The organism is Nocardia sp. PLKS1-43, assembly GCF_059510335.1.
Genome location: NZ_JCAJZQ010000003.1, coordinates 57,672 through 173,014, shown reverse-complemented (window position 1 = coordinate 173,014; position 115,343 = coordinate 57,672). Strand labels below are relative to the sequence as shown.

At 66.7% G+C, this 115,343-nt stretch carries 101 protein-coding genes and 1 tRNA gene (2 of these 102 cut by a window edge); 64 read left to right on the top strand and 38 right to left on the bottom strand.

From position 1 onward, the window contains the following. The 5 genes from AC5WS7_RS12670 to AC5WS7_RS12650 all read left to right on the top strand — a co-directional run. Positions 1–1,474, top strand: partial view of a hydroxysqualene dehydroxylase gene (locus AC5WS7_RS12670; RefSeq protein ID WP_495954655.1) — the 3' portion only. Its footprint begins 284 nt before the window's first position; only the last 1,474 of its 1,758 coding nucleotides appear in the window; its start codon lies beyond the left edge, outside the window; it ends in the stop codon at positions 1,472–1,474. A gap of 958 nt (positions 1,475–2,432) precedes the next feature. Beyond that, positions 2,433–3,653, top strand: coding sequence for a Mur ligase family protein (locus AC5WS7_RS12665; RefSeq protein WP_495955160.1), 1,221 nt, complete (start codon positions 2,433–2,435; stop codon positions 3,651–3,653). 43 nt (positions 3,654–3,696) lie between these two features. Next, complete coding sequence (locus AC5WS7_RS12660; protein ID WP_495954654.1) at positions 3,697–4,407, top strand: type 1 glutamine amidotransferase; 711 nt, start codon at positions 3,697–3,699, stop codon at positions 4,405–4,407. A gap of 178 nt (positions 4,408–4,585) precedes the next feature. Beyond that, positions 4,586–6,217 carry a GMC oxidoreductase gene (locus tag AC5WS7_RS12655; RefSeq protein WP_495954653.1) on the top strand — a complete coding sequence of 544 codons (1,632 nt, stop codon included), beginning with the start codon at positions 4,586–4,588 and terminating at the stop codon, positions 6,215–6,217. Positions 6,218–6,278: 61 nt separating this feature from the next. After that, entirely contained in the window at positions 6,279–7,058 is a 780-nt protein-coding gene (locus AC5WS7_RS12650; RefSeq protein ID WP_495954652.1) for an ion transporter, read from the top strand. Positions 7,059–7,090: 32 nt separating this feature from the next. On the opposite strand, the gene AC5WS7_RS12645 is transcribed toward AC5WS7_RS12650, so the two are convergent. The 4 genes from AC5WS7_RS12645 to AC5WS7_RS12630 all read right to left on the bottom strand — a co-directional run bounded on the left by AC5WS7_RS12645 (position 7,091) and on the right by AC5WS7_RS12630 (position 9,803). Beyond that, positions 7,091–8,302: a low temperature requirement protein A gene (locus AC5WS7_RS12645; RefSeq protein ID WP_495954651.1), complete on the bottom strand. Its 1,212-nt coding sequence runs from the start codon at positions 8,300–8,302 to the stop codon at positions 7,091–7,093. A gap of 61 nt (positions 8,303–8,363) precedes the next feature. Beyond that, positions 8,364–8,822 (bottom strand): SRPBCC family protein, encoded by a 459-nt coding sequence (locus tag AC5WS7_RS12640; protein WP_495954650.1) that lies wholly within the window; start codon positions 8,820–8,822, stop codon positions 8,364–8,366. A 203-nt stretch (positions 8,823–9,025) separates the two neighbouring features. Then, the gene (locus AC5WS7_RS12635) at positions 9,026–9,208 is read right to left on the bottom strand and encodes a DUF1918 domain-containing protein (protein WP_495954649.1); all 183 of its coding nucleotides are present in this window, start codon (positions 9,206–9,208) and stop codon (positions 9,026–9,028) included. A 118-nt stretch (positions 9,209–9,326) separates the two neighbouring features. Further along, positions 9,327–9,803 (bottom strand): MarR family winged helix-turn-helix transcriptional regulator, encoded by a 477-nt coding sequence (locus tag AC5WS7_RS12630; RefSeq protein WP_495954648.1) that lies wholly within the window; start codon positions 9,801–9,803, stop codon positions 9,327–9,329. Between the two features lie 139 nt (positions 9,804–9,942). Between AC5WS7_RS12630 and AC5WS7_RS12625 the strand changes: the two genes are divergently transcribed. The 3 genes from AC5WS7_RS12625 to AC5WS7_RS12615 all read left to right on the top strand — a co-directional run bounded on the left by AC5WS7_RS12625 (position 9,943) and on the right by AC5WS7_RS12615 (position 12,793). Continuing rightward, positions 9,943–10,422, top strand: a complete 480-nt coding sequence (locus AC5WS7_RS12625) for an SgcJ/EcaC family oxidoreductase (RefSeq protein WP_495954647.1) — start codon at positions 9,943–9,945, stop codon at positions 10,420–10,422. A 68-nt stretch (positions 10,423–10,490) separates the two neighbouring features. Then, positions 10,491–11,756 (top strand): aspartate kinase, encoded by a 1,266-nt coding sequence (locus tag AC5WS7_RS12620; RefSeq protein ID WP_495954646.1) that lies wholly within the window; start codon positions 10,491–10,493, stop codon positions 11,754–11,756. Between the two features lie 2 nt (positions 11,757–11,758). Beyond that, positions 11,759–12,793 carry an aspartate-semialdehyde dehydrogenase gene (locus AC5WS7_RS12615; protein ID WP_495954645.1) on the top strand — a complete coding sequence of 345 codons (1,035 nt, stop codon included), beginning with the start codon at positions 11,759–11,761 and terminating at the stop codon, positions 12,791–12,793. A 91-nt stretch (positions 12,794–12,884) separates the two neighbouring features. On the opposite strand, the gene AC5WS7_RS12610 is transcribed toward AC5WS7_RS12615, so the two are convergent. Then, complete coding sequence (locus tag AC5WS7_RS12610; RefSeq protein ID WP_495954644.1) at positions 12,885–13,475, bottom strand: TetR/AcrR family transcriptional regulator; 591 nt, start codon at positions 13,473–13,475, stop codon at positions 12,885–12,887. Between the two features lie 89 nt (positions 13,476–13,564). Here AC5WS7_RS12610 and AC5WS7_RS12605 point away from each other — a divergent pair, with 89 nt between their 5' ends. Then, positions 13,565–13,984, top strand: a complete 420-nt coding sequence (locus AC5WS7_RS12605) for a nuclear transport factor 2 family protein (protein WP_495954643.1) — start codon at positions 13,565–13,567, stop codon at positions 13,982–13,984. A gap of 39 nt (positions 13,985–14,023) precedes the next feature. On the opposite strand, the gene AC5WS7_RS12600 is transcribed toward AC5WS7_RS12605, so the two are convergent. Next, complete coding sequence (locus tag AC5WS7_RS12600; protein ID WP_495954642.1) at positions 14,024–15,364, bottom strand: serine hydrolase domain-containing protein; 1,341 nt, start codon at positions 15,362–15,364, stop codon at positions 14,024–14,026. 365 nt (positions 15,365–15,729) lie between these two features. Here AC5WS7_RS12600 and AC5WS7_RS12595 point away from each other — a divergent pair, with 365 nt between their 5' ends. Both AC5WS7_RS12595 and AC5WS7_RS12590 read left to right on the top strand, forming a co-directional pair. Next, positions 15,730–17,178, top strand: a complete 1,449-nt coding sequence (locus AC5WS7_RS12595; protein WP_495954641.1) for an ATP-binding protein — start codon at positions 15,730–15,732, stop codon at positions 17,176–17,178. Between the two features lie 24 nt (positions 17,179–17,202). After that, positions 17,203–18,666: a tetratricopeptide repeat protein gene (locus tag AC5WS7_RS12590; protein WP_495954640.1), complete on the top strand. Its 1,464-nt coding sequence runs from the start codon at positions 17,203–17,205 to the stop codon at positions 18,664–18,666. A 163-nt stretch (positions 18,667–18,829) separates the two neighbouring features. Here the strand turns inward: AC5WS7_RS12590 and AC5WS7_RS12585 are convergent, their stop codons facing one another. The 4 genes from AC5WS7_RS12585 to AC5WS7_RS12570 all read right to left on the bottom strand — a co-directional run bounded on the left by AC5WS7_RS12585 (position 18,830) and on the right by AC5WS7_RS12570 (position 24,260). Next, positions 18,830–19,309 carry a MarR family winged helix-turn-helix transcriptional regulator gene (locus AC5WS7_RS12585; protein WP_495954639.1) on the bottom strand — a complete coding sequence of 160 codons (480 nt, stop codon included), beginning with the start codon at positions 19,307–19,309 and terminating at the stop codon, positions 18,830–18,832. Between the two features lie 597 nt (positions 19,310–19,906). Further along, complete coding sequence (locus tag AC5WS7_RS12580) at positions 19,907–20,593, bottom strand: LUD domain-containing protein (protein ID WP_495954638.1); 687 nt, start codon at positions 20,591–20,593, stop codon at positions 19,907–19,909. Between the two features lie 282 nt (positions 20,594–20,875). Next, positions 20,876–22,015, bottom strand: a complete 1,140-nt coding sequence (locus AC5WS7_RS12575; RefSeq protein ID WP_495954637.1) for a transcription termination factor Rho, short form — start codon at positions 22,013–22,015, stop codon at positions 20,876–20,878. A 604-nt stretch (positions 22,016–22,619) separates the two neighbouring features. Further along, positions 22,620–24,260 carry a GMC family oxidoreductase gene (locus tag AC5WS7_RS12570; protein WP_495954636.1) on the bottom strand — a complete coding sequence of 547 codons (1,641 nt, stop codon included), beginning with the start codon at positions 24,258–24,260 and terminating at the stop codon, positions 22,620–22,622. Between the two features lie 254 nt (positions 24,261–24,514). Between AC5WS7_RS12570 and AC5WS7_RS12565 the strand changes: the two genes are divergently transcribed. Next, positions 24,515–25,750, top strand: coding sequence for a cytochrome P450 (locus AC5WS7_RS12565; protein ID WP_495954635.1), 1,236 nt, complete (start codon positions 24,515–24,517; stop codon positions 25,748–25,750). Between the two features lie 30 nt (positions 25,751–25,780). Next, positions 25,781–26,272: a glutathione peroxidase gene (locus AC5WS7_RS12560; RefSeq protein WP_495954634.1), complete on the top strand. Its 492-nt coding sequence runs from the start codon at positions 25,781–25,783 to the stop codon at positions 26,270–26,272. 59 nt (positions 26,273–26,331) lie between these two features. Here AC5WS7_RS12560 and AC5WS7_RS12555 read toward each other — a convergent pair whose 3' ends face one another. Next, positions 26,332–27,684, bottom strand: a complete 1,353-nt coding sequence (locus tag AC5WS7_RS12555; protein WP_495954633.1) for a cytochrome P450 — start codon at positions 27,682–27,684, stop codon at positions 26,332–26,334. A gap of 250 nt (positions 27,685–27,934) precedes the next feature. Here AC5WS7_RS12555 and AC5WS7_RS12550 point away from each other — a divergent pair, with 250 nt between their 5' ends. The 3 genes from AC5WS7_RS12550 to AC5WS7_RS12540 all read left to right on the top strand — a co-directional run bounded on the left by AC5WS7_RS12550 (position 27,935) and on the right by AC5WS7_RS12540 (position 30,012). Continuing rightward, positions 27,935–28,414 carry a DUF6194 family protein gene (locus AC5WS7_RS12550; RefSeq protein WP_495954632.1) on the top strand — a complete coding sequence of 160 codons (480 nt, stop codon included), beginning with the start codon at positions 27,935–27,937 and terminating at the stop codon, positions 28,412–28,414. A 30-nt stretch (positions 28,415–28,444) separates the two neighbouring features. Next, a complete protein-coding gene (locus AC5WS7_RS12545; protein WP_495954631.1) occupies positions 28,445–29,311 on the top strand; it encodes an alpha/beta fold hydrolase in 867 nt (288 codons plus the stop codon). Between the two features lie 77 nt (positions 29,312–29,388). Continuing rightward, entirely contained in the window at positions 29,389–30,012 is a 624-nt protein-coding gene (locus AC5WS7_RS12540) for a Uma2 family endonuclease (protein ID WP_495954630.1), read from the top strand. 27 nt (positions 30,013–30,039) lie between these two features. Here AC5WS7_RS12540 and AC5WS7_RS12535 read toward each other — a convergent pair whose 3' ends face one another. After that, positions 30,040–30,603 carry a TetR/AcrR family transcriptional regulator gene (locus AC5WS7_RS12535; RefSeq protein ID WP_495955159.1) on the bottom strand — a complete coding sequence of 188 codons (564 nt, stop codon included), beginning with the start codon at positions 30,601–30,603 and terminating at the stop codon, positions 30,040–30,042. Between the two features lie 126 nt (positions 30,604–30,729). Between AC5WS7_RS12535 and AC5WS7_RS12530 the strand changes: the two genes are divergently transcribed. After that, entirely contained in the window at positions 30,730–31,419 is a 690-nt protein-coding gene (locus AC5WS7_RS12530; RefSeq protein WP_495954629.1) for a class I SAM-dependent methyltransferase, read from the top strand. Between the two features lie 93 nt (positions 31,420–31,512). Here AC5WS7_RS12530 and AC5WS7_RS12525 read toward each other — a convergent pair whose 3' ends face one another. The 8 genes from AC5WS7_RS12525 to AC5WS7_RS12490 all read right to left on the bottom strand — a co-directional run bounded on the left by AC5WS7_RS12525 (position 31,513) and on the right by AC5WS7_RS12490 (position 39,114). Next, positions 31,513–32,586 carry a prenyltransferase/squalene oxidase repeat-containing protein gene (locus tag AC5WS7_RS12525; protein ID WP_495954628.1) on the bottom strand — a complete coding sequence of 358 codons (1,074 nt, stop codon included), beginning with the start codon at positions 32,584–32,586 and terminating at the stop codon, positions 31,513–31,515. Then, positions 32,573–33,304 carry a class I SAM-dependent methyltransferase gene (locus AC5WS7_RS12520; RefSeq protein WP_495954627.1) on the bottom strand — a complete coding sequence of 244 codons (732 nt, stop codon included), beginning with the start codon at positions 33,302–33,304 and terminating at the stop codon, positions 32,573–32,575. The genes AC5WS7_RS12525 and AC5WS7_RS12520 overlap by 14 nt, the downstream gene beginning before the upstream one ends. Further along, positions 33,305–34,540, bottom strand: a complete 1,236-nt coding sequence (locus AC5WS7_RS12515; protein WP_495954626.1) for a glycosyltransferase family 4 protein — start codon at positions 34,538–34,540, stop codon at positions 33,305–33,307. 36 nt (positions 34,541–34,576) lie between these two features. Next, complete coding sequence (locus tag AC5WS7_RS12510) at positions 34,577–35,437, bottom strand: LLM class F420-dependent oxidoreductase (protein WP_495954625.1); 861 nt, start codon at positions 35,435–35,437, stop codon at positions 34,577–34,579. 15 nt (positions 35,438–35,452) lie between these two features. Next, on the bottom strand, positions 35,453–36,931 hold the full coding sequence (locus AC5WS7_RS12505) for an FAD-dependent oxidoreductase (RefSeq protein WP_495954624.1): 1,479 nt from the start codon (positions 36,929–36,931) through the stop codon (positions 35,453–35,455). An 83-nt stretch (positions 36,932–37,014) separates the two neighbouring features. After that, a complete protein-coding gene (locus AC5WS7_RS12500; RefSeq protein ID WP_495954623.1) occupies positions 37,015–37,416 on the bottom strand; it encodes a carboxymuconolactone decarboxylase family protein in 402 nt (133 codons plus the stop codon). Between the two features lie 67 nt (positions 37,417–37,483). After that, positions 37,484–38,365, bottom strand: a complete 882-nt coding sequence (locus tag AC5WS7_RS12495) for an NAD(P)-dependent oxidoreductase (RefSeq protein ID WP_495954622.1) — start codon at positions 38,363–38,365, stop codon at positions 37,484–37,486. Next, positions 38,362–39,114 (bottom strand): SDR family oxidoreductase, encoded by a 753-nt coding sequence (locus AC5WS7_RS12490; RefSeq protein ID WP_495954621.1) that lies wholly within the window; start codon positions 39,112–39,114, stop codon positions 38,362–38,364. The genes AC5WS7_RS12495 and AC5WS7_RS12490 overlap by 4 nt, the downstream gene beginning before the upstream one ends. Before the next feature lie 428 nt (positions 39,115–39,542). Between AC5WS7_RS12490 and AC5WS7_RS12485 the strand changes: the two genes are divergently transcribed. From AC5WS7_RS12485 to AC5WS7_RS12425, 13 genes are all read left to right on the top strand, one after another. Then, positions 39,543–39,923, top strand: a complete 381-nt coding sequence (locus tag AC5WS7_RS12485; protein ID WP_495954620.1) for a hypothetical protein — start codon at positions 39,543–39,545, stop codon at positions 39,921–39,923. Continuing rightward, positions 39,920–40,549 (top strand): DUF3558 domain-containing protein, encoded by a 630-nt coding sequence (locus tag AC5WS7_RS12480; protein WP_495954619.1) that lies wholly within the window; start codon positions 39,920–39,922, stop codon positions 40,547–40,549. The genes AC5WS7_RS12485 and AC5WS7_RS12480 overlap by 4 nt, the downstream gene beginning before the upstream one ends. A gap of 119 nt (positions 40,550–40,668) precedes the next feature. After that, positions 40,669–41,877, top strand: coding sequence for a hypothetical protein (locus AC5WS7_RS12475; RefSeq protein ID WP_495954618.1), 1,209 nt, complete (start codon positions 40,669–40,671; stop codon positions 41,875–41,877). Next, positions 41,874–42,587: an ESX secretion-associated protein EspG gene (locus tag AC5WS7_RS12470; protein ID WP_495954617.1), complete on the top strand. Its 714-nt coding sequence runs from the start codon at positions 41,874–41,876 to the stop codon at positions 42,585–42,587. The genes AC5WS7_RS12475 and AC5WS7_RS12470 overlap by 4 nt, the downstream gene beginning before the upstream one ends. Positions 42,588–42,741: 154 nt before the next feature. After that, positions 42,742–43,053, top strand: a complete 312-nt coding sequence (locus AC5WS7_RS12465; RefSeq protein WP_495954616.1) for a hypothetical protein — start codon at positions 42,742–42,744, stop codon at positions 43,051–43,053. Beyond that, positions 43,050–45,215 (top strand): hypothetical protein, encoded by a 2,166-nt coding sequence (locus AC5WS7_RS12460; protein ID WP_495954615.1) that lies wholly within the window; start codon positions 43,050–43,052, stop codon positions 45,213–45,215. The genes AC5WS7_RS12465 and AC5WS7_RS12460 overlap by 4 nt, the downstream gene beginning before the upstream one ends. Beyond that, on the top strand, positions 45,212–45,583 hold the full coding sequence (locus AC5WS7_RS12455) for a hypothetical protein (RefSeq protein WP_495954614.1): 372 nt from the start codon (positions 45,212–45,214) through the stop codon (positions 45,581–45,583). The genes AC5WS7_RS12460 and AC5WS7_RS12455 overlap by 4 nt, the downstream gene beginning before the upstream one ends. Positions 45,584–45,845: 262 nt before the next feature. Further along, a complete protein-coding gene (locus tag AC5WS7_RS12450) occupies positions 45,846–47,285 on the top strand; it encodes a hypothetical protein (protein WP_495954613.1) in 1,440 nt (479 codons plus the stop codon). Positions 47,286–47,290: 5 nt separating this feature from the next. Then, the gene (locus AC5WS7_RS12445) at positions 47,291–47,728 is read left to right on the top strand and encodes a YbaB/EbfC family nucleoid-associated protein (protein ID WP_495954612.1); all 438 of its coding nucleotides are present in this window, start codon (positions 47,291–47,293) and stop codon (positions 47,726–47,728) included. 141 nt (positions 47,729–47,869) lie between these two features. Continuing rightward, positions 47,870–48,205 (top strand): hypothetical protein, encoded by a 336-nt coding sequence (locus tag AC5WS7_RS12440; RefSeq protein ID WP_495954611.1) that lies wholly within the window; start codon positions 47,870–47,872, stop codon positions 48,203–48,205. 15 nt (positions 48,206–48,220) lie between these two features. Next, a complete protein-coding gene (locus AC5WS7_RS12435) occupies positions 48,221–57,658 on the top strand; it encodes a zeta toxin family protein (RefSeq protein ID WP_495954610.1) in 9,438 nt (3,145 codons plus the stop codon). A 79-nt stretch (positions 57,659–57,737) separates the two neighbouring features. After that, entirely contained in the window at positions 57,738–58,754 is a 1,017-nt protein-coding gene (locus tag AC5WS7_RS12430; protein ID WP_495954609.1) for a hypothetical protein, read from the top strand. 29 nt (positions 58,755–58,783) lie between these two features. After that, entirely contained in the window at positions 58,784–60,241 is a 1,458-nt protein-coding gene (locus AC5WS7_RS12425; RefSeq protein WP_495954608.1) for a zeta toxin family protein, read from the top strand. 12 nt (positions 60,242–60,253) lie between these two features. On the opposite strand, the gene AC5WS7_RS12420 is transcribed toward AC5WS7_RS12425, so the two are convergent. Both AC5WS7_RS12420 and AC5WS7_RS12415 read right to left on the bottom strand, forming a co-directional pair. Further along, positions 60,254–60,682: a hypothetical protein gene (locus AC5WS7_RS12420; protein WP_495954607.1), complete on the bottom strand. Its 429-nt coding sequence runs from the start codon at positions 60,680–60,682 to the stop codon at positions 60,254–60,256. Between the two features lie 203 nt (positions 60,683–60,885). Next, a complete protein-coding gene (locus AC5WS7_RS12415) occupies positions 60,886–61,560 on the bottom strand; it encodes a hypothetical protein (protein ID WP_495954606.1) in 675 nt (224 codons plus the stop codon). Positions 61,561–62,061: 501 nt separating this feature from the next. On the opposite strand from AC5WS7_RS12415, the gene AC5WS7_RS12410 reads away from it, so the two are divergent. The 8 genes from AC5WS7_RS12410 to AC5WS7_RS12375 all read left to right on the top strand — a co-directional run bounded on the left by AC5WS7_RS12410 (position 62,062) and on the right by AC5WS7_RS12375 (position 69,703). After that, on the top strand, positions 62,062–62,460 hold the full coding sequence (locus AC5WS7_RS12410) for a hypothetical protein (protein WP_495954605.1): 399 nt from the start codon (positions 62,062–62,064) through the stop codon (positions 62,458–62,460). A gap of 588 nt (positions 62,461–63,048) precedes the next feature. After that, on the top strand, positions 63,049–64,254 hold the full coding sequence (locus AC5WS7_RS12405) for a cytochrome P450 (RefSeq protein WP_495954604.1): 1,206 nt from the start codon (positions 63,049–63,051) through the stop codon (positions 64,252–64,254). A gap of 46 nt (positions 64,255–64,300) precedes the next feature. Then, complete coding sequence (locus AC5WS7_RS12400) at positions 64,301–65,107, top strand: SDR family oxidoreductase (protein ID WP_495954603.1); 807 nt, start codon at positions 64,301–64,303, stop codon at positions 65,105–65,107. Continuing rightward, a complete protein-coding gene (locus tag AC5WS7_RS12395; RefSeq protein ID WP_067664296.1) occupies positions 65,107–65,298 on the top strand; it encodes a ferredoxin in 192 nt (63 codons plus the stop codon). Before AC5WS7_RS12400 ends, AC5WS7_RS12395 begins: the two co-directional genes overlap by 1 nt. A 52-nt stretch (positions 65,299–65,350) precedes the next feature. Then, positions 65,351–65,902 carry a nuclear transport factor 2-like protein gene (locus AC5WS7_RS12390; RefSeq protein ID WP_495954602.1) on the top strand — a complete coding sequence of 184 codons (552 nt, stop codon included), beginning with the start codon at positions 65,351–65,353 and terminating at the stop codon, positions 65,900–65,902. After that, positions 65,899–67,140, top strand: a complete 1,242-nt coding sequence (locus AC5WS7_RS12385; RefSeq protein WP_495954601.1) for a hypothetical protein — start codon at positions 65,899–65,901, stop codon at positions 67,138–67,140. The genes AC5WS7_RS12390 and AC5WS7_RS12385 overlap by 4 nt, the downstream gene beginning before the upstream one ends. 36 nt (positions 67,141–67,176) lie before the next feature. Further along, entirely contained in the window at positions 67,177–68,784 is a 1,608-nt protein-coding gene (locus tag AC5WS7_RS12380) for an acyl-CoA synthetase (protein WP_495954600.1), read from the top strand. A gap of 226 nt (positions 68,785–69,010) precedes the next feature. Further along, a complete protein-coding gene (locus AC5WS7_RS12375; protein WP_495954599.1) occupies positions 69,011–69,703 on the top strand; it encodes an acetoacetate decarboxylase family protein in 693 nt (230 codons plus the stop codon). Positions 69,704–69,864: 161 nt separating this feature from the next. Here AC5WS7_RS12375 and AC5WS7_RS12370 read toward each other — a convergent pair whose 3' ends face one another. Then, a complete protein-coding gene (locus AC5WS7_RS12370; protein ID WP_495954598.1) occupies positions 69,865–70,686 on the bottom strand; it encodes a crotonase/enoyl-CoA hydratase family protein in 822 nt (273 codons plus the stop codon). A 124-nt stretch (positions 70,687–70,810) separates the two neighbouring features. Between AC5WS7_RS12370 and AC5WS7_RS12365 the strand changes: the two genes are divergently transcribed. Continuing rightward, a complete protein-coding gene (locus AC5WS7_RS12365) occupies positions 70,811–72,409 on the top strand; it encodes a succinic semialdehyde dehydrogenase (protein WP_495954597.1) in 1,599 nt (532 codons plus the stop codon). A gap of 108 nt (positions 72,410–72,517) precedes the next feature. Here the strand turns inward: AC5WS7_RS12365 and nicT are convergent, their stop codons facing one another. Further along, the gene (nicT, locus tag AC5WS7_RS12360; RefSeq protein WP_495954596.1) at positions 72,518–73,621 is read right to left on the bottom strand and encodes a Nickel transporter NicT; all 1,104 of its coding nucleotides are present in this window, start codon (positions 73,619–73,621) and stop codon (positions 72,518–72,520) included. Between nicT and AC5WS7_RS12355 the strand changes: the two genes are divergently transcribed. The 3 genes from AC5WS7_RS12355 to AC5WS7_RS12345 all read left to right on the top strand — a co-directional run bounded on the left by AC5WS7_RS12355 (position 73,581) and on the right by AC5WS7_RS12345 (position 76,977). Then, entirely contained in the window at positions 73,581–74,174 is a 594-nt protein-coding gene (locus tag AC5WS7_RS12355; protein WP_495954595.1) for a zinc ribbon domain-containing protein, read from the top strand. The genes nicT and AC5WS7_RS12355 overlap by 41 nt on opposite strands. Continuing rightward, positions 74,161–75,882 carry an FAD-dependent oxidoreductase gene (locus tag AC5WS7_RS12350; RefSeq protein ID WP_495955158.1) on the top strand — a complete coding sequence of 574 codons (1,722 nt, stop codon included), beginning with the start codon at positions 74,161–74,163 and terminating at the stop codon, positions 75,880–75,882. The genes AC5WS7_RS12355 and AC5WS7_RS12350 overlap by 14 nt, the downstream gene beginning before the upstream one ends. A gap of 192 nt (positions 75,883–76,074) precedes the next feature. Next, complete coding sequence (locus AC5WS7_RS12345; RefSeq protein WP_495954594.1) at positions 76,075–76,977, top strand: helix-turn-helix domain-containing protein; 903 nt, start codon at positions 76,075–76,077, stop codon at positions 76,975–76,977. 5 nt (positions 76,978–76,982) lie between these two features. Here AC5WS7_RS12345 and AC5WS7_RS12340 read toward each other — a convergent pair whose 3' ends face one another. Next, a complete protein-coding gene (locus AC5WS7_RS12340) occupies positions 76,983–77,783 on the bottom strand; it encodes an SAM-dependent methyltransferase (protein ID WP_495954593.1) in 801 nt (266 codons plus the stop codon). An 872-nt stretch (positions 77,784–78,655) separates the two neighbouring features. Here AC5WS7_RS12340 and AC5WS7_RS12335 point away from each other — a divergent pair. Continuing rightward, complete coding sequence (locus AC5WS7_RS12335) at positions 78,656–78,853, top strand: hypothetical protein (protein ID WP_495954592.1); 198 nt, start codon at positions 78,656–78,658, stop codon at positions 78,851–78,853. A gap of 248 nt (positions 78,854–79,101) precedes the next feature. Here AC5WS7_RS12335 and AC5WS7_RS12330 read toward each other — a convergent pair. The 3 genes from AC5WS7_RS12330 to AC5WS7_RS12320 form a co-directional block, all read right to left on the bottom strand. Next, positions 79,102–79,175 (bottom strand) — tRNA-Pro (locus AC5WS7_RS12330). A 56-nt stretch (positions 79,176–79,231) separates the two neighbouring features. After that, positions 79,232–80,776 carry a DUF8017 domain-containing protein gene (locus AC5WS7_RS12325; protein WP_495954591.1) on the bottom strand — a complete coding sequence of 515 codons (1,545 nt, stop codon included), beginning with the start codon at positions 80,774–80,776 and terminating at the stop codon, positions 79,232–79,234. 43 nt (positions 80,777–80,819) lie between these two features. Continuing rightward, positions 80,820–81,782, bottom strand: a complete 963-nt coding sequence (locus AC5WS7_RS12320; protein ID WP_040817765.1) for a metallophosphoesterase — start codon at positions 81,780–81,782, stop codon at positions 80,820–80,822. 116 nt (positions 81,783–81,898) lie between these two features. On the opposite strand from AC5WS7_RS12320, the gene AC5WS7_RS12315 reads away from it, so the two are divergent. Further along, positions 81,899–82,363, top strand: coding sequence for a GatB/YqeY domain-containing protein (locus AC5WS7_RS12315; protein ID WP_495954590.1), 465 nt, complete (start codon positions 81,899–81,901; stop codon positions 82,361–82,363). A 214-nt stretch (positions 82,364–82,577) separates the two neighbouring features. Here AC5WS7_RS12315 and AC5WS7_RS12310 read toward each other — a convergent pair whose 3' ends face one another. After that, positions 82,578–84,941, bottom strand: a complete 2,364-nt coding sequence (locus tag AC5WS7_RS12310) for a penicillin-binding protein (RefSeq protein ID WP_495954589.1) — start codon at positions 84,939–84,941, stop codon at positions 82,578–82,580. A 365-nt stretch (positions 84,942–85,306) separates the two neighbouring features. Here AC5WS7_RS12310 and AC5WS7_RS12305 point away from each other — a divergent pair, with 365 nt between their 5' ends. After that, positions 85,307–85,630, top strand: a complete 324-nt coding sequence (locus AC5WS7_RS12305) for a WhiB family transcriptional regulator (RefSeq protein WP_153408015.1) — start codon at positions 85,307–85,309, stop codon at positions 85,628–85,630. A 108-nt stretch (positions 85,631–85,738) separates the two neighbouring features. Here the strand turns inward: AC5WS7_RS12305 and bagB are convergent, their stop codons facing one another. Then, positions 85,739–86,941, bottom strand: coding sequence for an ATPase BagB (bagB, locus tag AC5WS7_RS12300; RefSeq protein ID WP_495954588.1), 1,203 nt, complete (start codon positions 86,939–86,941; stop codon positions 85,739–85,741). After that, entirely contained in the window at positions 86,941–87,987 is a 1,047-nt protein-coding gene (gene bagA, locus AC5WS7_RS12295; RefSeq protein WP_495954587.1) for an ATPase BagA, read from the bottom strand. The genes bagB and bagA overlap by 1 nt, the downstream gene beginning before the upstream one ends. A gap of 225 nt (positions 87,988–88,212) precedes the next feature. Here bagA and sp36 point away from each other — a divergent pair, with 225 nt between their 5' ends. The 3 genes from sp36 (at position 88,213) to AC5WS7_RS12280 (ending at position 89,708) form a co-directional block, all read left to right on the top strand. Further along, positions 88,213–88,377 carry a Sp36 family protein gene (gene sp36 / locus AC5WS7_RS12290; protein WP_085997622.1) on the top strand — a complete coding sequence of 55 codons (165 nt, stop codon included), beginning with the start codon at positions 88,213–88,215 and terminating at the stop codon, positions 88,375–88,377. Further along, a complete protein-coding gene (locus tag AC5WS7_RS12285) occupies positions 88,377–88,838 on the top strand; it encodes a RidA family protein (RefSeq protein WP_495954586.1) in 462 nt (153 codons plus the stop codon). Before sp36 ends, AC5WS7_RS12285 begins: the two co-directional genes overlap by 1 nt. 75 nt (positions 88,839–88,913) lie before the next feature. Beyond that, entirely contained in the window at positions 88,914–89,708 is a 795-nt protein-coding gene (locus tag AC5WS7_RS12280; RefSeq protein ID WP_495954585.1) for an MBL fold metallo-hydrolase, read from the top strand. A 175-nt stretch (positions 89,709–89,883) separates the two neighbouring features. On the opposite strand, the gene AC5WS7_RS12275 is transcribed toward AC5WS7_RS12280, so the two are convergent. Both AC5WS7_RS12275 and AC5WS7_RS12270 read right to left on the bottom strand, forming a co-directional pair. Further along, on the bottom strand, positions 89,884–90,558 hold the full coding sequence (locus AC5WS7_RS12275; RefSeq protein ID WP_067664335.1) for a Crp/Fnr family transcriptional regulator: 675 nt from the start codon (positions 90,556–90,558) through the stop codon (positions 89,884–89,886). Positions 90,559–90,805: 247 nt separating this feature from the next. Then, the gene (locus AC5WS7_RS12270; RefSeq protein ID WP_495954584.1) at positions 90,806–91,033 is read right to left on the bottom strand and encodes a hypothetical protein; all 228 of its coding nucleotides are present in this window, start codon (positions 91,031–91,033) and stop codon (positions 90,806–90,808) included. A 308-nt stretch (positions 91,034–91,341) separates the two neighbouring features. Between AC5WS7_RS12270 and nth the strand changes: the two genes are divergently transcribed. The 4 genes from nth to AC5WS7_RS12250 all read left to right on the top strand — a co-directional run bounded on the left by nth (position 91,342) and on the right by AC5WS7_RS12250 (position 94,746). Further along, positions 91,342–92,022 (top strand): endonuclease III, encoded by a 681-nt coding sequence (nth, locus tag AC5WS7_RS12265; protein ID WP_495955157.1) that lies wholly within the window; start codon positions 91,342–91,344, stop codon positions 92,020–92,022. Positions 92,023–92,027: 5 nt separating this feature from the next. Next, positions 92,028–92,657, top strand: coding sequence for a TlpA family protein disulfide reductase (locus AC5WS7_RS12260; RefSeq protein WP_495955156.1), 630 nt, complete (start codon positions 92,028–92,030; stop codon positions 92,655–92,657). 182 nt (positions 92,658–92,839) lie between these two features. After that, positions 92,840–93,556, top strand: coding sequence for an NUDIX hydrolase (locus tag AC5WS7_RS12255; protein ID WP_495955155.1), 717 nt, complete (start codon positions 92,840–92,842; stop codon positions 93,554–93,556). After that, on the top strand, positions 93,553–94,746 hold the full coding sequence (locus AC5WS7_RS12250; RefSeq protein ID WP_495954583.1) for a MarP family serine protease: 1,194 nt from the start codon (positions 93,553–93,555) through the stop codon (positions 94,744–94,746). Before AC5WS7_RS12255 ends, AC5WS7_RS12250 begins: the two co-directional genes overlap by 4 nt. Positions 94,747–94,910: 164 nt before the next feature. Here the strand turns inward: AC5WS7_RS12250 and AC5WS7_RS12245 are convergent, their stop codons facing one another. From AC5WS7_RS12245 to acs, 3 genes are all read right to left on the bottom strand, one after another. Next, complete coding sequence (locus AC5WS7_RS12245; protein WP_495954582.1) at positions 94,911–95,873, bottom strand: alpha/beta fold hydrolase; 963 nt, start codon at positions 95,871–95,873, stop codon at positions 94,911–94,913. A 22-nt stretch (positions 95,874–95,895) separates the two neighbouring features. Then, a complete protein-coding gene (locus AC5WS7_RS12240; protein WP_495954581.1) occupies positions 95,896–96,402 on the bottom strand; it encodes a phage holin family protein in 507 nt (168 codons plus the stop codon). Between the two features lie 447 nt (positions 96,403–96,849). Continuing rightward, complete coding sequence (gene acs / locus AC5WS7_RS12235) at positions 96,850–98,802, bottom strand: acetate--CoA ligase (protein ID WP_495954580.1); 1,953 nt, start codon at positions 98,800–98,802, stop codon at positions 96,850–96,852. 389 nt (positions 98,803–99,191) lie between these two features. On the opposite strand from acs, the gene AC5WS7_RS12230 reads away from it, so the two are divergent. The 5 genes from AC5WS7_RS12230 to AC5WS7_RS12210 all read left to right on the top strand — a co-directional run bounded on the left by AC5WS7_RS12230 (position 99,192) and on the right by AC5WS7_RS12210 (position 105,659). Continuing rightward, the gene (locus AC5WS7_RS12230) at positions 99,192–100,805 is read left to right on the top strand and encodes a peptide ABC transporter substrate-binding protein (RefSeq protein ID WP_495954579.1); all 1,614 of its coding nucleotides are present in this window, start codon (positions 99,192–99,194) and stop codon (positions 100,803–100,805) included. A 76-nt stretch (positions 100,806–100,881) separates the two neighbouring features. Then, positions 100,882–101,808, top strand: coding sequence for an ABC transporter permease (locus tag AC5WS7_RS12225; protein WP_495954578.1), 927 nt, complete (start codon positions 100,882–100,884; stop codon positions 101,806–101,808). Then, entirely contained in the window at positions 101,801–102,754 is a 954-nt protein-coding gene (locus tag AC5WS7_RS12220) for an ABC transporter permease (protein WP_495954577.1), read from the top strand. The genes AC5WS7_RS12225 and AC5WS7_RS12220 overlap by 8 nt, the downstream gene beginning before the upstream one ends. Before the next feature lie 8 nt (positions 102,755–102,762). Beyond that, positions 102,763–104,508 (top strand): dipeptide ABC transporter ATP-binding protein, encoded by a 1,746-nt coding sequence (locus AC5WS7_RS12215; protein ID WP_495954576.1) that lies wholly within the window; start codon positions 102,763–102,765, stop codon positions 104,506–104,508. Between the two features lie 410 nt (positions 104,509–104,918). Then, a complete protein-coding gene (locus AC5WS7_RS12210; RefSeq protein ID WP_495954575.1) occupies positions 104,919–105,659 on the top strand; it encodes an oxidoreductase in 741 nt (246 codons plus the stop codon). 466 nt (positions 105,660–106,125) lie between these two features. On the opposite strand, the gene AC5WS7_RS12205 is transcribed toward AC5WS7_RS12210, so the two are convergent. Beyond that, positions 106,126–107,016, bottom strand: coding sequence for an HAD family hydrolase (locus tag AC5WS7_RS12205; protein ID WP_495955154.1), 891 nt, complete (start codon positions 107,014–107,016; stop codon positions 106,126–106,128). Between the two features lie 418 nt (positions 107,017–107,434). Here AC5WS7_RS12205 and ssd point away from each other — a divergent pair, with 418 nt between their 5' ends. The 7 genes from ssd to AC5WS7_RS12170 all read left to right on the top strand — a co-directional run bounded on the left by ssd (position 107,435) and on the right by AC5WS7_RS12170 (position 113,858). Then, positions 107,435–108,523: a septum site-determining protein Ssd gene (ssd, locus tag AC5WS7_RS12200; protein WP_495954574.1), complete on the top strand. Its 1,089-nt coding sequence runs from the start codon at positions 107,435–107,437 to the stop codon at positions 108,521–108,523. A gap of 394 nt (positions 108,524–108,917) precedes the next feature. Continuing rightward, positions 108,918–110,105, top strand: a complete 1,188-nt coding sequence (locus AC5WS7_RS12195; RefSeq protein WP_495954573.1) for a TadA family conjugal transfer-associated ATPase — start codon at positions 108,918–108,920, stop codon at positions 110,103–110,105. Continuing rightward, positions 110,102–110,899 (top strand): type II secretion system F family protein, encoded by a 798-nt coding sequence (locus tag AC5WS7_RS12190; protein ID WP_495954572.1) that lies wholly within the window; start codon positions 110,102–110,104, stop codon positions 110,897–110,899. The genes AC5WS7_RS12195 and AC5WS7_RS12190 overlap by 4 nt, the downstream gene beginning before the upstream one ends. A gap of 1,296 nt (positions 110,900–112,195) precedes the next feature. Further along, positions 112,196–112,789 carry a type II secretion system F family protein gene (locus AC5WS7_RS12185; protein WP_495954571.1) on the top strand — a complete coding sequence of 198 codons (594 nt, stop codon included), beginning with the start codon at positions 112,196–112,198 and terminating at the stop codon, positions 112,787–112,789. 123 nt (positions 112,790–112,912) lie between these two features. Next, positions 112,913–113,113 (top strand): DUF4244 domain-containing protein, encoded by a 201-nt coding sequence (locus AC5WS7_RS12180; protein ID WP_495954570.1) that lies wholly within the window; start codon positions 112,913–112,915, stop codon positions 113,111–113,113. A gap of 38 nt (positions 113,114–113,151) precedes the next feature. After that, complete coding sequence (locus AC5WS7_RS12175; RefSeq protein WP_495955153.1) at positions 113,152–113,499, top strand: TadE family type IV pilus minor pilin; 348 nt, start codon at positions 113,152–113,154, stop codon at positions 113,497–113,499. Next, a complete protein-coding gene (locus tag AC5WS7_RS12170) occupies positions 113,496–113,858 on the top strand; it encodes an Rv3654c family TadE-like protein (protein ID WP_495954569.1) in 363 nt (120 codons plus the stop codon). The genes AC5WS7_RS12175 and AC5WS7_RS12170 overlap by 4 nt, the downstream gene beginning before the upstream one ends. Positions 113,859–114,162: 304 nt before the next feature. On the opposite strand, the gene AC5WS7_RS12165 is transcribed toward AC5WS7_RS12170, so the two are convergent. Next, a protein-coding gene (locus AC5WS7_RS12165) for a DEAD/DEAH box helicase (RefSeq protein WP_495954568.1) crosses the window boundary here: on the bottom strand, positions 114,163–115,343 show its 3' portion. Its footprint extends 1,144 nt past the window's final position; the window shows 1,181 of its 2,325 coding nt (coding positions 1,145–2,325); the start codon falls outside the window, past its right edge — the gene reads right to left on this strand; its stop codon occupies positions 114,163–114,165.

Below are 115,343 nucleotides of genomic sequence, written 5' to 3'. Positions count from 1 at the left end.
TGGCGAGCACGGATTCCGGTTCTTTCCCGGGTTCTATCACCACATTCCGGATACGATGCGGCGAATCCCGTTCCCGGGCAACGCGAACGGCGTCTGGGACAATCTGGTGGCGGCGTCCGAGGCGCGTTTCTCGCGCAGCGGCGGGCCGGACACCATCGTGCCGATGGGACCCGGGAAGTCGTGGTCGAATCCGGACGATTTCCGGCAGAGCGTCTCCTCGGTGATCGCGACCTCGTCGAAGATGCCGATGGCCGACGCCGGGTATTTCGCCGAACGGCTGCTGGTCTTCATGACCAGTTGCGATGCCCGGCGCACGGGTCGCTGGGAAAACGTGTCGTGGCGTGATTTCATCGGCGCACAACAGCATTCGGCGGAGTTTCGGGTGCTGATGTCGCGCACGCTGACCACGCTGCTGGTGGCCGCGAAGGACGATCACGCCAGTACCCGCACGATCGGCTCGATGGGTGAGCAGTTCCTGGGCAACCCGCTCCGGATCGGCGACGACGGCCCGCTCGACCGGCTGCTGAACGGCCCGACCTCACAGGTCTGGATCGAGCCGTGGGCGCGCCGCCTGCGCGACCTCGGCGTCCGGTTCGTGACCGCCCGGCTGTGCAAGCTCGAGGTGCGCGATCGCCGGATCTCCGGTGCGCGGGTGGCCGACGCGGCGGGACGGGAAAGCGCCGTCGCGGCAGACCATTTCGTGATGGCGGTGCCCGCCGAGGTGGCCCGGCGGCTGTGGACGCCCGATATCCTCGCGGTACAGCCGGAGTTGGCGGCGATGAACCGGCTGGTGGTCGACTGGATGTCCGGCATTCAGTTCTATCTGCGACGCCCGGCCGCGATCGCCCGCGGCCACGTCGCCTACGTCGACTCGCCGTGGTCGCTGACCTCCATCGCGCAGAACCAATTCTGGTCGCGCACACCGCTTTCCGGGTTCGGCGACGGAACCGTTCGAGATTGCCTCTCGGTGGACGTGTCGAATTGGAATACGCCGGGCATCCTGTACGGCAAACCGGCCCGCGAGTGCACCCACGAGGAGATCGCCCGGGAGGTCTGGGCGCAGCTCCAGGCACATCTGGGCGGCAAGACCGCGCTGCCCGACGCCGATCTGCATTCGTGGTTCCTGGATACCGGCGTCACCTGGGACGCCGCGCGCGGGCGCAATTCGAACGCCGACCCGCTGCTGATCAACACCGTCGGCTCCTTGGCCGCCCGCCCGCAGTCGCACGGCGCATTGGAAAACCTCTTCCTCGCAGGCGATTACGTGCGCACGACGATCGACCTGGCCACCATGGAAGGAGCCTGCGAATCGGGTCGCCGGGCCGCGAACGCCCTGCTGGACACCGTCGGCTCGAACTCCCCGCGCTGCAAGCTCTTTCCCCTCTACCGCGCCCCGCAGCTGGAACCCTTCCGCCAACTCGACGCCGCCCGTTATGCGGCCGGGCGGCCGAACAGCTTCGACAGTCGAGGCTGATTTCGGGCAGACCGCACCGAAGTCCTTGCCGTGCGGCGTATTTCGTTGCGGGTACGGTCGCTCCGTGGTCGGCGAGTCCCGCGGCACGGCCGCGACGGAGCCTCCCGGCGGCGCCCGCCGGAATCGTCAAGGATCAATCGCAACGCTGCGAGCCCGGCCGGCCTGTGCCGGTGCAACGCATCGACAATGCCCCGGGGTGCGAGAGTCCCCACACCGACCTGCCCGAATAGGTCGGTGTCGTTATCCGCCCGAGGGACCGCTGGTGACGTCCGGGGCCCGCAGACCTTGCCGGTACGTGCTACTGGAACCGGTACCGGAGCATCCGCTGCCGCCCTCGACGGGCAGGGCCGCGAACACCTCGCATGACATCGCCGACCAATGGGAGCTACCGAGTGAGCCGATGGGGCAAGCTCGGTGCCGTAGCCGCCGGTAGGTGAGCACTCTCGCCGACAGAGCTTCGAATTCTATGGTCAGATCGTGCCCCTGCTGGTGGCCCGGGGGCGTAACAACTCACGGGCTGTCGTGCCCGCCAATGATGTAGGTATGAGCACTTGTCCATCGGTCCGCTGTGTCTCCTGGTGGCTGCAAACACAATCGAACACGGCATCTGTGGAGTGCGAATGTTGTCGGTCGGAGACGACTGGGCCGGATCATCACGATGTTGAGGTACAGGACGAGCAGGGCCGGACCCTGACCCGCTCGGCGACGTCCACGGCGCCGACGGACCTGCCGGTGGCGTCCGGGTCCGGGTGGACGGCGAACGCTCGGGCCGGATGCGAGCGACTCTCCGGCGATCGCGGGGCCCGACCGATTGCGCCCGGGAGCGTCGGCGCGCGCCGAGTCGCGCGACGCGCGAGGGCCGCGCGAGACTGTGATCTACGTCCCTCATCCCGATGACGCGCCCGGGAGGTGCCGCGAGCCCGCGTGGCAATAAACTCGCGGGGTGGCAGACATCTCGATGCGCGGACGGGTCGCGTTGCGTGCGGCGGCGGCTGCGGCCTGGGCCTCGCAGCGGGCCGGGCGCGGTAAGGGATCGATGATCGGCGGGTTGATCGCCCTGCAGATCGATCCGACGATCATGACGCAACTGGGACGCGACCGGCGCACGGTGCTGGTGACCGGCACCAATGGCAAATCGACCACCACCCGGATGACCGCGGCGGCGCTGGGCGCGCTCGGCCCGGTGGCCACTCAGGCCGACGGTGCGAACATGGACGCCGGCATCGTGGCCGCGCTCAACGCCCGTCGCGACGCGTCGGTCGCGGCCATCGAGGTGGACGAGCTGCATCTGCCGCATGTCAGCGATGCGCTGAACCCGGCCGCGGTAGTGCTGTTGAATCTGAGCCGCGATCAGCTGGACCGGGTCGGCGAGATCAATATGATCGAGCGCAAGTTGCGCGCCGGTATGGCCCGGCATCCCGACGCGGTCCTGATCGCCAACTGCGACGACGTGCTGATCACCTCGATCGCATACGACCACCCGAATGTGGTGTGGGTGGCCGCGGGCGGCGGCTGGGCGATGGATGCCACCAGTTGCCCGCGCAGTGGTGAGCCGATCGTGTGGGAGGGCGTGCACTGGCGCAGCACCGGTGCGGATTTCCGGCGCCCGGAGCCGGACTGGTGGGTGGACGAGGAGCATCTGCACGGTCCCGAAGGCGTGAAAATCCCGCTGCACCTTGCCCTTCCGGGACGAGCCAATCGCGGTAACGCCGCGCAGGCGGTGGCCGCGGCAGTGGCGTTGGGCGTCGCGCCGGAGGCGGCGGCCGACGCCGCCGCGACGGTGCGCGAGATCGCGGGCCGCTATCGCACCGTGCGGGTCGGCGAACGTACCGCGCGTCTGCTGCTGGCCAAGAATCCGGCGGGCTGGCAGGAGGCGCTGTCCATGATCGACCCTGCCGCAACGGGTTTGGTGATCGCGGTGAACGGCCAGGTGCCCGACGGCGAGGATCTTTCCTGGCTGTGGGACGTGCGGTTCGAACATTTCGAGGGCACCCAGGTGGTGGCCGCGGGTGAGCGCGCCACCGATCTGGCGGTACGCCTGACCTATGCCGGAGTGGAGCACACCACGGTTTCGAATCCGTTGCGCGCCATAGCTTCCTGTCCGCCCGGACAGGTCGAGGTGCTCGCCAACTACACCGCGTTCCGCGATCTGAACCGCGATCTGGAGGCCCGAGGATGAGGCGTGTGACCGCGACCCGGGAACGGCTGGAGGGATATCGCGCATGAGCGAGTCGACCGTACGAATCGGGCTGGTGCTGCCCGACGTGATGGGCACCTACGGCGACGGCGGCAACGCGGTCGTGCTGCGGCAGCGGCTGCGGATGCGCGGATACGACGCCGAGATCGTCGAGATCACCCTGAGCGACCCGGTGCCGGACTCCCTGGACGTCTACCTGCTCGGCGGTGCGGAGGATTCGGCACAGCGACTGGCCACCCGCCATCTGCAGCGTTATCCGGGTATGCGGGCCGCCGCCGAGCGCGGTGCGCCGGTGCTGGCCATCTGCGCGGCCATCCAGGTGCTGGGCCACTGGTACGAGACCTCCGGCGGCGAACGCGTCGAGGGTGTCGGCATGTTCGACGTCACCACCGCGCCCCGGGCCGAGCGCGCGATCGGCGAGGTGGCCACCGCCCCGCTGCTCCCCGGCCTCACTGAACCGCTCACCGGATTCGAAAACCACCGGGGCGGAACAACTCTGGGCCCCGACGCCACCGGGCTGGCGCGCGTCACGCGCGGCGTCGGCAACGGTGCGGGCGACGGCCTCGAGGGGGTCGTCCAGGGGTCGGTCATCGGTACCTACATGCACGGCCCCGCCCTGGCCCGCAACCCTGAGCTTGCCGACTACTTGCTGGCTCGCGCGCTCGGCGTGGACGAGCTCGCCCCGCTGGATCTTCCCGAGGTCACTCAGCTCCGCCGAGAACGACTGCGCACCTAGCGAGGTCGGCCAATCGCCTCGATCGCCGACGGCGTTCGGCCGTGAGTTCTTCCCGGCTGTGAAGTTGCTTCCCTGTTGCCAGGAAATCATGCCCTGACCGGGGAATTCGTCCGGTTGAGACAATCTCCCTCGACCCGGTAATCTCGCGCGCGGCCATGCGTGATGAGGAGGTGGCCGGGTGCGTAGACGCGCGTTCGTGAAGGCTGCGGGTGCAGCGGTTCTGCTGGGTGCGGCAGGCTCTGCCACCGCGAGCGTGAGTGGTTCTCCGCGCGCGTCGGCCGATCCGATCTGGACCGATCTGTTCCGGCAGTGGGTTCCGGAAATCTTTGCGCCCCTTCCCGATCCGCCGGACCACACCGAGGCGATCGTCGTCGGGTCCGGATTCGGCGCGGCCATCACCGCGCTGCGCCTGGCCCAGGCCGGGGTCGCCAATACCGTGCTCGAGCGCGGCTCGCGCTGGCCCAACGATCCCCAGCGGGAGATCTTCACCGGTGACGACCTGCCCGACGGGCGCGGTTTCTGGCACCGGACCGAATTCACCGGGGTCACCAAGGTGGCGATGAGCTTCGCGAACTTCGGCGGCGTGCTGGACGTCACCCCCTTCGACGGGATCGATGTCTGGCGGGGTGCGGCGGTCGGCGGCGGTTCGGTGGTGTACACCGGCGCGATGATCGAGCCCGAACGTCGTTTCTTCGACGAAATCTTCGGTGGCACAGTCGCTTTCGACGAGATGGATCGGGTCTACTATCCGCGGGTGCGGCAGATGCTGCGACTGGACCCGATGCCCGCGGACATCTACAACTCCGCGCCGTTCACCCACTCGCGATGCTGGGATGCCCAGGCGCGCAAGGCCGGATTCACCCCGTTGCGCAACGACTCGGTGTTCAACTGGGATGTGCTGCGCGCCGAATTGGCCGGGAGATCGCGAGCTTCGGGCACCGCTGCCCGCAGCAATCTGGGCAACTCCAACGGCGCGAAGTTCGATCTCAACCAGAACTACCTGAAATACGCTCAGGCAACGGGTAAGTCGAAGATCTTCGCCGGGCACCGGGTCGAATCCATCGCCCAGGAATCCGGCGGCCGCTACGCGGTGACCGTTACCAAGCTCGATCCGACCGGCGCGGTCCTGCGCCGGCGCACCCTCACCTGCAATCGGCTGTTCCTCGGCGCCGGTTCGGTGGGCACCTCGGAACTGCTGGTGCGCGCCCAGGCCACCGGCGCCCTGCCGCACCTGAACGAACACGTCGGCGACGGCTGGGGCACCAACGGTGATGTGGTGCTCGCCCGCGGCGAGAGTTCGCTGCGGGGCCTGGGCCAGGGTGTGCCCAGCGCCAGCCGCATCTTCGACGACTCCGGTATGCCGCTGAGCCTGGAGAGCTGGTACATCCCGGGGATTCCGGTGGAGACCGGCGCACTGGCCTCCCTCGGCCTGGTCTTCGATCCGACCCGCGCCCGTTTCGGCTACGACAAGGCCCGCGACGCGGTCGGGCTGCGCTGGCCCAAGCAGGCGCAGGACCGGATCACCGCGGCCTGCCGCGCGGTAGACCACCGCATCGCCGAACGCGGCGGCTCACTGGTCGAGTACGGCGCCCTCGGCTACGACGCGAACGCCGTCTTCACCGCGCATCCGCTGGGCGGCGCGGTGCTGGGCCGGGCCACCGACAACTACGGCCGGGTGATCGGACATCCCGGCCTGTATGTCATGGACGGTGCGGCGGTGCCGGGCAGCACCGGCACGGTGAATCCGTCGCTGACCATCTCGGCACTGGCGGAACGCAATATCGAGAACATCATTCGCGCAGGTCACTGATACCCGGTACGCCGACGGGTTAGTCTCGGCGGGATCATTTCGCCGCCAGAAGGGGTCCGTCGTGCCGAAGAACACCGTCGTGTCGGCGCAGGAATATCCGCGCAAACCACCGGTTCTGTGGACCGATTACCTGATGCTTCTCGCGGCGCTGGGCTCCGCGGCGCTGATCTTCTGGGTGGACATCCTGCCGGTGCCGCATCCGGCGCTGCGCCCGATCGTCATCGCGGAGTACGTCACGTGCGCGATCTTCGCCCTGGAACTGCTGTGGCGCTGGCGGCGCGAGGACTGGTCCTGGAACTATCCGTTCCTGTACTGGTACGAGGTGCTGTGCCTGATTCCCGCGGCCGCCACGTATTTCGCCGATTCGCATGTGGTGCGGGTCGTGGTTCTGCTGGCCCGGCTGCTGCGTGTGGCCGATCGCGCGCTGGGTGACCGGGTCACCGTCGCGGTCGTGAACCGGGCGTTGAACGCGATCGTGGAGGCGATCAAACGTCCGGTGACGATAGCGGTGCTCGAGGAGGTCTCCGAGGTGCTGCGTGTCGGCCGGTACACCAGCAATATCGCCTCGGCGCTCGAGGAGAACCGCGCCGAACTGGACGAGATGATCCTGGAGCTGATCGAGAAGGATCCGGCCCTGGGCCGGGTGCGCTACCTGCCCTTCCACGAGGACATCATCCGCGGCATCGCCAGCACCAGTTTCCGCATCGTCTTCCAGGTGCTCGCCGATCCGCGCACCGACGAGCTGGTGGGAGATGTGTTGCGCGAGAACGTACATCAGATGCGTCGCGCGGTCCAGGAGGGCGTCCGCGTCGAGGAGACGGTGGACAACAAACTGCTGTAACTCAGCCCTCCGCTTCGCTCCGGCGGAGTTGTTCAGTGCCCGACGCCGTGTCGCACGACCTCGCGCGGTTCCGCGTAACGCACTGTCTCCCAGGCGATCAGCACGCCCAGCACCGCGCACAGCAGCGCGAGCGCGGCCATCGCCGGCAGGATCGAGGCCAGCGGGATGAGCGCGAGAACGACCACCGCCGCCGCCAGACGCGGCCACAGCAGCACTCTCGTCGCGTAGTGCCGGAATCCGATCAGCGCGAGCAGATAGCCGGCTGCGCCGCCGTAGAGCGCGAACAGCGGAATCCCGTGCAGCGCATCGTGCAAGGTGTGTTCCTGCGCTCCGCCGAGGTACTCGAGCACGTACTTCAGGCCGAGCGACATCGCGATGATCGCGACGACCATCGGGAAATGCCAATAGGTGTAACAGTTTCGGGCGATCTTGATCTGCTGTTGCCCGGTCGCGCGGGCCAGATGCCCCTCGACCACGGCCGCGCCGACGTCGAAGTACGCCCACCACAGCAGACCCGAAACAGCAAGTCCCAGAATCGATCCCACCGTAATCGGCCAGGAGATCGGCAGCCCGGCCACGCCGACGCCGATGGAGACGACCGATTCGCCCAGCGCGATGATGACGATCAGGCCGTGCCGCTCGGCGAAATGCGAGGTCGAGTTGACCCGCCATTCGTTGCCGGAGAACAGCGTCCAGGCCATATCGCCGGCGACGGCCGCGACCCACAGCCACAGCTGCGTGCTCCCGTGGTTGACCGCGGCGATGATCAGCAGTGTCGTACCGATCGTGATCGACCCCACCGCCCAGCGCGTCACCTGCCCGCGCAACTGCGGGTCCTGCGCACTGGCGCACCAGAACATCCACAGGTGCACCAGCCGGATGAACAGATACGCCAGGGCGAACACCAGCGGTCCGTACCAGCCGCCGGCCATATCGTCGAACGCCTCGGGAATGGTGATGGCCACGATCAGCGCCGCGCCCATGGCCCCGAACATCGCGAGCCTGGCGATGCCCTCGTCGGCCTTCACGACATTGCCGAGCCAGGCGTAGGCGATCCAAACCCACCACAGCACCGCCAGCACGAGAAATGCGCGCAGCATGTTCAGCGCGGTGGTCTCGTGTGCGGCCAGATCATCGACCTGGGTGAAGGCGAACACCAGCACCAGATCGAAGAACAGTTCCAGCTGCGTGACCGAGGCCTGCTCGGTGACCGCCTGAATCCGGGATCGTTTGCCACGAATCATGGGCACCATCGTGACAGGTCACCGACCGCGTCGCCCGGATCGTGCGAAGCGCGAGCGGAAGTCAGCTCACCTCGTAGTTCTCGCCGAACTGGAACTTCTCGATGAATTCGATGAGGTTCTGGACCGCTTCTTCGTTGGCCTTGGCCATACTGCGTTTCATCAGGATGCCCGGAACCGGAATCGGCAGATAGACCTCGGAGTGATACCAGACCTCGGTGCCCTCGGGGGACTGCTCGAGTTCGAACCAGCCCTTGCCGCCGCCGCCCGCGCCGCTCTCCACCACTTTCCAGGAGATGCGTTCGCCGGTGCAGTCGTACTCGAGCACCTGCCGATCGGAATTCCCCATCGGGCTCACCGTGGCGTAGACCCGCTTCGGGCGTCCGTACGCGTCATGGGTTGCCACGCGCACATCCTTGTGCGAGGGGGACCAGTCGGGAGTCCGCTCGACCGCGAGCAGTGCCTCCATCACTTGGTCGGGATCGACATCGACGATGAATCGGTGGTCGGTCTTCGTGCGCATAGCCTTGCCCTCCACCCCCCGGAAATACCTGACCGATTGTCTCCGTGGTCACACTCGGTCGTCAACCATGCCCGCGGGGTCGGGATTACGCAGACCGTCCAGTATGCACAACTGGCTATCGAGCCGTCCGGAGCGCCGGTTGCTCGCGCCGACTCGATCGGGGGACACGTCCCGGCGACGCGGTGCGGGACGGTGGACTGTGCTCAGTGGCGCTGAACGACCCAGTCGGGGCCGGGGAACACCAGGCTCTCGTGGCCGTCGTCGAATCGGACCATGTACGGCGGTGCGCCGTCGGCACCGCGTACCTCGAGGATTTCACCCTTACGATCCGGCATTCCGACCATGTGGCTGTGCACAGATAATCGATCTCCGACATTTGCCTGCATGGTCTGAATTATCCGTCCGGCGTGATGAACATCACAAGGTATACGAACGTTTCAGATTGCCCGGCCGCGTCGGATATAACACTCTCGGGCACCCCTTATCTCCGTTCGGCGCGCGCCGCTACTCCGCTTCGCGCAGCATGGCCGTCACGCGCACGGACGTGTCGTGCAGCCGATTGAACAGGCCCAGTATCAATTCCAGTTGCTCGGCGCTGTAATCGCCCATGACCCTGCCGAATTCGCGGGCCAGCGGCTCGTACTGCCGGGCGATCTCGGCGGTGCGGTCCTCGGCCAGGGAGATGATCACCCGGCGGCGATCGTTCCGGTCGTGCTCGCGGGTCACGAAGCCGCTCTTGAGCAATCGGTCGATCATCCGGGTGACCGCCCCGGTGGTCAGGCCGGTGCGGGCGGCCAGTTCGCCCGGGGTGGCCGGGCCGCCGAGGCGCAACAGGTTGAGGCAGCGCAGATCGGTGACGTGCAATCCCAGCCGGTCGGCCACGGCCTGATGCATCATCACCGCGTCGGTGGCGTTGCGCTGTGCGGCGACCGTCAGTCGCCGCCCCAGGTCGGTGGCTGCCGCGGTGGCACGTCGTGTCATCGGCGCTGTGTTCCCGTCTCTCGTCGGTTCCGCTCGTTTCCCCGCTCTTGACAGCTTAACCTCACCAATTCATCATCTTACTCGTGCAACTATTGTTTTGCGAAGTTACTGACTCACTCAGTTATTGGAGGAAGCGCCGATGACCGCCGAAATCAATGCCGATGCCGAGACCGCTGTTCGTGCGCTGATCACCCGTGCCGAGCAGGCCTGGGCGGCCGGCGATGCCCGCGCCTATGCCGCCGTCTTCTCCCCCGACGCGGACTACGTGACCTTCATGGGCACCCACCACAAGGGCCGCGAGGCGATCGAGGCCTGTCACGTGCCGTTGTTCGAGAAGTATCAGAAGGGCTCGCGGATCGACAGCGAGATCACCCAGGTGCGATTGCTCACTCCCGACGTCGCCCTCGTGCACGGCAAGGGCGCGCTGGTGAAGGGGAGTCGGCGTCGCACCCCGCGCCGCACGAAGGTGCAGACCTGGGTTGCCGTACGGCGCAACGGAGAATGGGAAATCGCTGCCTTTCACAACACGAAATATCACTGGATCCTCGCGCCGCTGACCGCCCGTTTCGATGCTCGGATGGCCTCCTCGGCACTGCCGGGGATCGAGGTGCACCGTTAACTTCTTGCCGCGAGTCGGTACTCTGGGTTGCTGTTAACAGCTGGTAAGTCGATCTTGGAGGATCCCTCGTGGCTCTCGTCGTCCAGAAGTACGGAGGATCCTCGGTGGCTACCGCCGAGCGCATCCGGCGCGTCGCCGAACGGATCGTCGAGACGAAGAAGCAGGGGCACGACGTCGTCGTGGTCTGCTCGGCGATGGGCGATACCACCGACGAGTTGATGGACCTGGCGCAGCAGGTCTCGCCCGCCGCACCGGCGCGTGAGATGGACATGCTGCTGACCTCGGGTGAGCGCATCTCCAATGCTCTGGTGGCCATGGCGATTCACTCGCTCGGCGCCGAAGCGCGCTCGTTCACCGGCTCGCAGGCGGGCGTCATCACCACCGGTGCGCACGGTAAGGCGAAGATCATCGATGTGACCCCGTCGCGGCTGCGCGAGGCACTCGACGAGGGCACGATCGTGCTGGTCGCCGGATTCCAGGGCGTGTCCCAGGACAGCAAGGACGTGACCACGCTCGGTCGCGGTGGCTCCGACACCACCGCGGTCGCGCTGGCCGCGGCGCTGGAAGCCGACGTGTGCGAGATCTACACCGATGTGGACGGCGTGTTCACCGCAGACCCGCGCATCGTCTCCGATGCGCAGCGCCTGGAACAGGTCTCCTACGAGGAGATGCTGGAGATGGCGGCCTGCGGTTCCAAAGTGCTGATGCTGCGTTGCGTGGAGTACGCGCGCAGTTACAACGTGCCCGTGCATGTGCGCTCGTCCTACACCGACAAGCCGGGTACCTACGTTTACGGATCGATGGAGGACATCCCCTTGGAGCAAGCAATCCTCACCGGCGTCGCGCACGACCGCAGCGAGGCCAAGGTGACCGTCGTCGCGATACCGGACGAACCGGGCTACGCCGCCAAGGTGTTCCGCGCGGTCGCCGATGCCGAGATCAACATCGATATGGTGTTGCAGAACGTCTCGAAGGTGGAGACCGGCAAGACCGACATCACCTTCACCATGCCCAAGACCGACAGCGCCCGCGCGGTGGAGATGCTGACGAACCGGCAGAGCGAGATCGGCTTCTCGCAGGTGCTGTTCGACGATCACATCGGCAAGGTTTCGCTGGTCGGCGCCGGTATGAAGAGTCATCCGGGCGTCACCGCGACGTTCTGTGAGGCGCTGGCCGAGGCGGGGATCAACATCGATCTCATCTCCACCTCGGAGATCCGGATCTCGGTGCTGGTCCGGGACGACGAACTCGACCAGGCCGTGCAGGTGCTGCACCGGGCCTTCGATCTCGGCGGCGACGAGGTGGCGGTCGTACACGCGGGAACGGGGCGGTAATCATGGGCGTACGTGTCGGAGTGGTCGGCGCGACCGGACAGGTCGGCGCCGTCATGCGAAAACTGTTGCAGGAGCGGAACTTTCCCGCCGACGAGGTGCGCTTCTTCGCCTCCTCGCGGTCGGCGGGCAAGACGCTGCCGTGGCGGGACGGCGAGATCGTGGTCGAGGACGCCGAGACCGCCGATCCCAGCGGTCTGGACATCGCGCTGTTCTCGGCCGGCGCCACGATGTCCCGGGTGCAGGCGCCGCGGTTCGCCGCGGCCGGGGTGACCGTCATCGACAACTCCTCGGCCTGGCGCAAGGACCCCGAGGTGCCGCTGGTGGTCAGCGAGGTCAACCCGGAGCAGACCCGCAATCTGGTCAAGGGCATCATCGCCAACCCGAACTGCACCACCATGGCCGCGATGCCGGTGCTCAAGCCGCTGCACGACGCGGCGGGTCTGCGGCGCCTGATCGTGTCGACCTATCAGGCCGTCTCCGGCAGCGGCCTGGCCGGTGTGGACGAGCTGGCCTCGCAGGCGCGCGCGGTGATCGACGACGCCGAGAAGCTGACCCACGACGGTTCGGCGGTCGAGTTCCCGGCGCCGAACAAGTACGTCGCGCCGATCGCGTTCAACGTGCTGCCGCTGGCGGGTTCGCTGGTGGACGACGGTTCCGGGGAGACCGACGAGGATCAGAAGCTGCGCAACGAGAGCCGCAAGATCCTCGGCATTCCCGAACTGCTGGTGAGCGGCACCTGCGTGCGCGTCCCGGTCTTCAGCGGTCACTCGCTGTCGATCAATGCCGAGTTCGCCCGGTCGCTGTCGGTCGAGGAGGCCCGCAAACTCCTGGCCGACGCCCCCGGTGTGAAGCTGGTCGAGGTGCCCACCCCGCTGCAGGCCGCCGGCATCGACGAATCCCTCGTCGGCCGCATCCGCCAGGACCCGGGTGTCCCGGACGGCCGCGGCCTGGCCCTGTTCGTCTCCGGCGACAACCTGCGAAAGGGCGCTGCCCTCAACACGATTCAGATCGCCGAGGTCCTGCTCGCCGACCGCTGAGCCGATCGCCTTGGAACGGGCCGTTGGATTCCGATATGGAATTCCAACGGCCCGTTCGGCATTCGGGTGTATGCCAGGGGGCGGACCACGCTCAGCGGGCGCGCAGGCCGTCGAAGAGGACGGCGAAGGTGCGGCGGCGTTGTTCGGCGTTCGCGCCCGTGGTGTGGGTGGCCAGAAAGCCGCCCTTGAGAATTCGCATGAGGTCGTCGATATCGACATCGGCGCGGGCCGCGCCGGCGGACTGCGCGCGGCGCAGCAGGACGTCGATGGCGGCGAGGAGTTCGACTGTGGGGCCGGGGGTTTCGAGGCTCTCGTGGCCGCCGACCGCTTCGGCGAGATCGCGTTTGACCCCGCCCTCGACGACCATCAGGTCGAGGTAGTCGAAGAAGGCGCGACCGGGGTCCGGGGCATCGGCCAGAGCGCGGGCCTGGGCGACCATTCGCTCGACGCGGTCCACCATCGCCGCGTGGAACAGCGCCTCCTTGGTGGGGAAATGCCGGTAGACCGTACCGGGGCCGACCCCGGCGCGCCGGGCGATCTCGTCCAGCGGGACCGAGATGCCCTCTGCGGCGAAGGCCTCCTGGGCCGCGGCCAGGACGCGTTCACGGTTGCGGCGGGCATCGGCGCGCAGCGCGCGGCCCGTCCCGGTGGGCGTGGCCGCCTTCGCCTGTGTTTCGGTCACGGCGTGAGTCTACCCGGAAGGTCGTTGACAAACGGGGCGCACGTTCCGGATTATAAGCGGGGCATACGTTCCGATTTTTAGAGGTAATCATGACAGCAGATCAGAACCTCACACCACGCGCGGTGGTCGAGCGGTTGTTCCTCGGCCTCGGTACGCCCGACGCCGACGCGTTCGCCGACGCGATGGCACCGGACGCGGTGTTCGAGATTCCGTGGACCCGCCCCGGCATGCCCGAACGACTCGAGGGCCGGGAGGCGATCCGCGCACATCTGGCCGAGCGCTGGGCGAACGCGTCCCGCATCCAGGTGCACGGCATCCATCCGGAGATCTACGCGACCTCCGATCCCGAACTGTTCTTCGTGGAGAACGAGGTCGATATGACCACGCCCGATGGGGTGCGCTCGCGCGCTCGGACCTCGGTCAACACGGTGCGCGTGCGGGACGGCCGGGTGGTGCTGTTCCGCGACTACATGGACACCGGGCGCTTGGCGGCCCTGGTCGAGCAGTGATCCGTGCCGCCCTGCCCGGCCGACCGCCGGGCAGGGCGGTCAGCGGATGCCGGGCGTTCGCGGATCGGGTCCGAGGCAGGTCAGGATCAGGCAGCCCACGGGCGCGTCGGAGAACGGCGGCGCGAGCGGAGTTTGCAAGCAGGACAACACATTACAGTTCGGATAGGCATCGGGTCCGATGCCGAACAGGGCCAGGGTGATGTTCGAGTCGAAGTACGCGCGCGGATCCAGCGGCAGCGGCGGTTCCACATAGGGTCCCGGATCGGGGATCGGTGGACGCGCGAAGGCGGCGAGCAGCTTGCGGAAGAATTCGTGGGACAGCTCACCCATGTTCTGCAGGACGCCGGGCAGACCCTCGGTGCTGTGATTGCCGAACGCGCCGGTCCATTCCACCGTCAGGTCGAGGTTCGGAACGACGAACACGTCCTGCAACCCGATGCCGGACATCTGATAGCTGCCGGGCAGGAATGCGGGCACCTCCGCGCAGCCGGGACCGACCCAGAACAGATATCCGTAACAGGGATTGGTCGCCGAGGGCCGCCGCGCGGCGCTCAGATATTCCGAGGAGACGATCTGCCGATCGCCCCACTGGCCCCGATTGCTCAGCAGCAGACCGAGTTTGGCCAGATCGTCCGGCGGAATCAGCAGGTGTGCGTAGCCGTAGGTGTGCCCGGAGCGATCCCGCGCCCAGTAGTAGTCGCCGCGCGCGATGCCCAGCGGGTCGAACAGCTCGCGCTGGGCGAACTGCTGCAACGGTTCTCGCACGGCGAGTTCGACGACATAGGACAGCAGATCCACATTGCGCTGGCTGTAGGCGAACGTGGTGCCGGGCGGATTGTCGAACGGCACGCCCAGGGCCTGCACCGCGCTGTCGGGATCGATCGGGATGACGCCGCTGACGCCCTCGTTGATCGCGCCCACATGCAGGCCGGAGGTCTCGGTCAGCAGATCGGTGACCGTGATCGCACGATGCTCCGCGTCGCCCAGTCCTGGCGGCAGATAACGGCCGATGGGCGCGGTCAGGTCGAGTTCGCCTTTGTCCGAGGCGATTCCGGCGATCAGCGAGACCACGCTCTTGGTGACGCTCCAGACGTTCCACGGCGTCCGGCCGGTGCGGTCGTCGGACGGGCCCGTGCCGACCAGGCAGTTTTGCCGAAAGACCTGCACGTTCAGCCGGTTTCGGCGGATCGCGAAGTCGAGCGCGTCGGCGAGCCGCGCGGGATCGAATCCGGCCTGTTCGGCAGTGGCTCGGGGGAAGGCCCGTCCGGAACTCACCCCGCAGTGGAGTTCGGTGTCGGTCGACGCACCGGCGTACCCGGGTACCACACCGATCGTCGCCAGGATCACAGCAGTCGCAAACCACCCCAGAATGCGGCACATGGCTGTGAGGCTAGCGCGTGATGGGCGTGGAACGCAGAAAGCCGCCGGATCTCGTCGACCCGGCGGCGTTCGTTCTGCAGCACTACTGCAACAGGTTCGCGAACGCCACGCCAGCCTCGCGAACCGAGGTGCCGATGCCCAACAAGCGCCTCTCGGCGAGTGGTCGCTCGTAGCGACGAAGGGTGCGGCCCGGGGCTGTCCCGGCATCGGCAACAGTGATCAACCGGGATGGGCCGCGATCTATTCCGGCTCTGCGGATGTGAGCTAGCGCATAGTGCCGAGGGGCGACGGATCCGACATAACGCCTGGTCATGCCGTGGTCTCACGGGATAGCATCGCAGGAGTCTGCCGAGCGAGGGGGAGTTGTGACCGACGATCCGGTTCTGAGCGAGATGCTGCGCATCCTCGAAACCAACCCGGAACTGCTGCCGGTGCGGATCCGGGTGATCGAGTTGCTCGCGGACCGTTGGCGGCACGCCGACGCGCTTGCGCACTGCGCGGCCGCCCTCGGCGACGACCCCGGCAATGCCACGGTGCTCGCACTGCTGCAGCGCTGTACCGCCGCGCTCGCCACCGGATCGGATGCGCCGACCGCACCGCAATCCGGCGGTGTCCCGACCGCAACGGACGGTGCCGCGAATCGACCAGGGGGCGTTCGGAATCCGGCGGATGATGCCGCGGGTGGGCCGGACCGTGCCGCGAATTCCGCGAGCCGGGCCGGTGGCGCGGCCCACGAGCTGGACACGAACGAGACCGGGGCCGAGGAGACCGCCCCGGATCCGGACGCGGACCTGCCGCCTCAGTTCGACTGGGCGGCGGCCGAGCGTGAGGTCGGAGACATCATCGCCCCTGCCTTCGTCGACGACGGCCGGGCCGACGGTGAGTTGTCCCGGAACCAGGACGGTGAGCCGCTCGCCCATGCCGAAGGCGATGTCGGGTTGTTCGAGCGTCCGAGTGTCGCGCTGGCCGATGTCGGCGGGATGGCGAACGTGAAGCAGCAGCTCGAGCTGTCCCTGCTCGGTCCGCTGCGTAATCCCGATCTGGCCAAGGCGTTCGGTACCAGTGCGCGCGGCGGGCTGCTGCTGTACGGGCCGCCGGGATGCGGCAAGACCTTCATCGCCGCGGCGGTCGCCGGTGAGCTGGGCGCGAATTTCTATCCGATCGAGATCGCCGACATCCTGGACATCTACACCGGTTCCAGCGAACGCAATCTGCATCAGGTCTTCGAGGTCGCCCGGCGGAACGCACCCTGCGTGCTGTTCATCGACGAGGTGGACGCGCTGGGGCACAAGCGAAGTCAGATGTCCGGCTCGGCCACCATGCGTACGGTGGTGAATCAGCTTCTCACCGAGATGGATTCGGCCACCAACAATAATGAAGGCGTCTATCTGCTCGGGGCGACGAACCATCCGTGGGATATCGATGTCGCGCTGCGCCGCCCGGGCCGGTTCGACCGGATGATCCTGGTGACGTTGCCCGACCGTGAGGCGCGCCGGGCGATTCTGCGGCACCATCTGAAGGACCGCCCGGTCAGCGGCATAGATCTGGCCGCGATCGCCAAACGCACCGACGGTTTCTCCGGCGCGGATCTCGCCCATGTGTGCACCTCGGCCACTCAGCTGGCGATGGCCGATTCGATTCGCACCGGCACCGTCCGGCCGGTCACGATGCGCGATATCGACACCGCGCTCGGCCAGGTCAAGCCGAGCGCGGGCGCCTGGTTCGAATCCGCCCGCAATGTCGTGGAATTCGCCAACAACGACGGCACCTACGACGAGCTGGCCAAGTACATGCGCGAGAAGAAGCTCCGGTGAGCCGCCGGTACCACCGGCACGAGCATGGCTGATCTGGAGCGGGCCAAGGTACTCGTCGAGCTGCGTCGGCTGGCCGAGGCCCGGGAGCAGTTGGCCGCGGTGCTCGCGGCCGAACCCGATAATGCCGAGGCCGCAACGTATCTCGCTCAGGCGGCCTATCTGGATCAGCGGTATCGCGAGGCCGCCGAGCAGAGTGCCGCGGCGCTGCGCATCCAGCCGCGCAACCAGTTCGCCATGCGGATCCACGCCCTCGCGCTGCTCAATACCGGCGATTCCGGACGTCGGCAGGCGCAACAGGTGGCACGTCAGGTGGTGGCGCTGGGGCCCGAATTCGCCGAGAACCACCGGATTCTGGCGATCGTGCTGCGTGAGTGCGGCGATCTGCCCGCGGCGCTGGCCGCCATCGACCGGGCGGTGGAACTGGATCCCGACGAGGCCGACATCCACGTCGCTCGTGGCTCGATCCTGCGTCGAATGGGCCGGTGCGGCACTCGATTCCGTCCGGGCCCGGCCGCCGAGGCGTATCACACCGCGCTGCGCCTGGAACCCGAGAGCGCCTATGCCGTGCACGATCTCGCGATCGTCGAACTCAACGGCCGCCGGCTGCGCAGCGCCCTGCGCGGGGTGTTGAAAGCCGCCACCATGGAACCCGGTTTGGGGGATCTGGTGCGCACCAACGTCGCGACGGTCGTTCGGCACGCGCTGCGCCGCATGCACTGGGTGCTCGTCGCCGTCGCGTTCGTGACCCTGGTCCTGGGCGGATTCCGGCTCCCGCCCAGTGCCGTTCCCGCCGGCCCGGACACCGATCAGACCGGCTACGGGTCGTCCGAACACCCAGCGCCGCAACTGGTTCCGGTCGGCCGGGGCGCTGATTCGGCGGGGCTGCCCGCACCCGAGGCGCCGTCCCCGCCCGGGAACCCGGCTTCGGTCGCCGCCCCGGGCACTGCGACACGGGGCGCCGGTCCGGCGCAGCAGGCCGGTTCGGTACCGGGTACGTCTAGCGCGCATGCGCCAGGTTCTGCCGAACCGCACGACCCCGGTGTACCGGCCGGACCAGGTCCATCAGTGGCGCGGGCTTTCGCACAAGCAGGCCCGCAGTCGTCGACGAACAAGGTTGGCGGGCAAGGGGATTCGCCGACAGATTCGTCGGTCCCCGGCGATCTGAACCAACTGCGCGCAACCGCTGATTCGTCCTCGGCGACGCACGACCCAGCGCGGCTGGAGACGTTGGCGCGGATTGTCGGCGGGGTCGGATTCGGGCTGATCGTCGTGGTCTCGGTGTGGTGGCTGCGGGCGGTGCCGCTGCGTCGGTGGCGGTTCGTGCTGCGGGCGGCATGGGCGAGTCCGCCCACGGCTCTGCGGTTGGCGGTGTTCAGCGTGGGACTGGTCGTCTGCGTGCTGGGCGTCGCGACCGGAATGCGCGTATTCCTGAGCGTGGGCGAGCCCGTACTCGTGGCAGTCGGAGTCATCCTGCGCCGTATTGCTTGAGGCCGGCTTCGCGGCGCAATGGCACGAGGGTCGCCCGGCCATGGCGGACCCGCACGGGCATCGGCGTCTCCGGCAGGACAATGGCAGCCCGCGAACGTGCCCACCGAAGTGGTGGCAGCGGGCGTGCGGGCGCTCTCGGGGACCGAGGCGCCCGCTCGATCGGTTACGGGTTACCGTCCGGGTCGAACCCCGGGATCAGCCCCTGATCGACGGCGATGCGGCTGAGCAAGGCGACTAGTAGCGCGCGTTCGTCGGGACTGAGGGCGGCGCAGAGTTCGTCCTCGTTCGCCCGGGCCGCGACGCTGAGTTCGCCGAGGAGTCGTCGGCCCGCGCGGGTCAGGTGCACGGCGTGCAGGCGGCGGTCCCGGGGGTTGCGGCGGCGTTCGATGAGGCCGCGTTCCTCGAGAGTGTCGGCGAAGGGGACGAATCGGCTGGGCGGCATGCCCAGGGCGTCGGCGAGTTCGCGTTGACTGCTGCCGGGGCGAGTGACCAGCAGTCGAAGCAGGCTCGCTTGGTGCGGAGTGAGGTCCAAGCCCGCGATGCCTTCGGCGAAATGAGTGGCCGCATGGGCTCCCACCTGCGCCAACAGGTAACCGACCCCGCCCGGTGTCCGGACGCCGCCGGCTTCCCGTTTCGTGTCCACCGCGACATGGTAGACGGCACAGAATCGTGAATCGAAAATATCGTTCAGATCTGTAATCATTATGCTCGGCTACGGTAGCCGCCCGCTGCCGGCCTGCGCGCGGTTGCGGCAGTCACGGTCCTGGCCGAGCGAAACTCGGTACGGCGATGCCGGAAGCGTTCGACTAGAGCAGACCCCACCAATACACCAAGCAGGCCAGTACGAAGACGACCGCAGTTTCCATCGTCGCTCCCAATCTAGTTGGCGCCTTCCTCACCCGTTCATTTCCGAGGATACGGCGATGCGCCGCGGACCAAGATCACAAGGGGGCAACGGATACTCCCGCCCGCGCCGGTCACCCCTCGTGCACAGGCCCGGCCGGGCGGTTCTCCGGTCCTGCGCGGGATCGCCGCCACCTCCCCGCGACGGCGATCCCCTAACGCACTCGGCGCGACCGGGCGGCGACGGATCCACACCCCTCGCGGCGGGATCGCGGCCGATATCCGGCCGCAGGGGTCAACAGCGGTGGAATCCGGTGCTACCGGTGTCGAAGAAGACGATGCCGCCGCGGACTTGCGGTGGACTCGAGGAGAACTTGCGAACGGGTGCGGAACCAGCTCAGGAAGTCTCGGCCGAGTCCACGATGAGCACGATCAGCTGCCGCTGGCGGTGACGGCCGTGATTGCGGGCCTTGGCGTCCGATGGTGCGGTAGGGCCACCGCACCAGGTGATCGGGCGGCGGGAATCGAGTTTGTCCAGCACCTCGGGCAGGGAGGAATCGATCTGTGCTGTGCGGACCACGCAGATATGGCACTCGGGGGCGAGGGTGCGATCGCGGAAACCCTGACCGGGCCCGCCGTCCAGCACCACGGCCCCGGCGTCGGCGACCGCGCCGGCGCAGGTGGTCACCATGGCGTCCGCGTCGTCCAATTCCTCGGCGGTGACCGGTGAGTCGTCGGTGAGGATCTGGTTGTCCTGCCGCTGGGACCAGGGCTCGAGCCATTCCTCGGGCAGGCCGTGCGGTACTGCGACCGTGGTGGCTCGCTGAGCGCGCAGGGCCGCGTCCACGGCGTCGGCGATGCCGGCTTCGCTCACCCGCGCGATGCGCGCGCCGTGATGTTCGAGACGTTCGACGAACAGTTCGACGATCGTGCTGCGATCGGCGGGGGACAGATCGGCCGCGCCGCGCCGGTGACCGGGGAAGAGGGTGACCGTGCGATCGTCGTCGGGCAGCGCCTTGAGGCCGTCGCGGACTCGGCGCAGGAATTCCTCCCGCGACATCAGCGGCACCCGCCGGGGGCCCATCGGCCGGTCGTATCGCCGAGCGCGGACTGCGGATCGGTGCCACGGATGACGAGCGCCGTGCGCATGTGGCGGCCCCCTTTCTGACCGGCTGCGCAGCATCGTGCGGCACCGGAATCCGGGGCGAGACGAGCTGTGCGGGTGGTGCTGGCGCACACCCGTGCGGGCGAGCGCGCTGGTGAAGATCTTGCCCACAGGCTACCTGGGGCGAGCGAGGGGTCGGCTCGAGGGACGCCCGGTGCGCCGCCGCGGCGGCGTTCGTGGAGCCGAATGCGCTGGTCGCGTTCAGTGTGCGGCGGTGCGGATCTGGGTGAGGAATTCGGCGTTCGTCTCGGTCTGACGGAGGCCGGTCAGCAGCAGGTCGACGGCCTGGCCGGGATCGCGCCCGGCGAGCGTGCCGCGCAGCGACCGGGTGGCGAGGAGTTCGTCGGGAGTCAGCAGCAGCTCCTCCTTACGGGTGCTGGAGCGTTCGATGTCGACCGCGGGGAAGCTGCGCCGGTCGGCGATGTGGCGGTCGAGCTTGAGTTCGGCGTTGCCGGTGCTCTTGTATTCCTCGAAGATGACGGTGTCGGCGGTCGAACCGGTTTCCACCAGGGTGGTGGCGATGATGGTGAGCGATCCGCCGTTCTCGATGTTGCGGGCCGCGCCGAGGAACTTCTTCGGCGGGGCCAGGGCTCCGGCGTCCACGCCGCCGGACAGGATGCGGCCCGATCCCGCGGACGCGAGGTTGTAGGCGCGTGCCAGCCGGGTCAGTGAATCCAGCAGAACCACCACGTCGCGACCGGTCTCGACGAGACGCTTGGCATGTTCGATGGCGAGTTCGGCCAGGGCGATGTGATCGCGGGCGGGCAGATCGAAGGTGGCCGCGGCGATATCGGCGGGCACCGCGCGGGACAGGTCGGTGACCTCCTCGGGACGTTCGCCGACGAGTACCAGCATCAGTTGGCATTCGGGGTGGTTCTTCGCGATGCCGTGCGCAATCGATTGCAGCACAGAGGTTTTGCCTGCCTTGGGCGGGGCGACGATCAGGGCGCGCTGCCCCTTGCCGATCGGCATGATCAGATCCGTTATCCGGGTGGTCATCTCGTGCGGCTCGGTCTCGAGGCGCAGGCGGTCCTGTGGGTAGATGGGGGTCAGATCGGCGAAATGCGGTCGTTGCCGGGCATTTTCGGGCGGTAGGCCGTTGATCCGGTCGACGCCGGTCAGCGGCGCGAATTTGCTGCCCTCTCGCGGTGTGCCCGCGGTTCCGGTGACGGTGTCGCCGCGGCGTAGGCCGTATTCGCGGATCAGGCGCGGCGGGACGTGGATGTCGTTCGGGCCGGGCAGATATCCCTCGACCCGCAGGGCCGCGTGGTTTCCGGTGATGTCGAGGATGCCGGTCACCGATGTGCCCGGCTCCTGGGTGTGAGTCGTGTTGTCTTTCATGGTTTTCTACTCCTGGCAGAAGGAATGAGTGGTCCGGCGGCGGATGCGCGCATCATGTGCGGCAGCGCTTCGCCGAAGGGGCCGTACCGGTTCGAATGCGGCGGATCGGAAACGTTCCGATCGGCGCGGATCCTCGAAGGTGCGGGATGGAGAACTCTTGTGGGAGGGACCGTGTCCACCTACATCCACAAGCTGCGAACGATGCCAACCATAGCCGCACCCACGACAACACGCAATGGTGCTTCGTTGTTCCCGGCGCGGCGGATCGGATCGCGCGAACGGCGAGGGGCCCGTGATCGGGTTGTCGCGAGTACGGGCCCCTCGGATCGAGCTGGCGATGTATTGCCTTGCGGCAGTTATGCTTCCGTCGTTGTGGAAGCGGCTTCGGGCTCCGGCGCGGTGTGCCGGAAGCGCCGAGCGCACGCGGTTCGATGATCAGCCCGATCAGCTTCTGGACAAGACTTGCGAACTGCAAATGTTCGGGTCAATGGAAGTTACCGGATTGTGGGTGTCGTCACAGGTGTGCCGGACCGGCGAGCCGTCCCGCGCACAGCAGCGGACCCGGGCCCGCGAGGGATGCGAGCCCGGGTCCGGATTCAGCGAATTACTTTCCGGCGGTGATGAATTGGGCCGCCATCTCGCCGATCATGTAGCACGGGGCGTTGGTGTTGCCGCCGGTGATGCTCGGCATGATCGAGGCGTCCGCGACGCGCAGGCCCTCGATGCCGTTGACCTTCAGCGTCGGATCGACGACCGCGCGCTCGTCCACACCCATCCGGCAGGTGCCGACCGGGTGGTAGACGGAGTGGATGCGGTTGGGCAGTTCGGCACGCAGCGCCGTCTCGTCCATCAGGTCCGGGCCGGGGGAGTATTCCTCGGTGATGTCTCCGGCGATGGTCTTGTTCGCCATGATCTCGCGGATCAGCCGGATGGCCTCGATCAGGAATTCGGTATCGGCCGAATCGGACAGGTAGCCCGGGTCGATCAGCGGCGAGGCCAGCGGATCGGTCGAGGCCAGGCGCACCTCGCCGCGGCTCTTGGGGTAGATGAGCGTCGGGAAGACGGTCAGCGCGGAGCGCTTGTCCACCATGTGCAGCTTGTCCTCGTCCTGGTTCGGCACCGGATAGCTCCAGGGCAGGGCGTGGATCTGCATATCCGGCACATCGCCGGTGGCGAATTTGGTCTTGACGAATCCGGCCACCTCGAACACCGTGCGGCCCATCCAGGAGCTGCCCGGTTTCATCAGCTCGCGCATGATGCCGCGGGCGAAATAGGCCGGTGTGCCGTGGTGGATGGCCTTCTCGGAGACGAATGTCATCGGCACGAACAGGTGGTCGTGCAGGTTCTGGCCGACCGGCAGGTCGGCCGCGACGTCGATGCCGAGATCGCGCAGATGTCCGGCCGGGCCGATGCCCGAGAGCATCAGGATCTGCGCCGAGGCCATCACGCCGCCGGAGACCACGACCTCCTTCGCGGCGCGGATGATCCGGCGGCCGCCCTTGGAGTCGATGACCTCGACGCCGATCGCCCGGCCCTTCTCGATCACCACCCGTGCCACGTGCGTGTGCGTCAGCACGGTCAGGTTCGGATTCGGCCGTTCGGTGATGAAACCGCGAGAGGAGCTGTAGCGCAAGCCATTTCGAACGCTCTGTTGGAAGATGCTGATACCCTCCTGCGATTCGCCGTTGTAGTCGGCGATGCGCGGGACGTTCAGGGTTTCCGAGGCGGCCTGCATGAACTGCTGCGAGATCGGGGTCAGATCCCGCTGCCGGGTGACCTGGATCGGTCCGCCCGAACCGCGGTACTCGCTGGCGCCCTCCTCCCAGTTCTCCAGCTTCTTGTACGCGGCCAGGACGTTCTCGTACTCCCAGCCCGTGCAGCCCTCGGCCGCCCAGGAGTCGAAGTTGGCCCGGTTGCCGCGCACGAACAGCATGCCGTTGACCGAGCTGGAACCGCCGAGCACCTTGCCGCGGGTCATCGGGATCGCGCGGTCGTTGGCGTACTTCTGCGGAATCGAATACTGGCTCCAGGTCACCCGATGCTTGAGCTGGGGGACGGTGTGCACCATCGTGATCATGCCCGGACTGGTCACCAGCCGGGTGTTGTCCTTGCGTCCGGCCTCCACCAGGATCACGCGAGCGCCGTTCTCGGCCAGACGGCCCGCGACCACGGCACCGGAGCTGCCCGCGCCCACGACGATGTAATCGGCCTCGCTGGTTCCCGCGCTGTGCGGAACGTCGGTCATGGTTCGTTACCTCATCCTCGAAGTAGTCGTGGGCGTCTGGAGGGCACTGCCTGGAAGCCACTGTAGAACAAGTTCTAGTTCCGGTGAAGATCCGGTTTGCCGTGGTCTCGTCGAGGAAGCGCTCCGGGCGGCGTGATCACTAACGGGGAAACCTTCCCGGATGCCTGCGGAGAGGGCCCGCGAAGTGCTTCAATCATAGGAACCCGTTTCATTTCCATCCCGGTTCGCACAGTCGCGAACGGTGAGGAGGGGTCATGCCCGAGCCTTCGATCCCCGTCGGGTTCGACTTCACCGACCCTGCTCTGTGGGAAGCGCGCAGTCCCGTCGCGGAATTCGCCGAACTCCGGCGCACCGCCCCGGTCTGGTGGAACGCCCAGGCCCCGGAGTACGCGGCCCCGTTCGACGACGGCGGGTACTGGGTGGTGAGCCGGCACGAGGACATCCGGGAGATCTCGCGTCATCCGGAGATCTACTCCTCGCAGGCCAACGGCGCGCTGATCCGGATCGATCCGAACGGCACTCCCGAGGAGCGGGAAGTGGCGAACACCTCGCTGATGCTGAACATGGATCCGCCGCGGCACACCAAGCTGCGCCGGATCATCTCGCAGGGATTCACCCCGCGCGCCGTGGCGAGTCTGCGTACGGTGCTGACCGAGCGCGCCGAGCGAATCGTGCACGCCGCCAAGCAGATCGGTGGCGGCGACTTCGTTCAGCAGGTGGCGTGCGAGTTGCCGCTACAGGCCATCGCCGAACTGCTGGGCGTGCCGCAGGAGGACCGGTTCAAGCTGTTCACCTGGTCCAACGAGTTGCTCAGCGCCGACGACCCGGAATACCGCGACGGCAAGCTGGCCACCGTGGAACTGATCGGCTACGCGTACGCGATGGCCGATCAGCGGCGAGCGCATCCGCTCGACGATATCGTCAGCCGGCTCGTCAACGCCGATGTCGACGGAGAGGCGCTGACCTCGGACGAATTCGGATTCTTCATGATGCTGCTGACCGTCGCGGGGAACGAGACCACCCGCAACGCGATCACGCACGGGATGAAGGCGTTCGTGGATCATCCCGAGCAATGGGAGCTGTACCTGCGACAGCGTCCGGCCACCGCGCCCGACGAGATCGTGCGCTGGGCGACTCCGGTGAGCGTATTCCAGCGCACCGCGACCCGCGATGTGGAGTTGGCCGGTCAGCACATCGCCGCCGGGCAGCGGCTCGGGTTGTTCTACAGTTCGGCCAATTTCGACGAAACCGAATTCGATGATCCGTTCCGTTTCGACATCCTGCGCGATCCGAATCCGCACCTGGGCTTCGGCGGAACCGGTACGCACTACTGCGTCGGGGCGAATCTGGCCCGGCTGGAGATCGATCTGATGTTCAACGCGATCGCCGACACCATGCCCGAGCTGCGCGAAGTCGAGCAGCCGGTGCGGTTGCGGTCGGGGTGGATCAATGGAATCAAGCACTGGCGGGTGAATTACGGAACGGCCTAGCGGAGCGAATCGGCGGTAGCATCTCCATTTGTGAGCATTCGAGAGATTCCCGTCAAAACCCTTGCCGACAAACCCACCACCCTGGCCGAATTGGCCGGTGACAAGGCGCTGCTGGTTGTCAACGTGGCCTCGAAGTGCGGCCTGACCCCGCAGTACACGGGTCTGGTCGAACTCCAGCAGACCTACGGGCCGCGCGGATTCAGCGTGGTCGGCGTGCCGTGTAATCAGTTCATGGGCCAGGAGCCCGGTACGGCGGAGGAGATCGCCGAATTCTGCTCCACCACCTACGGTGTCGATTTTCCGTTGCTGGAGAAGGTCGACGTGAACGGTGCGGCGCGGCATCCGCTGTATCAGGAACTCGTGCAGACCGCCGACGCCGAGGGCGCGGCGGGTGACATCCAGTGGAATTTCGAGAAGTTCCTGGTCGATGCGCAGGGCAATGTCGTGGGCCGGTTCCGGCCGCGCACCGAGCCGAAGGATCCGGCCGTCGTCTCCGCCATCGAAGCAGTTCTGCCGCAGTAACTTTCCGCGCGTACACCACGGGCCACACCGAATCGGTGTGGCCCGCTTACGGTTGCCGGTCAGCGCCGCCGGCGGCGGTAGCGCACCGCGCACGGCTGCTGCAACTGCACGACCATCTTGGAGTGGTCGTTGCGGTAGCTGTCCGAAGGCTGGGCCATCTCGAATTCCCAGTCCCGCAACAGAATCGAGAAGATCGCCTGCAACTGCATGGTCGCGAACGCCGCGCCCACGCAGCGGTGCCGGCCCGCGCCGAACGGGATCCAGGTCCAGCGGTTGAGCAGATCCTGCTGGTTGGGGTCGATGTAGCGGCCCGGGTCGAAATCGTCGGGATTCGGGAAGTCCTCGGCGATCCGGTTGGACACCGCCGGAGTGGCGGCGACGAGGTCGCCCGGGGCGATGAGGTTTCCGCACACGTCGAATTCGTCGCGGGCCACCCGCATCAGGATGATCAGCGGCGGATGCAGCCGCAGCGTCTCCTTCAGGGTCGCCTCGAGCTGCGGGATCTGGCGCAGCGCATGGAAACTCACATCCTTGCCGTCGGCGTAGAGCTCGTCCAGCTCGGTGACGACGCGGTCGAGCTGCTCGGGGTGACGCAGCAGTTCGATCACCGTCCAGGCGGCGGTGCCGGAGGTGGTGTGGTGTCCGGCGAACATCATCGAGATGAAGATGCCGGTGATCTCGCTGGCCGAGAAGCGCAGGTTGCCCTCCTCGTCCTTGATCGAGACCAGCACGTCGAGCATGTCCCGATCTTCCTTGCCCGCAGGCGGATTCGCGATCCGGCCGTCCATGATGCCCTGCACCAGCTCGACCAGTTGCGCGCGCGCGGAGTCCCGGCGGCGGAAACTCTCGATGGGGGCGTAGGGGTCGACATAGCACAGTGCGTCGGTGCCCTGCTCGAGTTCGTGGTACAGATGCGCGAATCGGCCGTCGAGTTCGTTGCGGAACTTCTTGCCGATCAGGCAGGCCGAGGAGGTGTAGATGGTCAGCTCGGCGAAGAACTCCAGCAGATCTATCTCGCCCTCGTCGTCCCAGCGTTCGACGATCGCATTCACCTCGCGCGCAATGGTTTCCGCGTGGCCGCGCATGTGCTCGCCGCGCAGCGCCTGATTGTGCAGCATCTCCTTGCGGCGCTCGGGGCTGGCGTCGAAGACCACGCCCTCACCGAAGATCGGCTTCATGAACGGATAGGCCGCGCTCTGGTCCAGGTCGGCATCGCTGGAGCGGAAGAAGAATTCGTTCGCCTCGGACCCCGACAGCAGGATGACATCCTTGTCCGCCAGCCGGAACGAGCCGACATCGCCGCACTCCGAGCGCACGCGCCGCATCAGCGCGATCGGATCGGTGCGGAACTCCTCGAGATGCCCGTGCTCGTGCTCGCCACCGGACACCTGCCGCGGCTTGACCAACGTCATCGTCAACACCCTTCCGACGTACCGAGCCCATCCTCATGGACACGTGTCTGGACGCTACTACAGAACTGTGAGCGCGACAACCCCGCCCGGGTCGTGGGCCGCGCGCATTCGCGATGTGATGGCTCATTTCGTGGCCGCGAGTGCGTCCCGATCACCGGCGAGAGTTGATGCGCTGTGAGCTTTTCGGTCGATCTACTTGCGATCTGTCGCCGAAATCCTCACTGGGAAGTTGAATGACAGGCTGGAAGGTATGACTCCGGATGACATCATCGAATTCCTCGACGGCCTCGAAAACGTGCTGATCGTGCGTCCCGGCCCGGGCGACGGCTCGCCCGAGATCAGCTGGGGGGACACGTTCTGCTACTACTCGGGCGACGGCAGTACGCCGAGCGCGGCGCAGCCCTTCGCGACGCTCGTCACCAAGAACTATCCGGGCGACGAGGCCTCGCGCCTGGATCGCCCCGGCGCGTTCCGGGTGAACATCGCCGCCGGGCGTGCGGAATTCATCCGGCGCACGGGTCGTAGTCCGCGCGAGACCGGCAGTGCGTCAATCGATTACGGCCTGGATGACACCGTTCTGCCGCATCCGGTGTACGGCTCGGCGGGCTGGCTCGCGGTGGTGAACCCGGGAGCCCGCACCGAACAGGTGACCCGCGATCTGCTCCGCACCGCCTATGACCGGGCCCGCGCGCACTACGAACGGCATCTCGGGGCGGGCCGGGACCGATGAATTCCAGGGCGGTGTGCCGTCGACAGTGGCATGACGACGCATACTCTCGACACCGAGGGCGCGAGGATTGTCTACGACGTCCACGGCCCGCTGCCCACCGCCGACGGGCGACCGCCGCTGTTCATGATCGGTCAGCCCATGTGCGCCGAGGGGTTCGGGGCGTTGGTCGCCGAACTGCCCGACCGCACCTCGATCACCTACGATCCGCGCGGTCTGGGCCGCAGTACCCGCAGTGACGGGCGCACGGACAGCGTGCCCGAGACCCAGGCGGCAGATATCCACGCGGTGATCGAGGCGCTCGGCGCCGGACCCGTGGAGATGTTCGCCAGCAGCGGCGGCGCGATCACCGCGCTGGCCCTCGTGGCCGCCCATCCCGGTGATGTGACGACTCTGGTCGCGCACGAGCCGCCGCTGGCCACCGTGCTGCCCGACGCCGAGGCCGCGATGCGCGCCTTCGCCGGAATGCGGGCGGCCTACCAGGCGAAGGGTTTCGGCGCCGGAATGGCGGCCTTCATGGCGGTGACCATGTGGAAGGGCGAATTCACCGACGAGTTCTTCGCCCAGCCCCCGGCCGACCCGGCCATGTTCGGTATGCCCACCGCCGACGACGGCTCACGTGACGACCCGCTGTTGTCCGACCGCTCGGTCGCGGTGACGGACTACCGCCCGGACGTCGACGCCCTCACCGCCGCCGCGACGCGGATCGTGATCGCCGTGGGCGAGGAGTCGGCGGGCACTCTCACCGACCGCACCTCCGCATGCACCGCGGCCCTGCTCGGCGGTCGACCGGCGGTATTCCCCAGCCACCACGGCGGCTTCACCGGTCCGGGCAACGGCTACCCGGGGCAGCCGGAAGCGTTCGCCCGCCGGCTGCGCGAGATTCTCGACGGCGATTGAAAAGATCGTCCCGACAACTGCAGAGATCGACTTCACCATCGGGTATCCGGTCGACGCCGCCCTTTAGAATTCGACACATGTCACCGATCTTCGATTGGGCTCGTCCGGAGAATGTGCAGCCGGAGCCGATCACTCTGGATATCTGGCGTGAGCTCCCCGAGGAGTTCTGCCGCCTGGTCGAGGTCGTCAACGGAGATGCGGTGCGGTGTGAATCGCCGACGCGGGCGCATCAGAAGGCTGTCCATCGGCTGCTCGGGATGTTCGAGGACGCAGCGCGCGAGTTCATGTCGGAGGATCCCTCCGCTTGCCTCGATGCCAACCACGACTTCGACATAGTGCTCTGGGAGGTGCCGCGGACGACAATCCGGCGCCCGGACGTCGCGCTTTTCGACTGTGTTCCGCCGGATGTGCGACCGGTGCCCGCGCGGTATCTGAAGATCGCCGTCGAGGTCATCTCGCCCAGCCATGTGAAGACCGATCGGCTCGAGAAGATGTGGGAGTACGCGGCAGCCGGGATTCCGTGGTACTGGCTGGTGAGTGTTTCGGACAGTGAGGTGACATCGATCGAGACTTACGCGCTCGACCATGGTGTCGGACACTACAGGCCGGTGCACGTCCTGAAACCGGGTACCGGGTTCGCGGTGGATCTGCCCATTCGGATTCAGGTCGATTGGAATCGGTTGAGTGACCTCGTCCTGTGAATTCCGATCGATTTCTCCGGATGGAATTCAGTTCGTGAGGACCTGGAGCGCGGATTTTTCCAAACGGTCGGCGATTTCGGCGTAGGAGGCGTAACCGACGCCCGCACGGACCAGGGCGCCCGCGTAGAGCAATTCCAGGGTTTCCACGATATCGAGATCGGCGTCCGGGCCCAGGGCCTCGAGCAGGCGTTTGCGAATTTCCGTGCCGATTCGGGTGCGCAGGTGTGAGACATCCGGATCGGTGCCGAGCAAAGCGCTGGTTACCGCTCCCGCGAGGGCGGGTTCATCGGCCACGAGCATGGCGATCTGGCGCAGTACCGCGACGACGCGCCGGATCGGGTCGGTGAGGTCGGCGATGGGCGGCTGGGTTGCGGCCAGCCGGCGCCAGAACACCTCCGCGACCAGATGCTCCTTGGAGGAGAAGTAGGTGTAGGCGGTGGCCGTGCCGACGCCCGCGGTGGCCGCGACCATTCGCACGGTCAGACCGGCGAAACCCTCGCGAGAGAGCACCTCCAGTGCGGCCCTGGTCAGCCGGTCGACGGTGTCGGCCTGTTTCTCGGTGAGGCGGCGGCGGGTAGCCTCCATATTCACCGCGGGCGGCTCTGCGGAAAGGGGATCGGACACGTGTCCGGATGCTACTATGGTGCCGCTTCGAGGGCAACTCGCACCGCCGCGGCTATCTGCGCGCGGGCTTGCCGACAGAAAGGTTCTCCGCTGATGACTCGTGCCGATCCGGTGATTTCCACGGCCACGACGCAATTGTTCGACATTGCCGAGCAAACAACCGGCTTCATGCCGCCCGAGGAAGGGCGAGCGCTGTACGAGGCCGCGCGCCGATACGCCGGTGACGGAATCATCGCCGAAATCGGCACCTATTGCGGGAAATCATCGATATATCTCGGCGCGGCCGCGCGGGAAACCGGGGCGACCGTTTACACCATCGATCACCATCAGGGTTCGGAGGAACATCAGCCGGGCTGGGAGTACCACGACAGCTCGCTGGTCGATCCGGAAACCGGGAAATTCGATACCGTCACCGAATTCCGCCGCGCGATCGTGCGCGCCGGACTCACCGATACCGTCGTGGGCGTGCTGGGCTCCTCGGCCACGGTCGCGAAGATGTGGCGCACGCCGATCCGGCTGCTGTTCATCGACGGCGGGCACACCGAGGAGGCCGCCCAGCGCGATTACGACAACTGGGCGCTCTGGGTCGCCGCGGGCGGCGCGCTGGCCATCCACGACGTGTTCCCGGATCCGGCCGACGGCGGCCGCGCGCCGTACAACATCTATCGAAAGGCGTTGGACGGCGGGAAGTTCCGCGAGGTGTCGGCCACCGGGTCGCTGCGCGTCCTGGAGCGCGACACCGGTTGCGGCGGCCGCAACCAAGAGGCGTGGTCCGCGCCGTAGCTCGGCGCGGACTTCTGGCTCGGCCCTGGTTCGGCGGCGCGAACCGGAGCGCCCGGGGTGCGAATCGCCGGCCGGGCAGCGTGAACTCGTTGCTCAGCGGCGCGAACCCACGCAGTCGCAGGCGAATCCGTCGGTGATGTCGATCGGCACGGCGAGTTCGCGGAAGATCCCGTTACCGGGTGTGGTGCGGGACAGCGCGTCGGCGGCCAGGATCATCGCCGCCCCGGTCCAGGTGGTGCGTTCCTCGGGCCAGCGTTTGCCGTCCGCGAAAACCAGTCCGGTCCAATAGGATCCGTCCTCCTCGCGCAGGTGCTGCATGGCCGCGAGCAGTCGCAGCGCGCGATCGCGATGGCCGAGCCGGTCCAAAGTCAGCACCAGCTCGCAGGTCTCCGCACCGGTCACCCAGGGTCGGTCGGCGACGCAGCGGATGCCCAGATCGCCGACCACGAAATCGTCCCAGCGGGAGTCGATTCGGGCCATCGCGTCCGCACCGTCGTACGCACCGCACAGGACCGGGTAGTACCAGTCCATCGAATAGCGGTCCTTCTCGCCGAACGCCTCGGGATGATGCCGGATGGCATGGCCCAGCCGCAGCGCCGCGACCTCCCATTCGGGCTGAGGGATTCCCAGCAGTCCGGCCAGAGCCAGTGCGCAGCGAATGCTGTGGAACATGCTCGCGCAGCCGGTCAGCAGTGCCTCGGGAACCGGGCCGTTCGGGCCGCTCAACCAGTAGATCTCGCCGTTGCGCCCCTGCTGCAGCGAGACGACGTAATCGATGGCCGCGCACACCGTCGGCCACATCCGGGCGCCGAATTCGCGATCCCCGGTGCTGCACACGTAATGCCAGACCCCAGTGGCGATATAGGCGCAGAAATTGGTGTCGGCGTCCTCGATCGCCACGGCTCCGGCGCGAAACTCGCTGGGCCAGCTGCCATCCGGACGCTGGGTACGCATCGACCAGGCGTACGCGGCGCGGGCCGCGTCCAGCAGTCCCGCCGACGTGAGCGCCATGGCGTTCTCGAGATGATCCCACGGATCGGTGTGCCCGCCGCTGAACCACGGCAGCGCGCCATCGGGTTCCTGTTGTGCGGCAATGGATTGCGCGGTACGGCGAATCTGGGCAGCGGTCAGCACCCCGGCGACCGCCGGCAGCTCAGAATCCGCCACGCCGCACCGCCGGCTTGGTGAAGTACAGCGCCACGCTCTTACCGATCAGCGGATCCAGCGCGGACTCCGCGGTCCGGGTCAGCCACGGTCGTTTCATCATGTCCCACACCAGCATTCGGTGATAGGAGGTGACCGCCCAATGCTTGTCGTTGGATACGCCCGCCAGGCACTTGAGCCACCAGTACGGCGAGTGCAGCGCGTGCGCGTGGGCGCTGTGGATGAATCGCATACCGAGACCGGCGATCTTGCGCCGCAATTCGTCGGCGCGATAGATCCGCACGTGCCCGCCCTCGTTGGCGTGGTATTCGTCCGAGAACAGCCAGCAGATCCGCTCGGGCAGCCAGCGTGGCACCGTCACCACCAGCGCACCCCCGGGCGCGAGCACCCGCACCAGCTCGGCGATGGCCCGATCGTCGGCCGGGATGTGCTCGAGGATCTCCGAGGCGATGACCACGTCGAATTCGCCGTCCTCGTACGGCAGCGCCAGCGCATCGCCCTGCACCGCCTCCGCACGCGCGTGCTCGGGCGCCTCGCCCGCCTCGGCCATCGCCCCGAACATCACCTTGACCTGGGCCAGATCATCGGCGTTCTGATCGAAGGCGACGATATCCGCGCCCCGGCGGTACGCCTCGAAGGAATGCCGCCCCAGACCCGCGCCCACATCGATGACGCGAGTGCCCGGTCCGACGCCCAGCCGGTCGAAATCGACGGTCAACATCTACTTGCTCTCCTCGTCCGTGCGGTACCTCGAGATGGCCTGCTCGTACACCGAAACAGTCTGTGCGGCAACGGCTTCCCAGCTGTACACCGACAGCGCCCGGCGTCGCCCGGCCGCGCCGAGATCGTCGAGCCGGCGGCGCGAATCCAGCAGACCGCCGATGACCCTGGCCAACTCGTCCACGTTGCCCGGTTCGACCAGTTCGGCGCAATCGCCGACCACCTCGGGCAGTGCCCCGGCCCGGCTGGCGACCAATGGTGTGCCACTGGCCATCGCCTCCACCGCGGGTAGCGAAAAACCCTCGTACATCGAAGGGATGCAGGAGATCTGGGCGGAGCTGAGCAGTTCGGCCAGATCGGTGTCGGACAGGCCGCTGCTGACCGTGACGACGTCGGCCAGGCCCAGTTCGGCGATCAATTTCTCGGTGGGCCCGTCGGGGTCCAGCTTGGCGACGAGCTGCAATTCCACGTCGTGCGCCACGCGCAGCCGCGAAACCGCCTGCAGCAGATGGGATATGCCCTTGAGCGGTTTGTCGGCGCTGGCGACCGCGACGATGCGGCCCGGGACGCGTCCCGCACGGGGCCGGAACAGCTCGGTGTCCACACCGAGCGGCACCACCCGCAGTTGCCCGGGCGCGACGCCGAAATCGTCGGCGATATCGGTGGCCGAGGAGGAGGAGACGGTGATCAGATCCGGAATCTGCCGGGCCACGCGCTGTTGCATGCCGAGGAAGCCGTACCAGCGCTGCACGAACAGCTTGCGCCGCCACGGCGCGGCGGCCAGATCCACCGCTCGGTCCCGGGTGATCGGATGGTGGATGGTGGCGACCACCGGCAGCTGCCGGGCGATGTCCAGCAGCCCCGAGCCCAGGCACTGGTTGTCGTGCACCACGTCGAAATCCGCTGCGCGCGAGCGCAACAGCTGTGCCGCGCGGAGGCTGAAGGTGCGCGGTTCCGGGAAGCCCGCGGTCCACATGGTGCCCAGTTCGAGCAGATCGATCCGATCCCGGATCTCGCTCGGCCGCGGCGTGCGGAACGGATCCTCGTCGCGGTACAGATCCAGGCTCGGCACCTCGGTCAGCCGCACCCGCGGATCGAGCAGTTCGGGATAGGGCTGGCCGGAGAACACCTCCACCTCGTGGCCGAGTTCGGCCAGTCCCGAACTCAGGTACCGCACGTACACCCCCTGTCCCCCACAGTGGGTCTTGCTGCGGTAGGACAGCAGGGCGATACGCACGCTAAGGTCTCACTCTCGGCGAAAGGACGGGGACGGTCAGGCCGGTAGGCCCAATGGCGCCAGTTTGGCAGAAAGCCGGTCGAGGTAGGCCAGCACATCGGCCTCGGGCTTGTCCGGCAGGCCGAACAGCACGTCGGTGACCCCGGCCTCGGCCCATGCGGTCAGCTGCGCCGGATCGGGTTTGCCCGCCAGGGCGACCACGCGCGGGGTGCCGGTGCGCTCGGCCTCCTGCCACACCTTGCGCAGCAGTTGCAGCCGCTCGAGCAGCAGGTCCTGCTCGTACGGGGTGGTGATCCAGCCATCGGCCGACCGGGCGATCCAGCGGAACCCCTTCTCGGTGCCCGCGGTGCCGATCAGCACGTCGATCTTGTCCTGCGTCGGCTTGGGCCAGGCCCAGCTGGGACCGAATTTCACGAATTCGCCCTCGTAGGAGGCTTCCTCCTGGGTCCACAACGCGCGCATCGCCTCGATGTACTCGCGCAACGCGGTGCGCCGCTTGGCGCCCGGAATCCCATGGTCGGCGAGTTCGTCTGTGTTCCAACCGAATCCGGCGCCCAGGCTGACCCGGCCGCCGGAGAGGTGATCGAGCGTGGCGATGGTCTTGGCCAGGGTGATCGGATCGTGTTCGGTGGGAAGCGCCACCGCCGTGGACAATTCGATCCGCGAGGTCACCGCGGCGGCCGTACCCAGGGCCACCCACGGGTCGAGCGTGCGGGTGTACCGGTCGTCGGGCAGGCTGGCATCGCCCGTGGTCGGGTGTGCCGCTTCACGTTTCACCGGGATGTGGGTGTGCTCGGGAACGAAGAACGACGCGAACCCGCGATCCTCCGCGCCCTTCGCGGCCGCGGCCGGGCTGATGTTGCGATCGCTGGTGAACAGGACGATGCCGAAACGCATGGGCCCGTACTCCTTTCAGTCTCGAATAGGGGCCGCGGCGGCCTTGCCCGCGCGACGTCCGTAGAAGCTGCCGTCACCGAGGGAGGTGCCGCTGGCGTACCCGCCGGTGCACACGCCGGAGGTGCACCGGCCCGCTGCGAACAGCCCCGGAATCGGATCCCCGGACACGTGCAGCACGCGCGAATCCAGATCGGTCTTCAACCCGCCGAGGGTGAATCCGCCGGTGTGCTCGCGCAGATCGAAACCGGCCAGCGGCGTGCCGATCGGTTTGACCCACTCGGATTTCTTGCCCAGCAACGGATCCGAACCCTCGGCCGCGTGCTTGTTGTAGACCTCGACGGTGGTCTGCAGCGCGCCCTCGGGCAGGCCCATATCGGATTCGAGTTCGGCCACGGTCTCCGCGGCCCACTTGGGCGGCTGCCGGAAGAACGTCACCGAACTCTCGGTCGCCAGCGCGGCCTCGAGCGCCTGCTCGTCCATGATCAGGTAGGCCTTGTTGTCCTGCTGGTTCAGGGTGGCCTGGCCGACCCGGCCGCAGTAGGTGTCCTCGGTGATGTAGCGCTGGCCGCGGGCGTTGACCATGATCCCCCGGGCCACCATCTGCGGATCGACGAAGAACGCCACCTCGGCCGCGTCCATGTGCGCGACCTGCGCGCCCAAGGCCTGCGCGACCCGGATGCCGATGCCGTCGTGCTCCTCGATCGAGGCGGCCGGGCGATTGAGCAGCCGCGGCACGTAGGCCTCGATCATCTCCTGGTTGTAGGCGAAACTGCCGGTCGCGAGCACGACGCCGCGGCGGGCGCGCACATTGACCAGGTTGCCGTACCGCTTGGCGACCACGCCGACGACGCGGTCGTCCTCGTCCACGATCAGGCGCTGGATGCGGATGTCGTATTCCGCACGCACACCGAGACTTTCGGCGGTGTCGATCAGCGGCTTCATCAGCATGTAGCCGCCGCCCTGCTCACCGATCCGCTTGTTCTGCATCTGCGGAAGGTGCCCGCGCGGCGCGGGGGTCGCGATGTCCTTGAACGGCGCGGAATTCTCCCCGCCGGAGTACATCAGGCCCTCGTCGTGCGCGGGCTCCCAGCCGGGCTCGCCCCAGAACTCCTCCTTGAACGGAACACCTTGGGCGACAAGCCAATCGAAGTGCTCGACACTGCCCTGGCAGTAGTCGTGGATCTTCGCGGCGTCCACGCCGGGGCCCAGGGCCGCGGTCATGAACTTCTCCATGTTCTCGGGCGTGTCCTCGAAGCCCAGCGCCTTCTGCAGTGCGGTGCCGCCGCCGAGGTAGATGAATCCGCCCGACATCGATGCCGCGCCGCCCCAGCCTCCGGTGCGCTCGAGTACCAGCACGTCGGCGCCGGCCCGCTTGGCCTCGATGGCCGCGCACGCGCCCGCGACGCCGTATCCGGCGATCACCACGTCGGCCTCGAAATCCCATTCGGTGATCGCGTTCGCGCGCTGCGGTCGTACGGTGGTGGTTTCGGACATTGCTGCGGTTCCTGTCTGGTTCGATCGCCGGTTGTCGGGGTCTTCATCCTGCTGCGCGGGTACCGGAGACTCCGGTCACAGGCTCATTCGGTGGGATTCTCCGCGGCGCGGGCGGCCTTGCGCTCGTGGCGCGCCACCACCTTGCCCACCACGCTGTCCAAACTGGTTCCCGCAGGCCAGCCTACGTAATGGCAGAGAAACAGCGCGATCTCGCGCAGTTGTGCCGGGGTGAGTTCGCCGTTGCCCAGGGCCGAGCCGATCTGGATCTCCGCGACGTCGAACATGCCCTGCGCGGTGAGCGCGCCGATCAGCAGCAGCCGGCGATCCCGGATGCTCAGTTCGGGCCGGGACCAGATATCGGCGAACAGGTGGTCCGCGGTGACGGCGAAGTGGTCGCCGGGGCCGTCGGCGAAGTCCCAGCCGTACACCTCGGACATCTTCGCCAGCCCGCGTGCGCGGCGTTCGGCGGCGGTCTCCTCGCTCATGACTGCTCCTGTGATCCGCGGGACACCCGCATCCGGTGGCGAGGACGACTAGCTGCGCGATTGTCGCTCATCCTCGCTCCTGAGCGATATCGCCGGGACCCACGCCCAGGCCGGCGCCCAGGCCCCGCAGAGCCAGCCGGGCGAACGGTAGCGGGACTTCGAGCCGATCGCCGACCGCGAGGGCCAGGGCCAGATCCTTCTCGCCCAGCTCCCGCACGTGCGTCAGGATCGAATGCCAGAAATCGTCCTCGGCCACCGGTGCGGTGGTGTCGCGCAACATGATCGCCCCCGCGCCGCCGGTGATGGCGTCGGAATGCCGGACCACCTTGCCCAGATCGGTGATGTCCAGTCCGGCGGCCTCGGCCAGGCGCTGCGCCTCCGCCGCGGCGGTGAACGAGACGAAGTGCAAGAGGTTGCGCGCCAACTTCATTCGCGTGCCCGCGCCGACCTCGCCGGCGTGCACGACCAGTCCGGCGAAGCGGCCGAAGGGTTCGGAGACCTTCTCGTAGGCGGCCTCCGTGCCGCCCACCATGATCGCGAGATTGCCCTCCTTGGCTCCGCCCGCGCCGCCGCTGATCGGGGCGTCCACGAATTGCACTCCGCGCGAAGCGCATTCCTCGGCCAGCTGGACGGCGGTCTCGTCGCTGATGGTGGAGTGCACGGCGACCACGGTGCCGGGCCGGGCGGTGCTCAGGATGCCGTCGGGCCCGGAGACCACCGAGCGCACCTGCTCGTCGTCGACGACCACGATCGAGATGACCGCGGCCTGTTCGGCGACCTCGGCGGCCGTGGCCGCGGCCTTCGCGCCGCGCGCCACGAACTTCTCCAGCGCCTCGGGCCGCATATCGCAAACCACCAGTCCGCCGGGCCAATCCAGCAGGCGCTTGGCCATCGGCGCGCCGATGTTGCCCAGGCCGATGAACCCGACGGGGGTGTCGTTCTCGCTCATGACCGGATGATCTGTCCGCCGTCGACGTTGAGGATGTGGCCGGTCACCCAGCTCGCCTCGTCCGACAGCAGGTACAGGCACGCGCCGACCAGGTCCTCCGGAGTTCCCATGCGTTTCAGGGGAAGCCGGTTCACCATGTCCTTGACCATATTGCCCGGGGTCACGGTCTTGGTGGCCTCGGTGTCGATCGGTCCGGGCGCGATGGCGTTGATCCGGATCTTGGAGCCGCCCAGTTCGGTGGCCAGCTGCTGGGTCAGGCCGTTGACCCCGACCTTGGCCAGCCCGTAGAACCCGGAGTACAGCCACGCGGCGGTGGAGGACTGGTTCACGATCGAGCCGCCCCCGCCCTTGGACATCGGCTGCCACACCGCCCTGGTCATGTTCAGCGCGCCGTCGAAGTTCACGCTCATGAACTTCTTGTAGTAGTCCCACGGGACGGTCAGCAGCAGGTCCAGCTTCATATCGCCGTAGATCGCGGCGTTGTTGACCAGGTGATCGATGCCGCCGAATTCGGCGACGGTGAATTCGGCCAGTTCGGTGGTCGACTCGGGGTCGGAGACGTCGACGCGGTGGAACGCGGCGGTCCCGCCGTCGGCGACGATCTGCTTGGCGACCTCCTCGCCCTTGTCCGCGTTCAGATCGGCGACGACGACCTTCGCGCCCTCGGCGGCCAGCGCCTTGGCGTAGACGGCGCCGATACCCTGCGCTGCGCCGGTGACGATCGCGGATCGTCCGGTGAAACGGGCCATGGTGAAAACTCCTCTGCGGCAGATTGTTCGGCTTGTTCGGCGGTCGCGATCAGTGGTGCTCGGCGGACATTCCTCGAATCCGGCGCGTCGAGCTCACGGGCCCACGGGCGCCTGTCCGCGCACGTCGCCCCCTCGCCGGTGCCGTGCGACGTCGGACGCACACCCGCGTCGTTCGCTCGCTCACCGGTAGCTCCCATGCTGTCTGGACACGTGTACGGACTATATGGTCGAAGTCGCTGCCAGCGCAAGAACCTGTTGCAGTTTGGTTCGGTGGGCGTGCGGGTCGGGGCTTATGTCCGGGGTGTCCCGGGTGGTGAACAAGGCCGGGGGCGGGATCGGGGGAGTGATGGATTCCAGCGTTGGGATAGCCGGTGAAGTAAGGTCTTCCAGAGTGCGATGATCCAGAAGAGAGTCGAGGAGGGGGCGCGATGGGGGACGCGGACGTGGGGGTGTCAACAGCGAAGAGCTTGTATCAACAGGCGGTCGCGGGGACGTTCACGATGGAGGAGGGGGTCGCGAGGAAGTGCGCCGAGGCGTATCAGCGGCTGGTCACGAACACGCTCGACCCGCAATTGGAGGCGGCCAAGGTTCTCCATGATCTCGACGGGTTCGGTACTTTCGCTTCAGCTCAACAGCTCAAATCTGGGTTCGAGCGTAAAGCTGCCGCACTGGTCACAGCGTTGGAAAGTGCGAAGGAAGCAGCTCTCGAAATGGCTGCTGCGCATCTTCTGGCTGCAAAACGGATTCAGGAAGCAGACGAGATGCATAAGCAGGCGATCAAGGTTGCGACCGAGGGAGTTGGCAAGTGAGGGTATCTGCTTGGGTGTGTATCTGCGCGGCGGTCCTTTCGGCGACGGTTGGCTGTACGTCGAGTAATAGTGATGGTTCGAGCGCGGATACCAGCGGTGCGAAGTCGGCATCATCAACTGCTGAAACCACGGCAGTGCGACCTACGCTAACGAATCCGAAGATCCAGCCGCCGTCCCAGGACAATAACCAGTACTCGAACGGGCTCCCCAAGGTGGTTTTCGATCCGTGCACCTGGATTAGTGATCAGGCCATTCAAAAAGCTGGTTTCGACCCGTCGTCGCGCCACAGGGTAACAGATTTCGTTGCGGAGCAAACCTTCCTGACATGTGGATTCAAAGGCGCCAAAAAAGGGCTGAGGCTGATCTCTGGAAATGTCCCCTGGGATCAGGACCTGCAGAAGGTTGCGGGTAGAAATCAGCCGACCACAGTAAACGGTCGACAGGCTATGTGGGTTAGCGACCCGCAATTCCCGGAGACTTGCGAGATCGACCTCAGGACCAAGGCCGGTTTCGTTCAGGTGCTCACTGACCTCAATTTGCCGGGAGAGGTGAAGGAGACGCCTGCCTGCGATGGCATGCTGAATACTGCAACGCTTATCGAGGCGGAGATCGGGAAGGATAACTGAGTATGACCAATCAGGGGGGCGGCTCGCCGAATTCCTTGCTGACCCAGCTTTTCGGAGTAGATCCCAAAGCAGCCTCTGCGATAGCTGATGCAAATACAGCCAGGGCTGGGGCGCAGAGCTTGCAGAGCCAACTGTCGTACAGCGATACCGATAATCCTTACGTCAACGACCTCGAGAACTGGGCCGGCAAATCTCATCAAGATATCTATTCCGGCGCTCAGTCGTTGATGCCCGGCATGTTGCAGACTCACGCGACGCACTGGAACGACATCGCGACCAACCTCGGTGGTGGCCTGTTCGGTTCGAATCTCGCCGTTCAGAACGCGCTGGCGACGGGCGCGAAGGGGCAGATCGCCAACGCCGCGACCGAATCCGCGCAAAAGTTCTTCCAGCAGCTCACGCAGGTGCAAGAGGTGATAATCGCCGTCGGTGCGCGGATTCGGTCGGTCGCGGACGGAGCCGAGGCCGTGAAACTTTCGGTGCCACCTCCCAGTACGGCATCGACCGCTCCCGGAACCGCTGCGACACCAGGAAATCCCCTGGTGTCGCAGCTGCTCGGAGTGACCGCTCCGAGCGCCGCCATGGCCGCGGGCCGCACCGAGGACGAACTTCACCAGACCGCCATCGCGGCGATGAAGAACAACTACGACCCGGTATTCGCCCCGGCAGGCACCGGTGTCCCGACATTCGTATCGGTCGACAAGCCGGGCGCAGGTACCAATCCGAACACCGCGAACACCGGCCCGTCGAGTACCAGCCCGGGTAACGCCACCAACGACAGCACCAAGGACAACTCCCGGAATCCGGACAACGCGCAGCAGAAGGATCCGACGAGTACGGATCCGTCCTCGCAGCAGCAGGCCTCGAACGCGGCGAACCAGGGAACGTCGAATTCGAGTACCACACCGCAGTCGGTGGATCCGTCCAGCGCGAACTCCGCGACCTCGACCGCCGGATACAACGGGGGCATGGGTTCCGGTGGCGGTGGCGGACTCGGCGGCCTGGGCAGCGGCACCGACAGCCTGGGTTCCGGCGGTGCGGGGCGTAGCGTTCCGGGCACCGGAAACGCCACCGCCGCAGCGGCTTCGGCGAACAACGCCGCCAAGACGGCGAGCGGTTCCGGGTTGTCGAGTATGCCGGGGATGGGTGGTGCCGGGGCACGCAAGTCGGAAGATGAAGAGCGCGAACACAAGACGCCGGACTATCTGATCATGGATCGCGAGGAAGAACTGATCGGCCGGCTCGACCCCGCGTCGGGTGGTGCGCTCGGCGCGAATTTCCCTGCGGCGCAGACGCAGCGGGACAGCGGTGAGGGCAATTATCGGTGAAATGGGAGTTCAGCCCCGACGAGTTCATGCATCTGTGGCGGGAGACCGACAGGGATCGGTATCCCTTTCCGCTGCGCCTGATCTCGTCGGTGCAATGGCAGAGCGCAGCGGCGAAAGCCGCCGAGGAACTGCGGGCGAGGTTTCCCGCCGGGGGTGATCCCGACCTGTCGGCCGTACTTCGCGTCGCGGCGGATCCCGAGGTGTCGGCGGCACTGCTGGGCAAACGCCGCCATCGACTGCGGGTATACGGGGCGATCGACGGCGGCATCGGCGTCACCCTCTTCCAGCGGCCAGGACAGACCGATGAGTTCGGCGGCAATGTCGTCATCGAAATGGGTTCTCCGGCAGTCGTTTCCAATGTGTTCGCCGCAGTTGTCGGCTCGGTTCCGGCCGGTACCGGACCAGCGCTGGTCGAGTCGATCGATCGGATCGAGGTGAGCCTGGAATCCTGGACCGGCACGCAGGAGAACACCGCCCAGCGAATGCGCAACCTACTCACGGTCCGCCGCGCCGGCTGGGGCCACATCGAGGTCCGCGCCGCCCTCCGCGACCCCCACCCTTTCCCGCCGCAGTACCTGAGCTGGGTCGATGTGGACGGTGATGGCTGCTACGCGTTCCGCGAGCAGTACAACGACTTTCACGTCGAACCGTGCTCGCGCCAGATGGTTGCCCGCGAGGTCGCCCGAATGGCATCGAGCTGGCGCGACTGACGCCACGCTCCAGCGGCCCTGCTTCCGCGAAAGCCGGTGATTGTCAGCCACTCAGGTGTCCTCGACGGTGTGCATCTGACATCATCGGAAGATGCGGCACACCCCGGAAGTGGTGTGCCTGTGGATGTTTGCCGAGAGGTGAGGAGGGGGAGCGATGCTGTTCGTTCCACATGCCGTGTCGGACATGGCGAAGAAGATGGAACCGCACGCGGAAGCGATGAAGGCGCATGCGACGGGGATCGCGAACGTCGGGTTCGACGCGTCTCACGCTGGTCAGGATTATCGGGAGCAGGGGATGAGGCTCGCGTCCGGGGTGGGCGATCTCGTCACGATGCTGCACTCGTGGTCGGAGGCGTCCAGCGCGACGGTGGCGGTACTGCAACATGCGGTGACAACGCACGTGTCCGGTGACCAGCAGTATGCGGCGCAGGTCAACAAAGTCAGCGGTGATTTGGGGCCCTTGTGACCAATGCTGAACAGGCATATCTGAGCCAGCAGCAGACCGAGGCAAATAATCTACTTCGTTTTCTGCGGGATGATGGGGCCAACAGTATAGCGAATGCGTGGAAACAGTCGAATATCACTGGTTCTACGATCAATGAAATATTGGACCGAGGTGCCTTCGGGCTGGAGTGGTTTCGGCTGGCATTGGTGCGGTATCACCGAGTGTGGGAACTTATGAAACTGCCCGGATTCGATTCCATCGAAGTTCCGCCGTTGACCGTCAATGGTGAGGTGCTCGACGGTAAGAGTATCGATACCAAGCAGGATCCGAATAGTTTGATGATCTCTCTGGAAGGTAGATACTATGACCAGCAGAGACATATGAATATCGGCAGTCTGAATGCTCTCGCGCAGGCGGTGCAATCCGCATCCTCAGGGTCGGGAACGCAGATGAGTTCCGATGCTGTAACCAATGACCTGCAAAGTATTGCGGCGGCAGTGCCAGAGGTTTGGGAGGGGCCGTCCGGTGGGGCGGCTCAGGATCATCTCGTCGGCTTCCATGCTCACGCTGACCAGCAGAGCAAATTTTTGCAGGCGGTTTCCTCGGCAATGGGTGGATTGCCCGAAGCTCTGACGGCGATCGTTACCGACAAGGCGAACTTTGTTGCTGGTTTCGCGACGGATCAGTGTCCGGTGGCGGGGCATGCGATGCGGCTGGGCGACCACGGGGGTGAAGATCCGGTTACCACCATCATATCTGTTGCTGCGGGCAAAGGTGACGAAAGCCATGGCGACGGGGAGGCTGATAGTCTTCGGATACAACACCAATTCCACAACGATGCCAGCAATGCGGACAATGCCAAGATTTGCAAGGAATGGTTGACCGACCATTTCGGCTTGGCGGTCAGGGAAGCATTTACCGCCTTCATTCATCAGTGTCAATTGGCTGACTACTACATCAGGCAGGCGTATAAACCTGTAACCGACCTGTTGGATAACAAGGATACGACCACCTTTCCGAAGCCACAGGACCCGTCCAAGGACACCAGCCGGCAGCAGAATCCCTCGACAAGCGGGACGCCGAACACGAACACGAGCACCGCGAGCGTGGATCAGAGCAAGGTCCCGTCCACGTCGACGAACCCGACCACCCCGACGTCGGTGAATCCCAGCTCGTCCCAGAGCAATCCGCTCTCGACGTTCCTGAGCCAGGCCGAGCAGACCCTGCAAACGGCGTCGTCGGGAGTGAGTCAGCTGACGAGCACATTGCAGTCCGGCGCGAGCCAGCTCTCCAGCGTTCTCCAGTCGGGAGTGAGCGGCATCTTCGGCAACACCACCGCGGCCGCGTCGTCGAACGGCTCGAAGAACCTGGCGAGCTTCAACATCGGCGGCGAAAAGCTTTCCTTGACACAGGGTTCCGACGGATCGATAACCACCACGGTGACCGGTCCGGACGGGAAGTCCCAGAAGTACACGATGGGCATCAAGAACGGCGTCCCGTTCTTCACTCCGGGTGGCGGCGACTCTTCGACGCAGTCGTCCACCACGCACAATTCAACGTCCTCCGCCGGCAGCGGGACAGGCACGGATAGTGCTGGGGGCGGAAGCTATTCGGCATCAGGGACAGGCGGCGGATCCGCGACCCAGTCGATCACCAGCGATTCCTCGCAGCAGTCCGGTTCGTCGGTTCCGAGTGCGGGATCGTCCACGACGACGACCACGTCCGCCTACGACTCCTCGGCGACCACATCCTCGGCGTCCTCGGGAACCTCCGCGGCCGGTTCCATGGGCCACATGCCCTCGACCGGAGGCGGCGGCGGAAAGGGCTCCGAGGGCGAGCACAAATCCACCGGCGTGGTGCAGTCCAAACCGATGTGGACCAAGAATCCGGGCGCCGACCGCAAACCTGTGATCGATGCCGCCGCCCCCCAGCCCTCCGGCGGCAAGTTCGGTATCGACGACCCGCTCGAGCCGTATGTGCCGAATCTCGATTTCGAGCCCGCGGCGATGTACGAGCCGAATCCGGCAGCGTCGCCGGATTCTCGGCCGGACCGGGATTCCGTCCCCCAGCCGACCCCGCTGCCCGCCGCGCCGGACCCGACTCCCGCGCCGGTCCCCACACCGACCGCCCCGCCACGTACCGACGGTGTGAAAATCGAGATCGACATGGGTGATGGCAAATGAAAAACTATGCGGCACATATGGAACAACTCCTCGAGGAGTACCGCGCACACTCCCGCTCGACCCAGCAGAAGTTCTTCATAGCCGACGCCCGCACCACCCGCGACGGCTCGGCGGCCTTCGACGGGCTCCGGCAGCAACTGGCCGAGCAGGCCCGCCGACAGGCGATCGAAACCGCCCGGGAACTGGCGGCCCGCCGAGAGCGCGAGGAACGTGATCGCTCGGCGCGCTTGGAAGTCGAGCGCGCCCGCCTGGCCGAAGAGCGCGCCCGCCCGGCCAACCATGGCCGCAATGCCGTTGTCCAGCCGACGGACTGGACCGACGAGGACGACGCCTTGGAAGCGGGTGTGCCGATATCGTGGCTGCAGTAGCGTTCAAGGGTCCGGATATTCGCGCATCGGCCGAGATCCGTGGTGTCCGCGAGTCGGCTCCGGCTCGATGTGACCTCCCGACTACCCGGCAAGAGGTGAGATGGGCACAGGTAGGGTGTTCTCGGCGTCAGCCAGTCTCATGAGGTGGATGGGGTAGGAAGTACTTCGGCGCTGTCGCGGGCGATATCGGCGGCAGATGGCCCGCCGGTCGACCATATCCGGGCGGCAGGATCCGATCGATGAATGACAGTTGGGGGCAGTAGTGGCCGACGTACATATCTCTGATGTTCCGTTTGCCGTCGAGACCGGCATGTTCAAACCCAGCGAGTCTGATTTCGCTTGGGCGCGAGAACGTTCTGGGCTGTGGAAGTACTTCGCCGATCCTGATTGTGATCAGTCTGCGGTCAGGATCTCCGACGTGGTCGGGGCTCGAATGGCCGATGGCAAGGGCGGATTCAGCGAGGTGTGGTGGAATCCGGAATACTTGCCGCCGGAGTCGACCCTGGTGGGATTGACGAATGACTTCGAGATCGCGGTGTCGAAGTTCGTGCGGGGCAACAGCACTGTAGGACGGTTCGTAGAGGTCTTCGCGCGGAGCGAAGTGATTGTCCTGCTGTCCGAGAACGATAGCGTTGATGCGAGTTGGCCGCTACGGGGGAGTGGCCGGGACCGGTGGCTGGATGTGTACACATCGCCCGGTCGGCTCCCCGAGGGCACAGATCCGCAGCGGTGGCGCACGGTGTCGGGTCGTGAGCTGATCGAGCAGGTGTGCCCGCTCCCGGGGGTTCGTCTCTCCTTCAAGTCCGGTACCGATACCCAGCCGACGCTGCTCGGCTCGAACCTGGTGACATATTTGCGTCAGTTGGGCGACGCCATAAATGCTTTGCCTGCAACGGGTTTCGATGACGAAACCCACTTGAGCCACTTGCGCGACGTCATGGGGACAACATGGAACGAGACGGCTGCCCGTGAAGCCGCTGAACTCGAATCGAAGCGCCAGGCCGAAGCCGAACTTCAGACCGGTGATTTGAGCGTGCTGTCGAAACTGGCGGAGTTACACATCGCGGACAAGACGCGCACCAAAGTGCAGATCCTGCCGGAACCGGGTGAGCGGGATTTCGCTTGGGCCCGAGTGCATCCCGGGGAGTGGAAGTACTACGCCGATCCGCGAGTCGACGACGAATCGTTGCGGGAGCGGAATCTGATCGGTGGACGACGGGCAGGTGATGACGGCCGGTTCGCCGAGACGTGGTTGAATCCGGGTTTCGTACCGACCGAGGGGTATTCGGGTTGGAAGTTCGCGAATGAATTCGAGGTGGTGGTCTGGCGTGTCACCTTCGGGTTCAACACCGTTGGCCAGTTCATCCATGCGTTCGGTCGCGGCGAGTTCATCATGCTGCTCGATACGGACAACCCGGTAGGCGAGCAATGGTCATTGGTGCGGGACGAGTCCGGTGATTCGATGTTGAAGATCTACTCGTCCGCGGCCAAGCTGCCGCCGGATACTAATCCGTGGTTGCGGCGGACGGTTTCGGGGCGCGATGTTCTCGAGCAGGTGTGTCCGATGCAGGATGTCTGGATCATGATCAACGACAGGGCCTTTCCGCGGCAGAAGTTCAGTGGTGTGAATCTGCTTCGCTGGTGGCGTGAGTGGCAGGCGGCTGATGCCGCACAGGTGACTGCAAACTCGGACCGGGAGTAGCCGGTATGGAGCAATGGGAACGTGATCAGATCCGTTCGCAGAACGATCATCTGCGTGAGATGCTGGCCCGGGTCGAGGGCGAGTTCGACAAGGAGCTGGCCCAGATGGGCGAGGTACAGCGCACCTTGGCGAAGATGAAGGTGCGTGCTACCTCGCCGAACGATCTTGCGCGAGTGACGGTGGACGCGACCGGAATGGTGACCGATGTCGCGATCGCCGAGGACGCGTACCGGCGCAGCACCCCGCAGAAGCTGTCGGAGGACATCAATGCCGCGATCCGGGGTGCGATGGAGGCCGCGGCCAATGCCCGTGAGCAGGTCGTCGCTCCGATGCGGGCGGTGGTGGACGGGCTGCCCGACTTCGGCGATGTCGTGCCTGGCTCAGCGGGTTGGCGGGACGTGCGTGCGTGGATGTCCGAACAACAGGAGCCGCGGTCGCCGTAATCGGACCGGGACCTGTTTGCGCGCAGCGGTTGGTACACCGCGACCGGATTGTGCCGCAAGCGCGAATCCGATTGGACTGAAACAAATGTGATGGAACCGTCGGCGTCCCGTGTGCGTCGGATCGGATGAGGGAGGTTGACCATGGCCGAGTTCTGGGCGGATCCGGACCGTCTGCGCTCGGTGTCGCCGCAGTTCGAGCAGCTGGGCGAGACCGTGAGTTCAGCGTTGGAGCAGTTGAAGCAGGGCCTGGCGGCGGAAGGACACTGCTGGGGTAAGGACGAGCCCGGACAGCAGTTCGAGAAGGGCTATCCGCAAGGCGACGCGGATGGCGGCCCGGCCGCCACGATCAAGGTGCTGGCTTCGTTCGTGGATGCGTTGAAGGCCACCGGTGACAAGATCACCAAAACCGCTGATGGTCTACAACAGCAGGATCAGCAGAACGCTCAGTCGATCGCCCAGCAGACGAAGAATCTGTAGCCCGGGAACACTCGTATGACTCTCTGGTTTCCGACCCTGCCCGGCCCGCTGGTCTACATCCAGGACTTCATCGTCGGTCACTGGCCCGAGGGCGACGAGGACGCGATGCGGCGGGCGTCGAAGCACTGGTCCGATATGGCCGAGACGCTGAAGCAACTGCAACATCCCGCCGACCAGGCGATGAACGCCGCCCTGACGTCCATCGACGGCAAGACCCATGACGCGATGTCGACCTACTGGAACGATATCGGCGGTGACAACGGCGATCTGAAAAAGCTGATCGACGCCTGTGACAGTTTCGCGACTCAGCTCGAGCAGGGTGCCACCGATATCGAGCACACCAAGATCAGTATCTACATCTCGGTTGCCATCATGGTGGCGATGGCGGTGTGGTCGTGGGTTCCGGGAGTGGGCCAGGCCGAGGAGGCGGCGACCATCGTCGCGGGCAAGGCAGCCATCCAAGCGGCATTCCGGAAGCTACTGAGCAAGCTGGGGATCGACGCCGCGAAGTTCATGGAGCGGCGGGGTGCGAAACTGCTCGTGGGTGCGGGCGTCGGATCGGCTATGGGTGGGGGGACGGACCTGGCTGCGCAAGCCATCCAGGTCGCCGCTGGTACCAGGGATGGGATCGACATGAAGTCGGTCGGGTTGTCCACGCTGTCGGGGGCTATTGCCGGCACCGTGGCGGGGCCGGCGACCGAAGGTGTCTCCCATGTGGCCAGCAAGCTCGGTGTCACGAGCGCTCCGGGCAAGATAGTGACGAGCCTGGTCGGTGACGTCGTCGGCAACACAGTCGGCAATGCGACCGCCACAGCGGCGACATCCGTGGTGAGCGGACAGCCTGTCGATCTCTCCGACGTCTGGCAAGGCGCGGGTGGCGGCCTGCTGAACAAGCCTGGAACACATGCGAATTCCGCCGCATCGATGCATGACGCAGCCGCGGTGTCGGAGACCCCGGCAACCGCGGAACCTGCCGCCGCGTCCACCGAGCATCATGCTCACGCACCGGAGACAGAGAAACCGAACAACGCTTCGAGCCGTCCTGGCGAGGTGAACACCTCCCCGGCATCGGTAACCCCCTCCGACACCGCGGGCACGCCGGCGAACACGTCCACCGCATCGACAGCCCCGGTCGATTCGACGACCGCACCGGGAGCGACATCTACCGAGAGAGGTGACAACTCCGCTGCTCCCCAGACCGATTCGTCCAACTCGGGCTCGAGTGCCGAGTCCAAGCAGCTCGCGGCGAATGCGCAGTCTCAGCCCGCCGGTACCCCGGCGTCACCGGATCGCAGCATTACCAATCAGCCTGCGGCAGTGGATCGTTCGACGACACCGTCGCCAGGATCGTTGTCGCCTGCTTCGCCTGCTGCGGCGCCGAGCAATGCGACCTCGACTGGGGCCACGTCAACGAATACGCCGCGCGGGTCTACCGACACATCGGTCCGAATGGACAACACCCCTCGGCCGGACTCGCCGACACCGTCGACGAACCCCACGGCCATGCCGCCGCGACCCGCCGAGGTGCCTCCGACTTCCAGCAGTACTGGACACCGCGAAACATCTACAGCGCCAAGTATTTCCGACACCAACGTAGTGTCGCGGCCTGAGCGCACCGCAGCCGCGCAGCGTTCCTCGGCCGAGACCGGCCCCCGGGGCGAGACCGCGAAGTCCGGTGATCATGTCGGCGCCGATGCCGCTGGAGCACGCGATGAACCTCGACAATCGCGTCCTGGAACAGATGCCGACCGTCCGCGTGACATCTACTCACGGCCTGATGAGTCCGGCCGGCAACGACCGGGGGATATCCGTGCTGCCTCGCCGACTCGTGACACACCGTCACCTGGAAAGGGTTCTCTGGCGAGCGATGCCGCCGCAGATCCGGCGCGGCCCGTTGTCCCGGAACATGAAGCCCCACAGGCGCAACCGAAGCCGTCGAGTTCGCCGGACCGTGTGTCCGAGCAACCCCCGGGAACCGAGAAAACGGAGGCTGAACAGCAGTCGGCCACCCCAGGTGTGGGTGGCACTCGGACAGCATCCGATCGCGGGCCCCGCGATGCTGCGCCGGAGAACGAGCGGCCCGAGCAGACTGTGCCCGGCCGACCGGAGCAACGAAGCACCGAACACTCCCGCAGCGAAACACCAAGGGATACGGTCTGGGGCGCGCCGGCAGGACCTCATGCGGAGGAGCCTGGCAGAGCATGGACCGCCGCGGAACATCGAGACGAAGCATCGCAATCTCCCCCGGATGATCACGCGCGGCACGATGCGGCCGATCCGGGCCAACCCGACTACGCGCACACCGGCGGTGCGGTCAGGTCTCGCGATGATTTCGCGGCATTCGAATGGGCCGATGACGTGTACGAGGCATTTCGAGGCAATGACCGCGATATCGAAGACATTGCACACGTTTTGGCCGAGCATCCACCTGCGGACGGTACGTACTTCACCCGGGACGAGATCAAGCAGATCAAGGACCATCTGTTCCGTGAGGAGCACCCGATCCGCGACTATGACGGTGGGGTCGATCAGCGCCGTTATAACGCCGACCCCGACATCGCCGAAGCGTGGATCCGGCTGCGGTCGGGTGAGCCGCATCCTGCCGACCTCGTGCTGCTCGAGCACGAGCTGGCAGAATCGAATTACTATCACGATCATCCCGGGTCGCTTTACCAGGATGCGCACGCCCATGCCAACGAGAATCACAACTGGGCGGAAGTCGCGGCACCGCGTTCGGGCGAGCGATACGACACTCTGTGGGGACAACACGATGGCGCTACTGATCTACTACAACATGACTCGAAACGACCCGGACGAGGTGGAGTATCAGTTCGGGGAGACGAGAGGGAACCTCGATCGGGTATTGACGATCGACAAGGCGAGCAACAGCGCCTGCACGGACCAACCGGAGGACGTGATCTTCCGGTCGGCGGCGGGGCAGATCAGGCTCCGGGCCAAGCGGGAGAAGGACTGGCCCCGGAACGGGGTGATCGCCTCCTAGCCGACTCGCGCGCCTCCGGCAATAATGCGGAAAGGGCCCCGAGCACCGAAACTTCGAGTACCGAAACGCTGCCGTCGGACCCCGGTTCGACTCTGGATCTGCCACCGATAGAACCTGTGGTCACCAGAGCCGTGCGGGATGACGAATCGATCTTTTCCGAGCAGCAGCGCGAACCCGATCCGCAAGTGCCCGAGCCGCGGTCCAGTCTCATGCTCCCGGAACATGTGTTCCCACCTCGGGAACCTACGCGGGAGAACGAGACACCGAGTAATGAGCCGCAGTACGCGACCACGGCTACCCGGCCCGATCGGACGGCCACTGCCCCCGCAGACCGGGATATGCCCGGTGACACGCGCGGCGATGCGGACCGTCCGGTCAACGACGGCGCCGACCACGGGCCCGTGGTCGCGCCCAGTCAGCGGGAGTTTCAGCAGAGTCATGGCATAGGCGAATCCGAGGACAGCCGGGCCGATGACTCTTTCGTCTTCTCCGATTCCGAGTCGCCTCGGGAGACTCCGCGGGAGATCGACAGGCAGTATCTGTCGAAGGTTCTGGACGAGCGAGTCGGCAATCTGTGGCAGATACCTGAGTACGCGAGCGCTCAGCCCCGTTCCTTCGAAGCGGGGTGTGAAGACAAATACCTGCCCGATGGGTTGACTCGGTCGATACCCGAACACGCACTCGACGACTCCGTGCAGGCAATCGATCCCGCGAAGATCTACCTCGGTTATCCAGACAGCGAGTATGCGGTTGTTTGGCGTGACTTGAGTTCGGGTGACGCATATTTGGAGCCGCAGAACGCCCTCTTTCGAATGGATTCTCGTGGTCCGGAGATCTTCGAATCCAACTTCGAGTCTCGAAATCCTGAGAATCTGTGCATCGATGACCACATCGGGAATGGTTACGACGATGGATTCGTATCACTCGGCACGAGTCCGGAAGTTATCGTCACCAGAGATCTGACTAAAATTGATTCGGAAGTAGCGGCATTCAAGGAGGCTGTCGCCGGCCGCGATCAGAAAGCGATTCGCTCGGTAGATGGAAGATTCAAGATAACCAGTCTCCCGGACGGTACCTTCAAGCAGACCCGGTACATGCACGAGCTGTATACCCCACACGGTATCGACGTCGATGCCACCACGCACGACGCTACGGCTCGAAGCAGGCTGTACCGGCTCGGTCATCAGGAGACCGAGATTCTTGCCCCGGGCGGGGCGAAAGGTGATTGCGTCTACCGGATCTGGCCTCGCGAGGTTATCACCGACGAAAAGGGAAATATACTGTCGGTCGAGGTCGGCGAGCCGATCTACAATCCGAATTTCCCGCATCTCGACAACCCGCGCTTCGTTGCGACGCACGACCTGGACGCTCATCCGAACAACGCCCGATCCGGGGTGGGCGATGATGCTCCTCGAGCATCCGAACAAGTTGCAGCACGACAGAATCCGAACAGCACCACGCGTGCGGCCGAACCGGACACGGCGAGTTCGCAAACGCCGTGGCTCTCGTCGCGAGCGCCGGATGCCGATGCAATGGTGGAATCCGCGCCCGTGGACCCGAGACGAGCACCGGAATCGACGCAGCGCGAGTCCGTGGTGCCGTCCGAACGTCGGTCCGAGATTCGCCAGTCGTCCGATCCGAACGCGCACGACCATTCACGCCAGCAGCGGGATTCGGCGCACAACGCGTCCGAACCGCAAGCGCCGTCGGACTCTTCCCGCTCGGCCGAGCACTCGAGCGTCGATCCGCAACGGGAGGCGAATCCGCCGAGCCGTGAGTCTCCCGCGCCCGCTCCGCGTAACCCGGATCACCAGGAGACACCGCGGCCCATCGATGCGCGCCGGACGTCCGATCGTGGTGTGGCTGTACCACCGGATCGACAGGTGCCGCCAACGCAGGAGGCGCCGCGTAATGCGGCGCAGCACAATGTTGATCGGCATGGCCTCCGGCCCGAACAGCCCTCGGTGCCGGTTTCGCAACAGCGTGAGCGTCCGCAGGATCGCCCGCAACCGGTCGAATCGAGTCGGCCGCAGCCTCGGCAGCCGGGTCGGGAGCAGCCTTCGACGCAGGAGCATCCCAGCACCGACCGTGCGGGGCTTACCGATCGGCAACCCCCCGAGCAGCGGGTACCGAACAATGGACCGGAGCGGGATCCGCGAGGCGCGCAGCGTGATCCGAGGTCGGTGCGCCGCGACGAGATACCCCTGCGCGGGCCCTCGCAGGACGATGTCCGCCGCGCTCAGGACGCGCGCCGGTGGCGTGATTGGCTCCGGCCGTACCGGCCCGACGCGAATCGGGTCGTGCCGGTGACCACGAAGCTCGGTCCGAATGCCGAGCCCGCGTTCGACATTCGGCGGTATTCGAACGCCCGGGGTGGTCCGGTCGCGGTCGCGCGGATCAAGGTGCACGTGACCGCGGACCCGAATATCCATCCGCAATGGTTGAGCCATCTGTGGGAGAACACCCAGAAGGCAACGGATTTGGGGTTCAACCGCGGACATCGGCTGCTGTCCGGCGATCGGATTCTCGTCGACCTCGTGCACACCTCGAATCCGGCCGAGGCGAATCTGCACATCAATGTCGGTGAGCGTCCGGGGCAGTGGCGTCCGGACATGTCCGTCGATGCGATCACCCGCCAGTTGCGCGATCACCTCGGGCTGTTGCCGCCGGATCCGAATCATCCGGGGCTGAACGCGCACGAGATCCGGCAGCTGAGCAACGATGTCGCGCATGCCAATACGCCCGCGCGTTTCGACAACCCGTCCGAGAGTCGCGCGATCGGGGTACGACGGTTGGACGAAGTGGAGCGGACGGAATATCAGGCCGCGGTAGAGGACGCGTTGCGTGACGGCAATCGATTCCTGGTGGGCGCTGATCCGCGAACCAACGCATACGGGAAGTTGATCAACGACGGCGGTCTCGAGGTTCCGGGGCGGGCCAACAACTGCACGGATTGCTCCCTGTCGGCGCTGTCGGCGTTCTATGGAAATCCCCAGGTCAGTGCACCTCGATGGCTGGATCCGATACCTGGCGGGGTGGACCTCCGAAGCGGAGAGCGCGGTGGTCCCGAACGTGCCGCGCGGTGGCTTGGTGACGGTCTGCACAAGATCGGCGGTGACCATCCGATCCCGAACCAGTTCGGTCACCTGCACGATCTGGTCGACCGGATGGGTCCGGGATCTTCGGCGCTGGTGGTCAACGAGTGGCAGGCTCGTGACGCGAATACCGGTGCACCGCTGTACAACCCGGACGGCACACCGTGTCGGGGCGGTCTGCACGCCACGGTGATCGTCTATCCCCACGACGCCGGCGGACCGGTGTGGTGGGACCCGCAGGCGGGGACCATGTCGGACCACCCGCCGCAAAATATGGTGTACGGGTCAACAGGTCTCTGGTACACACCGATTGCTTCACATCCAGGAGAAACACATGGCGGAATGCCGCACTCGGGAACAGGTCGAGGCGTACCTGGCTCGGATCTTCAACCCGGACAGAAGGTTTCAGCCGTATCCGATCGGGGAGATCGGATGGCTGGTCCTGCCGGAACAGAGTCCGGAGGAGATCGACCCGGGCGGGACGAATCTGGTGATCGACGCGGAAACCGGGGTGGTGATCGAGTATCCGAGTTGGAGCACAACGATGATCGCGGACGACTTCCGGGAGGCCAAGGCGACGGGCCGGCGCCCCGCCGGGGGGCAGATCTATCCGCCCCTTTGGCGGCTGAGCATCCAGCGCACCCAGGAAACTCCGGAGAGGATCGGATACCGAGTCCAAGTCGTGTCCCAGGCGAATCCGCCGGAGGGGAGCGAGGAGTACGAGATAACGATCGACAAGCAGACACTGCGGCGTCAGGGGTACGGCCAGAGAGCGGGGAGCGCGGTGGCCCGGGCGGAGTGGCAGAGCAGGCAGGACGGGAGCTGGCCGGAACGGCTGACCTGGGAGGAGTAGAGCACCCTGATCATGAACCTCCGCCGCTCGACGCGCAGGAGCGCGGCGACGCCGCGGGGGTCCGCGAGTCGGACGGAACGCCCGAGGAGCCCGTGGCACAGGCCGGCGAGCGGGACAGCCCGGTCGCAGCCGTCGAACCGGAAGAACTCGACCGGATATTCCATGAGGAGATCGTCCCCGGCCTGCTGTCGGACGCAGCGTCGGTGCCGCCCTCCGAGAAACCGGAATTGGTGGTGGTCGGCGGCCAGATGGGTGCCGGAAAATCCACCATGATCGCGGAGATCAAGGCTTCGTTCGCCGATCGTGGCAGTGTCCTGCATCTGTCCGGTGACGATTTCTTCCGATTCCATCCGCGCTATGCGGAGTTGATGGCGCAACACGACCCCGACGCGATCCGGCACCTCGTCCGGGATTCCGGGCGCTGGTTCCGGATGGCGCGGGAGCATGCCATCGCCAACCGACAGCATGTGATCCTCGAACTGGCGATGGGTGATCCCGCGAAGGAAGCGGGCATCATGCGGGAGTTCGCCGACAACGGTTACACCGCGCGAGCCGAGGTGATGGCGGTCGCCGAACCGCAGAGCCGGCTGTCGACCATCGGGCGATATCTCGCCGAGCGGGTCGATCACGGTGTGCACCGCTACACGCCGCCCCGGCTGCACGAGGCATCGTTCACCGGGTCGCAGGAGATGGTGGGCCATCTGGAGTCGGCCGATCCGCCGGTCCGCATCGAAGCTCTGACGATCCGCAGCCGCAGCGGCGTGCTGTTCGAGAACATCCGCGGCGCGGACGGGCAATGGGCACATTCGCCGCGCGCCGCGGAGGTATTCGCGCACGAACGAGGCCGTCGGTGGACCGCCGAGGAAAAGCGCCGATTCCAGGAGCAATTGGCGGACGTGCGCCGCCGGATCGCGCAGTTGGCGGAGCTCCGACCCGAGGAATCGGCGACTCTGACGATGCTCGGTCGGGAACTCCGTGAAACCGAGGCCCGGGCCCTGCCGTGGCTGGCATCCGACGCGCACGACGAAGCGACAACGCCGCATCACGACGATGACACGGGCCCACCGCACGACAGTTCGGCGCCGGTCACCGCCGAGGCGGAGGCCCGGCACGATCAGGCCCGCGACGCTCAGCACGACGTCCGAGCACAAACCGCCAACCAGCACGAATATCTGCGCAACGCCCGGGAACGCGACCTCGCCGAGGCGCCGCCGGAGCAGCATGAGCAGATCCGCGCTTCCTATGCGCGGGCACACGAACTGGTCGATCTGGCAACGGCTTCCGACATGGCGAGCCTGCGCGTTCTCGCCGTCATCGATGAATGGCATCCCAGCAAGGGCGGCGTCGTCTCGGTCAACAAGAACCTGTGCGAGGCGCTGGCCGATCTCGGGCACGAGGTCTTCGTGCGGGTCGGACACGAGGTGACCGGACTCGAGGGCGCCGACAAAGTCACCCTGATCGCGCCCCGCGAGCCCGATTCGAGTGTCGAACCGCGTCACCAGTTGACCTCGGACCTGACCGGCCTGCCGACCGGGATCGATGCGGTGATCGGGCACAGTCGCTTCTCGGGCCCGGCCGCCAGGGATATTCGTGACGGGATGTATCCGCAGGCCAGGTTGGTGCACATCGTGCACATGGTCACGGATTCGTTGGGCCGGGTGCAGGGCAAACCCGAACGCGCCGAGGCCAATCACGGCCTCGAAGCGGACCTGGTCTCCACGACCGATGTCGCGGTCGGCGTGGGGCCTGCCCTCGCCGAAGAGGCTGCCCGGCTGGCCTCGATGACGGGTACGTCGCCGGTGGTGCATCAGATGATCCCCGGCATAGAGTTCTTCGACCAGATCCTTCCGCCCGCGGATCGCCGGACCAAGCGGATGCTGGTGTTCGGCCGCGCCGACGACCCGGTCAAGGGGGCGATGCAGGCCGCGAAGATGGTGAAGAAACTCAACGCGCAGGGAATCGACGTGGATTTGATCGTGCGCGGAGTGCCGGAAGGCAAGCTGCGAGATCAACTGCGTTTGCTGCAGCGAGCGGCGGGCCGTGACGTGGACGTGCGGCCCTATACGCTCGATCGCGAAGAAATCCTCGCCGATATGCGCGATGCCAATGTGGTGTTGATGCCTTCTCGCGCAGAGGGATTCGGGCTCGTCGCCACCGAAGCCGCAGGAGCCGGGGTGCCGATCGTCGTGCCGAGTACCAGTGGCGCCGGCCGATTCTTCGGCGACCCCGACCTGTTCCCGAGCGACCTCACCGCCGGAATGCTGGTCGAGCAGGGCTACGAGGACCCGGTTTCGGTCGACCGCTGGGTCGATGTTCTGGCGCGTCAATTGTCGGATCAGGACGCTGCCTGGGATCGGGCGCTGGACCTCCAGCAGACCCTGCGCGACCGGCAATACACCTGGCAGTCCGCAGCAGCCGCGCTCATCGATGCCACTGGCATGGTCGCGGCGCGCGAGCATCCGGCGGCCGGTATCCCGAGTGATGGCCGCGCACCGAGCACATGACCGGTATCCGTTGTGAGGCAGGATTGATAGCGGCCGCCATCCTGGCCCGGACAACCGTCGGATTTTCGAGGAGTGCTGCGTGAACAGCTACGAGGGCGAGACCGCGTGCGACGACGGGGCCGATCGCTGCCTGCGCAATGCCGCGATTCGCGCCCTGGATGTTCTCGCCGTGCCCGAGTCGAGCGAGGAAGCGCGGACCGCGGTCCTGACCGATCTCGACCGGTCACTGTCCGGCTTGCCCCCGGCCGCGGTCCGTCGTGCCGAGCCGGTTCTGGACCCGGCTCTGCACAGCCTCGGGGCGATCGACTACCTCGGCACTCGAGGCCGGCCCATCCCGCTCGAACAGCGAGCCCTCGATATCCGGGCGATGTTGGAAGCGGAAGGACGCGTGGTCGACGATCACGTCGTCATCACCTCCATGCGCGGCGCCATCATCGGGAATCTGCTGATGGAATTGGCGAGTCGGCTGGATGCCGGCGAGGCGTTCGGTATCGGTGACGCCGGGAAGGATCTCGCGATCACCGCACTGGATATTTCGGCCTGGCTGTACGACTCTCAGTCCGGTTATACCGAAAGGGATTGGGCGGAGAGAACTCCGATGCCTCTGCCCACCGAGGTCGATCCGGTCGTCATCCTCCGGGAGTTGCGAGAGGCGGCTTCGGCTGTGCTGCAGGCGTACTCGAGCGATTCTCGTGATCGGGGCGACGCGCTCGTTGTCCTGCACCGGGCGGTTCGCGGCCCGATACCCGAGCTGGAGGTGCGGCCCGATCGCGTCCCCGGTGACCCGTCCCACCACCTACTGTGGGCACTGGAATCGGCGGCCATCGGGAAGGAGCCACCGACCACTCTGCTCGAGGAAGCCGAACATTCCCGGCGCAGTCTCGCCGGGGACCGCGACGTCCACGAACGTCGAGATGGTGACTACAACCTCGATTTCGGCGAACCGCGGGCGATGGCCTGTGTCGCACTGCTCACCGAGCTGTCCTGTCGGCTGCGTCCCGGTGCTGCGTTCGGGCCCGGTCGCGAGGGAATTCCGCTGGCCATGGTCGCCGAGGAGCTTGCGCAGGAACTGTTGTCCCAGACCGTGCTCCGCTGACGCCGATCTCTACCGAATCAGGAGTTGCCTTGCCGTCGCCCGTTCCGCCCTTGATGATCATCGTCTTCGCGCAGGCCGAGGATTCTCGCGGTGGTGCCACCGAGGCCGCCCGTATCGTGCGGGGCCTCAACGAACGCGGCTTCGATGTCGCCCTCACCGTGCGCGGGGTCGATCCCAGCGTGACCGCGCCGGTGCGGCAGACGCTGTCGACCTTGGCTCACCGTGAGGTGACAGTGCTCCCGGCCGTCGAGAACGACAGGGCGACCTTCATCGCGGACCTCGAGGCTGCGGACCTTCTCCTGATGCCCGGCCAGACCGGTAAATTCGGATTGCTGGGCCTGGAAGCAGTAATGCGGGGTGTGCCGGTGATCGCGCCTGTCGACAGCGGGATCGGCATGTATCTGGCCGACCCCGAACAGTTTCCGCAGGAGCTGCGGCCACCGCTGGTGCCCGAACCGTTCCGGCAGCCGATACCGGTCGATCCGTGGGTGGACCGGGTGTCGGAAATGCTCGCCGATTGGCCGGCCGCGCAGGCCCGTGCGCTGCGGCTGCAGCAATATCTGTTGCAGCGCAACAAAACCTGGGAAGGTGGCGCCGCGACGCTGGCCGCGATCGCGCGTTACACGGACGCTGTCGCGGATCTGATCACCGGCCGATCGCAACAGTCCCGCACGACATCGCCCGCGCCTTCGGAGTCCCGCGAACCCTACGATCCGGCCCTGTATTACGAAGCGGCCGTGGACATTCTGGGCAGCCTGATGGCGGCGTCCTCGGCGTCGGAGTGGATCGCCGAACACGGCGGCCCGGCTGACCTCCGCGCACCCGACGGCCCGGTCGGGCCGCGGCGGGATTACTTGTCCGCCATGCGAAATCTCGATCCGGCGGACCGGGACGCGATCACCGGCGCGATCCACACCTACGGGCAGCAACTGGCCGCCCTCGGTGCCACTCCGGCCGTCCTGCCGCGCGAGGACCCCGATCGGTTCCGGCTCGCTCGCGGCGATCACCAGTGGGTGTTCACCCACAAGATCGTTCCCGAGTTGTACGGAACCCTCACCGCCGCAACCGATCCCACGGCGATCATCGTCACCGGCCCCCCGGGATCGGGAAAGACCACCACGATCCGCGACCTGCGCGTCGAGCGCCCGGACGCCGTGGTGATCGACCCCGAGTTGCTGTTCGCCTACCATCCCCGCAGCTGGGACCTGACCCTCGCCGACGATCCGCGGGCGGGCGATGTCGTGATGTGGGACGCGCTGGGCTGGACAGCGCTGGCGGCCGAGCACGCGGCGCTGGCTCGCGCCGACATGCTGCTCGAACTGACCTCGGACCGGGACAGCGAGGAGTTCGCCGCCTCGCTGCGCGACTGGGGATATCGGGTCGAGGTGCAGGTGATGGCCGTGCCCTCGGAACTGAGCAACCTGCACGCCACCCTTCGGTTCCACTGCCGCCACGGGCAGTGGCAGGCGCTGGTCACCGAGGCCTGACGGCCTCGCTGATCACCAGCGTGCGAGTGTATCCGCATAGGCTTCACGGACGGCTTCGAGTCGAAATCTGTCGAACCTCCCCGGCTCTTCCTGGTAGATCATCCGTCCTCCGGAGGACCAGAATTCCGACTCGGGCACCCGATCGGCTTGTGGCGGAATGAACTTCAGTACCTCATCCACTGCGGCTATGGCCGTCATCAAGGTATGTCTGGCGGCTCGGCGGCCTTGCTCGTCCAGCCCGCCGCTGTCCATCGGCACCTGACTGACGCAGATGTCGGAGTATCGCAGCCAGATTGCGGGGTCGAGCAGTACCGACGGTTCCGCACCGCCGAAAAGCACTCCGTCGGTCGGCGGAGGCAAGGGCTGCTCAGGCAGTCGGAAGTCGTATTCGAACGGGTTCTGGCAATGGTTACACGTGCCGCGGTATCTGCCGATCAGCATGCCGTCCGACCTGATGACCGAACTACGAAACGTCGCGCCGCGCTCGCCGCACCGTGCGCACGGCTTCAAGTCCACGAACAATCGGGCCTCGGCATTGGTCCGCGACAGCGGGGGGACATTACTCACAGTCGAACATCCTTTATCAGCGCTCGGCATTCTCTACCGTGGGACTTCGTTCGTTCACATCACATCGTGCGAAGTGCTCACCAGTGGTAACCCGAGCGTTTCCGCAGGTCCTTGATGCTCGCGACGCGCTGTTCTGTCGCGTCCTCTTCGATCCGGCCGAAGGTGTCTTCCGCAGGATTGCGGAGAATACGCATCCGGCGCAATGCGTCCAACGCAGTCAAGCCCTTCGAATGCGCGTCCATGAGCCGTGATCGCCACAGACCGCCGGCAACGACGCCGTCCTGCCCGGCGTCGACGAGAGGTAGCCACCCAGCGGCATTACCCTCCGCCGCAGCCCATACGTACCCGACGACGGAACCGCGTAGTGAGGCAGCCAAAAAGACGATCTCGCCGACCGGCTCGCCCGGATAGGTCGATATCGACGCTGTATGAGGTGCAGCCGGTTCGAACCGTGGCTCCGCGCGCGAACCGTCCGGGTACTCACCGTCCTGGACCAGAGGTTCGTAGCTGGCGTCGGGGTCGAGCCGTACCGTGGGGTTGAGTTGGTTCCACAGTTCGGCCGAACTTCCGGCCGTCAATTCTCGAGCGTCGGCGGCGACCCCTCCGTACAAAGGATGCGCGGGTTCCCCGATCCATCGGCGAATCCCCTCCCGCGGCAGCAAACCTTCCTGGAAAGACTTCTGCAGGCGGTCCTCCCAGAATCCGGTGCCGCTCAATCGGCTTATGTTGTCGCGGAAGATCTCCTCATCCATCTTGGGGTCGAACCCTGCTGACAGACCGTCGTCGGCGGCTGACGCCCACAAGTTGCCGAGTAGCCGTCCTTCACGAGTCACGGGAAGATAGATGACCGGTTTTCTGGTCCGAGTGTCGTACTGCGTCCGCTGCCGCTTGTAGCGTTCTCTCGGAACTGGTCCTGTCAATTCCGTTGCCTCCGCGTCTTTCTTCGGCCTACTGGTTCATCACGGTATCGGCGGTACGTTCGTCGAGGTGCTGTCCGCTGTGGCGCGGTCGCCGGTGCGATGCAGGTTCTATTGCCGAATTCACAGGGCCCTCCCTGCTTTTCGGCGGCCCTGCCTTCCCCCGTGAGAGTGCTATCCGATCATCCTAGGGTAGTGCGAGTGCTGCCCGGATCGGCGGTTGAGCCACCGAGGCCCGCCTGAACCCGTATCGCTCACGCGCAGACCACACGATAGGGTGATCGTGATCAATGACCTGTGGACCGTCGCGACACATCCGGGGGCGAGATACTACCGATGACAGAGTTGAAGACGGTCGGGATGTACCGGGAGATGTATGCCGATCGGCGCAAGGGGCGGCACGATGAGTTGCCTTCGCTCGCCGAGTCGTTCACCGATCGGGTGATCGAGGATCGCGCGGAGATCGTTGAGTATATGCGTTCTGCGCCCGGTGTTTTCGATGTGCTGGACGTGCTGACCGATCTGGTCGACGGTACGGAGCGGATCATGAGCGCCTCGTCGCTGATCTCGGATGGTGAGTGGATCTGGCGGGTTGATTCGGTGCACTATCTGTCGCGGTACGGGCTGGATATCCCCGAGGATTTCCTGCGGCACGTCCGGGAGCGGCGGTACCTCCCCCCGACCGAGGTCGATGACAGTGATGAGTTCGATTCGGTTGTGCAGCAATACTTTTGATCGAAGCGAGACGCTGTTGCGATCCTGATCCACTTCTGCCGGACCCGTGACGACTCGATCGAGGTGGCATATCGGTTCGGTGTCGTCCCTCGGCTGAGTATCCAACGCGCACAGGGCATTCCGGCGACGCGCGCAGCGACCGTGCCTCGTCGGCGTTCCGCAGGTTTTCGGCGTCGGCTCGGGCGAACGCTGGAGTGACCGTGACGTGCCCCTCGAACCAGTCGTTCCACCGGAGTTCCCGCGACCGCGCTGCATTTCGAGGGTGGCCGATGGTTGCGACTCCTCACCTGGGCACGAATGCGCGAAACGGCGCTCGCGTGCGTGAACTTGTTGCAGTTCACCTCGTGGTGGCGACGTAACTGCCGTGCCCGGTGTCGTGGCGTCCCTGCCGGAAGCCTCCCACCGCCACTCCCGCTGTGCGGGGCGAACCCCTGCCTCGAATCTCCGAAGCCTGGGAAAATCGAAGATACGTTGTCGGCGCGGCTTGCCGGTGGTACGGTCCAGACACATGTCCAGCTACGTGTCTCTCGTGGCGGCCGGTGGTTGTCGCAGGGGACTGAACGCGTTCTCGAATCGGAGGTGATGGCGATGACCGACGTTGCCGCGGAACCGCTCACCTTCGACCCGTACGACTACGCCTTCCACGAGGATCCGTACCCGCTGTACCGGCGGCTGCGGGCCGAGGCTCCGCTCTATCACAATCCCGGCCTCGGGTTCTGGGCGTTGTCGCAGCACGCCGACGTCGGCGCGGGATTCCGGGACAACGTGCGGCTGTCGAGTGCGAACGGCGTATCGCTGGATCCGGCCGCCTGGGGCCCGCACGCGCACAAGACGATGTCGTTCCTGGCGCTGGACGATCCGCGGCACCTGCGGCTGCGCCAGCTCGTGTTCAAGGGGTTCACCCCGCGCCGCGTCGCCGCGATGGACCGCCGGATCCGGGAATTGACGCTGCAACATCTCGAACCGGCCCTGGCTGCCGGCAGTTTCGACTGGATCGAGCAGGTCGCGGGCAAACTGCCGATGGATGTGATCTCCGAGCTGATGGGCGTGCCCGAACCCGATCGCGCCGAGATCCGGCGGCTGGCCGATCTGGTGGTGCATCGCGAGGACGGCGTGCTGGACGTCCCGGTGGCCGCGGTCGAGGCCACGCTCGAGCTGGTCGGCTACTACGCGGAGATGATCGCCCAGCGCCGCCGCGCCCGTACCGAGGACCTGACCTCGGCGCTGCTGGACGCGGAGGCCGACGGGGACCGGCTCACCGACGAGGAGATCCTCGGGTTCATGTTCCTGATGGTCATCGCCGGGAACGAGACCACCACCAAACTGCTGGGCAACGCCCTGTACTGGGCCGCGATCAATCCGGAGCAGTACGCGAAGGCCGCGGCGCAGCCCGAGCTGGTGCCGGACTGGGTCGAGGAGACGCTGCGCTACGACACCTCGAGCCAGATCCTGGCCCGCACCGCCGCGGTCGACCTGGAATTCCACGGCGGCACCGTGCCCGCGGGGGCCAAGGTGCTGCTGCTGGTCGGCTCGGCGAATCGCGACGAGAACGTCTTCGCCGATCCGGAGATCTACGACATCGAACGCCCGGACAAGGGCGGGCTGCTGAGCTTCGGCCGCGGCGTGCACTTCTGCCTCGGTGCGCATCTGGCGCGCCTCGAGGCCTCGATCGCGTTGCGGGAGTTCGCCGACCGGGTCCGCGCCTACGAGGTGGACCTCGCGGGCATCGAGCGGGTGCACTCCACCAATGTCCGCGGTTTCGCGAAACTTCCTGTGCGGGTGCAGCTTCGATGACACGCCAGAATGCGACCACTGTTACAGCCGACGAGGTGAGCCACTGATGCCCAGATTCGAACCACATCCGCAGCGCCGTCCGGCGCTGATCGCCGGGGCCTCTTCGGGAATCGGCGCGGCCACCGCCGTGGCCCTGGCCGAACAGGGCTATCCGGTCGCCCTGGGGGCGCGCCGGGTCGAGGTATGCCAGGAACTGGCCGAGAAGATCCGCGCCGACGGCGGCGAGGCGTTCGCGTACCGGCTCGACGTAGCGGACAACGACTCGGTCGACGAGTTCATCGCCGAGGCCGAAAAGGCCCTGGGCCCTGCGGAAGTCGTCGTCTACGGCGCCGGGGACCTGGAGTTCGGCCACGTCTGGGACATGAGCCCCGACGAGTTCGGCCTGCAGGTGCAGGTGCATCTGCAGGGGGCGCAGCGCTTCGCGTATCGCGTCCTGCCCCGGATGATCGAGCGTCGCCGCGGCGATTTCGTGGTCATCGGGTCGGACTGCGTGGACGTGCCGCGCCCGGGTGTCGGCGCGTACAACGCCGCCAAGACCGGACTCGAGGCCATGGCCGTACAGCTGCGAAAGGAACTGGAGGGCACCGGAGTTCGCGCCTCGATCGTCCGTCCCGGCGCGACGCAGACCGGAATGGGAATGAACGCGAAGCCGGAGGTGGTCGGGCCGCTGCTCGAGGACTGGGTGAAATGGGGTTTCGCCCGGCATCCGTACTTCCTGCGCGCGTCGGACCTGGCCGCCGCCGTGCTCGCGGTGGTGGGCACCCCGCGCGGCGCACATCTGGTGCTGGTCGAGGTGCAGCCCGAGGCCCCGCTGACCGAACCGAAATCCGATGCCGAACAAGGGAGCCGGTGATGCGCATCGTCGTGGATACCGATCTGTGCCAGGGGCACGCGGTCTGCCAGGCCGAGGCCCCCGACCTGTTCGAGGTGCCCAAGGCGGGCACCGTGCGAATTCTGCGCGAGGATCCCGGCGCGGATCTCGAGGCCGCGCGTGCCGCGGTCCGCTATTGCCCGACGCAGGCCCTGTCCATCGTCGACGACTAGATCCTTCGGGCCCCGCGCCCCTCGACAGCCCTGAGAGCAAAAGGAATTTTCGATGGCAGGCTATTCCCGCGACGAACTCGATCGGATGATCGAGCGCTGGGTGCAGGAGAACAAGAACTGTGAGGCGCAAGGGGATTGGCGTCCCCTCGCGCAGATGTACACCGCCGACGCGACGTACGGCTGGAACTACGGTCCGCAGCAGGAATTCATGGCCGTGGGCCGGGACGAGATCCGCGATCTGGCGCTCGGACAGGAGATGGCGGGCCTGGAGGGCTGGACCTATCCCTACCAGGAATTCGTCGTGGACGAACGGTCCGGCAGCGTGATCGGCTTCTGGAAGCAGATCAACGAGCGCACCCGCCCGGACGGCAGCCACTACAGCCCGGAGGGCATCGGCGGCAGCTGGTTCCGCTACGCGGGCGACTTCCAGTGGTCGTGGCAGCGCGACTTCTTCGACTTCGGCAATGTGGCAGCGCTTTTCGTGGAGATGATGGCCGCGGACGCGCTCTCGCCGGGTATGCAGAAGCGCATCGCCCGCTCGGCGTCCGGCGAGGCGCTGCCCGGGTGGTACCGGATCGGCGAGTCCCCGGTGCCGCTGTGGTGAGCGCGAGCCGGTACGCCGAGCTCAGCCGGGAGCAGCTCGCGATTCTGCTGCCCGAGCTGCTGCTGTGCGGACATCTCATCGACCGCTCCGGAATGGCGCATTCGATCGGGGCATTCGGCCGGGAGGGCATGGCCGAAGTGGCGATCGAGGAATGGCAGCTGGCCAGTCCGGTCTACACCCGGCGCATGCGCGAGGCGCTGAACATTCCGGGTAACGGTGTGGAGACCATCTTCAAGGGTCTGCAGCTGGATATCGGTGCGCCCCCGCAGTTCATGGACTTCCGCTTCCGGGTCACCGACGACAATCACGGCGAATTCTGGCTGGACCACTGTGGCGCGCTGGCCGACGTCGAGCCGATGGGCGAGGATTTCGTGGTCTCGATGTGTCACACCATCGAGGACCCCACCTTCGACGCCACCGCGCTGGCCACCAATCCGCTGGCGCAGGTGCGGCCGATCCACCGGCCGCCGCGCGTTCCGGCCGATCGGGTTCCGGTGTGCGCGTGGACCGTCGTCATCGATCCGTCGCACGAACCGCCGCCGATTCCGGTGCACACCCCGCAGATCGAGGCCACGGCCGCGGCGAAACTCGAACTCGCGCCGGTGGATTCGTCCGACGCCGGCAATGCCGACTACGCCGGCCCGCTGCTGAGCGACCTGACCTTCGGTGACTTCTCCAAGTCCGCGCTGGTGCGGATGGCCGATGAGGTCTGCCTGCAGCAACATCTGCTGACTCTCGGCTTCCTGATCGCGGTCCGCGACCGCGCGAGCGCGGAGCAGGCCACCGAGATCGCCCACAAGCAGTTCACCGGCATCGCCGGGCTGACCTCGGAACGGCTGCGCAACGCGCTGGGCCTGGGCGACGACACGGCCGCGCTGGCCCAGATACTGCGTCTGCATCCGGCGTGGAATCCGCTGCCCTACACCGATATCGACATCAGCGTCGAGCAGGAGACGGTGGTGCTGCGACTGCGCCGCGACTGTCCCGGTGTCGCCGACGGCGGCTGGCCCGCACTGGTCGACGCCGAGCACCTCGGTCCGGTCAACGCCATGGCGCGGGGTGTGAATCCGCGTTTCGACACCACCGCCCGAGACGCCGCAGACGGTGAAATCGTCTTCGAGATCGCTTTGGCGGCAAAGCCTTTCAAGGAAATTCCGGAAGTGGCCATCACCCGGTTCAGCACCGGCGCCGACTTCAGCTTCACCGAGCGGCGTTCGCTGCCGCTCACCGTCGTCTAGACCCTTTCGGGTCGTTCGCAGCGAAAGGGCCGAAAGATGCCGAACAACTTCGCCGACCTGTTCGAACATTCCGTGGACATCATGCCCGACCGGGTGGCGGTCATCCAGGGTGATCGGCGGGTGACGTTCCAGGAACTGGAGAACCGCGCCAATCAGCTTGCGCACCACCTGGATTCGGTCGGTATCGGTGTGGGCGACCATGTCGGGTTCCAGATGCACAACTCGGTGGAAACCCTCGAGACGCTCATCGCCTGCTTCAAGGTGCGGGCCGTGCCGATCAACATCAACTACCGGTACGGCACCGAGGAATTGAAGTACATCTACGACAACGCGGATCTCGTCGCGCTGGTGCATCACCGGTGCTATTCGCCGACGGTCGAGCAGGCCCGCGCAGCGGTGCCCTCGATCCGCCACGCCCTCGTCGTGGAGGACGATCAGGGCGGCGCGGACCTGTCCAGCGATTCGACGCCGTACGAGTCGGTATTCGAGAACGTCTCCACGGCAAGGGATTTCGGCGAACGAACGGCCGATGACCTGTTCATGATGTACACCGGCGGCACCACCGGCATGCCCAAGGGGGTGATGTGGCGGCAGGAGGACATGTGGCGGGTGCTCGGCGGCGGTATCGACTTCTACAGCAATGAGCCGGTCACCGACGAATACCAGCAGTCCTGCACCGGCGCGCAGGGCGATCCGAGCATGTGGTTCGTGCTGCCGCCGCTGATTCACGCCGCGGCGATGATGCCCACGTTCACCGCGCTGTGGTCGGGTAACGCGGTGGTGTTCGAGCCGCGCTTCGATCCCGATCGGGTCTGGCAGGTGATCGCGACGGTGCAGCCGCACATCCTGGTGATCACCGGTGACGCGATGGCCCGTCCGCTGGTGGAGTCGTACCGCGCGAATCCGGTCGATGCCTCCTCGCTGCTCGCCGTCGGGTCCGGTGCGGCGTTGCTGTCGCAGTCGGTGAAGAACGATCTGATCGAGCTGCTGCCGACCACCGTCATCACCGACTCCATCGGCTCATCCGAAACCGGTTTCGGCGGAATCGGTTTCGCGCAGAAAGACGATGACCCCAGTCGCGGCCCGCGCGTGCAGACCGGGCGCGGTGCGCTGGTGGTGGACGAGCAGGGCGCTCCGGTCGGCCCCGGCGGTGAGGGCTGGGTCGCCAAGACCGGGTCGGTGCCGATCGGCTACTACAAGGATCCGGTCAAGTCCGCCAAGCTTTTCCAGACCGTCGACGGCGCTCGGATGGTCGTCACCGACGACCGCGCCCGGGTCGAGCAGGACGGCTCGATCACACTGCTGGGCCGCGGCAATATGGTGATCAACACCGGCGGTGAGAAGGTTTTCACCGAGGAGGTGGAGGCGGTGGTCAAGGCGCACGATTCCGTCTTCGACGCCCTGGTCATCGGCGTTCCGCACGAGCGCTGGGGGCAGCAGGTCGCGGCCGTGGTATCCGCCGAGGCCGGCGCGACGATCGATTTCGAGGCCCTGCGCAAACACGTGCGGGCCCACCTCGCAGGGTACAAACTGCCACGCCGGATCTGGGTCGTGGACACCGTGGTCCGCGCACCCAGTGGCAAACCCGACTATCGCTGGGCCAAGGAGCACGCGGCGTCGCATACCCCTGACCACGAGGGCTGAATTCGCCTGGACCGAAAGCGATCCGGGCGAATGCGACCGGCATGCCCGTGATCGCGCTCGGCCCGAGCGCGGTGGGTGCGATCGGACGAGCTGAGCGTTTCCCCCGGGGGCCCGGCAGCCGTGCGGTTCGCGGAGAACTCATCGCCTCCGGATTGTCCGTGAGATCGGAGCAGGTCCGCGCGCCGAGTGCCTTCCGCGCAAAACGATAACGTGTTCTAATTGTTGGATGGCGGCGGTTCATTCCATTCTCGGTGAAACGGTTACGATGCCGGTCGAGATCCGCATGGCGGACGCGGCCTCGGCGATGTTCCTCGCGGACGCCGCCGCGGCTCGAAATATGCTGGGCGGCACGGGGTTGGAGCCGGTCACGGTCGCCGGGCGGGCGATCTGCACCCTGGTCTTCGTCCGCTACATCGACGGTGATCTGGGGCCGTATCACGAATTCGGCCTGGCCGTGCTGGCGCGGCTGCCCGGTGACCGGTCGAGCATCGGTATCTACATCTCCTGGCTGCCGGTGAATCAGCCCTTCACCTTGGCGGCGGGCCGCGAGATCTGGGGTTTCCCCAAGGAAATGGCCGATATCCGGATCGCCTCGCACGGCCGCGGCAAACGCTGCGAGGTGCTCATGGACGGGCGTCTGGTGGTGGCCCTGGAGACCAGCGGCGGCATCCCCGCGCCCGCGAAACTGGGCGGCGCGTCCATCGCGGCGTACACCAACCTCGACGGCGTGCTGCGCAGCACGCCGTGGGTGATGAATCCGTCCGATGTGCGGATGCGTCCGGGCGGGGCGCGGGTCGAACTCGGCGAGCATCCGATCGCCGAGCAGATGCGTGCGCTGGGCCTGCCCCGGCGCGCCTTGTTCACCAGCGAAATCGGTTCGCTGCGAATGACTTTCCAGGACGCTCAGGAGATTCGCTGAGCGCAGGATGCCTACCTCGGACAGGCACATCCGCCGGTGTCTGCCCGGCAGTGCGGATCATATCGACGGCGCCGCGCGATCGAGTCGCGACGAGCCGTGATTACGGATGACCGGCGGGTGCTGGGCGCGCCCGCCGGTCTCGTATCCTCGCGCCGAGTCGCTCAGCGCCCCTTGAACTCCGGCTTGCGCTTCTGGGCGAACGCCCGCGGTCCCTCTTTGGCGTCCTCGCTGGCGAACACCGACAACCCGACCTTGGCGTCCAGCTTGAATGCCTCCTCCTCGTGCATCCCCTCGGTGTCGCGGATGGTCTTGAGAATGGCCTGCACGGCGAGCGGGCCGTTGGCATTGATCATCTCGGCCAGCTCCAGTGCCTTGTCCAGCGCGGTGCCGTCCGGGACGACGTGGCCGATCAGCCCGATCTCCTTGGCCTCGGCCGCGGTGATGTGACGTCCGGTCAGCAGAATCTCCGCGGCGATGGTGTACGGAATCTGGCGCGGCAGCCGGACCGCCGACCCGCCCATCGGGTACAGGCTCCAACGCGCCTCGGACACACCGAATTTCGCGCTCTCGCCCGCGACGCGGATATCGGTGCCCTGCAGCAGTTCGGTGCCGCCCGCGATGGCCGCGCCCTCGACCGCGGCGATCAACGGCTTGCTCAGCCGGTAGCCCTTCAGCAGACCCGGAATGTTCGAGGCGTCGAATTTGCCGCCCTCGCCCATGGCATTGCTCGGATCGTTGCGGCTCATCGCCTTGAGGTCCGCGCCCGCGCAGAACGCGCCACCCGCACCGGTCAGGATGCAGCAGTGCAGGTCCGGATCCTCGTCGACCCGCCGCCACGCGTTGAGCATGATCTCGAGCATCTCGCCGGTCAGGGCGTTGCGGGCCGCGGGCCGGTTCATGGTGATGATCAGCGTCCCGCCGCGCTGCTCGACCAGCGCGTGTGGCTCGGTACTGCTACCGGTTTCAGTGGCTGCGGTGGTCATCGCCGACTCTCTTCTCTCTCGTGGATAGGGGCAAGCTACCCCGGGACGTTGTCCTGAACAATAACGTGTTCTAGTTTAGAGGAGGTGACCGCCGTCACGGGGCGGCAAGTTAGGGAGAGTGCGGATGGAGACAACCACGCAGAGCGGGGCGACCACGCTGCCGCCGCGGATCACGAAGACGCTCATCGACCGGCTGACCGCGATGGTGACCGCGGGCACCGCGGGTGACAAGCGCGAACCCTACGAGATGATCGAGGTGTACACCGGCGCGGTCGTCGGCGAACTGCCGCAATCCTCGCCCGAGGACGTGGTCGCGGCCGCCGCCCAGGCGCGCGCCGCGCAGAAGGAATGGGCCTCGTGGCCCGTCGAGCGCCGGCTCGAGGTCTTCCGGCGCTGGCACGAATTGATTCTCACCGAGATCGAGACCATCGCCGACCTGATCCAGATCGGCTGCGGCAAGACCCGGCGTATGGCGATCGAGGAGTCCTGCGATCCGCCGATGGTGATCAGCCACTACCTCAAGACGGCCCAGCGGGTACTGAAGCCGGTGCGTCGCGGCGGCTATATGCCGGTCATCTCCAGCTCGGTCCAGCAGCACCGGCCCAAGGGCGTGGTCGCGGTCATCGCGCCGTGGAACTTCCCGTTCGCCATCGCGATGTCCGATTCCACTCCGGCGCTGATCGCGGGCAACGGCGTGGTCCTCAAACCGGACAACAAGACCGCGCTGTGCACGCTGTTCGGCGTGGAACTGCTGTACAAGGCAGGGCTGCCGCGCGGACTGATGCAGGTCGTGTGCGGCGGCGGTCCCGATGTCGGCCCGACGCTCATCGAGAACTCCGATTACGTCATGTTCACCGGCTCCACCGCCACCGGACGCACCATCGGTGAGCTGGCCGGGCGCAACCTGATCGGATGCAGCCTCGAGCTCGGCGGTAAGAATCCGATGCTCGTGCTGGAGGACGCGAATCTCGACGACGTGATTCCGGGCGCGGTGTTCGCGGTGTTCGGCAATACCGGTCAGGCCTGTATGCACATCGAGCGCATCTACGTGCACGATCGGGTCTACGACGAGTTCGTGCGCCGATTCGTCGCCGCGGCGGAGGACTTGGGCTCGAAGGCGGGTGCGTCGTACGGCACCGATCCGGAATTCGGCTCCCTGGTCTCGCCCGATCAGCTCGCGCGGATATCCGAGCATGTCGAGGATGCGCGCGCCAAGGGCGCCACCGTGCTGACCGGCGGTAAGGCGCGTCCGGATATCGGTCCGGCGTTCTACGAGCCGACGGTACTGACCGGGGTGACCCCGGAGATGACCCACGCGACGATGGAAACCTTCGGACCCGTGGTCACCATCTACAAGTTCAGCTCGGAGCGGGAGGCGATCGAGCAGGCCAACGCCACCACCTACGGCCTCAACGCGAGCGTGTGGAGCCGCGATCTGGCGCGTGCGGAGCGGATCGCGGGTCAGCTCGAGGCCGGGAACGTCAACGTCAACGACGGTTTCGTGGTCACCTACTCGTCCAAGGCGACGCCCTCGGGTGGGCTCAAGCAGTCCGGGGTCGGTACCCGGCACGGTGACGCCGGTCTGCTCAAGTACACCGATTCGGTCAATATCGGCGTGCAGAAGTGTCAGGTGATGGCGGCCCGCGCGGCCATGCCGTATGCCAAGCAGCTGCAGACCACGCTGCTGACATTGCGGATGATGCGCCGATTGCGCCTGCGCTGAGCAGGCTTTCGCCGATGACGTCCGCGGGCCGGTTCCTCGCCGACCGGGCCGCGGACGTGTCCGTTGAGCCGTGTGGCACAACTCTGTTCGAGCACGGATTCGACCGGCCTACTCGGAAGTGTCCATCGCCCAGCGCTTTTCGACCTTCGCCAGGCGCCAGTACGCCACCGCTGCGATCCACGCGAGTACGAAGAGCCCGACGATGGCGAATCCGACGTTGTTCAGATTGATCTCGGAGATCCAGCCGGTGATCGGATCGGTGAGTCCGGCGTCGTTGTGCAGCACCGTGATCAGTTCGATCGAGCCGACCAGGATCGCGACCGCGATCGAGAGACCGGTGATGGTCAGGTTGTAGAAGATCTTGCGGACCGGGTTGGCGAACGCCCAGTCGTAGGCGATGTTCATGAAGAGGCCGTCGATGGTGTCCATTACGCTCATGCCGGCCGCGAACAGCAAGGGCAGCACCACGATCGCGTACCAGGGCAGTCCGGCGGCGGCCCCGGATCCGGCCAGGGCGAGCAAAGCCACCTCGGTGGCGGTGTCGAATCCCAGGCCGAACAGCACGCCGACCGGATAGACGTGCAGCGGCCGGGTGACCATACCCATCACCGGGCGCAGCAGCCTGGCCAGGAAGCCGCGTGCGTCCAGCGCCGCCTCGAGTTCGGTGTTGTCGAACGCGCCGCTGCGCATCTTGCGAAAAACTCGCCAGATGCTCAGTAGCGCAACGATATTGAGCAGGCCGATCAGATACAGGAATGATCCCGAGGCGATGGTCGACACGGTGCCCAGCGTCTTGCGTGCGGGCGAGTCGTCGTCGACCAGGGTGCCGACCACCCGCGCGCCGACCACCACGAGCGCGGCCAGGACGAACACGATCGTGGAATGGCCCATGGCGAACCAGAATCCGACCGCCTTGGGTCGTTTGCCGTCGCTCATCAGCTTGCGGGTGGTGTTGTCGATGGCGGCGATGTGGTCGGCGTCGAAGGCGTGCCGCAGCCCGAATGTGTAGGCGGTCAGGCCCAGGCCGACACCGAATACCTGGGTGCCGATGTGGTAGCCGTGCGGTGCGATAGCACCGAACAACAGGCCGAATCCGATCAGATGCATCAGCACGACGACGCCGAGCAGGCTGGTGGCTTCGAGCCAGTCGCGGCGATTCCAGTCGTGCAGGATGTCGCGCAGGACGCGTTGGGAATTCGCTTCGGGGGCCATGACCGGCACCGCCCTTCTGGGGATCTCGCGTCCCCGTCCACGGGATGCGACGAGTCGGGGTCTGACTCCCAGCAAGGCTGGACACAGTGGCGCGACCGCACCGGATTCCCACCGGTTTCCCGTTCTCGTCGCGAAAGTAATTCGATGGAATATAGCTCAGCCGCTCAGCGGCCCGTCCCTCACCTGCGGTTCGCCGGATTCGCGGGCTGTTCGCCGACTGGCCGAATATGTCGATTTTCTGGCCGCGAGACTCTCGTTCGATCTCGCGCGGCCTGCCTATGGTGTGCAGCTATGGACCCCGTCTCAACAGTGTTCGGCGTGCGGCCGGGTCGATGGACCGAAGCCGCTGGGCGTCCGCGAGTGGACATGCTCGTGCGGTGCGAGCCAAGACCGAGACATGAATGCTGCAAGAAATATCTTGGCCGCCGGGCGGGCGGACAAGTTCAACGCCCGCGGTGGGACGGTAAGTCTTTCCGCCCAGCGGAAAGCGAGTCCCTGTGAAACAGGAACCCACCGAGACGACGCAAGGCGCGGTAGGAATCTGCGGCCATAAGCCCGGGGAGGACGTCGAGCATTACGACGTGCTGGTCATCGGGTCCGGTTTCGGGGGCAGTGTCACGGCTCTTCGGCTGACCGAGAAGGGGTATCGGGTCGGCGTACTCGAAACCGGCCGCCGCTTCGCCGACGACGAGTTCGCGAAGAACTCCTGGCATATGCGCCAGTATCTGTGGGCGCCCAAGCTGGGCTGTTTCGGCATCCAGCGGATGACGCTGCTGAACGACACCTTCATCATGAGCGGATCCGGGGTGGGCGGCGGCTCGCTGGTCTACGCGAACACGCTCTACGAGGCGCCCGAGCAGTTCTACCGGGACAAGCAGTGGGCGCACATCACCGATTGGCGCGACGAGCTGGCCCCGCACTACGACCAGGCCCGCCGGATGCTCGGCGTGACCACCAATCCGGCCACCACGCCCTCGGACCGGGTGCTGCTGGAGGTCGCGGAGGATCTGGGCATCGCACACACCTATCGGCGCACGCCGGTCGGCGTGCTGTTCGCCGGTGCGGACGCGCGCCCGGGCAACGAGGTCGACGACCCGTTCTTCGGCGGCGCCGGACCGCGGCGGCGGACCTGCACGCACTGCGGCGAATGTATGACCGGCTGCCGGCACGGCGCGAAGAACACGTTGGTCAAGAACTACCTCTATCTCGCCGAGAAGGCCGGCGCCACAGTGCATCCGCTGACCACCGCGGTCGCCGTGCGACCGTTGCCCGAGGGCGGCTACGCGATCGACACCGTGCGCACCGGGCGATGGATTCGCAAGGGGCGCAAGACGTTCACCGCCGATCAGGTGGTCTTCTCCGCGGCCGCGCTGGGCACCCAGCAATTGCTGCACAATCTGCGCGATCGCGGTGTGCTGCCGAATATCTCGCCGCGGCTGGGGCATCTGGCGCGGACCAACTCCGAGGCGGTGCTGGCCGCGCGTTCGCGGCGCAAGGACACCGATTTCACTCGGGGCGTTGCGATCACGTCCTCGATCCACCCCAACGACCACACCCATATCGAGCCGGTGCGTTACGGCAAGGGATCCAATGCGATGAGCCTGCTGACCACGGTGCTGGTCGATGGGCAGGAGGGTAAGCGGCGCTGGGTGCTCGGCCTGCGCGAAATGGTCAGGCAGCGAAGGGATCTGGCCACGCTGCACAATCCGCGGCGCTGGTCCGAGCGGATGATCGGGGTGCTGGTCATGCAGAACGTGGACAACTCGATCATCACCTACAACAAGCGCGGACTGTTCGGCCGGCGGATGACCACCAAGCCGGGCCCGGGGCAGGCCCCGCCCGCGTGGATTCCCGAGGGCAACGACGTCACTCGCCGCATCGCGGAGAAGATCGACGGCATCCCGCAGGGCAGCTGGACCGAACTGGCGAACGTTCCGATCACCGGCCACTTCATCGGCGGCTGCGCGATCGGCGATTCGCCCGAAACCGGCGTCGTCGACCCTTATCAGCGGCTCTACGGCTACGAGGGCCTGCACATCGTGGACGGCTCGACCATCTCGGCCAATCTCGGCGTCAACCCGTCGCTGACCATCACCGCGCAGTCCGAGCGCGCAATGTCCCTGTGGCCCAACAAGGGTGAGCCCGATCCCCGCCCCGCACTCGGCGAGCCGTACCGCCGCGTCGCCCCGGTCGCCCCGAAGTCGCCGGTCGTGCCGCAGGCCGCCCCGGCGGCGCTGCGCCTGCCGATCACACCGGTCTGAGCCCGGCCGGGCGCGGCGATCCGGTCACCGCCTCGGTCGAAGTTCTCGCGCCGCGGTGAGAAGGTCCGCCGATCGCCGCAACGCGCGGCGGTCGGGCAGGCTCGAGCTGGGCCATCGCAACGTCGATTCGCCGCCCGGCAGGGGCTGTGGCAAACTCGGAGACAGCGATTGCAGAGTCCCCTGGGAGGGGCGGTGACCAAGGGTATGGCCTCCGTCGCGCGTTCGCGCGAGGGAGATGAGGACTCCGGCGAGGATCCGGCGCTTGCGCGTCGCCTGCTGGGGACTCGATTGCGGACGCTGCGGGTCGCTGCCGGTCTCAAGGGGTACGACGTCGGCCGGGCGATCGGTGCCTCGCATTCGAAGATCAGCCGGCTCGAATCCGGATTGCTGGGGTTCCGGCTGCCCGATCTGGAGAAGTTGCTGACGTTGTACGGGGTCGGCGATACGGCCCGGCGCACCGAGTACGTAAACCTCGCGCGACGGGCAAATGCGCCCGGGCATCGGCACATCGATGCCGAGGTGGCCCCGCGCTGGTACGACACCTACCTCGCCTTCGAGGATTCGGCCACCCTGATGCGGAGTTATTCGCCCGGCATCGTTCCCGAGCTGTTGCAGACTCCCGACTACGCGCGCGGGCTGCTGGATATCGCCTGTCCGGGCGCTTCGGACGACCTCGGGCATGCCGAACTGCTGGAACGGCGGCAGCGGCGGCTCACCGGATCCGATCCGTTGCGGTTGTGGGTGCTGCTGGAGCAGTCCGTGCTGCGTCGTCAGATCGGTAGTACACGGGCCTGGCGGGCGCAGCTGGAACATCTGGGCCGGGTGAGCGAGTTGGTGAACGTGACGATCCAGATCGTGCCCGACCATGTGTGCGGGCCGGTGCTCAGTTCGGTGCCGTTCACCCTGATGCGGTTCGGCAATCCGGATCTGTCCGATATCGTGCACCTGCATCACGCCACCTGTGCGCAGTTCCTCGACCGGCGGGGCGATCTGGACGCGTATCACTCGATCTGGGATCGGTTGTGCGTCAAGGCACTTCAGCCCGAGCGCACCAGCCGGATCATCGAAGGCGTCGCCTTCGGGGCCGTGGTCTGACCCTTTCAGGGTTTGCGTCCGACCGCGCCGTATGCGTCGAGTGGTTCGTCTGTCCCGATCCGCCGTATCGGCCGCCAGTCGGTGATCGGCACCATCCCCGGCTCCACCAGGTCCAAACCCTCGAAACATTCCGCGAGCTGCTCCGGACTGCGCAGAATGTAGGGCACACCGCCGGACTCGACGAGCTTCTGGCCACCGGCCAGAACCGCGTCGCCGGTGTCGGTACCGTCCCAGAGCACCAGATGGCTTCCCGAGCTCATCGGCGCGATCATGCGGCCGACGACGTCTCGCACCACCGCGAAATCCGGTTCGTAGCCCATAACCCCCATGAACAGCACCGCCGTCGGCCGGGAGAAGTCCAGCACTCGCGACGCCTGCTCGAGGATCAGATCCGGGTCGTGGTAGTCGGCGGGAACGTAGGTGGTCACGCCCTCGGGGCTGGTGTTGGTCAGCAGCGCGCGGGCGTGGGCGAGCACCAGGGGGTCGTTGTCCACGTAGACGATCCGGGATTCCGGTGCGATGTGCTGGGCGACCTCGTGGGTGTTCTGCATGGTCGGCAGGCCGGTGCCGACATCGATGAACTGCCGGATCCCGGCCTCCCCGGCCAGGTAGCTCACCACCTGGATCAGGAACTCCCGCGACAGCTTCGCCATCCGGACGATGTCCGGATACACCTCGGCAACCGCATCGCCGGCCGCGCGGTCGGACGGGTAATTGTCCTGCCCGCCCATCCAGTAGTTCCAGATCCGCGCCGCGTGCGGCGTCTCGATGTCGATCTCCACGATCGGCTCGCCCTCTTCGCCCATCCTGATCCCCTACCTCGGTCGTCGGTTGTGCCGCGCCCCCGCCGAGCGATCGCGCCCGGACCTCGCTTCCGATCGTACGCAACAACGTCTCCCATTGCCGCACAACGGATCTGAAAACGGTGCGAGCCCAGGTGGAAGGGGTGCGGGCGACAAGCCCCCTCGCCTGCCCACTCTGAACTCCTGCACTCTGGAACGTCGGTCGAATGTCCAAATCGACTGCGCGACAACGGTTCCCGCGAAGATCGCGTAGTGTGATGACACCTCGTTTCGAGGGGCGGAGGACCAGGTCCTACTCCGCGCCCAGAGGGGAGGTGGTGGGGAATGGCGAAACATCGTCGCGCAAAGAGCAAGGCCCCGGTCGACTACGGCATCATGCTTGTCTGTGCTGCCGTAGGCGCCGGGGCGCTCGAAATGGTCCGCTGGTTCATCCGGCGGGCTAGCTGACCCACCAGGTGGGGCGTCGCTGCAACGGCGTCCCACCGCCAGCATCACTGACGTGACGTCTCAACTCTAAATTATCCCCCGGCTGCGCGCCACCATCCACGGTCGAGATGTGCACGCGGCCATCCGGCGCCGCCGCCGGTAAGCGACGACTTTAGTCCCTCGCCCAGTTCGGGCGCGCGGCAGTAATCTTTTAGCATCCTTTCTCCGACGGCGTGGAAAGGGTTCCCGCCCATACAGCTTGGTGATCTTGGGTCCTTCCGGCGCAGGTCGTGTCGGGGCGAACTCTCACAAGGCGGGCACCTCGATTGCACAAGGGCGGCTCGAGGGCATGGCCGACCGGCCGCGGCCAGGCTCATAGCTATTGAACAGCGCTCGTAAACCGAAGGTCCGGCAGGACCTTCGGCCGAGAAGACATCGAGGTATGGACCATGTCAACGAAAATGATCAAGACCGTGGCCGCGACCACGATCGCCCTGCCGTTGCTCTTCGCAGCAGCTCCGGCCGCGTCCGCGGCCACGACGGTAGCTCAGCCCGTCACTTCGTCGGCGCGAACGGCTACGCCCGTGGGCGGCGGCGGGTCGGTGGTTCTGTGCTTCCCATTCGGCAGCGTCGTCTTGTGCATCTGATCCGAACCCGCCATGGGAAGGCCTCGGCCCCCGGCCGCTGAGGTCGGGGGCCTTGTGGTGAGCTGTCCGCCGAGCGCGGCCGCGGCCACCGGACGACCGTGGCTCCGCCGATCGCGAGCCGGTCCGCCGGTGCGGCGCCATCGCCACCGCGCGCAGCCCTCGGCGTTGATCACAGTGCGCACGGCAAAGAAGAAGGCCCCCGACCATGTGGACTGGTCAGGGGCCTTTCCCGTGTCTCCACACACGAGTCGGGGTGGCGGGATTTGAACCCACGACCTCTTCGTCCCGAACGAAGCGCGCTACCAAGCTGCGCCACACCCCGTGATGCGAACCTGGAGTAGCTTACAACAGAGCGGGGTCAGACGTTAAATCGGCAGGTCACTTGGGCTGGATGGGGCGGATGCTGGCGAGAATCCGCTGGGCGGTGGCCCGGTCGATCGAGCGGGCCACGCCGGTGTCGGCGGCGATGGTGATGACGAAATTGCCGTTCTCGTTGGGGAAGGCGAAGGTGTAGACGGCGTAGGTCTTGGCGCATCCGGGAGCCGGTGGCTTGAATGTGCCATCGGTTTCGGCGAACGAGCCGTGTAACTGGCCGTCCAGCGAGGTGAGCGGTTCGGCCTTGCCGGGGGTTGTGCCGGTGGAGGTGGCCCAGCCGATCTTGGCCAAGCGGGTGCCGATGTCGACCGCGGCCACCGCAGGATCCGCTTTCGCCGACATCGTCAGGAATGCGTTGGTGCGAATGTAGTTGGGGCAGTACCCCTTACCGTCCTGGACCAACCCGGCGATCTCGACGGTGTTCGGCGCCGTTCCCCATGTCTTCGTGCCGTTCGGGTCGACCTGCCACTGTTTGGGCACGTCGAACGCCGCGCCCCGTTCCGGAACCTGGACGACCTGATAGCCCGGGATCAGCGACGGTAGTCCGGCCACCGTGGTCGGTGCGGCGGTCTCGGCCGGAGTGGCCAGCGGCGCGGCGCTCGCCCCGGAACTCAGTGCGCTCACCGTGGAGGTGGAATCGTTCGAGTGCCGGCCGGTCAGCAGCAGAGTCGCCCCGATGCCGAGGATCACAACGGCCGCCGCGCCGAGTCCGGCGAACAACCATCGCTTGCGCTCGCGCGCCGACAGCGGGCGGTCGGCATGTTTGGCCGCGGCGTCGGTGGGGTCATCGGTGGTCGGGCGGGAGTCGGGCGCTTCCTGGCGATGGGCCGAATCATCCTGTCGTGCAGCAGAATTCGCCGCACCACTCGCGGAGTCCGGACGGGTTCCGGACTGCTCCGGCGCGCCCAGCTGCCACGCTTGCTCCGGCTGGCGCGCACCCTGATCCGCGAGCGGCTGCCGCTGCATCGGACTCGTCGGACCGCCGTGCGGACGCCCTCTGCCGACCGGCTGCGGAGGCTGCGCGGGCGGCGGGCCGAGGTCCTTGTCCGCGCCCGAGCGAGGTCGGCGCGCCGGTGAAACGTTCTGTTGCGGAATCGGATTCGTCCGAGCGTCGGGCCCGGACCGGCCGTCCGTGGCGTACTGCGCGATCTCCGGTGACAGCGCGAGCGGCTGTTGCCCGCCGGCCGGGCCCTGCTGCCCGAAACTCAGCTGCTGGAAGGCTTCGGTCTGCGCGGAGTCGGCCGGAACGTCCTGGCGCCCAGGCGGGTTCGCATCGTTGCGGGACGGCTGGGCGCGTGCCGCGGCAGGCGGTTCGGCCTGCGGGATCGCCTGAGTACGCGAGTTGTCGGCCGGTGGTCCGGCCTGTGGGATCGCCTGCGTCCGCGCGGCCTCGTTCGCCGCGCGGATATCGATCATCTCGGTATGCGCCGTATCGGCGGGCGAGGTCGGATGGGGAAGATCCAGCCCACGCAGCACCGAGGCCTGCTGTGACCGGGGCCGGTCCTTCGAGGAGGACCGCTCGCCGGAATCATCGCTCGTCGAACTCATAGATCACCCTCGCCCCTGACGTATCGGATCGGCGCGAGCAACCCTAACGCGCCACGGCCTCCGAAGCCGACACCCCGTGGCCGCTGTCGGCCGCGGGACGCTGCGGCGGGGCCGCGACCAGCGTCAGCAGAGTGGCCTCCGGGCGGCAGCAGAACCGGTACGGCGCCCACGGCGAGGTGCCCAGACCGGCCGAGACGTGCAACCGGGTGTGCGCGCCCCAGCGCGAGGCGCCCTTGACCCGGGAACGGTCGATCCCGCAGTTGGTGACCAGCGCGCCGAATCCCGGCACACACAGCTGCCCGCCATGGGTGTGCCCGGCCAGCACCAGGTCGTAACCGTCGGTGGCGAACCGATCCAGCACTCGCGGTTCGGGGGAGTGGGTGAGTCCGATGCTCAACTCGGCCAAGGGGTTCGGCGCACCGGCGATGGTTTCGTACCGATCGCGCCGCAGATGCGGATCGTCCACGCCGCCGGTCGCGATCTTGATTCCGCCCACCTCGACGTCGCGCCGCACGTGGGTCAGATCGTGCCAGCCGCGTTCGGTGAAGGCCGCGCGCAGATCCTGCCAGGGCAGCGGATCGCCGTAGACGCGCTTGTGGTTCTTGTTGAAGTACTTGAACGGGTTCTTCGGCACCGGCGCGAAGTAGTCGTTGCTGCCGAACACGAACAGACCCGGCCGGGACAACAGTCCGGACAGCGCCTGCACCACCGCGGGAACCGCACGCTGATGGGCGAGGTTGTCGCCGGTGTTGATCACCAGGTCGGGGTCCAGACCCTCGAGCTCGCGCACCCAGGCCTGCTTGAGCTTCTGGCCGGGGGTCATGTGCAGATCGGACAGGTGCAACACTCGTAAACTCGACGAGCCCGGTTGTAGCACCGGCAACGTGGTCTCACGCAGGACGAAGGCGTTGCGTTCGATCAACGTGGCATAGCCGATTCCGGCGACTGCGGCCCCGGTGGCCCCCAGCGCGGCTCGTCGGAATGCGGCAGACGAGAGTACGGGCATTCGATCAGGATAGGCGAGATACGTGCGGAATACCGAGTGTGATTCCGCACAGCGTCACATCCGCGCCGCGGCAAAAGTACTGGGAGTAGCCTGCCGGACCCGATAGCGTGTGCGCTATGTCGGAACTCAAATCCAAGCTGCGGGCCGATCTGACCACCTCCATGAAGGCCAAGGACGCCCTGCGCACGAACACTCTGCGCATGCTTTTGGCGGCCGTGCAGACCGCCGAGGTCGCCGGTAAGCAAGCGCGCGAACTCTCCGACGCCGACGTCATCGCGGTTCTGACCAAGGAGGCCAAGAAGCGCAACGAGGCCGCCGTGGTCTACGAGCAGGCCGGTCGCGGTGAACTCGCCGCCAACGAGCGCGCCGAAGAGACGATCATCGACGAATACCTGCCCACCCAGCTCACCGACGCCGAGGTCGCCGATATCGCCGACACCGCGATCGCAGACGTCGCCGAGCAGAACGGTGAGCGGCCGGGTATGCGGCAGATGGGCCAGGTCATGAAGATCGCCACCACGCTGGCCGCCGGTCGCGCCGATGGCTCGCGGCTGTCCGCGGCGGTCAAGGCCAGGCTGTAATTTTTGCCTCCGCTCCGCTCCGGCTGTTCGCGGCCCCCAGGGGTCTCACCGTTCGGCCCCGTGTCGGGCACTCGTTCCTCGCACCCGCCACGCGTCCGAGCGGCGAGACGGGCCGCGAACCGTGTGGGATCGGCTGCGGTCTAGCTTCGGCCCTCTGACACACTTCGGGCGGACCCGCGGATCAGGGGGTCCGCCCGAAAATGTGCCCTGACGACTATCTCGGCATGGGAATCGGAATGGGGATGGGTGGCAGCCGCGGAATCGGAATTCCGGGCACGCTCGGCACCTGCGGCGTGCCCGCCTGCGGGATCTGGCGTTCGGTGCCGTCGCTGAGGTAGAGCGTGATCACCGAGCCGGGGATCGCCGATCCGTTGGGCGAGGTGCCCTGCACCGTGCCCTTGGCGGCCGAGCCGGGCTGGGTCACCGCCGACACCTGGAAGCCCGCGCCGATCAGCGCCGAGGTCGCTTCGGCCTGGGTCATGCCCGTCACATCCGGAATCTGCGAATTGTTCGACCCGCGAACGTATTTGTCGTCCAGCGGCGGAAGCACCGACGGCGGGAAGTTGCCGAGCACCGGTTTGACGCCCATGAACCAGCTCCGGGCCGGTTCGTTACCGCCGAACAGGTTTCCGCTGCTGCAGTTGCGCAGCGGGAACGAGCAGATTTCGTCGGGCGTCGGCGAGTCGCCGTAGATGTACGCGGCGCCGGCCATCGAATTGGTGAAGCCCAGGAAGGCCGACGACCGGTTGGTCTCGGTCGTACCCGTCTTCGAGGCCACCGGAACGTTCCAGCCCGCCGCGTGCGCCGAGGCCGCGGCGGTACCGCTGGTGGCGTCCTGGCTCAGCGCGTTGGCCAGGGTGTGCGCCAGGCCCGGATCGATCACCTGCTCACAGGCCTGCTGGGTCAGCGAGACAGGTTTGCCGTTGCGATCGAGGACCTGCTTGATCGGCGAAGGCGGGCACCACTTTCCGCCCGAGGCCAGCGTGGCGGCGACATTGGACAACTCCAGCGGGTTCACCGCGACCGGGCCCAGCGTGAACGAACCCAGATTCTGCTGCTTGAACATGTCGGCCATGCTGGTGTTGCCGTGTCCGGAGGTGCCGGCCTTGGCGTATGACCGCAGTCCGAGGCGAATTGCCATATCGACGGTCGGCGTCACCCCGACGGCCTGGATGAGCTTGACGAACGCGGTGTTCGGCGACTGGGCCAGCGCCTCGGTCACCGACATCGGCGACCGGTAGTTGCCGGCGTTCTTGACGCAGTACGTCATCGCCGGGCACCCCGGCGTACCACTCGAACCCATGCCCCTGGCCGCGTAGAACGAGGGCACATCCAGTTTGGCGTCGATTCCCAGGCCCTTCTCCATTGCCGCGGCCGTGGTGAAGATCTTGAAGATCGAGCCCGCGCCGTCGCCGACCATCGAAAACGGTTGTGGCTGAACGGTTTGATGGATGTTCGCGTCCAGACCGTAGGTGCGGCTGGACACCATGGCCAGGACGTTGTGCGAGTCCTGACCGGGCGCGATGATGCTGGAGACCTCGGCGATATCGGCCAGGTTCGGGTTGGTCATCGCGTTGATCGCGGCCTTCATCGAATTCTGCACGGCCGGATCGAGCGTCGTGCGGATCAGATAGCCGCCCTTGTCGAGCTGGTCCTTGCTGATGCCCGCGTCCTCCAGATACTGCATCGCGTAATCGCAGAAGTAGCCGCGATCGTCCGCGGCGATGCAGCCGTTGGGCAGGCCCTTCGGTTCGGGCAGCACGCCCAGGGGCGTCGCCTTGGCGGCGCGGAATTCGGCGGCGCGATCGGGGATGTTCTGAATCATCGTGTCCAGCACGGTGTTCCGGCGCGCGAGCACTTCCTTCTCGTTGGTGTACGGGTTGAAGTGCGAGGAACTCTGCACGATACCGGCCAGCATCGCGGACTGCGCGACGGTCAGATCCTTGGCGTCCACGCCGAAGTACGTCTGCGCGGCGTCCTGGACGCCGTACGCGCCGTTGCCGAAGTACACCAGGTTCAGGTAGCGGGTGAGGATCTCGTCCTTGGTGAGCTGCTTGTCCAGCGTCAGCGCCAGGCGGATCTCACGCAGTTTGCGTGCGGGAGTGGTCTCGATGGCCGCGCGCCGTTCGGCATCGGTCTTGGCGACGACCAGGAGCTGGAAGTTCTTCACGTACTGCTGGTCGATCGTGGAACCGCCCTGCTGGACCTCGCCGCTCGAGGTGTTGCGCAGGAACGCCCGGAAGGTGCCCTGCCAGTCGACACCGTGGTGCTGCAGGAAGCGGCGGTCCTCGATGGAGACCTGGGCCAGCTTCATGTTGTTGGAGATCTTGTCGCTGGGAACCTGGAACCGGCGCTGGTCGTACAGCCAGGCGATCGGCGCGCCGGTGGCGTCGACCATGGTGGACACCGCCGGCACGGTGCCTTCCAGTACTTCCGCCGAGACGTTGTCCACGGCGTCGGCGGCGCGGTTCGAGATATACCCGAAACCACCGGCGAGCGGGAACAACAGCCCGGCGATCAGAGCGGCCGCCAGGATGCACGCCCCGGCCAGTCTGGCGAGCGTTTGTGAGATCGGCACGCTCCAAGACTAAATGCAGTGCCTCGGAGCGAACGTTGCGCGGTGCGGGCCACCGGCTCTCGCCCAGCTCGGGACGTGCATCTCGTCACATGCGGGCGCGTCGCCCGGAGAAAAGCCTGGCGTGTCGCCCAATTCGTTCAGACTGCCCGGTTTTATGTCGCTTTTGCATGGACGGTCGTACCAGAAAATCGGGGCACGGTCTTGCGCTACGCCCATACCTTTACCTAGATTGAGAACCCAGTGTGATAGAGCTAACACTCAAAGTGGAATGTGGTGCAGTTCGCAGCGGGGTTGGGTTGCTGCGGACTGCACGCGATTCCGGAGCGCCGTTGACCCGGTGTTCGGACTGCAAAGGGGCACACCAAATGCATATGACTACCCCCATCGCTCGATTGGACGTGGAGCAGGCCGAAGCAAGGATCGCCTGGGTCTCCCAGGCCCGATGCAAGGAAGTGGACCCCGACCAGCTGTTCGTACGCGGCGCCGCGCAGCGCAAGGCGGCGACGATTTGCCGGCACTGCCCCGTGCTGATGGAGTGCGGTGCCGACGCCCTGGACAATCGAGTGGAATTCGGTGTGTGGGGCGGGATGACCGAACGGCAGCGGCGCGCGCTGCTGAAGCAGCATCCCGAGGTGACGTCCTGGGCGGAGTTCTTCCGCGCTCAGCGCAACCAGAAGGTGGCCATCTAGGACCTTGCCGACAACGGACCGAGCCCGCATCCGCGGGCTCGACCCGTTTCCGGGACCGGTCGGGGGACTCCGGCGCCGGCTTCCGCCGCATCGCACCGAGTGTGCCGCTCAGGCGGTGTGGGCCCCGGTCGAGTCGAAGAGCTGATCGGCGACCGCGCGCAACGCCCGCAGATCCGAGACCTCGAACGGCAGCGCGCTCACCGCGACGATCGGCACCCGGGGGTGCGCGCCGGTGAACCGGTGCAGCAGATGCTGTTCGCGCTTGGCGGTGGTGGCGCGGTGCGCGTGAATGCGAAGGACATCCGCCGCCAGCGCACGCGGATCGGAGGTCGTGTCGTCGTCCGATTCCGCGCTGACCGTCCCGCCGGGCACGCCGTTGCCGGTCGCGGGGGCGAGGCGGTCGGAGGCCGCGGCGGCCTGTTCGGCCGACAGCGAGCACAGCACCGGATGCGTCCGGTTCAGGACCAGTCCGGCCAGCGGCATCGCGTCGGTGGCGAGCCGATCGACGAAGAACGACGCCTCGCGCAGCGCGTCGGGTTCGGCCGCGGCCACCACCAGGAAATGCGTCCCAGGCCGGGACAGCATCGCGTAGGTGCGGTTGGCCCGATCCTGGAAGCCGCCGAACATCGACTCCAGCGACTGCAGGAACAGTGACGCGTCCTTGAGCATCTGGCCGCCCACGATCGTGGACACGCCGCGCACGGCCAGGCTCATCGCGCCGGTCACGAACCGGCCGACGCCGCGTCCGGGGGCCATGATGACGCGAATCATCCTGCCGTTCAGGAAGTTTCCGAGCCGCTTGGGCGCGTCGAGGAAGTCCAGCGCGTTGCGGGAGGGCGGGGTGTCCACGATGATCAGATCCCACTCCTTCCGGCCGACGAGCTGCCCCAGCTTCTCCATCGCCATGTACTCCTGCGTTCCGCCGAAGGAGGAGGCGACGGTCTGGTAGAAGGGGTTGGCGAAGATCTGCTCGGCCTTGTCCGGGGTGGTGTGCTCGAGCACCATCTCGTCGAAGGTGCGGCGCATGTTCAGCATCATCGCGTACAGCTCGCCCTTCGCCTCCGGGCCCAGTTGCACACGTTGCGGGCTGTTGCCCAGATCGCTCACGCCCAGCGATTGGGCCAGGCGACGGGCCGGATCGATGGTCAGCACGACGACCTTGCGGCCGGTTTCGGCCGCACGCAGGGCGATGGCCGCGGCGGTGGTCGTCTTGCCGACGCCGCCGCTGCCGCAGCAGACCACCACGCGGGCCGAGGGGTCCGCGACGATCTTCGCGATATCGACATGCGCGGCGGTATCCGGGATGGTCATCAGCGAACTCCCTGAGTGCTCAGATGTTCGGCCAGCTCGTACAGGCCGCCCAGGTCCATGCCGTCGGGCAGGGCGGGCAGATACAGCCGGGAGATGTCGACCCGGGCCAGTTCGGTCGCGCTGTCGTCCTGGGCGCGCAGGGTCGCGCTGTGTTGCACGGTCTCCTGCACGATTCCTTCGAAGTCGTTGTCGGACAAGATGATTCCCGCTTCGTGCAATCCGGTGCGCAGGGCCTCGACGTCGAGGTCGCCATCCGCGGCGCGGGCGCGCATGGTGGCGGGCAGAAAACCCTCGGTGGCGCGGTTGACGATCACCGTGCCGATGCGGAAGTCGGCCTCGGTGAGTTCCGCGACCGCGTCGGCGGTCTCCTGCACCGGCAGCGCCTCGAGCAGGGTCACCAGGTGGACGACGGTCTGCTCGGAGTGCAGCAGATTCGACACCCCCTCGGCCTGCGAGGCGATCGGACCGCCCTTGGCCATATCCATCATGGCCTTGGTGACGTCCAGGAATCCGGCGATGCGGCCGGTCGGCGGCGCGTCGACCACGATCTCGTCGTAGACCGGGCGGGTGCGGTTGCCGACCCCCTCGGTCCGCACGGCGCATTCCTTGATCTTGCCGGTCAGGATGACGTCCTTGAGACCCGGCGCGATCGTGGTGACGAATTCGATGGCGCCCATCCGGCGCATCGCCCGGCCGGCGAAGCCGAGGTTGTAGAACATGTCCATGTACTCGAGGAAGGCGTGTTCGATATCGAGCGCCAGCGCCATGACCTCACCGCCACCGTCGGCGGTCGCGATCTTGGTCTCGGTCGGCGGCAGCGGCGGCAGATCGAACAGTTGCGCGATGGACTGCCGCCCCTCCACCTCGACCAGCAGCACCCGGCGGCCACCCGCCGCGAGCGCCAGCGCCAGCGCCGCGGCCACCGTCGACTTCCCGGTACCGCCCTTACCGGAAACGTAGTGCAGCCGGGCCTTGTCCGCCCGCTCCGGCCAACCTAACTCGGGCCCCGCTTCGCTGGAAACGGGCGCTGCTATCGGTGCTCCCACCTTCGCGAGCCTATAGGCCGCAGCGAAAAAGCCACCAAGGGATACACCAACTGTCTGGTACACCACACGGCTGTAATTTCGCCCTCCGCTTCGTCCGGCAAGTTCGTGACCTCCTGAGGTCCCATCGGCAGGTGCCGTGTCGGGTACGCGTTGCTCGCACCCGGCATCGGATTGCGGCGAGCCCAAAGGTTCTTGCTGCCGGGTTGCGCGGATAGTCTCTGGCGTATGAGTGATGTGACGCAGTGGGAATATGCGACCGTGCCGTTGCTGACGCATGCGACGAAGCAGATTCTGGATCAGTGGGGTGCGGACGGCTGGGAGCTCGTCACGGTGCTGCCTGGGCCGACCGGTGAACAGCACGTGGCCTACCTCAAGCGGGTGAAGGGCTGATGGCACAGCTCTGGCGGGAGAATCTGACCCGGCTCGGCCTCGAGGTGCCCGCGGTGACCGCGCCCGCGGGCGTGTACGTCCCGGCGGTGCGCAGTGGATCGTATGTTTACACCTCCGGCCAGCTGCCGTTCGTCGGCGGTGAGTTGTCGGCCGTCGGCAAGGTCGGCGCCGAGGTGAGCCTCGAACAGGCCAGGCAGGCGGCCCAGTTGTGCGCCCTCAACGCGCTCGCGGCGGTTCACGATCTGGTCGGGCTGGACTCGGTCGTGCGAATCGTGAAGGTTGTCGGATTCGTCGCGTCCGCACCGGGATTCAACAATCAGCCGCAGGTGATCAACGGCGCCTCGGAACTGCTCGGCGAGGTTTTCGGCGCGGCGGGCGCCCACGCCCGCTCCGCGGTGGGCGTTTTCGAACTGCCCGCGAACACTCCCGTCGAGGTGGAGCTCATCGCCGAGGTGAGCTGATCGACGGTGCGGTCGGAGCCGAAATGCGGTAAGCAGAAATGAGATTCGCGCCGAGCGAGGCAGAAGGACACGGCAATGACGCTCACCCATCCGGCTTACGGGCAATTGCGGACGGTCACGCCGACCGCATCGGTACTGCTGGCGAACAACCCCAATCAGATGACCCTGCAGGGCACCAACACCTGGATCCTGCGCGCCCCCGGACGATCCGATTGCGTCGTGATCGATCCGGGGCCGAAGGATCGCGAACACAGCGCCGCGATCGCCCGGGAGACCGGCGGAAATATCGCCCTGACCCTGATCACGCACCACCATCACGACCACACCGGCGGTATCGATCGGCTGACGAAGCTGACCGGGGCCACGGTGCGGTCGGTGGATCCGGAATATTTGCGCGGTTCGGTCTCGCCGCTGCGCGACGGTGAGGTCATCGAGGCGGCCGGGCTGCGCATCACGGTCCTGGCCACCCCCGGGCACACCACCGATTCGGTGAGTTTCGTGCTCGACGACGCCGTCCTCACCGGCGACACCGTGCTCGGCAGCGGGACTACCGTGCTCGAATCGCGCGACGGCGCGCTGGGCGACTACCTCGCCTCGATGAACCGTCTGCTCGAAGTGGCTCCGGGCCGGGCCCTGCTGCCCGCACACGGACCGGACCATCCCGAGGCCGAACCTGTGCTGCGCTACTACATCCAGCACCGCCAGGAGCGCCTGGACCAGGTACGTGCCGCACTGCGCGAACTCGGCCCGAACGCCAAACCGCTACAGATCGTCGCGAAGGTCTACGCCGACGTGGACAAGAAGCTGTGGCCCGCGGCCCGCAGTTCGGTCAAGGCTCAATTGGCCTATCTGCGCAGCCGAGAGAACTGAGCGACCACTCGGGGTCCGGACGACCCCGGACAATGCCTGGTGAACCTCGTTCCGGTACCTCGGGCGCACCACACGGCAGGTCTTGCCGTTCGGACGCGTGGCGGGTGCGAAGAACGAGTACCCGGCACGGGACCGAACGGCGAGACTCCAGGGGCGAATACGGCCGACGCCGGAATTACCGTGCGCGGCGGGCCAGACGCTCCGAATCGGAGATCAGCACGCTCTTGCCCTCCAGCCGCAGCCAGCCGCGGTGCGCGAAATCGGCCAGGGCCTTGTTCACGGTCTCGCGGGAGGCGCCGACCAGCTGGGCGATCTCCTCCTGGGTCAGGTCGTGGGTGACGCGCAGCGCACCGGCCTCCTGGGTGCCGAACCGCTGAGCCAGCGTCAGCAGCGCCTTCGCCACACGGCCGGGGACGTCGGTGAAGATCAGGTCGGCCAGGTTGTTGTTGGTGCGGCGCAGCCGCCGGGCCAGCACGCGCAGCAGTTGCTCGGCGATCTCGGGGCGCTGATCGATCCACGACTTGAGCGCGTCGCGGTCCATGGTGACGGCGCGAACCTCGGTCACGGTGGTCGCGGTGGAGGTGCGCGGACCCGGGTCGAAGATCGACAGTTCGCCGAACATGTCCGACGGACCCATGATGGTCAGCAGATTCTCCCGCCCGTCCGGCGAGCGGCGGCCGATCTTCACCTTGCCGGAGGTGATGATGAACAGCCGGTCGCCCGGCTCACCCTCGTTGAAGATGATGTGGCCGCGGGGAAAGTCCACGGGCTGTAGTTGTTTGGCGAGAGCTGCCACTGCGGTGGGCTCGACGCCTTGGAAGATGCCTGCTCTGGCGAGGGCCTCGTCCACGAATGTGCTCCTTATGGGAATTGACGGTGTACTGGCGGCGCCAGCGGGTCCCTACGTGGTGACGACGCAAGCTGCCGCCTGCGGGCCCGTCGCTGTCGCCCCGGTCTGGACCGAAGCGGCCGACAGTGCAGTCTACTTTGCATTCGGACAGCGTAGTGACAGACACCACGTAGATGCGGTTGGTGAAACGACCGCGATGCCCGAATGGTTCCCGTCGCAACCGTGTCGCGCGGCGCGGCGCGGCGAGTCAGCTCGCCTGTGCGACGTCCAGTTCGTCACCATGGGCGCGCCTGCGCCCCGGATGGGCCGCGGCAGCCGGTACACCCAGCTTCGCGAGCTCGTTGACCTCGGCATTGCTGGCACGTTCGAGATATTGCTGGACCTCTTCTTCCGGTTCGAGCAGTTTGCGAAGCCGATTTTCGACGCGTTCCATGAACAGCGCGAACAGCATCAGCACCACCGGGAAGAGCACCACAGCGAGTCCTTGCATATCGAGGAGTAAACACGCAGAAGGTCTCAGATGGAACACGGCAGGCATTCTCTGTCGCCTCGATCACGCCCCGAACGTCGCTCTCGCCCACTCGATCGAGCTCGATTTCCCCGGGTCGCGCGACTCATCGGCGGGCTGTTGTCGGAGTGGTTCCGTATGGTGGACGCGTGCGTAAACCCGCCGCCACCGCTCCCAGCGCCGCCGCCGAACCGCGGCGGCGCGATACGTCCACTTCCCGTGCGTCCAAATTCGCCGCCGAGACCAGGCTCGGCCTGGTACGCCGCGCGCGCCGGATGAATCGGACACTCGCGCTGGCATTCCCGCACGCGCACTGCGAGCTCGATTTCACCACCCCGCTCGAATTGGCGGTCGCGACAATCCTTTCCGCGCAATGCACCGATGTCCGGGTGAATATGACCACGCCCGCGCTGTTCGCCCGCTACCGCGATGCGCGCGCCTATGCCGAGGCCGATCGCACCGAACTCGAGGAGTACATCCGCCCGACCGGCTTCTATCGCAACAAGGCGTCCGCACTGATCGGTCTGGGCCAGGCTCTGCTGGAACGGCACGACGGCGTACTGCCCGCATCGCTGAACGAATTGGTCGAATTGCCGGGAATCGGACGCAAGACGGCGAATGTCATTCTGGGCAACGCTTTCGATGTGCCCGGTATCACAGTCGATACGCATTTCGGGCGATTGGTCCGGCGCTGGGGCTGGACCACCGAGGACGATCCGGTCAAGGTCGAGCGCATCGTCGGCGAGCTGATCGAGCGCAAGGAATGGACGATGCTCTCGCACCGGGTGATCTTCCACGGCCGCCGGGTGTGTCATGCCCGCAAACCCGCGTGCGGCGCCTGCCTGCTGGCCAAGGACTGCCCGTCCTTCGGCGCCGGCCCGACCGATCCGACCACCGCGGCCGCACTGGTCAAGGGACCGGAGGCGGAGCATCTGCTCGAACTGGTGGGCCGGTGAGATCGATCCCCGCGGCGTGGCGATGGACGTTCGTCGGCCTGATCGTGATCGTCACGCTCGCGGTGGCGTTGTGGCCGCGCGGCGAGCACGGGAACCGTTCCGGTACAACGTCGGTCGCGGCCGGGCCTGCCGCAGCGGTGAGCGCCGCGCAACGCTCGGCCGCCGCCCTGGCCGATTGTCCGGCGGCCGTCGCCCCGGGCCCGGCGCAGGGCCCGCTGGCGGGCATCGGCCTGGACTGCCTGGCGAACGGTCGTCCGGTGGATCTGGGTGCGGCCCTGGCCGGTAGGCCCGCCCTGCTGAATCTGTGGGCGTACTGGTGCGCGCCCTGTGCCGAGGAGTTGCCCGCACTGCAACAGTTCGCCGATCGCGTCGGCTCGGCGATGACCGTGCTCACCGTGCACAGTGATCCGAACGAGTCGATGGCCCTGGCCCGGCTACAGGATCTGAAGGTTCATCTGCCCGGTGTGGAAGACGGCGACCGCAGGGTGCGGACCGCGGTCGGAGCGGTTCCGGCGCTGCCGATCTCGGTGCTGGTGCGCGCCGACGGATCGATCGCCGAGGTCGTGTCCCGCCCGTTCCAGGACGTCGCGGACGTCAGCGAGACGGTCGCCACCGAACTGGGCGTGCGCGCGTGAGCGATCGGGAGGGGGGTGGCCGTCGCGCGCCCGGTGCGGGGTGCGGTTACCGTGCTCGGGACCGTTCCGATGCGGCTGCCGCGGGCAGCCCGGCCGCCGCGGGCGGTGATCACGGCGATGAGGCCGGAGGAGGCAGAGTGCGCGACCGCGAGGCACGCGAGCAGTCCGGCGCGCGCCCGGAGCTGGTGACCGAGAACATCCCGAGCTGGCTGCGCGGCGTCGTCGAGCGCAAGCCGGCCGATGCGACCGGGACCAACCCGGTGCTGAACCGAACCGCGATGAAGCAGGTCGCGGCCGCGGCGATGCGCCAACGTCAGGCATCGGTGCTGGTTTTGTTCGGCGGGGCGCCCGAGGCCGATCCGTCGGCGCCGGGCGGACTGCCCGCGGACGCGGACGTGCTGCTCACCCAGCGCGCGGCCACGCTGCGCCAGCATCGCGGCCAGGTCGCCTTCCCGGGCGGTGGGGTGGAACCCGGCGACCGCGGTCCGATCGATACCGCGCTGCGCGAGGCCTGGGAGGAGACCGGCCTGGACCGCGCGAGCGTCGAGCCGCTCGCGGTGCTGCCGAAGATCTTCGTGCCGCCCTCGCGTTTCGACGTGACACCGGTGCTGGCGTATTGGCGCACACCCGGTGAGGTGCGGGTGGTCAGCGAAACCGAGGCCGCGCGGGTGGCGCGGGTGCCGGTGGCCGATCTGATCGATCCGGCGAATCGGTTCGTGGTACGGCATCCGCTGGGCTACATGAGTCCGGCCTTCGCGGTCGACGGCATGCTGGTGTGGGGTTTCACCGCTGGCGTGCTGGCCGGTCTGCTGGCGGTTTCGGGCTGGGAACGGGAATGGGATCCACACGACGTGCGTGATCTGCAGGCCGCGTTGGAGGCAGTGGGGATGACACTATGACCTCGTCGGACTGGCTCGATATCGCGGTTGTGATCATCGCACTGCTGGCCGCCTCCTCGGGGTGGCGGCAGGGCGCGGTGGCCTCCGCGCTGGCCTTCCTGGGGGTGATCCTGGGCGCGGTTGCGGGCATCCTGATCGCGCCGCACATCCTGGTCCACATCGCCGAGGGCCGTAAGCGCGTTCTGGTCGGCGTCGTGCTGATCGTGGCGCTGGTGATAGTCGGCGAGGTAGCCGGCATGGTCCTGGGCCGCGCGGCCCGCAGCGGGATGCGCAACACGTTCATCCGCGCCGTGGACAGCGTGGTGGGCGCATGCCTGCAACTGGTCGCGGTGCTGGCCACCGCCTGGCTGCTGGCTCTGCCGCTGGCCTCGTCCTCGCAGCCGGCGATCGCGGCGGCGGTGAACGGTTCGCGGGTGCTCTCGGAGGTCAACAAGGTCGCGCCGAACTGGCTGCGCAAGGTGCCCAACGAATTCTCCCAGCTGCTCAACACCTCCGGACTGCCGGATGTGATCGGCCCGTTCAGCCGCGCTCCGATCGCCGCGGTCGCGCCGCCGGACGGGAGCGTGCTCGACAGCCCGGTCGCGGTCAACCTCCAGCACAGCGTGTTGCGCATCCGCGGTGTCGCGTCGAGTTGCCAACGGATGCTGGAGGGTTCGGGCTTCGTCGTCGCCCCCGAGCGGATCATGACCAACGCGCACGTGGTCGCCGGCACCAACTCCCTGCAGGTGGATACCGCCAAAGGGCCGCTGGACGCCACGGTGGTGCTGTTCGATCCGTCCAAGGACGTTGCGGTGCTGGACGTGCCCGGACTGCAGGCGCCGGTGATCCCGCTGGCGTCGGAAGCCGCGACGTCGGGGGAGAGTTCGATCGTGCTCGGCTACCCCGGCGGTGGCCCGTACACCGCCAGCGCGGCGCGCGTGCGTGAGACGCTCAATCTGACCGGCCCGAACATCTACAAGAGCGATACCGTCGAGCGCGAGGTCTACACCGTGCGCGGAAAGGTCCGGGCGGGCAATTCCGGTGGGCCGCTGGTGGATACGCAGGGTGATGTGCTCGGCGTGGTGTTCGGCGCGGCCGTCACCGACGAGGACACCGGATACGTGCTGACCTTGAAGGAGGTCAGGTCCGATCTGGATATCGCGGCTGCTCGCACCGCCGCCGTGGACACCGGGCAGTGCGTCCTGAGCTGAGCCCGCCTCGCTCCGCTGCCTCTCCGCGACGTCAGCGGGTCGTTGGGGGCGGGGGATTTACTTGTCGGGCCGGCGGTTGGGTGTTCGGTTACCGTTCGGGCGTACCCCGGGAGTTACCCATGTTTGTTCGAGATCTGTTGTCGCCCTTTGTGTTTCCAGGTGATTCAGGTCAGGAGTTTCGCCAGTTCGGCGGTGACTTCTCGGGGGCTCTCCTGGTGCGCGAAATGGCCTGCGCCCGTGAGGGTTACGATTCGGCGGTTGGGGGAGAGGTGTTGGCCGCGGCGCATGGTGGCGTCGAGGATGTAGTCGTCGGATTCACCGTGTAGGGCCAGCACGGGGACGCGAACCGGCTCGCGCATCGCGGACATGAAGCGGTGGCCGTCGGGGCGCCACTGGCTGCGGAACGCCCAGCGCTGATATTCCAGGGCGCAGTGTGCGGTGCCGGAGATGCGGATGGCCGCGCGCATCCGGCGTGCGGTGTCGACGAAATCGGCCGATCCGGCCCAGTCGGCGCCCGCCCGTTGCCGCAGCAGTCGTTCGACCTCGAAACCGTCGCGGGTGGTCAGCAGACGTTCGCCGTAGCGGGGCGGCTGATAGCGCAGGAAGTTCGGCAGAAACGTCCGGCGCTGCCGCCCGTCGCGCAGCACGGCCTGCTTGAGCGCCACCGGATGTGGAGAACTCACCACCGCGATCGAGCGCACCAGTCGCGGATGCAGGACCGCGGTGGCCCAGCAGACCAGGCCGCCCTCGGCGTGGCCCACCAGAGTGGCGTCGGTGTGTCCCAGGGCGCGGATGAGTCCGGCGACGTCACCGGCGAGGGTCCAGCCGTCGTAACCGCGCGGCGGCTTGTCCGAATCGCCGTATCCGCGCAGATCGACCGCGACCGCCCGGAACCCGAGTTCGGCCAGACCGGTCAGCTGATGCCGCCAGGACCACCAGAAATCACCGAATCCATGGAGCAGCAGAACCAGCGGGGCGCCCGTCCCCGCCGAATCGTCGCCACGGACATTCGACGCGGACGTCGCTTCGGCGATGTGGAAGCGAATGCCGTTGGCATGCACGTCCTTATGGGCCCACGGTCCGTCGTAGCGAACGATCGACGGATCCGGACTCGGGGTAGGCGACACGCCGGAAAGCGTAATCGGCGCGCTAACGGCCGGACGTGTCGACCGCATCGCCGGCATCCGACGCATGTGAGCCGATTCCGTGCGGAAGCACGGTCCGGGTCTCCTTCAGCGATTCGATGGTCTTGGCCGGCGCCCGGAGTTTGCGCACCTTCAGATACCCCAGCAGCGCGAACGCCACGGTGGCAACGATCATCAGACCGAACACGATCAGGAACGCGGCCCAGCGGTAGAGCCACACATCGAGGAGTTCGGCGAGGAAGAAGAAAAAGAAGAAGGTCGAGAACAGCAGGATCGTCAGCGCGACGATGAAGTAGACGCTGCCCTGCAGACCCTTGCGGATCTCCCCGGTCACCTCGGCCTTGGCCAGCGCGACCTCGGCGCGGACCAGAGTCGACATCTGTTCGGTGGCATCGCGAACCAGGTCTCCGATGCTCGCGGTGCGCGTGGTGTCGACCTCGGACAGCGGAATAGAGGTAATGGCCCGGCCACTTTCGGCGCCCTGCCCGTTACCGCCCTGTGTGAAGCTCAATGCTCGACCCTTCTCCCTGTCCTGTGCTGTCCCGCCTAGGCTCTGCTCACGGCAGCCCGCGGTTGTGTCCGCGCCGCACTCCATCGAATACGGCCTGTCGCAACACTAACGCCGAACCGTGCGGACGAGCCGCCATTGCTGTCGCCAACACGGCGGCGTCATGCGAGTTCTGCCACCCAGAAGGCTAGCGGCATCTTCAGCCTCTGTATTTTCGGCCTCCGCTTCGCTCCGGCTGTTTTCGGCGCTGCGGGGCTCGTCGTTCAGTGGCCACCGTTCGCTCCCTCGTCGCGCACGCGCCGGCCGCTGAACGACGAACCGCGCCGAAAAGCCTTGGGGTGCTGCGGTTTGCCTATCGTTTCGCGGGCGGATACCGGCGGATCGGCACCGAGCGGCCGCACCGCAGGGCTGACGTCCTGCGGTGCGGCCGATCGAGTATCTGTGCCGGGCCTACCAGTTGGTCTTCTGAGTGCGAATTGCTTCGAAGACGTTGGGGTCGACCAGGGTGGAGGTGTCGCCGAGGTCGCGGCCTTCGGCGACGTCGCGCAGGAGGCGGCGCATGATCTTGCCGGAGCGGGTCTTGGGGAGTTCGGGCACGATGTGGATCTCGCGGGGGCGCGCGATCGGGCTGATCTGGCGGGACACTTCGGCTTTGAGTTCGGCGATCAGGTCCTGGCCGGTGTTGGTCGCCTCGGCGGTGAGGATGACGAACGCGACGATGCCCTGGCCGGTGGTCTCGTCGCTCGCGCCGACGACGGCGGCTTCGGCGACGCCGGAGTGTCCGACGAGGGCGGATTCGACCTCGGCGGTGGAGATGCGGTGTCCGGAGACGTTCATGACGTCATCGACGCGGCCCAGGACCCACAGGTCGCCGTCGGTGTCGAGTTTCGCGCCGTCGCCGGCGAAGTACCAGCCCTTGTCGCCGAAGCGTTCCCAGTAGGTGGCCTTGTAGCGTTCGGGATCGCCCCAGATGCCGCGCAGCATCGACGGCCACGGCTGGTCCAGGACCAGGTACCCGTTGGCCTCGGTCTCGCCGAGGGTGACCGGGTTGCCTTCCTCGTCCACGACCTTGGCGGAGATCCCCGGCAGCGGGGTCATCGCGGCGCCGGGTTTGGCGGTGGTGACCCCGGGCAGGGGGGAGATCATGATCGCGCCGGTCTCGGTCTGCCACCAGGTGTCCACGATGGGTGCGCTGCCCGAGCCGATGACGTGGCGGTACCAGCGCCACGCTTCGGGGTTGATCGGCTCACCCACGCTGCCCAGCACGCGAATCGAGGACAGGTCGTGTGCGTCGGGGATCTCCCGGCCCCACTTCATGAACGTGCGCACCAGGGTGGGCGCGATGTAATAGATTGTGACGCCGTACTTTTCGATGATCTGCCAGTGCCGGTGCTCGTCGGGGAAGTTCGGGGTGCCCTCGTACACGACCTGGGTGGCGCGGTTGGCCAGGGGGCCGTACACGATGTAGCTGTGGCCGGTGACCCAGCCGATGTCTGCGGTGCACCAGTACACGTCGCGGCCGGGTTTGTGGTCGAAGACGTTGTGGTGGGTGTAGGCGACCTGGGTCAGATATCCGCCGGTGGTGTGCAGGATGCCCTTGGGCTTACCGGTCGTGCCCGAGGTGTACAGGATGTACAGCGGATGCTCGGCCTCGAACGGCTGGGCTTCGTGCTCGGTCGCCGCGTTGGCGACGGTGTCGTGCCACCACACGTCCCGGCCGTCGGTCCAGGGCACCTCGACCGCGGTGCGACGCACCACCAGCACATGCTCGACCGAATGCGCGCCGCCGATCAGCGCCTCGTCGACGGCCTCCTTGAGCGGGGCGGATTTGCCGCGCCGCCACTGACCATCGGTGGTGATGACCAGGCGGGCCTGGGCGTCATCGATGCGTTGCCGCAGCGCACTCGGGGAGAAACCGGCGAACACGACCGAATGCGTCAGCCCCAGGCGCGCGCACGCCAGCATGGACACGATCGCCTCGGGCACCATCGGCATGTAGATCGCGACACGATCACCGGCCCGCAATCCCAGCTCGGTCAGGTAGTTCGCCGCCTGGGACACCTCGGACAGCAGTTGCGCGTACGTGATCGCACGCGAATCGCCCGGCTCACCCTCCCAATGGATGGCGACCTGATCGCCGTGCCCGTCGATGACGTGCCGGTCCACACAGTTGTAGGCCACGTTGAGTTTGCCGTCGGCGAACCAGCGGGCGACCGGAGCGTCATCCCAGTCCAGGACGCGACTGAAGGGCTCGTGCCAATGCAATCGGCGTGCCTGTTCGGCCCAGAACGCGTCACGGTCCGCGGCGGCCCGATCGTACAGGGACGCATCAGCATTGGCCGCGGCGGCGAATTCCGCGTTCGGCGGGTACGCCTCCGGGTGATCAGCGGTGTTGTCGGTCATCTCGCCTCTTCTTTCGCATACCTTCGGCCGGGGGTGAGCGCGGCCACATTCCGACAGTAACGGACCGGGATCGGTGTCGTGGTCAGGTCCCGGAGGTCGAATGCGATGCCGCATCCGTTGTCCGGTGCGGACTGTCGGCGGGGTGGCGATCCGGCGGTGAACTCGGCGTTGTGCCTAGCCAATTGTGCAAGCTGCTAACCGGATCGGCCGCAATGCGTCAACGATGTTGCCGGTTTGCTAACAGGAGTGACGAACAGGGGTCGATCCGCTGACAACAACCGGTTGTATGGCTAATGTCCGATTCACCTATGGCGATAGTCCGGCCCCGTGCAGGAGATCCCGTGCACGCACACCGGTCGCTTCGCCCGTCCTGGAATCGGGAGAATGCGTTGAGAGTCAAGACGATTACCGCGCTGGTCGCGGCGGCAGTATTGGCGGCAGGTCTGGCGTTGACGGCCTGCTCGTCCGGGGACGGGGGTGTGGACGAGGGGGTTGTCACCACGTTCGCCTCGGAACCGCAGAATCCGCTGGTCCCGACCAATACCAACGAGAACATGGGTGGCCGGGTCGTCGATCGGCTCTGGGCCGGGCTGAAGTACTACGATGCCGACGGCAACGCGCACGACGAGATGGCTCAGTCGATCGATACGGCCGACCGTCAGCACTACAAGATCACCATCAAGCCGGATTGGAAATTCACCAATGGTGAACCGGTGACGGCGAAGTCGTTCGTCGACGCCTGGAACTACGGCGCGCTCAGCACCAACGGCCAGAACCAGAACTGGGTGTTCAGCCTGATCCAGGGCTACGACGATCTGGCCTCGAATCCGCCCAAGGCACAGACGATGTCGGGCCTGAAGGTCCTCGACGACCACACCTTCACCGTGGACCTGAAGAATCCGTCGATCGACTTCACCTTGCAGCTCGGCTTCGCGCCGTATTACCCGCTGCCGAGCGTGGCCTACAAGGATATGAAGGCGTTCGGCGAGAACCCGATCGGCAACGGCCCGTATAAGTTCGCGCGCAACGGTGCTTGGCAGCACCAGGTTTCGATCGATCTGGTGCCCAACCCCGATTACCACGGTGGCCGGCCGCCCAAGAACAAGGGCTTGCAGTTCAAGATGTATCAGAGCTACGAGGCCGGCTACAACGATCTGCTCGGCGGCAATCTGGACACCATCGACCGGATCCCGAACAACGCGCTGACCACCTTCAAGAAGGATCTCGGCGACCGCGCCATCGTGAAGCCGACCGCGCAGAGCGAACACATCGGCATCCAGAGTTCGCTGCCGCACTTCGGCGGCCAGGAGGGTTTGCTTCGGCGCGAGGCCATTTCGATGGCGATCAACCGAGAGCAGATCTCCGACACCATCTTCCACGGGACCAAGGGCCCGGCGAAGGATTTCACCGCGACCACGCTGCCCGGATTCAACCCGAACGTGCCGGGTAACGAAGTGCTGCAATACAACCCGGACCAAGCCAAGAAGGTGTGGGCGCAGGCCGACGCCATTTCGCCGTGGTCGGGCAAGTTCGAGATCGCCTACAACGCGGACGGAACGCATCAGGCGTGGGTCGAGGCGACCGCCAACAGCATCAAGAACACCCTGGGCATCGACGCCTCGGCCACTCCGCTGCCGACGTTCAAGCAAATCCGGGATCAGGTGCACAGCAAGACGATCGGTAAGGCCTTCCGTTACGGCTGGCAGGGCGACTACCCGTCCATGCTGGAATTCCTGACCTCGCAGTATCAGACCGGTTCGGAGACCAACGATGTCGGTTATTCCGATCCCGAATTCGACAACCTGCTGGTCCAGGCTCAATCCGCGGCGACGCCGGAGGATTCCTACAAGGTGATCACCCAGGCCCAAGCCGTGCTGTTCCGCGATATGGCCGATATCCCGGTGCTGGATTACAAAGGCACCGGAGGTTATTCGGTGAACGTCAAGTCGGCCAAGCTGGCCTGGTCCGGTTTGTTCGACTTCGAGAACATCGAGAAGAACTAGTTGCACAGGACCGGGGCCGCGCCGACTCTCCGCCCGGCGGACGGCACGGCCCCGGCCATCGACCGCGGAGGCACTCATGGCCTGGTACGTCGTGCGGCGACTGCTTCAGATGATTCCCGTCTTCATCGGGGCGACGCTGCTCATCTACGCAATGATCTTCCTCATCCCGGGTGATCCGATCCGGGCGTTGGCCGGCGACAAGCCGATGACGCCGGGGCTGGAAGCCGCATTGCGTGCTCGTTACCATCTCGACCAGCCGTTCATCATCCAGTACCTGGATTATCTGAAGGGCATCTTCACCCTCGATTTCGGCACCGCTTTCTCCGGGCGTCCGGTGCGGGCCGAGCTGGCCCGCGCCTTCCCGATCACCTTGCGGCTCAGCGTGATCGCGCTGGTTGTCGAGACCGTTTTCGGGGTGGCGTTCGGCTTGGTCGCCGGACTGCGCAAGGGCAAGCTGTTCGATTCGACGTTGCTGGTGATCAGTCTGATCATCATCGCGGTGCCGATTTTCGTCGTCGGCTTCCTCGCGCAATTCCTGCTCGGAGTGAAATGGGGCGTCGCGCCGGTCACGGTTTCCGGCAAGGCCCCGTGGGGGCAGTTGGTGGTTCCGGGGATCGTGCTCGGATCGCTGTCGTTCGCCTATGTGCTCCGGCTGACCCGGAATTCGGTGGCGGAGAACATGACCGCGGATTACGTCCGCACCGCGACGGCGAAGGGACTGAGCCGTCGTCGCGTGATCGGAGTGCACATCCTGCGCAATTCGATGGTTCCGGTGGTCACCTTCCTGGGCACCGATCTGGGCGCCCTGATGGCGGGTGCGGTGGTCACCGAGGGCATCTTCAACATTCCGGGCGTGGGCGGCACCCTGTTCCAGGCGGTCATCCGCGGCGAGGCGCCGACCGTGGTCTCCTTCGTCACCGTGCTGATTGTCATCTTCCTGCTCTCGAACCTCGTCGTCGACCTGCTCTACGCCGCCCTCGACCCACGGATTCGCTATGCCTGACAACGATTACGGTGTCACCCGCCGTACCCAGGAGTATTTCGTCGCCCCGCCGGACGAGGTGGAGGTGCTGGCCATCGACCGCGTGGACGAGGCCGGTACGCCCACCAGCATCTGGCGTGATGCCTGGCGGCAGTTGCGGCGCAATCCGATCTTCGTGGTCGGTGTGCTGCTGATCCTGGTCGTGCTGCTCGTCGCGGCCTGGCCGCAGCTGTTCACCGATCAGGACCCGCGCTACTGCGATACCGCGCTGAGTATGGCGACGCATCGTTCCGGTCATCCGTTCGGCTTCGACCTGCAGGGATGCGATGTCTACGCGCGGACCGTCTACGGCACCCGGGCCTCGGTGCTGTGCGGTATCGGCGCGGCGATTCTGTTCGTGCTGATCGGCGGCACGCTCGGCGCGATCGCCGGGTTCTACGGCGGGATCCTGGACTCCGTGGTGTCCCGGGTGGCCGAAATCTTCTTCGCCTTGCCGCTGGTACTGGCGGCGATCGTGCTGATGCAGCTGCTGAACTCGCGCACCATCTGGACGGTGATCCTGATCCTGGCGGCGTTCACCTGGCCGCAGGCGGCCCGCATCTCGCGCGGTGCGGTCATCCAGGCCAAGAACAGCGAATATGTCACGGCGGCAAAGGCATTGGGCGTGTCGCCGTTGCGGATACTGGTTCGTCACGTGCTGCCGAACTCGGCGGGCCCGCTGATCGTGGTGGCCACGATCTGGCTGGGCGTGTTCATCGTGACCGAGGCGACGTTGTCGTATCTCGGAGTGGGACTGCCGCGTTCGGTCGTGTCCTGGGGTTCGGACATCGCCGCCGACCAGCAGTCGATCCGAACCTCGGCGATTCTGTTCTATCCCGCGACGGCATTGGCGCTGACCGTGCTGAGCTTCATTCTGCTCGGTGACGCGGTGCGTGATGCGCTCGATCCGAAAGCGCGCAAGAGGTGAGTGCGGAAATGACCGATGCGACAAAGACATCCGATGCGCGGGCAGCCGATCCCGGGCAGGCCGAGGACGTCCCGCTGCTCGAGATCCGGGATCTCGATGTCTCCTTCACGGCCGATCGCAAACAGGTCCGCGCGGTTCGCGGAGTGAGCCTGTCCGTGTATCCGGGGCAGACGGTGGCCATCGTCGGGGAATCCGGGTCCGGGAAGTCGACCACCGCCCACGCGATCATCGATCTGCTGCCCGGTACCGGCAAGGTCACCGGTGGCGAAATCCTGTTCGACGGCAAGGATCTCGCGTCGGCCTCGCGCCGGGAGATTCTCGCGGTGCGCGGGAACGGAATCGGTTTCGTCCCGCAGGACCCGATGACGAACCTCAACCCGGTCTGGAAGGTCGGCTTCCAGGTGCGGGAGACGTTGGCGGCCAACGGCATAGCTCGTGGCAAAGACGCGAAGCGGCAGGCGATCGAGCTGCTCGAACAGGCCGGTATGCAGGACGCGGCGCACCGGATCAACCAGTATCCGCACGAATTCTCCGGTGGCATGTGCCAGCGTGCGCTCATCGCGATCGGCATGGCCTGCCGTCCCCGGCTGCTCATCGCCGACGAACCCACCTCGGCGCTGGACGTCACGGTGCAGCGGCGCATCCTCGACCATCTCGACGAGCTCACCGGCGAGCTGGGCACGGCGGTTCTGCTGATCACGCACGATCTGGGCCTGGCGGCGGAACGCGCGGAACATCTGGTGGTGATGTACCGCGGGCGAGTGGTGGAATCCGGTCCCGCACTGCGGATCCTGCGTGAACCCCAGCACGAGTACACGCAGCGGCTGGTGCGCTCGGCGCCCTCGCTGGCGGCGCAGCAGCGCGCGTCGGTGAGCCGCCGAGCGCAGGTGCGCGAGCGGGCCGTCCGGGTCGCCGAACAGTCCGCTGCGGCCGATGCCGGGAGCACTGCGGTCACCGACGACATCCTGGTGGCCGACCGGCTCACGAAGGTGTTCGAGGTGCGCGGCGGGTTACCGTGGAAGCCCGCGGAATTGCGTGCTGTGGACGATGTTTCGTTCCGCTTGGCCCGCGGGACGACCATGGCCATCGTCGGTGAATCGGGTTCGGGCAAGTCGACGGTCGCGAAGATGGTGCTCGGCCTGCTCGAACCCACCTCGGGCACGGTGACTTTCGAGGGCGAGTCCGTGGCGGATCTGGATCGCAAGGGCGCGTTCGCGTTTCGGCGACGGGTGCAGCCGATCTTCCAGAATCCCTACGGCTCATTGGATCCGATGTACTCGATCTACCGCACGATCGAGGAACCGCTGCGCACCCACGGCATCGGTGATTCGGCGCGGCGCGAGGCCACGGTCCGCGATCTGCTGGACAAGGTGGCGCTGCCCGCATCGGTGATGCGCAGATATCCGAACGAATTGTCCGGCGGGCAGCGCCAGCGGGTCGCCATCGCCCGGGCGCTGGCTCTGGCGCCCGAGGTGGTGGTGTGCGACGAGGCGGTCTCGGCGCTGGACGTTCTGGTCCAGGCCCAGATCCTGACCCTGCTCAACGATCTGCAGGCCGAACTGGGCCTGTCCTACCTGTTCATCACCCACGACCTGGCCGTCGTGCGGCAGATAGCCGACGACGTCCTGGTCATGCGCAACGGCAAGGTCGTCGAGTCCGCCACCACCGACGAGGTCTTCGCGACCCCGCGCGAGGAGTACACCCGCAACCTGCTCGAAGCCATCCCCGGCCGCGATCTGCTCGGTGCGCGCTGACAAGTGAACCCGCAGGTGAAAGGTCGTGTTCGGGCGAAAATATGCCGCCGAAAGTCTTGACGTCGCCGCGTAGAGGAGGAGAATCGGCTATACATCAGGAAATGCCGAACAGCAGCATATGACCGACGGAGACGTCCGGAGATGATATGAGGTTGTTGAGGCGCCTGGTCAGGCCCCCGGCACGTCAGCCCCGAGAACGAAGCCGAAGCGACGACTACGGCTAACGACTCGAGACGTGAGTACCGGGGACTGTTTTTGTCCGGACCATGTGGTCCTCTCTCGAACCCGGCACTCTTGCACTGGTCATTCCGCGCTCGAGTAGCGTGTGCAGTCGTGACCGAGCTTGTGAGTGAACCGCCGACACCGCGTGTGTCGCGAACGACCGCGGCGGGCATCGGCGAGGGGCGCTCGTGACCGACGTCCTGCAGCCCCTGGTCGACCTGCCCGGTGTGCGTGATGCGGCCGATCGGGCTCGCGACGCACTGGCCGAGGTGCACCGGCATCAGGCGAATCGCAGGGGCTGGCCCACGACGGCCGCCGAGGCCGCGGTCCGTGCGGCGCGGTCGTCGGCGGCGATCGATGGTGGCAGTACCGAGCTGCCCGAGCCAGGCAGCGTCGGTGATCCGATCCTGACCGGCGCGTTGCGGGTAGGTCAGGCGCTCGACGGGGAGGCGCTGCAGAATCTGGTCGGCGTGTGGCAGCGGGCTCCACTGCAGGCTCTGGCCCGGCTGCATCTGCTCGCGGCCGCGGATCTGGTCGAGGATCCCGAACAGCTGGGCCGTCCGCGTGCGGGCGGCGATATCGCCGAGCGGCTGGATCTGCTCGCGCAGACCGTCCTGACCTCGAACGCGCCGGCGCCGGTTGTCGCGGCGGTGGTGCACGGCGAATTGTTGGGTCTGCGTCCGTTCGGTACGGGCGACGGTGTGGTCGCGCGCGCGGCCTCGAGGCTGGTCTCGGTGTCCAGTGGGCTGGACCCGCACAGTCTGGGAGTGCCAGAGGTGTTCTGGTTGCGTCGGCGGCAGGCCTACCTGGATGCGGCGACCGCGTTCGGCACGGGCACTGCCGAAGGCGTCGGCGGCTGGGTCGTGTTCTGCTGCGGGGCGTTCGAGGACGGTGCGCGAGAGGCTCGCTCCATCGCCGATGCCGTCTGATCCCGGACACACGAAACGGGCGGCGTGTCGTCAACGACCTCACCGCCCGCTAGCACGGACCACCTGGTTACCAAGCGTGCTTGTTTGGGTTGTGTTCTGCGGCCTCGGCGATTCTCCGGATCCGGCCGGTTCATCCCCGCAACCCGTGCGAGGCCATCGCCGACAGAACCCGAATTTCGCAGGCCCACAACGCTGCTGCCCTGTCGCGGCGCGCTCCGCGTGGGTGCCCGGCGTCCGTGCTGGGAAGGGTGGGATGGGAGGTCGACGCTTCTCTTCCGCCTCGATCTTGGCCTTCCGTCCTTCCGTGAATCCATTCTTACCTGTGAGTCGCCTCACATTCAAGACCTGCGGAAACATTTTAGAAAACGGCGTGTCGCCCGGTGTTTCGTGCTTCTCTGGATGGGTTGCGCACCCGTCGTTCAGATCGTCCCGGAACGGGTGCCGGGGGTGTTCGATGTCGTTCGGCTCAGTCCCGTCGGCGCAGTAACCGGTAGCTGATCGCGCCCGCGAGAAGTGCGCTCACCCCGAGCGCGATCGTCGCCGCGAGGGTGGTGGAGGACGGGGCCGGGATCCGCGCCCACAGCGAGACCGGATTCGAGAACGTCAGCACCGGCCAGTCGCGAGAGATGGCCTCGCGCCGCAGTGTTCGGTCGGGATTGACCGCTGTGGGGTGTCCCACTGCCGAGAGCATCGGCAGATCGGTCGCCGAATCGGAGTAGGCGTAGCAGCGGGACAGGTCGTAACCCTCACTGGCGCTGAGCTTTTCGATTGCGGTGACTTTGCCCTTGCCGTAGCAGTAGAACTCGACCTCGCCGGTGTACTTACCGTTCTCCACGACCATCCGGGTGGCTTCGGTGTGCGTCGCGCCGAGCGCGGCGGCGATGGGCGCGACGATCTCCTCGCCGGATGCCGAGACGATCACCACATCGTGGCCGCGGATCTTGTGGTCGGCGATCAGATCGGCCGCCTCGGCGTAGATCAGCGGATCGACCAGTTCGTGCAGCGTCTCGGCGACCACGGCGCGGACCTGGGCCACATCCCAGCCCGCGCACATCTTGGTCAGATGCTCGCGCATCCGCTCCATCTGGTCGTGATCGGCGCCGGAGAGCATGTAGAGGAAGTGCGCGTAACTACTCTCCAGAACCGTCCGGCGATCGATGAGGCCCTGCGCGAAGAACGGCTTGCTGAACACGAAGGCGCTGGACTTGGCGATCACCGTCTTGTCCAGATCGAAGAACGCCGCTACGCGTCCCGGTCGTGTACTGCTTCGCTCGTCTCGTTGCCCGTTCGTCTCTGCTGCGCTGATCGGATCTTCCGCCGCTGTCTGGTCGCCCTCGGCCGTCACGCGGTCCAGGATAGGGAAATTTCGCCCGGCCGGGACGCCGAGGGGTGGTACCGCTCACCGCAGCGTCCGCGAATCGGATTTGCCGCCACGATGCGGGATCGGCGCCGAAAACTTCCTCCCACACTGCACTTGCGTTTCGGCCCGGGCCTGGGTGTAGTATTGCTGACACCTGGACATAGTCCAGGCGCGTTCAGCCCGACCCCCCGGGGCTGAACCCCGACGGCCCCAGCCTCCTCCCCCCCCGGCTGGGGCCGTCCTCTATTTCCGGACCTTCTCGGCCGAAATCCTGCCGGTGTCTTCTTCGGTTGCCGGATCACGCCTGCCCGTTACGTGGTACCCGGAGTTCTGTTTTTGCTCACACCCCCGGACTTGTCCACAACCGGGCGGTCAGCTCTGGTGACACGACGTCATCCGGGCGAGGCTGGCCTGCATGAATTCCGTTACAGCGGAGCAGCCTCCGGCCCTGACGCTCGTGTCCGGACATCGGCTGCGCGAGGAGGTCCGCCGCATCGCGGCCGCGGCCGATCGGCAGCTGGCCGAGCATTCGATGCCGATCGGCAGGTACGCCTGGACCGAGGCGTCGCTCGTGATTCTCGACACGGCCTCCGCGCACGCGTGCGCCGCGGCCGGATACCCGCGTCGTGGCGGCACCGTCCTGGTCAGCGAGGGGGAGCCCGGGGCCGAACAATGGGAGGCCGCGATCGCCGGCGGCGCCGAACTGGTGCTCGGGTTGCCCGCGGCGGCGGATCGGCTGATCGAGGTGTTCGCAGAACCCGCCTCCTCCGCCGAGGGCGGAGGTGCGGTCGTCGCGGTCGTGGGTGCGGGTGGCGGTGCCGGCGCGTCCACCCTGGCCGGCGCCATCGCCTTGACCGCGGCGTCGATTCGCATTCGTCCCGGCACGATTCTGGTCGACGGCGACCCGTTCGGCGGCGGTCTCGATCTGCTGCTGGGCATCGAATCCGAGGAGGGGCTGCGCTGGCCCGATCTGGTCGTCGAGGACGGCCGGGTGGCCGCCGCGACCCTGCGCGACGCCTTACCCGCGGCCGCACCGGGTCTGCGCGTGCTGGCCTGCGGCCGGGTCGCACCCGATGCCGACCCCACCGAGATCGGCCCCGGCGCGGTGCGCGCGGTGCTCGACGCGGGCCGTGCCGCGGGCGATCTGGTCGTCTGCGATATCTCCCGGGAGCGAGGTCCGCACGCCGATCAGATGCTCGACGGCGCGGACCTGGTCGTCCTCGTGGCGACACCGCGGCTGCGATCGATCGCAGCCGCCCGCGCGGCGGTGGCACATGTGCGCCGTCGAAATCCCAATCAGGCATTGATTGTTCGCGGACCCGCGCCCGGCGGCCTGCACGGCGACGAGGTCGCCGAAGCGCTCGGCATCCCGCTGCTGGCCGCGGTTCGCGCCCAGCCGAATCTGTCCGGCCAGCTCGAGCGCACCGGCCTGACCACTCCGCGCGGACCGCTGCGGGCAGCCGCCGAATCGGTGCTCTCCCTCCTGTCGGGAGATGATCGATGATTCTCGGAAGCGCGTGCGTGTCGATGCGAAAACACCGCCATGCCAGGAGCATTCACGTATCCACATTGATCGAGGTCAGACCGGTCGCGGCGGGCGCGGGGGACGTCCGGGTGGACTGTGCCGATGGCTTCGCAGATGCAAGTGCAGTCGGTGCGGTGTGGTGCACGTTCGTGGAGCGGGTGACAGGTGCACGGTCGACATCGATGAATTCGCGAAAAGCACTGAGAGAATACAGGTTTCGCGGCCTCGACGCTGCTGTGCCGCGAAATTGTCCGGTCGGCGTAGGGCTACGGTCCGGACTGCTGGATTCGGCTGTGGGGAATGCCGCCGCCGGGGTAGCACCTGGCTTTACCAGGGCTATTGGGGAATTCGGGGACGAGGCGGGGTGCGGGCGATGAGTGCGCTGGTGACGGACGAGTTGTTGGATCGAGTGCGCGAGAGGCTGGCGGTGGAGTCAGGTGAACCTGACCCGGCGCAGGTAGCCGCGGCGATCCGGGCCGAGGCGGGCGGCGTGCTCGGGGATACGGATCTGTTGCGGGTCCTGCGGTTGTTGCAGACCGAGATGACCGGGGCGGGGGTGCTGGAGCCGCTGCTGCACGATCCGCGGGTGTCCGATGTGCTGGTGACAGCACCCGATTCGGTGTGGGTGGATCGCGGTCACGGGTTGCAGCGGGCGCCCGTGGCGTTCCAGGACGAGGCCGCGGTCCGGCGTTTGGCGCAACGTCTCGCGCTGGCCGCGGGGCGCCGGCTCGACGACGCCCAGCCGTGGGTGGACGGCCGGCTGCCCGAAGGTACCGGCGTGCTGGGTGATTCGTTCGGTGTGCGGTTGCACGCGGTGCTGTCCTCGATAGCGCCGGGCGGCACCTGTCTGGCTCTGCGCGTGCTGCGTCCGGCGAGTCAGGGGCTCGATGCGCTCGCCGCCTCCGGATCGGTTCCGGCCGAGGCGAAGGAATTGCTGGAGCGCATCATTCGCGCGCGGCTGGCGTTTCTGGTGGTGGGCGGTACCGGCGCCGGGAAAACCACGTTGTTGTCGGGGCTGCTCGCCAAGGTCGACGCGGCCGAGCGCATCGTCTGCGTCGAGGACGCGGCCGAACTGGCGCCGCCGCATCCGCATGTGGTGCGTCTGGTGGCTCGTCCGCCGAATGTGGAGGGCGCCGGAGCGGTGACCGTTCGCGATCTGGTGCGGCAGGCATTGCGAATGCGCCCCGACCGCATCGTCATCGGTGAGGTGCGCGGCGCCGAGGTGATCGACCTGCTGACCGCGCTCAACACCGGACACGACGGGGGCGCGGGCACCGTGCACGCCAACTCGCCGCGTGAGGTGCCTGCTCGCCTCGAGGCTCTGGCGGCACTGGGCGGGTTGGGCAGTGCCGCGCTGCACAGTCAACTCGCCGCGGCCGTTCAGGTGATTCTGCATGTGCATCGCCGTACCGACGGTGCTCGCGCGTTGCGTGAAATCGGCCTGGTCGTTCGTGATCCGGACGGCCGGGTTCGTATCGAAGCGGCCTGGCGCGCCGATGAGGCGCCCACCCCGGCGGCGGTATCGCTCCGCCGCATACTCGACGAACGGGACGTTCGATGACTCCGCCACTCGCCCTGGGGTGTCTGGCGGCGGCGATACTCGCGGTGCCACCCGCCGCGGGCGCCCGGCGCTACCTCACGCTGTTCGAGGAGTCCGGCCCGGCCCGAAAAACCCCGTCGCGCAGTCTATTTCGAATCGGCGGGTGTCTCGGTGTCGCGGGTGCGGCCGCGGTCGGAATCGGTCCCTTTCTCGCAGCCACGTTTCTGGCGGTGACGGTCGGCATGCGCGGTCGGCGGGCTCGCTCGGCCCAGCGGCACCGAGCCGAATGCGATGCGCTGCTGGAAGGTCTGGAGACCGTGATCGGCGAACTGCGGGTCGGTACGCATCCCAGCACCGCCGCGGCGGTCGCGGCCGGGGAGGTCGAGGGTGTCGCGGCCCGGGCATTCGCCGTCGGGTCGGCCCGCAGCAGGCTCGGCGGATCGGCCGCAGCCGGACTGCGGAACCCCGAGTCCGTCATCGCCGCCGAACTCGCCCGCATCGCCGACGCCTGGCAGTTGGCCGACCAGCACGGCCTTGCCTTGGCCGACCTGCTCACCGCCGCACGAGCAGACCTGCTCGGTCGCATACGTTTTCGGGACAAGACCACTGCGGCCCTGGCCGGTGCGCGAGCGAGCGCCGTAGTACTTTCCGCCCTTCCTCTCCTGGGCATAGCCCTGGGTCACCTGATGAACGCCGCCCCGCTACGCGTCCTCCTGAGCTCCGGTCCAGGCACAGTCCTGCTTCCGCTCGGCACCGCACTGATCTGCGCGGGCCTGCTCTGGTCGGACGCCATCACAGCCCAGGTACCCTCATGAGTCACGCAGCGACAACCCTCGCCGAGCCGAGGCGGCCCACACCCGAACACTCTGTCCGCCAGTCACTTACGCTGCAGATCGCTCCCTACTGTGCACACGGACCGTCGGCTATCCGAAGAGTGCTGAAGCGAACTGCGCGCTGTCACCTTGTCGGCCGGACGTTCCCGTCGAACTTCACTCGATTCCGTGCACTCGACCTTCACGTCGTTCGAAGGAATCCCAAGCGAGCTGCGCTCGGCCTAGTTGTCGGCCATACGTTTCCGCTGCACCTGACTCCGCACTGTATGCCCAGCCTGGCGGCCCTTCGAAGAATGCTGAAGTGGGCTGTGCTCGGTCGCGCTGGCGGCCAGATGTTTCCGCCGCGGTTCGTTCCGTACTGCATGCCTGAACTTCCGGCCGTGCGAAGGGCGTTGCAGCGGCCTGTGCTCGGTCAGTTTGTCGTCCAGGCGTTTCCGCTGCGCTTCACTCCATGCCGTGTGCCTGGCCTGGCGATCGTTGTGTGCGTGCTGAAGTGGGCTGTGCTCGGCCACGCTGTCGGCCAGGTATCTCCGCTGCGGTTCGTTCCGTACGGTGTGCTTGAACTTCCGGTTCGAAGAGCATGGAAGCGCACTGTGCTCGGTCTCATTGTCGGCCCGATGTTTCGACTGCGCTTCACTCCATGCCGTGTGCCTGGCTTGGCGGTGGTTGTGGGTGTGCTGAAGCGGGCTGTGCTCGGTCGCGCTGGCGGCCGAATGTTTGCGCTGCGGATCGCTCGGTGCCGTGCGCTTGGACTCAGGATCGTACGAAGAGGGCCGAAACGAAACGCGCTCGCGGGCACTGTTCGCCAGGTGGCCCGGTCGCGCAGCATCCCACGCCGTCCGGATGGGGCACGGCCCATCCGGGGCGCCGTACGAGTTCGTGTGCTGCCGCACGCGATGCCCTCGGCTGTCGCCGCCTCTGTTGATCGACGTTGCCGGATGCGTTCCGCGTGTGATGCCGCGGCCGAGGGCACACGTTGCGGGGTCATCAGCTCCGGGACGGTGATCTTGTACTGCGGGGCGAGCCGCTCGCGGAGGTACCCGACGGCGTACGCGGGCTCGCGATCCGGCGCTCTGCGGGAGTCGGCTCGCTTGGCCGGGCAGCACGTGACCGTAGAACGCGGTCGTTGTGGCGGCATGCGTTCCAGCCGGCCTGAGGATCGAGGGAGGGAATGCATGTTCATCGGTGATCTCGGTTCGGTCGGCGGCGCTGCGGGGCATCGCAGGTTTCAGGGAACTGTGCTGTGGCGCTTTCGAATACGTCGTGAAGGGCGGAGTAATGGTTGTCTGGGGTCTGGTTCTGTTGGCGGTGGCCCTGGTGTGCGTGCCCGGCGACGCTGCGGCGTCGGTGTTGCGAAGGCGTGCGTTATTCGGTGGGGCGCAGCGGGTTTCGCGACGACGTGGGCGTGCCGTCGGCAAGGATCTGTTCGGGACCGCGGCGGCGTTCGATCTGCTGGCCGCATGTCTGCGGGCGGGCCTTCCGGTTGCTGTCGCGGCCCGCGCGGTGGCCTCGACCGCCCCGGCGGAACTCGGTACGGCACTGCACCGGGTGGCGGATCTGCTCGCATTGGGTGCGGACCAGCCCGATGCGTGGCGGCGCGTGGCCCGGGAGGCCGGCTCGGCCGATATCCAGGCGTTGGCTCGGCTGGCCGCGCGTTCGGCCCGGTCGGGTGCGTGTCTGGCCGATGCGGTTGGCGAATTGGCCGGGCAGTGCCGCGCAGCGGTGGAGGACGCCGCCGCGGCCCGCGCGGAGCGGGCGGGCGTGCTGATCGGCGGCCCGCTGGGCCTGTGCTTCCTGCCCGCCTTCGTATGCCTGGGCATCGTTCCGGTCGTCATCGGCCTGGCGACGCGGGTGCTCGGCGGCGGGTTGTGAACCGGCCCCGGGGCAAGGCAGCCGGGCCGCCGGGGCGGTCTCTATCGCCCTGGGAAGCAGGGGAACTCCGGCACGGAACGTCCGTGCCGGTGGGAGAGAAAGGGGAGATCGGTGCGGGGAGCAATGCGATCGGTAGTGCTGGAGTTGCGTGCGCGTCTGCTGCGGGCGTTGCTCGCCGAGGAGGGTATGAGCACGGCGGAATACGCGATCGGCACCGTGGCGGCCGCGGCCTTCGGCGCGGTGCTCTACACGGTGGTCACGGGCGATTCCATCGTGAACGCCCTGACGAAGATCATCGACAAGGCACTCAGCACCTCGGTGTGAGCGATGGCCGCGAACGGGAGATACGCAGGGCCGCAAGGATTCCGCGGTCCGGGCCCGGCGACCGGGGCGCGGTGACGGTGGAGGCGGCCATCGCGCTGGCCGCTCTCCTCGTCGTGGTCGTACTGTGCCTCGGCACGCTACTGGCCGCCGCGGCGCAGGTGCGCTGTGTCGACGCCGCGCGGGAGGCGGCGCGATTGGCGGCGCGGGGCGCGGATGCCGAGGCAATACCGGCGGCGCTGCGCGTGGCCCCGTCCGGGGCGCAGGTGTCCGTCCGTAGCGATGGCGATCAGGTGGTCGCCGCCGTCTCCGTGCGGGTGCCGCTACTGCCGATGCTCAGATTGCACGCCGATGCGGTCGCGGTCCGCGAACCAGGCGAGTCCGGATGACATCGCCGCGGAGCGAGCGTGGTGCGGCCACCGTGGCGGCCTGTCTGGCCCTGACCGCTCTGCTCGCCGCGACGCTGTTGTTCCTGCAGGTCGGAGTGGTGGTCGTGGCGCGACACCGGGCGCAGGCCGCAGCCGATCTCGGGGCCCTGGCAGCCGCCGGTGCGTTGACGGCCGAGGCCGATGCCTGCTCGCGGGCCCGTGATCTGGGACAGCGCATGAGGGTTCGGGTGCGGTCATGCACGATCGCCGGATGGGACGTCACGGTGGTCGCCGAGGTCACCGCATCGCTGGGGCCGCTCGGCACTCCGGATGTTCGAGCCGTCGCGCGGGCGGGACCGGTGCAGGAACAAGAGCAATGAATACCGAGCGGTTGGTGTTCAAAGAATGCGCGAAAGTTCTCGATCTGTGTTCGGCCGTATGTCGTAGAGGAGGGTTTTGGACATGTGAACAATTACGATCCGTCGATTTCCAATTGATTGATGAAGTGTCATTGACGTCATTCGACTTCAGATTGTTTGGGGAATCGGCAACGGGTCAGTTAACACGGACGTGTTTCACATCGCTCATTCGCCGCAACCGGCGTATGTGACGCCGATCTCGGCCCCGGCATCGTTCGAGCTGACGTTCACGTCGCGGCTCGGCATCGCATCGATGACCACCTCGTCACGACACGGGCGAGTCGTTGTCATCATCGGGGAGTTCGGCGACGACCGCGGTCAGCAGGGCCGCGGCACCCGCTTTGTCCAACGGCTGATTGCCGTTGCCGCACTTGGGCGACTGTACACAGGACGGGCAGCCGCTCGGGCAGCCACACGACTCGATCACCGCCAGTGTGGCCCGCAGCCAAGTGCGCAGCCGGTGAAAGCCGCGCTCGGCGAAGCCCGCGCCACCGGGGTGCCCATCGTGGACGAAGACGGTCGGCAGTCCGGTGTCGGGATGTTCGGCCGTGGACACTCCGCCGATATCCCAGCGGTCACAGCTGGCCACCAGCGGCAGCATCCCGATCGCGGCGTGTTCGGCGGCATGCAGCGCACCCGGCGCATGCCGCGGGTCGATTCCGGCGCGGGCCAGCAGGCTCGGCGTCACTGTGTACAGCACGGCCCGGGTGGGCAGCGTCTGCTCCGGCAGGTCCAGCTCCACCAGGTCGAGCACCTCACCGGTGGGAAGTGTGCGCAGATAGCCGACGACCTGCCGGCTCACCCGCACGCGCGCCAGGGCCGTGGTCACCGAGCCGTGGGCGCGCTCCGCGTCGATCTCGTCGATCGCGATCGATGTGACCGCGCGGGCGCTGGTCGTCCAACCGGGTTGATCGGCATGGACGAAGGCCACGCCGCCGTCGAGATCCAGCTCGTCCACCACGTAGGTCTCGCCCTGGTGCAGGTGTACCGCGCCGGGATGCAGGGTGGCCGGGGCGCGGCCCGCGTCGGTGGTGCCGAGCAGGCGGCCGGTCTGCTCGTCGACGATGGCCACTGCCGTGCCGATACCGCCGCGCACGTCGACCTCGTCGTGCGGCCGCACAGCAGCGGTCATATGCCACCGCGCCGGCCCCTTCGCAGGTTGCCGACGCCGAACGAGACCCTGATCGGCCAGGCCCGCGAGCAGGTCGGCCGCGCCGAACTCGTCCACCTCGGCGTCGGTCAGCGGATTCTCAATCGCCGCGCACAGCAGGTGGGGTTCGAGGACGTACGGGTTGTGCGGATCGGTGATCGTCGCCTCCACCGGCCGCCCCAGCAGCGCGTCCGGGTTCCGGACGAGGTAGGTGTCCAGCGGATCGTCCCGGGCGACGAGCATCACCAGTGATCCTTGCGCGCGCCGGCCGGCCCGCCCGGCCTGCTGCCAGAACG

Coding starts and splice junctions, on each gene's coding strand:
- AC5WS7_RS12615 (WP_495954645.1), top strand. CDS start 11,759: ATGGGCGTACGTGTCGGAGTGGTCGGCGCGACCGGACAGGTCGGCGCC.
- AC5WS7_RS12305 (WP_153408015.1), top strand. CDS start 85,307: ATGCATATGACTACCCCCATCGCTCGATTGGACGTGGAGCAGGCCGAA.
- sp36 (WP_085997622.1), top strand. CDS start 88,213: ATGAGTGATGTGACGCAGTGGGAATATGCGACCGTGCCGTTGCTGACG.
- AC5WS7_RS12550 (WP_495954632.1), top strand. CDS start 27,935: ATGACTCCGGATGACATCATCGAATTCCTCGACGGCCTCGAAAACGTG.
- AC5WS7_RS12665 (WP_495955160.1), top strand. CDS start 2,433: ATGCGCGGACGGGTCGCGTTGCGTGCGGCGGCGGCTGCGGCCTGGGCC.
- AC5WS7_RS12455 (WP_495954614.1), top strand. CDS start 45,212: ATGAAAAACTATGCGGCACATATGGAACAACTCCTCGAGGAGTACCGC.
- AC5WS7_RS12500 (WP_495954623.1), bottom strand. CDS start 37,416: ATGAGCGAGGAGACCGCCGCCGAACGCCGCGCACGCGGGCTGGCGAAG.
- AC5WS7_RS12380 (WP_495954600.1), top strand. CDS start 67,177: ATGCCGAACAACTTCGCCGACCTGTTCGAACATTCCGTGGACATCATG.
- AC5WS7_RS12215 (WP_495954576.1), top strand. CDS start 102,763: ATGACCGATGCGACAAAGACATCCGATGCGCGGGCAGCCGATCCCGGG.
- AC5WS7_RS12370 (WP_495954598.1), bottom strand. CDS start 70,686: ATGACCACCGCAGCCACTGAAACCGGTAGCAGTACCGAGCCACACGCG.
- AC5WS7_RS12375 (WP_495954599.1), top strand. CDS start 69,011: ATGGCGGCGGTTCATTCCATTCTCGGTGAAACGGTTACGATGCCGGTC.
- ssd (WP_495954574.1), top strand. CDS start 107,435: ATGAATTCCGTTACAGCGGAGCAGCCTCCGGCCCTGACGCTCGTGTCC.
- AC5WS7_RS12410 (WP_495954605.1), top strand. CDS start 62,062: ATGACAGAGTTGAAGACGGTCGGGATGTACCGGGAGATGTATGCCGAT.
- AC5WS7_RS12565 (WP_495954635.1), top strand. CDS start 24,515: ATGCCCGAGCCTTCGATCCCCGTCGGGTTCGACTTCACCGACCCTGCT.
- AC5WS7_RS12400 (WP_495954603.1), top strand. CDS start 64,301: ATGCCCAGATTCGAACCACATCCGCAGCGCCGTCCGGCGCTGATCGCC.
- AC5WS7_RS12630 (WP_495954648.1), bottom strand. CDS start 9,803: ATGACACGACGTGCCACCGCGGCAGCCACCGACCTGGGGCGGCGACTG.
- AC5WS7_RS12640 (WP_495954650.1), bottom strand. CDS start 8,822: ATGCGCACGAAGACCGACCACCGATTCATCGTCGATGTCGATCCCGAC.
- AC5WS7_RS12250 (WP_495954583.1), top strand. CDS start 93,553: ATGACCTCGTCGGACTGGCTCGATATCGCGGTTGTGATCATCGCACTG.
- AC5WS7_RS12355 (WP_495954595.1), top strand. CDS start 73,581: ATGTCGCGCAGGACGCGTTGGGAATTCGCTTCGGGGGCCATGACCGGC.
- AC5WS7_RS12420 (WP_495954607.1), bottom strand. CDS start 60,682: ATGCTGATCGGCAGATACCGCGGCACGTGTAACCATTGCCAGAACCCG.
- AC5WS7_RS12635 (WP_495954649.1), bottom strand. CDS start 9,208: ATGCAGGCAAATGTCGGAGATCGATTATCTGTGCACAGCCACATGGTC.
- AC5WS7_RS12660 (WP_495954654.1), top strand. CDS start 3,697: ATGAGCGAGTCGACCGTACGAATCGGGCTGGTGCTGCCCGACGTGATG.
- acs (WP_495954580.1), bottom strand. CDS start 98,802: ATGACCGACAACACCGCTGATCACCCGGAGGCGTACCCGCCGAACGCG.
- AC5WS7_RS12220 (WP_495954577.1), top strand. CDS start 101,801: ATGCCTGACAACGATTACGGTGTCACCCGCCGTACCCAGGAGTATTTC.
- AC5WS7_RS12185 (WP_495954571.1), top strand. CDS start 112,196: ATGGTTGTCTGGGGTCTGGTTCTGTTGGCGGTGGCCCTGGTGTGCGTG.
- AC5WS7_RS12405 (WP_495954604.1), top strand. CDS start 63,049: ATGACCGACGTTGCCGCGGAACCGCTCACCTTCGACCCGTACGACTAC.
- AC5WS7_RS12225 (WP_495954578.1), top strand. CDS start 100,882: ATGGCCTGGTACGTCGTGCGGCGACTGCTTCAGATGATTCCCGTCTTC.
- AC5WS7_RS12530 (WP_495954629.1), top strand. CDS start 30,730: ATGACTCGTGCCGATCCGGTGATTTCCACGGCCACGACGCAATTGTTC.
- AC5WS7_RS12195 (WP_495954573.1), top strand. CDS start 108,918: ATGAGTGCGCTGGTGACGGACGAGTTGTTGGATCGAGTGCGCGAGAGG.
- AC5WS7_RS12415 (WP_495954606.1), bottom strand. CDS start 61,560: ATGGATGAGGAGATCTTCCGCGACAACATAAGCCGATTGAGCGGCACC.
- AC5WS7_RS12545 (WP_495954631.1), top strand. CDS start 28,445: ATGACGACGCATACTCTCGACACCGAGGGCGCGAGGATTGTCTACGAC.
- AC5WS7_RS12285 (WP_495954586.1), top strand. CDS start 88,377: ATGGCACAGCTCTGGCGGGAGAATCTGACCCGGCTCGGCCTCGAGGTG.
- AC5WS7_RS12580 (WP_495954638.1), bottom strand. CDS start 20,593: ATGGGCCCCCGGCGGGTGCCGCTGATGTCGCGGGAGGAATTCCTGCGC.
- AC5WS7_RS12600 (WP_495954642.1), bottom strand. CDS start 15,364: ATGTGCCGCATTCTGGGGTGGTTTGCGACTGCTGTGATCCTGGCGACG.
- AC5WS7_RS12520 (WP_495954627.1), bottom strand. CDS start 33,304: ATGTTGACCGTCGATTTCGACCGGCTGGGCGTCGGACCGGGCACTCGC.
- AC5WS7_RS12465 (WP_495954616.1), top strand. CDS start 42,742: ATGCTGTTCGTTCCACATGCCGTGTCGGACATGGCGAAGAAGATGGAA.
- AC5WS7_RS12280 (WP_495954585.1), top strand. CDS start 88,914: ATGACGCTCACCCATCCGGCTTACGGGCAATTGCGGACGGTCACGCCG.
- AC5WS7_RS12335 (WP_495954592.1), top strand. CDS start 78,656: ATGTCAACGAAAATGATCAAGACCGTGGCCGCGACCACGATCGCCCTG.
- AC5WS7_RS12625 (WP_495954647.1), top strand. CDS start 9,943: ATGACCGCCGAAATCAATGCCGATGCCGAGACCGCTGTTCGTGCGCTG.
- AC5WS7_RS12540 (WP_495954630.1), top strand. CDS start 29,389: ATGTCACCGATCTTCGATTGGGCTCGTCCGGAGAATGTGCAGCCGGAG.
- AC5WS7_RS12365 (WP_495954597.1), top strand. CDS start 70,811: ATGGAGACAACCACGCAGAGCGGGGCGACCACGCTGCCGCCGCGGATC.
- AC5WS7_RS12495 (WP_495954622.1), bottom strand. CDS start 38,365: ATGAGCGAGAACGACACCCCCGTCGGGTTCATCGGCCTGGGCAACATC.
- AC5WS7_RS12510 (WP_495954625.1), bottom strand. CDS start 35,437: ATGCGTTTCGGCATCGTCCTGTTCACCAGCGATCGCAACATCAGCCCG.
- AC5WS7_RS12485 (WP_495954620.1), top strand. CDS start 39,543: ATGGGGGACGCGGACGTGGGGGTGTCAACAGCGAAGAGCTTGTATCAA.
- nicT (WP_495954596.1), bottom strand. CDS start 73,621: ATGGCCCCCGAAGCGAATTCCCAACGCGTCCTGCGCGACATCCTGCAC.
- bagB (WP_495954588.1), bottom strand. CDS start 86,941: ATGACCATCCCGGATACCGCCGCGCATGTCGATATCGCGAAGATCGTC.
- AC5WS7_RS12555 (WP_495954633.1), bottom strand. CDS start 27,684: ATGACGTTGGTCAAGCCGCGGCAGGTGTCCGGTGGCGAGCACGAGCAC.
- AC5WS7_RS12445 (WP_495954612.1), top strand. CDS start 47,291: ATGGAGCAATGGGAACGTGATCAGATCCGTTCGCAGAACGATCATCTG.
- AC5WS7_RS12490 (WP_495954621.1), bottom strand. CDS start 39,114: ATGGCCCGTTTCACCGGACGATCCGCGATCGTCACCGGCGCAGCGCAG.
- AC5WS7_RS12340 (WP_495954593.1), bottom strand. CDS start 77,783: ATGGGCGAAGAGGGCGAGCCGATCGTGGAGATCGACATCGAGACGCCG.
- AC5WS7_RS12605 (WP_495954643.1), top strand. CDS start 13,565: ATGACAGCAGATCAGAACCTCACACCACGCGCGGTGGTCGAGCGGTTG.
- AC5WS7_RS12190 (WP_495954572.1), top strand. CDS start 110,102: ATGACTCCGCCACTCGCCCTGGGGTGTCTGGCGGCGGCGATACTCGCG.
- AC5WS7_RS12395 (WP_067664296.1), top strand. CDS start 65,107: ATGCGCATCGTCGTGGATACCGATCTGTGCCAGGGGCACGCGGTCTGC.
- AC5WS7_RS12170 (WP_495954569.1), top strand. CDS start 113,496: ATGACATCGCCGCGGAGCGAGCGTGGTGCGGCCACCGTGGCGGCCTGT.
- AC5WS7_RS12320 (WP_040817765.1), bottom strand. CDS start 81,782: ATGCCCGTACTCTCGTCTGCCGCATTCCGACGAGCCGCGCTGGGGGCC.
- AC5WS7_RS12435 (WP_495954610.1), top strand. CDS start 48,221: ATGACTCTCTGGTTTCCGACCCTGCCCGGCCCGCTGGTCTACATCCAG.
- AC5WS7_RS12645 (WP_495954651.1), bottom strand. CDS start 8,302: ATGATTCGTGGCAAACGATCCCGGATTCAGGCGGTCACCGAGCAGGCC.
- AC5WS7_RS12440 (WP_495954611.1), top strand. CDS start 47,870: ATGGCCGAGTTCTGGGCGGATCCGGACCGTCTGCGCTCGGTGTCGCCG.
- AC5WS7_RS12570 (WP_495954636.1), bottom strand. CDS start 24,260: ATGACCGACGTTCCGCACAGCGCGGGAACCAGCGAGGCCGATTACATC.
- nth (WP_495955157.1), top strand. CDS start 91,342: ATGAATCGGACACTCGCGCTGGCATTCCCGCACGCGCACTGCGAGCTC.
- AC5WS7_RS12180 (WP_495954570.1), top strand. CDS start 112,913: ATGCGATCGGTAGTGCTGGAGTTGCGTGCGCGTCTGCTGCGGGCGTTG.
- AC5WS7_RS12315 (WP_495954590.1), top strand. CDS start 81,899: ATGTCGGAACTCAAATCCAAGCTGCGGGCCGATCTGACCACCTCCATG.
- AC5WS7_RS12390 (WP_495954602.1), top strand. CDS start 65,351: ATGGCAGGCTATTCCCGCGACGAACTCGATCGGATGATCGAGCGCTGG.
- AC5WS7_RS12505 (WP_495954624.1), bottom strand. CDS start 36,931: ATGTCCGAAACCACCACCGTACGACCGCAGCGCGCGAACGCGATCACC.
- AC5WS7_RS12590 (WP_495954640.1), top strand. CDS start 17,203: ATGGCTGATCTGGAGCGGGCCAAGGTACTCGTCGAGCTGCGTCGGCTG.
- AC5WS7_RS12575 (WP_495954637.1), bottom strand. CDS start 22,015: ATGAAAGACAACACGACTCACACCCAGGAGCCGGGCACATCGGTGACC.
- AC5WS7_RS12325 (WP_495954591.1), bottom strand. CDS start 80,776: ATGAGTTCGACGAGCGATGATTCCGGCGAGCGGTCCTCCTCGAAGGAC.